The organism is Nonomuraea sp. NPDC049419 (assembly GCF_040676995.1).
GTDB lineage: Bacteria > Actinomycetota > Actinomycetes > Streptosporangiales > Streptosporangiaceae > Nonomuraea > Nonomuraea salmonea.
On the sequence record NZ_JBFAQB010000012.1, the window covers coordinates 201,454 to 288,772 of the forward strand.

The following is an 87,319-nucleotide window of genomic DNA, read 5'->3' on the forward strand; positions in this document are numbered from 1 at the left end:
TCGACGCGGCCCCCGAGCCTGAGCCTGAGCCCGAGCCGGTGCTGGACGCCGCCGACGAGCCCGCCCCCGAGCCGGCCGCTTGCCGCCCGCACACGTCTCGCCTCGGCACACGCACAACGCACCGGCCGCGAACGGCAAGCGTCCGCACGCCGGTGAGCGCCGACACGCCGACCCGCGCCCGCACACCAGCGAACGCTGACACGCCAACCGCTTCCGCACACCCGCAAGCGCCGGCACGCTGACCGCGTCTGCGCGCCCGGTCGACGGGACGCGTATTCGCGCGCCTTGACCGTCTGGCGAGTGTCCGCATGCCCATGGCCTCCTGGCAGGTGTTCGCGCACTGGGCTGCTTCGGGTGCTGTGCGCCGTCGGCCGTCCCATGGGTGCGCCCGGAGGTCTACCGGCCTCCCGGGCCCTTACGTCCGGCACCTGCGCCTGCGTGCAGCGGCCTCGACGGGGGCGTCTGAGGCACCCGGCGCGCTCCAGTGCCTTGGCGCCCCGCACGTCGCGGCGCCGGGCGGCGTGGGGGGAGGGTTCGGGGGTCGAGTTCGTGGGGCGGTGGTTGTGCCGTCCCAGTCGGTTCATCTACAGCGAGGAGCCATTCGTCATGGCCGTGATCAGGTCATTGCAGGTCCGCCGCCGTCCGAGGGGTGCGGTATGAGTCTCGGGCGGGGGTTCGTGGCGCTGGATCTTGGGACGGCGCGTACGCGTACGTCGCGCGGGTCCGCGATCGCCGACCGTTCGTCGGACGTGTTCGGCGCCGCGCCCGAGGACTCCGCCGTTCCGATACGCCCGATACGTCATGGGATGGTGGCTGACCCGGCCGCATGTCTCCGGTTGGTACGCCAGGCGCTCCACGACGCCAGACCTCCTGACGAGCCCCTTGAACAGGTGCTCGTCGGTGTGCCGCTGGCGGCGACCCAGAGTGACCGCCGTGCCGTGCACACCGCGGTGGTCGAGGCCATCACCGGCCGTCCCGTCACCCGGGGTTCTGTCACGCGGGTGCCTGCCGCAGCCGGCAGCGGAACCGGCCGGGCCTCCGGGGCTTCTCGCGGCGAGTTGCCCGGCGGCCTCTCCGGCGACGGCCTGGCCGACGGCGCCCACGGCGACCGCCCGCCCGGTGACGCCGAAGGTGGCGGTCTGGCCTCTGGCGCCCGAGTCGACGGCCTGCCCGGCGGTGCCGCAGGTGGCGGTCTGGCCTCTGGTGCCCGAGGCGGTGGGTGTGGGGTGTGGCTGGTGGATGAGCCGGTGGCCGCGGCTGTCGGGGCGGGGCTGGATGTGGTGGGGGCGGAGCCGCTCCTGCTGCTCGATGTGGGAGCGGGGATCGTGGAGGCGGTCGCGGTGCGTGAAGGTGCCGTGTTCGACGCCGCCGCGCTCCAGCTCGGCGCCACCACCAGCGCGGGCCTGCTGCCGTACGCGCTGGACGGGGTCGTGGAGATGACCGCCGCCCTCGTGCGGCGGCTGCCCGACGACGTACGCCCGTCCGTGCCGGCCCTGACCGTCACCGGAGGCGGCGCCCGGCAGCGGCGGCTCCTGCACCGCCTGCAAACGGCGCTGCGCATGCCGGTCAACGCCGTGCCCGAGCCCGAGTACGCGACCATCCGCGGCCTGTCCCGCATGGGCCGCCACCCGGAGCTGGCCTCCCGCATCAGCCGACAAGGCCGATGAAGAGGGCCGGTGTCCCCGGCCACCCGACGGCGAAGGGCCGCCTTCCGGGGCCGCCCAGCCGGTTGAAGCGGGTCGGCGGTCCCGGCCTTCCGGCCAACGAAAGGGGACGGGGTCGGGCCTGTGCCGGCAGGAAGGCTTCCGCGGCATGACCTGTCGCGGTTCTCGTTCCACGTACTCCCAGAAAGGGGATCACGTCATGATCGACTCTCACCTGAGCACCGTGCAGCTCCAGGAACTGCGTGAGGAGCTGCAGCAGCAGCTCGAGCGCCGGAGCCGGCACCTGCTCGGCCTGCGGGCCGAGGCCAGCGACGGCACCGGGGCGGACGCCCAGTACCAGGAGCTGCTGGTGGACCTGGCCGCAGCCGACCGCGCGATCGCCGAGCTGACGCTGGCGCTGGATCGCGTGGCGGAGGGCACGTACGGCCGCTGTTCGGAGTGCGAGGCGGGCATCCCGTTCGAGCGGCTGAAGATCCGGCCGCTGGCGCGGTTCTGCATCACCTGCCAGCGCCGGTACGAAGCCGCCTAGAACGGGCAGGTTGCGTGGCGGGACGGCGCGTCCCGCCACGCAACCCGGACACGGAGGACAAACCGTGGTCAGACTGGACCGCCTGGTCAACGTGCTGGGCGGGTACGGCGTGCGCCTGGCCGGACGGACGGACGCGCGCACGGCGCAGCTGCGCAGCGTCGCGATGCCCGACCCGACCGACGAGCGGGTGACGGGCGACGTGCTGCTGGCGGTGGGCGCGGCCTCGGTGGCGGAGGCGATCGCGTGGGCGGAGGCGGCCCGCGCGACGGCGGTGCTGGTACGCGCGGGCGAGGAGGCGGCGCGCGAGGTGCCGCATGACGCCGGGGTCGCGGTGCTGCTGATCGACCCCGCGGTGTCGTGGAGCCAGCTCACCGGGGTCGTGTACGGGCTGGTGCTGGAGGGCAGGGAGACCGAGTCCGGGCGGGGCCCGACGGACCTGTTCGCGCTGGCCGACAGCCTGGCGGACGTGGTCGGGGCGGCGGTGACGATCGAGGACCGGCTGTCGCGGGTGCTGGCGTACTCGCGCTCGCAGCAGGCGGGCGACCCGGCGCGGCTGGAGACGATCCTGGCCAGGCAGGTGCCTGAGCGGTTGCGCGAGCTGTTCGAGCAGCGGGGGGTGCTGTCGCGGCTGGCCGCGTCCGACGGGCCGATCTTCGTGGGGCCCGACCCGGCGTACGGGCTGACCGGGCGGATGGCGGTGGCGGCGCGGGCCGGCCGCGAGGTCCTGGGCACGGTGTGGGTCACCTGCGACAGGCCGCTGACCGGGCGGCGGCTCACCGCGCTGGCCGACGGGGCGCGTACGGTGGCGCTGCACCTGCTGCGCTCCCGCGCGAGCGCGGACCTGGAGCGGCAGGTGGAGTCCGACCTGGTGATCCGGCTGCTGGAGGGCAGCGCCGACGCGGTGACCGCGCTGAGCCAGCTCGGGCTGGCGCCTGGCCCGATGCGGGTCATCGCGGTACGCGCGGGCGCCGCCGCCGACCGGCACGCCGCGCTGCTGCTGGCCTTCGACCGGGCGACCACGGGGTTCGGCTGGTCGCGCCCCGGACGCAGCACGCTGCTGGGCAACACGCTCTACACGATCCTGCCGGGCGAGGAGGCGGGAGCGGCGCCGGCGTGGGTGGCGGCGTTGCAGGCCGCGCTGCCCGCGCAGGTGGAGCTGGTGGCCGGGATCGGCGCGCCGGCCGGGGCCGCGGAGCTGCCCGCCGGGCGGCAGGAGGCCGACGAGTGCCTGGCGCTGCACGAGAGCGCGGGCGGGGCGCCGCCGGTGTACGACGAGTCGTGGGGCGACATCCTGCTGCAGCGGCTGCGGGCCGCGGCGCGTACCGGAAGGACTCCGGCCAGGGGGCCGGTCGGCGCGCTGCGGCGGCACGACGCCGGGCACGGCACCCGGTACGTCGCGACGTTGCGCGCCTGGCTGGAGGCGCAGGGCGACCCGGTGGCGGCGGCGGAGCGGCTCGGCGTGCATCCCAACACGGTCAGGAACAGGCTGCGCAAGATCGGCGAGATCACCCCGCTGGACCTGGACGACGCCCGGCAGCGCCTCGCCATGATCATCCAGCTGGAGGCCCTCGGCGAGTGATCTCGGGCCGGTTGTCCGCCGTTCGATCGACGCGGGGCCGGCGCGCTCCGGCGGAGGCGCGGCACTCGTTGTGGAACCCGCACAATCCGGGCGTCCGAATTGTCGCGGCCGTACAGCGCTCCCCCGCCTAGCCGGGGTCATGCTGTCCCCGTAAGCAGCGAGGAGAGGAAGGGCGTCATGGTCGACGGGGGCAGCGGCTGGCCGCGCAAGGTGATCGTGGTGGGCGCGGGCATCGTCGGCCTGTCGACGGCGTGGTTCCTGCAGGAGCGCGGTGTCGAGGTCGAGGTGGTCGACCGCAAGGGCGTGGCGGCAGGGGCGTCCTGGGGCAACGCGGGATGGATCTCCCCCGGGCTGGCCATCCCGCTCAACGAGCCGTCCGTGCTGCGGTACGGGCTGCGCTCGCTGCTGAGCCCGTCCGCTCCGCTGCACGTGCCGGCCACCCTCGACCCGGGGCTGTGGTCGTTCCTGCTGCGCTTCGCCGCCAACTGCCGGTGGCCGTCGTGGACCCGGGCCGTGCGCGCCAACCTGCCGCTCAACGAGGAGAGCATCGAGGCGTTCGACGTGCTCACGTACAACGGCGTACGTGCGCCGCTCGTGCACGCCCCGATCACCGCGGCCTTCCGCACGCCCAAGCAGGCACGGGCGCTGCTGCACGAGCTGCGCCGCATCTCCGCCGCCGGGCAGCAGGTCGCGCACGCCCCGCTCCGCCGCGAGCAGCTCGTTGAGCACGTGCCGCTCGCGTCCGGCGCGCTGACCGCGGGGGTGCGGATCGACGGGCAGCGGTACGTCGACCCGGGCGCGTTCGTGCACGCCCTCGGCAGGTCGGTGATGAGCAGGGGCGCCACCGTGTACGCCTTCGAGGTCACCGACGTGCGCAGCGACGGCGGGAAGGTCACCGTCAGCTCGTCCAAGGGCACCACCCTGACGGCGGACGCGGTCGTCGTGGCGACCGGGGCGTGGCTGCCCAAGCTGGCCGCGCAGTGGGGCGTGCGGACGCAGGTGCGCGCGGGCCGCGGCTACTCCTTCACCGTCCCGGTCGATCGTCCGGTGCCCGGGCCGATCTACCTGCCCGAGGTGCGGGTGGCGTGCACGCCGTACCAGGGCAAGCTGCGGGTGGCGGGGACGATGGAGTTTCGCTCCCCCGACGCGCCGCTGGTGCCGGCCCGGCTTGAGGCGATCATCGCCTCGGCGCGGCCGCTGCTCGACGGCGTCCGGTGGGAGGAGCGCACCGACGTCTGGGTGGGTCCCCGCCCTGTCACCCCGGACGGGCGTCCGCTGGTGGGCGCGACCGGGCGGCCCGGCGTGTACGTCGCGGGCGGCCACGGCATGTGGGGCATGGCGCACGGCCCCGCCACGGGACGCCTGCTCGCCGAGCAGATCACCACGGGCAAGCAGCCCGCCGCGCTCCGCGAGTTCGACCCCCTCCGCTGAGCCTGAGCCGCCGGCGCCGGGCGCGCGTACCCATGACTTCCGGCACCTCACGCTCTTCCTGGCCGAGGGGACGGTGAAGAATCACGTCCCGGCGCTGCTGGCCAAGCTGGGGGCGCGGGATCGTACGAACGCCGTGCTGCGGGCGCTGCATGAGAACGTGCTCGGCTGAGCGGCGGTGCGCGGTGGCAGCGGGTCACCGGATGTTAGCGTCCCGTTATGCACGACGACGACATGTCCGGGCGGCCGCCGCTGGGCCGCCGGGTGCTGATCGTGGTGGGGGCGGTGCTGCTGACGCTCGCCTACGTGACCATGGGCGCCGCCTCGTTCGTGCTGGTGGCCAAGGAGTTCGGCTGAAAGCGGGCCCCCGCCGCTCCGGCCGGCGAGGGCGCGCGGCGGGGTCACCGCTGGCTGGGCTCCGCCGGGAGCGAGGGGCTGCGCGGCGGCACGACGTGCACGCTGGCCGTGGCGATGTCGAAGTAGAGGCCCACCAGCTTGAGCTTCCCGGCCTTGACCTGCTCGTCGACGCGGCGGTAGGTCCTGAGGTTCTCCAGCTGCTGCTGGACGTTCAGCCGGCAGAGCCGGTCGAGGGAGGCGTCCGGCCCGCGCTCGGCGTCCAGCCGGTCGAGGCCGGCGGCTCCGTGTCGCAGCCAGCTTTCGAGCTGGGGCAGGCCGGCGGTGGTGGCGGGGCCGCCGAGCAGGGCGGCCATCGCGCCACAGCCCGAGTGGCCGCAGACGGTGATGGTGTGGACGTCGAGGACGCGGGTGGCGTATTCGATGGCGGCGCCCACCGAGTCGTCGGCCGGCTCTGAGCCGGCGCAGGGCACGAGGTTGCCGATGTTGCGGACGGTGAACAGGTCGCCTGGGCCGCTGCTGGTGATGAGGCTCGGCATGATCCGGGAGTCGGCGCAGGTGATGAACAGGTGGCTGGGCTGCTGCCGGCCGGCCAGCTCGGTGAAGATGGGGCGCACGAGCGGCGCCGTACGGCGGTGGAACTCGGCCGCGCCCTGGGTGAGCCGGCATTCCTGCACCCCGGTCGTACGGCGGCGGGGGTGCGTCCACGGCAGCCACCAGTGCCCGGCTGGCTTGGGCGGGCTCTTGGCGGGGAACATGCGGGCCCCGCTGGCCGCCATCGAATACCACTCGTCGTGCAGCTCGTCGATGGTGACGGTGCCGCCGAGCCGCTCGTGGTCGAGCCGCCAGGAGTGGATGGCCTCGAAGGCGGCGTTGTCCATGAAGTCGATGTTGAGGTCGAGGTCGACGTCGGCGCGGGCCGGGATGGCGCGCAGCTCGGCGGTCAGCCGGGGCACGCCGAGGAAGGTGAGCGAGCCGGACACCGTGGCGTGCAGGCGGCCGTTCGGCTCCTCGCGCTTGTCGACCGTGACGCGGGTCAGCCGCCGCAGCGCGAGCAGCGCGCCCAGGGCGAGCCCGGCCAGCACGCCCTCGGCCAGGCCGATCACGACGACGCCGGTCAGCGTGACGAGGTAGACGGGCACCTCGTTGTGCCCGTGCACCTTCCTGACGTGGCCGAGGCTGATCGTCCTGATGCCGATGAAGACCAGCAGCGCGGCCAGCGCCTCCATGGGGATGAGCCGGATCGTCCAGCCCAGGCAGAGCGCGAACAGCAGCACCCAGCCGCCGTGCAGGACGGCCGACCAGTGCGTACGCGCCCCCGCCCGGATGTTGGTGGTGCTGCGCACGATCACCCCGGCCACGGGCAGCCCGCCGAGGAACCCGCTCACCACGTTGGCCACGCCCTGCCCGGACAGCTCCTTGTCGAGGTCGGCGCGCGGCCCGGTGTGGGTGCCGTCGGTGGCGACGCTGCACAGCAGCGACTCGGCGCCGGCGAGCAGCGCCACCAGCAGCGCTGCTCCGGCGATCTGGTGCCAGTCGGCCTGCGGCAGCTCGGGCAGGGACCAGGAGCCGAGCGCGCCGGACAGGTCGATCCTTGTCACGTTCCAATGGAAGAGCCAGGCGGTCGCGGCGGCCACGACGAGCGCGGCCAGCGGCGCGGGCACGGCCCTGACCTGCTTGGGCAGCCGGTTCCAGACGAGCAGCACCGAGACGGTGAGCACGCCGACCATGACCGTGTGCCCGTGCAGGTCGGCGATCTGGCCGGGGAGCTGGACGAGGTTGTCCCACGCGGAGTGCTGCGGGCTGCCGCCGAGCACCACGTGGAGCTGGGCGAGCGCGATGACGATGCCGACGCCGGCCAGCATGCCGTGCACGACGGCGGGCGAGACGGCGAGTGCGGCCCGCGCCGCCTTGAACGCGCCGAGCAGCACCTGGACGCCGCCCGCCAGGATGGTGATGAGACAGGTGGCCTGCCAGCCGTAGGTGTGCACGAGCCCGGCGATGACCACGGTCAGGCTGGCCGTCGGGCCGCTGACCACGAGGGGCGAGCCGCCGAGCAGGCCCGCGACGATGCCGCCCACGGCGGCGGCGATCAGCCCGGCGGCGAGCGGCGCGCCGGCGGCCATGGCGATGCCCAGCGACAGGGGCACGGCGACGAGGAACACCACCAGCGACGCTGGTAGATCGTATCTGAGAGTCCGCATGATGCCACTCTCCGTAGTTATCTGCATGCGGCAACCCTAGTGCCCGCGCCAGGCGCGATCCGGCGTCTGATGAGCGTGCCCGACGCTTTTCGCTGCCGGCGTCGAAACCCCTAGACCGCCGGGCGTTCCAGCCGGATGACGACCGACTTCGAGGTCGGGGTGTTGCTGCCGTCGGCCACGCTGTCGAGCGGCACCAGGACGTTGGTCTCCGGGTAGTAGGCGGCGGCCGAGCCGCGGGCGGCGGGGTAGGCGATCACGGTGAAGCCGGGCGCGCGGCGCTCCACGCCGTCGTGCCAGACGCCGACCAGGTCCACCACGTCGCGGTCGGCGAAGCCCAGCTCGGCCAGGTCGCCGGGGTTGACGAGCACGACGCGGCGGCCGTGCCGGATGCCCCGGTAGCGGTCGTCGTCGGAGTAGGGGACGGTGTTCCACTGGTCGTGGGAGCGCAGCGTCTGCAGGATGAGGTGGCCGGGCGGCGCCTCCAGCAGGGTGAAGGGGTTGGCGGTGAAGACGGCCTTGCCGCTCGGGGTGCGGAAGACGCGCTCGTTGACCGGGTTGGGCAGCCGGAACCCGCCGGGCTCCGCGACGCGGGCGTTGAAGTCCTCGAAGCCGGGCACGACGCGGGCGATGCGGTCGCGTACGGCGCCGTAGTCGGACTCGAACGTCTCCCACGGGAGGCCGGGACGGTCGCCGAGCACGCGGCGGGCCAGCCGGCTGATGATGGCGACCTCGCTGAGCAGGTGGGGCGAGGCGGGGTCGAGCCGGCCGCGCGAGGCGTGGACCTGGCTCATCGAGTCTTCGACCGTGACGAACTGCTCGCCGCCCGCCTGCACGTCGCGGTCGCTGCGGCCGAGCGTGGGCAGGATGAGCGCGGTCTCACCGCAGACGGTGTGGGAGCGGTTGAGCTTGGTCGAGATGTGCGCGGTCAGCGTGCAGGCGCGCATGGCCCGCTCGGTGACGGCGCTGTCGGGGGTGGCGCGGACGAAGTTGCCGCCCACGCCGAGGAACACCCGGGCGCGGCCGTCCAGCATGGCCTGGATGGCGCCGACCGTGTCGAGCCCGTGCTTGTGCGGCGGGGTGAAGCCGAACTCGCGCTCGAGCGCGTCGAGGAACGGCCGCGGCGGGCGCTCCCAGATGCCCATCGTGCGGTCGCCCTGCACGTTGCTGTGGCCGCGCACCGGGCACACGCCCGCGCCGGGACGGCCGACGTTGCCGCGCAGCAGCAGGAAGTCGACGATCTCGCGGATGGTGGCCACTCCGTGCTTGTGCTGGGTCAGCCCCATCGCCCAGCACACGATGACCTTCTCACTGGCCAGGACCATCTCGTGCACACGCTCGATCTGCGCGCGCTCCAGGCCGGTGGCGGCGAGCAGGTCGGGCCAGGCGAGCGTACGCGCGTGCGCGGCGAACTCGGCGAAGCCGGTGGTGTGGGCCTCGATGAAGGCGTGGTCGAGCACGGTGCCGGGCCGCGCGTCCTCGGCCTGGAGCAGCAGCAGGTTGAGCGCCTGGAACAGGGCCAGGTCGCCGCCCGGCCTGATCTGCAGGAACTCGTCGGCGATGCGGGTGCCGCGCCCGACGATGCCGCGCGCCTTCTGCGGATGCTTGAAGCGCATCAGCCCGGCCTCGGGCAGCGGGTTGACCGCGACGACGCGCCCGCCGGAGCGCTTGGTCTCCTCCAGCGCGGAGAGCATGCGGGGGTGGTTGGTGCCGGGGTTCTGGCCGACCACGAACACCAGGTCGGCGTCGTGGATGTCGGCCAGGCTCACGCTGCCCTTGCCGACGCCCAGGGTCTCGATGAGGGCGTGGCCGCTGGACTCGTGGCACATGTTGGAGCAGTCGGGCAGGTTGTTGGTGCCGTAGGCGCGGGCGAACAGCTGCAGCAGGAACGCGGCCTCGTTGCCGAGCCGGCCCGAGGTGTAGAAGAGCGCCTGGTCGGGGTGGTCGAGGGTGCGCAGCTCGCCGGCGAGCAGGCCGAGCGCGTCGTCCCAGCCGATCGGCTCGTAGTGGTCGCTGCCCGGGCGCTTGACCATCGGCTCGGTGAGCCGGCCCTGCTGGTTGAGCCACTGGTCGGTGCGGCCGGCCAGCTCGGAGATCGGGTGCTCGCGGAAGAAGTCGCGGGTCACCCGGCGGGAGGTGGCCTCGTCGGTGACGTGTTTGGCGCCGTTCTCGCAGTATTCGTTGCGGTGCCTGCGGCCCGGCTCGGGCCAGGCGCAGCCGGGGCAGTCGATGCCGGCCGGCTGGTTGACGTTGAGCAGCGTCAGCGCCGTGCGGCGCACGGTGGTCTGGCCCAGGGAGTATTCCAGCGCGTGGGTGACGCCGGGCAGCCCGGCCGCCCACGTCTTGGGCGGCGTGACGTGAAGACGCCCGCCGTCTTCTGCCCTGTTCATCGGTGATCATCTCCTCGCGGCTCGTGCGTAGGTTACCGCCGGCGCGGGAGAGGTCGGTTCACCGGGCTCCGGAGCGTCGTGTGGTCGATCGCTCGCCCCGCGGCGATGATGGTGCGGGTCGATCACTTCTCGATGGAGGCAGTACGCGATGCGGATCGGTGTCGTCTTCCCGCAGACCGAGCTAGGCGGCGACGCGGGCGCGCTGCGGGCCTACGGCCAGGGGGTCGAGGAGCTGGGTTACGCCCACGTGATGACCTTCGACCACGTGCTCGGCGCGGATCCCGACGTGCACCGGGGGTGGGACGGCCCGTACGACGTGCACACCACCTTCCACGAGCCCTTCGTGATGTTCGGCTACCTCGCCGCGCTGACCTCGCTTGAGCTGGTCACCAGCATCATCATCCTGCCGCAGCGGCAGACGGCGCTGGTCGCCAAGCAGGCGGCCGAGGTCGATCTGCTGACCGGCGGGCGGTTCAGGCTGGGGGTCGGGCTGGGCTGGAACCGGGTCGAGTTCGAGGCGCTCGGCCAGGACTTCTCCACCCGGGGGCGGCGGTCCGAGGAGCAGATCGCGCTCATGCGGCGGTTGTGGACCGAGCAGACGGTGACGTTCGACGGCGCGTTCGACCGCGTCACGGGGGCCGGGCTGGCGCCGATGCCGGTGCAGCGGCCGATCCCCGTCTGGATCGGGGCGCAGGCGCCGCCCTCCTACCGGCGGGCGGGGCGGCTGGCCGACGGCTGGTTCCCGCAGATGAGTCCCGGGCCGAAACTGGACGAGGCCAAGGCGATGGTCGAGGAGGCCGCCGCCCAGGCCGGTCGTGACCCTTCCACGCTCGGCATGGAGGGGCGGCTGGCCTGGCGGGGCGACGCCGACGAGGTGGCCGAACTGGCCGGCCGGTGGCGCGAATCGGGCGCCACCCACATCGCCATCGACACCATGCGAGCGGGCCTTGCCACCGTGGACGACCACCTCGCCGCCCTGGCCGGCGCCGCCGACGCCCTCGGCCTGCGCGGCTGACCCCGGACCTGTGCGGATGTCCCCGGGGCCTGCGCGGTCCTGTGAGCGCCGGCCGTGCTGGAAGCGGGCCGCGTCAGGCGGGGTCGCGGATACGGGCCGTGGGGAGGGGGCCGGTGTGGGGGGCGAAGGTTTCGAGGATCGCGGAGACGCCGGCGTTGTCGGCGCCCGCGACCGCGATCACCACCGCCTCCAGTGAGGCGAGCGCCGGGACCCGATGCGGGGTCGCGCTCAGGCCGTACCGGTCGGTGATCGCGTCGGGATGGTCGGCGGGGAGCCGGTGGCGGCCGTTCCGTGAGACGGCGTCCTTGCCGACGGCGGCCAGCTCGGCGCGGCTGTTGACGGCGTGGTCGTGCAGGAAGCGGCGCAGGTCGTCCTTGCTCCATCCGGCCGCGCCGAAGACGGCGGCGTGCTCGGGCCCGAGCACCACGAGCGCGCTGCCGGTCTCGTGGACGAGCGCGCCGGTCCTGCGCAGGGAGCCGGCGAGGTCGAGCGCGAGCTGCTCGGGCGAGCCGGTGTGGCGGGACTCGACGTGCAGGCACGACCTGATGACCAGCGCGGTCACGGCGCTGTCGGCAGGGTCGAAGCCATGCTCGCGGTGCAGCGGCTCCCACGGGCTGTCCTCCTCGTTCTCCGCGATGCAGGCGGAGAACCTGGCCGGCGTGCCCTGGGTGGCCTGGTCGAGCAGATGCGGGCGCAGGCCGAACACGTTGATGGCGGCCAGCCGGACGGCCCGGCCGATCGTCGCGTTGGCGCGGAACCCGGAGCCGAAGACGTCGCCCCTGCTGTTGAGCCCGATGCGGTCGCGTACGGGACCGTTGACGACGAGCAGCGGCGCGGTGCCCGCCGTGCTCTGCCAGACCCCGCACTTCAGCTGCGGCTCCTTGCCGATCGCCTCCCACGCGGCCAGCACCACCGGGAAGTAGGCGGGCAGGCACCCGGCCATGGCGGCGTTGATGGCGGCCAGCCGGACGGTGCAGCGCCGGTCGAGGTGCGGCAGGGCGAACAGCACCTCCTCGGGGTCGCGGTCGGTGGTGGCGAGGAACTCGGCCAGGTACGACCCGGTGACCGGCACCACCGGCAGCCCGTCGGTCCAGCCCTGCCGGGCGTAGTACTCCATGGCCGCCCGGATCTCCTCCGCACCGGCCACCGGCATCGCGGTCATGCCCGGCCTCCCCCGGCTCCGAGGACGCTCAGCACGCCGGGCAGCACCTCGGCGGCCCGCCCGCGCAGCCCGTCCGCGCCCAGACCGGCGACGGGGTGGCGGACGACGGCGAAGGCGTACCCGGGGAAGCCGCAGACCTCGGCCATGGCGCGGCCCGCCGCGAGGAACGGCTCGGTGACGACGCTCACGGCGGGCACTCCGGCACGTTCCAGCGCGACGCCGTCGGCCACGGTGGCGGCGGCGCAGGAGCCGCCGTCGCCGACGGCGGTGAGCACGACGTCGCAGTCCTGCGCGAGCTCCTTGATCAGCTCCTCCCCGGCGGGCAGCCCCGCGCAGTCCTTGACGTAGCGGAGCGAGCCGGCCGTGCGGTGGCGGTGGCGCAGTTCGGCGGCCAGCTCGGTGAGGAGCCTCATGGCGTTGGGGCGGGCGTTGTCCAGCAGGCCGACGGTCAGCCCGCGCAGGCGCACCGGCCGCGGGGCGGGGGTGGCGTCGGCCGTCCTGGCGGCGGAACCCGTGGGGTCGAGCAGGGTCTCTCGTCCGGTCATGGCGCCTCCAGCTCGTCCGTCGGGGCGCGCGCGGGGGGCGTACGCGCCCGATGGTTCCACGTTCGCGCCACGTCACCGCCGGTGACTACCTCTTTTTCCACACAACGGAAGCCGGATCGGGCGCTCAGCCGGCGGCCAGCGCCAGCAGCAGCTCGGCCAGCTCGCCCGGCGCGGTCACCATGGCCTCGTGGCCGGTGGCCAGGTGGTGCACCGGCCAGCCGCGGGCGGCGGCGCGCCCGGCGTGCGGGGTGAACACCCGCATCCATTCGACGCACTCGATGAACGCGGCCGGCACCTGCTCGCCCTTGCCGGTCAGCCGCAGCGGCTCGGTGTAGGCCGCCCACGGGTGCGGGGTGAGCCTGGGGGTGAGCCAGCCGAGGTCGGCGGGCTCGGTCACGCCGAGCACCTCAAGGGAGCGTACGGGGATGAGCCACCCGAAACCGGGCCCCGCCACCGACTCGCGGTAGTGCCCGGCGACGGTGGCGGGCAGCAGGTCGATGGCGGGTTCCCCGTCGTCGCCGACGAACGCGTCGAGGTGCACGCGCAGCGCCAGCCGCTCCGGCACGCGGTCGGCGACGCCGGTGACGACCTGCCCGGCGTAGCTGTGGCCGACGAGCACGACGTCGCGCAGGTCGTACGCCTCGATGAGCGCCACCACGTCCTGGACGTGGACGGCGAGCCCGACGTGCGGGCCGAGCAGGTGGGCGCGGTCGCTGAGGCCGGTCAGCGTCGGCGTGTGCACCTCGTGACCGGCCGCGCGCAGCAGCGGGACGACCCGCCGCCACGCCCAGCCGCCGTGCCAGGCGCCGTGGACCAGGACGAAGGTGCTCACGCGTTCTCCATGACGATCATCCCGGCCCCGGTCATGGAGGCGGGCACGAAGTAGTGGCGGTGCCTGACCACGACCTCGGGGTCGAGGGCGCCGCGCATGACCAGCCACATGATCAGCTCGGCGCCCTCGCCGCCGAACGTCTCGATGTAGCGCTCCCTGCTCCACCCGGCCAGCTCGTCGGGGCGGAAGGCGATGTCCTCCAGGAAGCGGCGGTCGGCCGCCGGGTTGACGAACCCGGCGCGGGCGCCCTGGAGCTGGTGCGACAGGCCGCCGGTGCCGAGCACGACGAACGTCTCGTCGCCGGGGTAGCGGTCGATGGCGCGGCGCAGCACCTTGCCGAGGTCGTACAGGCGGGCGGGCAGCGGGATGGGGTACTGCAGCACGTTCACGAAGATCGGCACGACCTTGACCGGCCACGCCTCGGCCGGGCGGCCCCAGAACAGCTCCATCGGCACCTGCAGCCCGTGATCCACCTTGATCTCCTGGATGATCTCCGGGTCGAACATGTGCTCCACCAGCGTGTCCACCAGGTGCCAGCCGAACGCGGCGGCGCCCTCGAAGGGCGGCACGGCGCGCGGCCCCCAGCCCTCGTCGACCGGCTGGTACTCGGCCGCGCAGCCCACCGCGAACGTGGGCACGCGGTCGAGGAACAGCGCGTTGAAGTGGTCGTTGAAGACGACGACCGCGATGTCGGGCCGGTGCTCGTCGATCCACCGCCGGGCCGGCCCGTAGCCGTCGAAGAACGGCTTCCACTCGGGAGTGTCGCGCAGGCCCTTGTCGAGCGCGGCGCCGATCGAGGGCACGTGGGAGGTGCCCAGGCCGCCGAGGAGTCTGGCCACGGCCTATCCCTTCTTCCCGAGCCGCTCGCGCAGGAACGTCTCGTGATCCATGCCGGCCTGGTGCGCGCCGATCTCGGTGATGCGGATCGGGTCGACGGCGGAGATCTTCAGGATGAAGAACAGGTTGCCGCCGAGGCGGATCATCTCCCGCCAGTCGCGGGCCAGCACCGCGCGCCGCTCCTCCTCGCTCAGCCCGAACCGGTCCAGGTACGCCCGCTCGTCCGCCTTGAACGCCGCCCTGTTGGCCGGGTCGCCGAGCCCCATGGCCATCTTGTTGAGCCGGTAGCCGCGCAGTCGCCTGGCGCGGTCGAGCAGTGGCGTGTCGGGGATCCGGTCATCCGTCACTTGAGCGCCGCCTTGCGCCAGCCGCCGTCGGCGTAGATCTTGCGGGCCACCTCGGTGTACGGCACCGGGCCGACCGTCGCGCCGATCTCGGCCTGGGCGTGCTGCTCCACGGTGAGCTTGCCGCTGCCGCCGTCCGGCTCGCCCCACACCAGCGACACCTGGACGCCCTCGTGGGCGTGCTCCTCGTCGAGCATGGCCAGGGTCAGCATCTTGCGCTCGTTGGCGCTGTAGCCGATCCACGTCGAGATCCCGGCGGGCGCGCCGCCGGCCTTGACCAGGTCGTACGGGTGCATCGCGTACACCGCCGAGGGGAACTCGACCCACTTGGCCGGCCGCCCCTCCTTGTCCAGCTGCGAGCCGATCGCGGCGAGGAAGTCGCCGGCGTCCAGCGCGAGCGTCACCTTCCTGCGGTGCGGCTCGGCGGCCTTCGCCTCCAGCGCGTCGCGGCCGATGAAGTCGTGGTCGAACTTGACGAACGAGCCGTAGCCGAGGTCCCACGGCGTCAGGTAGTAGTCCTCGATGCGGTCGGAGACGAAGCTGCCGCCGATGGAGGCGCTGGCCTCGTACCCGTCGGCGGGCAGCCACTGGCGGTAGCTCTTGAGCGCCTCACCGGTGTAGATCGCGGGCAGCGGCGAGGGGATCCAGCCGGACTCCAGCGTGTTGGAGGAGTAGGCGCGCCCGCCGACCAGCCGCATCCCGTACTCCTCGCCGGCCGCCACCAGCGCGCTGTGCACCTCCTCGCCCTCGGCCCAGGGGCCGAACAGCTCGTAGCCCGGCTGGCCCGCCATGCCGTGGCGCAGCGCTCGGACCTCGCGGCCCGCGATGGTGATCGTGGTGATGTGGAAGAACCTCAGCTCGGGGGCGGGCGCGCCGGTGGCCCGCTCGATCACCCGCGCCGCGTCGGGGCCCTGGATCTGGTAGCGGTACGACCTGCGGTTGAACGGGTCGGGCCGGGCCGCGGAGCGCTCGTCCAGGGTCGCGGTGACGTCGTGGCCGCCGGTCTCGGCGTGATAGCGCACCCAGTTGAGCGCCGGGATGCGGCCGACCAGGTTGAACGTCTGCTCGCCCAGGCGGAAGAGGATGACGTCGCCGATCACGTACCCGTCGGGGGTGCACGGCACGAACTGCTTCGCGCTGTTCACGGGGAACCTGGCGAAGCTGTTCACCCCGAGGCCCGACAGCAGGGCGAGCGCGCCCGGCCCTTCGAGCAGCAGCTCCGCCATGTGGTACGACTGGTTGAACAGCACGCAGGTCCGCTGCCAGGCCAGCTGCTCGTCCCGCCAGTTCGTGTACTCCGGCGGCACCCCCGGATAGACGTTCGGCCCGGCCTGCAGGTTGCGTAGATGGTCGACCAGGTTCGTCCGTACACCGTTGACGACGTCTTCGAGGCTGGAGCCGGTCATCGCGCGTCTTCTCCTTAGCCGAGCTTGTGCCGTGCCTGGATGCTAAGCAGCAGCGCCGCGGCGGCGGATGGTGCGATTGACGGCTCTTTTCGGGTCCGCTGTCCCGGTCTTCCCAGGACAAGTGACGTAGCCGGCCGGGATTCAGCTCGGGGGCGGCACGAGGCCCTCCCGCATCGCGACCAGCACCGCCTGCGTACGCGAGCGCAGCCCCAGCTTGCCCAGCAGGTTGCTGACGTGGGTGCGGGCCGTGCGCTCGCTGATCACCAGCCGGGCGGCGATCTCCCGGTTGGAGTGGCCCTCGGCGATCAGCACCAGCACGTCGCGCTCGCGGTTGGTCAGGCCCGCGACGCCTGTGTGCGGGGCGCGCATCTTCTGCACCAGCCGCCTGGCCACGGCCGCGCCGAGGAAGACGTCGTCGTTGGCGGCGGCCCTGATGGCGGCGGCCACCTCAGAAGGGCCCGCGTCCTTGAGCAGGTAGCCGGCCGCGCCGTGCTCCAGGGCGGCATGGATGCGCTCGACCTCGCCGAAGCTGGTCAGGATGACCACGCGCACGGACGCGAACCTCCTGGCGATCTCCGCGGTGGCCTCGACGCCGTCCATCTTCGGCATCACCAGGTCCATCAGCGCCACCCTGGGCAGCGGCAGGCCGCGCGTCCTGAGCGACTCCAGGCGGTCGAGCGCCTCACGGCCGTTCGCGGCCTCGCCGGCCACCTCGACGTTCTCCAGCGCCTCCAGGTACGCGGCCACGCCCCGCCTGACCACGGCGTGATCGTCCACCACCAGCACGCCGATCGCCTGCACCTCCACGCTCATGAGCTCTCCAGGAAAGGTCGTCGGTTGGGTCCGGCCGGCAGCAGGGTCGGCAGCGGGATCGCCAGCCGCACGAAGGCTCCACGCTCAGAGGGACGTGCGGACGTGGTCAGGTCGCCGTCCCAGCGGGCGGCGCGTTCGCGCATGGCGGTCATGCCGAAGCCGCCCTCGCCGGCCGGCTGCTCGGGCAGGCCGCGGCCGTCGTCGGCGATCTCGCACGTCAGCCAGCGCTGGGTGCCGCGCCTGGTCAGGGCGAGGTCGATGGTGACGAGCGCGCCACCCGAGTGCTTGACGCTGTTGTGCAGCGCCTCGGCGACGACCCGGTAGGCGTCCTCGCACAGCTCGGACTCCAGGTCGGCGAGCTCGTCGTCCTGGTCGGTGACGGTGACACGCACCTCGAAGCCGGTACGCGCGGTGGTGACCGCCGCCAGCGTCCGCACCGCCGCCGGCAGGCCCTCGTCCGACAGCGCCGTGGGGTGCAGGTCCGTCACCATGGCCCGCAGGTCGCCGAGCACCGCCTTGGAGATGCCGGCCAGCTCCTGCGCCACCCGCATCACGTACGCCGCGTCCACCACCGCGCCACGGGCGGACAGCATGCCGAGCGACTCCACCTGCATGCCCATCGAGAACACCTGCTGCACCACCGAGTCGTGCAGGTCGCGGGCCAGCCGCTGGCGTTCCTCGCGGCGCGCGACCTCCCGCTCGCGCTCCAGCAGCGCCGCGTACGCGACGGCCTGCGCCGCCTGCTCGCCCATCGCCATCAGGAAGTCCAGCGCGGTGCGGCCGATCTCCTGGCCCGGCGCGAAGTACGCGTTCAGCACGCCGACCGGCTCGCCGCGCACCAAGAGCGGCACGCTGGCGAACCAGTCCCACTCGGGGTGGCGCATGTGCTCCCTGATCGGCTCCCACACCGGGTCGGTCATGACGGTGGCGTAACGGTGGGGCACGACGACCGGCCTGCGGCTGGTGAACGCGTCGATCATGCGCAGTTCGGCGCCCGCCTCCATGCAGGCGATGAGCAGGTCGAAGAAGTCAGGCGTGCTGCCGAAGCCGGCCGTGCCCATCACCTGGAAGCTCTCGCCCGCGGCGTTCACGGTGAGGATCTGCACGCTGGCCAGCGCGTCGGCCTCCAGCACCTCCTTGGCCAGCGCGTCGAGGGTGCTGCTCAGCGAGCACTCGGCGGCCACCCGCCCGGCGGCGCTGGCGATGGCGGCCAGCCGCCGCTGGTGACGGCGGCTCTCGGTGACGTCCCTGAACGCGACGACCCGCTCCCCCCTCCTGGAGGCCCTGACCTGGTACGCGAACTCCCGCCGCCCGCCGGCCGGCGCCTCCCACCCCACCACCGCCTCCTCCGCTCCCCCACCGGAGGGGAAGGGGGAGGGGGATCCTGGGAGGTCGGACGGGCTCAGGCCGCACAGGCGCAGCGCGGCCGGGTTGGCGAGGATGAAGCGGCCGTTGCGGTCGATCACGGCGAGCCCGTCGGGGGCCAGGTCCAGCAGCGTGCGCGCGTCGAGTGCGGGTGCCTCGTGTCCGGCGTCATGCGCCATGAGCGGTGTCCTCCCTCGCTGGAACGGGGCCCGCTGACCCCCATGATGCCCCGGGGAGGCGGGCGGCGGCAGGTGCGGCGGGACGAGTTACGACATTTGACGTAGACGGCCTGGCCGCAGGACACGTCCCGGCGGGGCCGCGCGTCGCATCACGCGGGGTCGCGGGCGTCCTAGCGTCGGAGGCCAGAGCGTAAGGGGAGGCTGCGATGGAGTTCCTGGTACGTTTCGAGACCCGCCTGCCCGACGCCATGGGCGACGCCGAGCGCGAGGAGCTGCGCGAGGCCGAGCGGGCCAGGGCGCTGCGGCTGCGCGCGGACGGTCTGCTCAAGCGGCTGTGGCGGGTTCCTGGCCGGCGCGCGGTCGTCGGCCTGTGGGAGGCCCCCGACGCCACCGCCCTGCACGCGGCGCTGTCCTCACTCCCGCAGTTCCCCTGGATGGACGTGACGGTCGAACCCCTCGCCACCCACCCCCAGGAGGCCTGACCCGCGCGGGCCGGCGGCTCGCCGTAGGACAGGTGTCGCGGCCGGGACGCGACGGGTGCGCAGGCGGAAGCCGTCATCCGCGGCGTGTTCGCGGGCGGGCCGGTCCCTAGCCTCACCAGCAGGCACCGCAGCCGGTCGGCTGCCCGCTTCCGCAGGAGGGTCCGGTCATGTCCGCTGACAGCGCGCCCGCGCAGGTCCGTCTCGACCCCCGGACGGCCCTGGCGCGGGCCCTGAGCGCCGCCACGTACGAGATCCTGCCCTTCGGCCGCGCGGAGGAGCCGGTGCTCGCGCACGTCCCGCGCACGGTCGGGCTGACCGTCACCGCCACCGAGGCGCGCGGGCTCGGCCCCACGATCGACCTGGCCGTACGGCTGGCCGGGCACGGCTACGCGGTGGCCCCGCACCTGGCCGCCCGGCTGGTCCGCGACGAGCGGGAGCTGAAGGACATGGTGGCGAAGCTCAGGGAGGGCGGCGTGGACGGCGTCTTCGTGGTCGGCGGCGACGCCGTACGGCCGGCGGGGCCGTTCCCCGACGCGCTGTCCCTGCTGGAGGCGCTCGACGGGCACCCGTTCGCGCGGGTCGGCATCGCCGGGCATCCCGAGGGGCACGGCGGCATCCCGCGTACCGTCGTCGAGCGCGCCCTGGAGGAGAAGGCGCCGCACGCCACGCACATCGTCACCCAGCTCTGCTTCGACGCCCGCGCGACCGCCGGCTGGTCGCGCGGGCTGCGTGCCCGCGGCGTCGGCCTGCCGGTCATGGTCGGGCTGCCCGGGGTGGTGAGCCGGCAGCGGCTCGTCCGCGTCACCGCCCGGCTCGGGCTCGGCCCGTCCGCGCGTTTCCTGCGCAAGCAGCAGAGCCTGTTCTGGCGGTTCCTGCTGCCCGGCGGCTACCGCCCGGGCCGGCTGGCCGCGCGCCTCGCGCCGTACCTGGCCGATCCCGGCACGGGGCTTTCTGGTCTGCACCTGTTCACCTTCAACGAGCTGGCCGCGACGGAGGCGTGGCGGCGCAGACTCCTGGAGCGGCTCGGGGGCGCGGCCTGACGTCCGCGCCCCGGCAGGCTCAGGACTCCGACGGCACGGCCACCGCACCGGGCTCCTTCTCCTCGGGCCGCACGGTGGCGTACCTGATGCCCAGCACCGCGAGCAGGCTGACCAGGCCGGGCACGCACAGGAAGAGCGCGACGGGCGTGGAGGAGCCGCCGGCGGCGTAGAGGGCGGGGTAGACGGGGGTGAGGGCGCCGGCGACGGTGCCGCCCACCGCGTATGCCACCGAGATCCCGCTGTAGCGCACCTCGGTCGCGAACATCTCGGTGAACAGCCCGCCCTGCGCCCCCGCCATGATGCCCTGCACGATGGCCGCCACGAGGAACGCCACCAGCGCGAGCCCGGCGTTCCCGGTGTCGACGAGGGCGAACATGGGCACCGGCCACACCACGGCGGTGATCGCGCCCGCGATGTAGAGCCGCTTGGCGCCGAACCGGTCGGACAGCAGCGCCGAGACGAGGATCGCCAGGATCCACACGGAGGTGGAGGCCAGGATGAGCGTGAGCAGCGTGTTCCTGGCGTACCCGACGGCGGAGGTGCCGTAGGTGAGCATGTAGACGGTCACCGCGTAGCCGACGGCGGGCGGGGCGATCGCGGCGAGCCCGCCGAGCACCAGGTTGCGGGGGTGGCGGCGGAGCAGCTCGGCGAAGGGCACCTTGGTGACGGTCTGCCGCTGCTTGGCGCGGGCGAACTCGTACGGCTCCGACAGCCGGATCCGGACGATGAAGCCGATGACGACGAGCACCGCGCTCAGCAGGAACGGGATGCGCCAGCCGGTGGAGTAGAAGGTCTCGTCGTCCATGCCGGAGACGGCGAGGAACGCCAGGTTCGAGGTGAGCACGCCGATGGGGACGCCGAACTGGGCGAAGCTGCCGTAGACCGCGCGCCGGCGCGGGGTCGCGTTCTCGGTGGCGATGAGCAGCGCGCCGCCCCACTCCCCCGCCACGCCGAACCCCTGGATGAGGCGGAGCGAGACGAGCAGCAGCGGCGCGCCGATGCCGAGCGCGGCGAACGTGGGCAGCACGCCGATGAGAAACGTCGAGCCGCCGGTCAGCAGGAGTGACAGGACGAGCATCGACTTGCGGCCGATCCGGTCGCCGAAGTGGCCGATGACGGCCGCGCCGATCGGCCGGACGATGAAGCCGGCGGCGAACGCCGACAGGGAGGCGAGCGTGGCGGCGTCGGGATCGGACTCGGGGAAGAAGAGCCGGGGGAACACCAGCGCCGCCGCGGTGCCGAAGATGAAGTAGTCGTACCATTCCACCGACGTGCCGATGAAGCTGGCCGCGAAGACGCCTCTCATCGACCTGGGCTTGGACGTGCCGTTCTGGGCCATGGCTGTGCTCCTCGGAGCAGGGGGGATCGTCTCACCGTATTCGGGCTCGCGCCGCGCGTCGTGCGTCTTCCGCGGCACGCGGGCTACGTCATGTGTCGCGGTTCCGCTCGACCGGGACGGGCGTGCCCGACCAGCCGGAGAAGACCCGCGCCACCATGGAGATGCCGGCGTCGGCCGCACCCGCCACGACGATCGGCAGGTGCCCTGGGTCGCCGCGCCTGGGCAACGGGGACGACGCAGGGGCGCACCGCGCGGTCAGCAGGGCGCGTACGTCGTCCTTGCTCATGCCGGCTCTGGCCAGCAGCCGCGCGTGCCCGGGGCAGAGCAGCACGGCGGCTCCTGCGTGCCGGGAGGTCCAGCCGCCGATACGCGCGATCGCCCGGGCCAGCTCGGCCATCAGCGGGCCCGCCGCGGTGTCGGGCCCGCTGTCCGAGCCGCCGGCGAACGTGCTGGTGTCGACCAGGATCGCGGAGACCGCGTCGGTGCCCGCGGGCACGCCGCCGTCGGCGCTGAGCGGCGGCCAGGGGCTGTCCTCCTCGTTCTCGGCCACGCACATCGACCACCGGCCGGGCAGGACGCCCGGTGCGGGGCGGTCGAGGCCGTGCGGGACGACGCCGAGCGCGTTGCGGACGGTCAGGCCGATCGCCCGCGTCACGGTGGTGCTGGGGCGCAGGCCCTGGGCGGGGCCGGTGAAACCGAGGCGGTGGCGTACGGGGCCGTTCACCACGATCATGCGGGCCGGGCCGCTGCTGCTCTGCCAGCCGCCGCCGACGTCGGACCGCTCGCCCATGAGCGCGTCCCAGGCGGCCAGCACCACGGGGAAGTGCTCGGGGCGGCAGCCGGCCATGACCGCGTGCACGGCCGCCACCTCGACGGTGACGGGGCTCTTGAGCTGGTCGAGCCGGCCGATGTCCTGGTCGGGCGGCCGGTGCGTGGTGGCGAGCAACTCGGCCACGCGGCGGGGGGTGGCGGGCACGAGGGGCAGCCGGTCGCTCCAGCCGTGCTCGTACATGAAAGCGACCGCCCGATACGCCGCCTCCCACTCCTCACCGGCCACCTCGACCGCGGGATGTGGCGGGCCGTGAATTCGGTCGGACATCCTGCTCACACCTCCTGTCCGGTGCAATTTAGAACGCGTGGGCGGCCCGGGTGACCGCGCCTTTCATGACGCGGAAGGATCGCTGGAACCGGGCGCAGGGGCGGGCCGGCGAGCGGGAAGAATGGCCGGACGGAAAGGCGGTTTCCACGTAAGGGAAGGAAATGTCGCGATAAATGTGTCTACTATCGGTGACTTGTCCCTTTGGGTAGCCTGGGGTAACACCTACGTAACCCGATATACGGACAGGCAGGTGAGCAGGTGACCGTCCTGGCAGACCGGTCCGTGGAATCGCATCGCCTGACATCGGCGCAGCGGGTGCTGTCCATCCTCGGCGCGTTCGACGCCGAGAACCTGGCGCTGTCGCTCAGCGAGATCAGCCGCCGGGCCGGTCTCACGCTCAGCACCACCCACCGGCTGCTCAACGAGCTGCGCTGCTGGGGCGCGCTCATCCGGCACGGCGACGGCAAGTACAGCATCGGGCTGCGCATCCTGGAGCTGGGCACGCTGGCGCCGCAGGGCGGGCAGCTGCGCGAGATCGCGCTGCCGTACCTGCACGACCTCCAGCACGCCGTGCGCGCCAACATCCACCTCGGCGTGCCCGACGGGCACGACGTCATCTACGTCGAGTCGCTGCGCGCCCGCGACACCGTCCCCGTGCCGAGCCGGCAGGGCGGGCGCTGGCCGCTGCACGCGACCGGCACGGGGCTGGTGCTGCTGGCGCACTCCTCGCAGGAGTTCCAGGAGGAGGTGCTCGCCTCCGAGCTGCGCGGCTACACCGCGAACACGCTGACCGACCCCGACGAGCTGCGCCGTTTCCTCGCCGAGGTGCGCAGGTCGGGGGTGGCCGTCGTGGAGAGCCAGCTCACCTACGGGGTGATGGCGGTGGCCGTGCCGATCAGGGGCGCCCGCGACCGGGTGGTGGCGGCGGTCGGCATCACCGTGCCGAGCGGCTCGGCGTCCCCGCGCTCGCTGATCCCGGCGATGGCGACGACGGCGCGCAGCATCTCGCGGGCGCTCGGCGCCCCCTCGGCGGGCGCGCCGGTGCCGCGCCCGCACTGGCGGGTCCGCGAGGCCACCCGCCCGCTCACTCCCCCTGGGGTACCGAGGTGACCGGCTCGGTGTCGTAGCGATGCGGAGGGCCGCCGTCCACGGCCAGGATGTGGCCGGAGATCCACCGGGCGCGGTCGCTCAGCAGGAACAGCGTGGCGTACGCGACGTCCCACGAGGTGCCCTCGGTCTTGAGCGAGGTGCTGAGGCGGCGCGGCTCGCGCAGCGACTCCGGCATCGGGCCGCGCGCCGCGAACGCGCCCCAGATCACGCCGACCTGGACGCAGTTGACGCGGATGCCCTGCGGGCCGAGCGAGGTGGCGGCGCCCTCGGTGAGGTTCTCCAGGCCCGCCTTGGCGACGGAGTAGATCATGCCGGGGCCGCGTGAGCGAACGGTGACCGAGGAGACGTTCACGATCGCGCTGCCGCGCGGCAGGACGGGGACGGCGTGCCTGATGATCGACCAGGCCGACCTGAGATTGACGGTCATGAGCCGGTCGTAGTGCTCGGGCGTGGTGTCGAACAGGCCGCTGCGGTCGCCGGCCGCGACGCAGTTGACGACCGCGTCCAGTGTGCCGAACGCGCCGACGGTCTCGGCGACCGCTCCGGCGCAGGCCCGGTCAGAGGTGACGTCGGCGATCACGGGGACGGCGGCGCCACCCTCCTCGGTGATCAGCTTGACCGTACGGCCGGCGGCGCCGGCGTCCCTGTCCAGCACCGCGACGCGGGCGCCGTGCCTGGCCAGCACCCGGCAGGTGGCGTACCCGACGCCCGGGAACGCCGTGCCCTGCCCACCGCCGGTGACCAGCGCCGTCCGCCCGGCCATCCACCGGGCATCAGCGCCGGCGAACGGGTCGGTCAGGGGATCGGCGGTCATCACGTGGCCTCGGCCAGCGGGGTGACGCGGGTCAGGCGGGACTTCATCTCGGTGCGTTCCAGCGAGCCCGGTGGGACGAGCGTGACGGCCGCGCGGACGGTCAGGCGGGCGCGGATCAGCTCCTCGATCTCCCTGCGCAGCCCCTCGGGGTCGCCGGGCGCGTCCCCCAGCTCGACCTCGACCCGCAGCGGCGGCTCCACCCGCGGGCCAGGCCCCGGCAGCACGATCTGCGCCACTCCGTTCGTCCGCGGATGCAGGTCCTGGACGAGGTCGCGCACGGCGGTCGGGAACACGTTCACCCCCAAAACGATCAGCATGTCGTCGGTACGCCCCACACACCGGATCAGCGGCGCCCCGTCACGGTCGAGCCCCGTGACCAGCACCCGGTCCCTGGTGCGGAAGCGCACCAGCGGGCAGCACTCGCGATTCACCGACGTGTAGACCAGCTCACCCGACGCGCCCGGCTCAGGGATGACGGGCTCGCCGTTGTCGGGGTCGATCAGCTCCACCAGGACGTGCCTGCCACCGGTGAAGCGCATGCCGGCCGCGCCGGGCGGCTCGGCGAACAGGACCGGCGCCATGTCGGCGTTGCCGAGCCCCTCGGTGATGCGGGCGTCCCACTCCTGCTGCAGGTGCCGCCGGAACGCGGGCTCGCCGCCACCCGGCTCGCCGCCCACGAAGATCTTGCGGATGCCGAACTCGCGCGGGTCGCGGCCGAGCCTGCGGACGTACTCGGCGAGGTAGCGCACGTACGAGGGGGTGGCGTGCAGGGCGGTGACGCCGAGCGAGTCGAGGGCCTGCACCGCCTTGTCGGAGTTGCCGGTGCCGATGGGGATCATGGTGGAGCCGATGCGCTCCAGCGCGTCCCTGATCGGCAGCCCGCCCACGAACAACGTCAGCCCGGCCCCGTGCAGCACGACGTCCTCGCGGGTGGCGCCCATGGTGGTGAACGCGCGGGCGGTCATCTCGGTCCACGACTCGGCGTCGCGGCGGGTCACCCCCACCCAGCTCGGCTTGCCCGTGGTGCCGGTGGAGGCGTGCACCCTGATCACCTCGGCCATGCCGACCGCGGCGTGCCGGCCGAGCGGCGGCGCGGCGGCCTGCGACTCGCGCAGCGCCTGCTTGTCGGTGAACGGCAGCTTCCGCAGGTCGGACAGGGACACCAGGGCAGCGGGGTCGATGCCGTGCGCGGCGAACAGGTCGGCGTAGAACGGCGAGCGGGCCGGCAGCCCGGCGAGTTGCGTGAGGAGCATCGCGGTGACGGCGTCTCGGTCCTCGGGCGCGACGAAGCCGGGTGTGGTCACGTGGTGTCCTTCCGGTGAGGGTGTCGGCGGCCACAGTGCCGACAGGTGTGCGCGGGCCTTCCGGGGACCCCACTATGCCGAGGTGGCGCGGAGGTGATCGAGCGGACTTTCGCGTCGCGGAAGTAAATGGCTCATGTGACCATGAAAGCGGCTTTAGGGCATATGCCGTACAGGGCGGCTCGGGGCTTTCCGCGAGGCGGAAGCGGCGTCGCAATCGGCGGTGGCCGCCGTCATCCTGTCAGGCAGCGGACGACCGGCCCTTCGGAGAGAGCATGGCGGAAACCGTACGCGCGGCCGTACAGATCGCTCCTCGCAAGATCGAGGTACGCGAGTTCCCACGACCGCGGATCGGCCCCGACGACGGTCTGCTGCGCATCGAGGCCAACGGGATCTGCGGCAGCGACGTCGAGACGTACAGGGGCCATCTCGGGTCGATGTTGCAGGACGAGCCGCAGCCCTTCGTGCCGGGGCACGAGCCGCTCGGCATCGTCGAGGAGGCCGGCGAGCGCGCGGCGGCCCGGTGGGGCGTGCAGCCCGGCGACCGGGTCGCCGTGGAGATCGTCGTGCCGTGCCACGCCTGCCGCCGGTGCCTGTCCGGCGCGTACCAGTACTGCCCCCACATCAGGCACGGCCACGGCATGACGCCCGTGGACGAGGCCCCGTCACTCTGGGGCGGGCTGGCCGAGTGCATGTACCTGGCGCCCGGCACGATCCTGCACCGCGTCGACAACACGCTGCCCGTCGAGGTGGCGGCGCTGTTCAACCCGCTCGGCGCGGGCGTGCGCTGGGCCTGCCACCTGGGCGGCGCCGGGCTCGGGGACACGGTGCTCGTCCTCGGCGCCGGGCAGCGCGGCCTGGCCTGCGTCATCGCCGCCCGCGCGGCCGGCGCCGGGACGATCATCGTGACCGGGCTGGAGTCCGACGCGCACAAGCTGGCCCTGGCCCGCGAGTTCGGCGCCGACCACACCATCGTGGCCGGCGCCGGGGTGGACACCGTCGAGCGGGTGCGGGAGCTCACCTCGGGCGCGATGGCCGACGTCGTCCTGGAGCTGACGCCGATGGCGGCGGAGCCGGTCGCGGACGCGCTGCTCGCGGCCCGGCCCGGCGGGCGGGTGGTGCTTGCCGGCCTGAAGGGGAGCCGCGACATCCCGGTGCGCACCGACGTGATCGTCAATCGCGGGCTGACCGTCGTGGGGGCGTTCTCGGTGGACAACCGGGCCTACGCCGAAGCCATCGGGCTCATCGAGGCGCGCCGCCATCCGCTGGAGAAGCTGCACACGCACTCGTTCGGGCTGGACGACACCGTGCTCGCGTTCGAGACCCTCGGCGGCGAGGTGCCCGGGGAGGACGCCGTCCACGTGTCCGTGCACCCGAACGGCTGAGCCCGGCCGGGCGGGCGCCCTCACCCGCCCGCCCGGCTCGCGATCTGCTACCGGTAGGTGATGTCGGAGTCCCGGTAGAGGCAGTGGGTGCCGTCAGGGCCCGAGCCGAGCTTGGTGGGCTCCTGACCCTTCGGCACGCCCTTGTAGCGCTCGCAGATGGTGGCGCTGCCGTACACCGTGATCCGGCTGAAGCGGGCGGTGTCGCCCCAGTTGGAGTTGATGCCGGCCAGCACCTTGGTCGAGCGGGCGGTGATGCCGTCCATCACCACGTGCCGCTGGTAGGAGGACGAGCAGTTGCCGCACGCCCGGTAGAGCTTGCCGCTGTTGTGCACCTGGAAGTTCTTGATGGTCAGCGTGCCGGCGCCGTTGTGCTGGAACACCTTGTCGGAGCCCGACTTGGCGCCGCCGCCGTCCACCAGGTAGGTGGCCGAGGAGCTGGAGCTCTTGAACGTGGCGGCGTCCTCGCCGACGTCGTTCCACCAGACGTTGCGGATCGTGCAGGAGCCCTCGCAGTGGATGCCGTCACCGGCGGGGGCGTCGATGATGACGTTCTGGATGGTGCCGCCGTTCGGCACGACGAACATCGGGTCCTGGCTCTCGCTCTGGCCGCCGTCGCCGATGCCGTAGTAGCGCTTCATGCCGCCGTCGAAGAACGAGCCCAGCTCGCGGGTGTCGGTCAGGTGCACGCTGCCGGTGTCGGACGGCCACGAGCCGCTGCCGTCACCGCCGCCGGGCGGCGGCGTCACGGTCGGGGTGGGGTTCGGGTCGGGGTTGCCGCCGCCGGCCGCCCTGAGCGTCCACTGCTTGGTCGACACCGAGTCGCAGGAGTTCTGCTGGAGCAGGGCGCCTGAGGAGGTGGAGTTGTCCTTGACGTTCAGGCACTTGCCGCCGTTGGCGTTGACCACCCGGTAGTTCGAGCCCGACTCGGTCAGCTGCCAGCTCTGCGACGACGCCGAGCTGCAGGACTCCTGCTGCACGGCCTTGCCCGCGCTGGTGGAGCCGTCCTTGACGCCGATGCACTTGCCGCTGTGCACGGCCTTGATCTGGTAGCCGCCGCCCGTCGAGGTGACCGCGAACACCTGCCCCGACCCGCCCGAGCAGCTGGCCTGGGCGAGCTGGACGCCGTCGCCCGTGCTCGCGCCCGGCACCGCGGCGCACAGGCCGCTGCCCGCGTTGACCAGCGTGTAGTTGCCGTTGGACGGCGCCGCCGAGGCGGCGGTGGCGAACCCGGCCACCAGCCCGCCGCCCGCCACGAGCGCCGCCGCCAGCACGACGCTCAACCTTCTGTCTTTACGCACGGTGAACTCCCCTTTCGACGAACTGCATGGGGCATCGAGCGCGCGCCCGGTGATCGCGGCGCCGCCTCGGGATCGGTCGGAATGCGCTTACCGACTTACGGTAAGCGCTTTCCCAACCGCAGGAGCAGTGAAGCACAGCCCCGCAACCCCGCAAAGGACACTCCCTGCGAGGAGCGGCGCCTTTCCAGGTCAGAGGGTGTGCGGGAGTTGCAGAGCGGCGCTGAAACTTTCATCGCCCCCGGCATGACGGCGTTGTGGGGCGGCGTTGTGGGGCGGCGTTGTGGGGCGGCGTTGTGGGGCGGCGTTGTGGGGCGGCGTTTCCCTGAGAGGGACGACCTGGCTGTGACCCGGGGTCTGGTCAGACGCCGAGTCCACCCGCCCGGCAACCCGGTGGGCTCTTGTCAGCGGAGGTCGACGGTGAGGACGTCGTCCTCCCAGACGGCGTCCGTGCCCAGGGCGGCGCAGGCCGCGGTGAAACGGCTGGCCAGCCAGGCCCGTTCGGCGCCCCTCGCCAGCGTCGTCCGGCAGTAGTCGAGCTTGAGCGGCACCGCGCGCAGCCGGAGCGGCCCGAGGTCGTCGCAGGTGACCAGGAACAGCAGCGACAGGTCGTTGCGCAGGTCGGGGTCCACGGCGTAGTCGTCGATGAAGTCGCCCATGTCGTACATGACGGGCGGCGCCACCCCGTGCGGGACGTGCGCGGAGTGGCCGGCGATCAGCGTGGCACCGGCGCCGGTCAGGATGCTCGCGGCGGTCCGCATGTACGGGAGCGGCTCGGTCGTCATGTTCGGCCCCCAGTGCGGGCTGACCAGCACGACGTCCGCCTGCGCCCGCGCCCTCGCCACCACGTCGATCAGCCAGGCGGGCACCCCGGACAGCAGGTCGGCGTGTGCCACGCCGGGCCGGTCGGGGGTGGCGGCGTAGTCGCCGGGGTGGTCGGTGACGGAGACGACGGCCAGGCGCAGGCCGTTGATGTCGATCAGCACGGGTTCGCGGGCCCGTTCGAGATCGGGGCCGGCACCGGCGGTGTGAATCTCGACCCGCGCGAGGTGGGCGCAGGTGTCCAGGAGCGCGTCGTGGCCGAAGTCGAGCGCGTGGTTGTTGGCGAGCGTCACGCAGCCCACGCCCAGCTCGGCCAGCAGATCGGCGGCCCTCGGCGGGGCGCGGAAGTGGAAGATCTTACCCGGCGCCGCCCACGGGGTGCCCCGATCGGACACGCAGCACTCGAGGTTGAGCAGCGTGAGGTCGGCCTCGGAGAGGTACGCGCGAACCGCGTCCGACACGTAATCCCCGGGGTCGGCAGACTTCGCCAGCAGGTCGGCGACACCCCGGCCGAGCATCGTGTCCCCCGCCAGCGCGAGCGTGACGGCCACCTCGCTCCCCTTCCCACCCCACCACCCCCAAACCCCTCCCCCGGCCGCCCACCCGCCACGCGACCTGGGCTTCCCTGGGCTGACGGGCCCCCGCCCCCTCCTCAGCACCCCCGTGTGGGAGTTGCGGTGGGGCTGGCCCTACCGAGGAGCGGGGTGGCGGCCGGCATCGAGGCGGCGCAGGTGAGGTACGGGGCCAGCGCCTACCGCGTGGTCTACCGCGCCGTGGACGCCAAGGGCCGCGCCACCGCCGCCAGCCGGCTCGTCGCCTCCCCCAACGACCGGCGTGCCCCGACGCGGGCAGGGTGGATCACAACCAGACCGCCCGTGAGGCGCTGCCGAAGGTCGTCGCCGGCTTCACGGGCCGGGGATGAGCGGGACGAAGGACGCGGGGGTCAGCTCGCGGAGGCTCGCCAGGCGTCCGCGCTGCTTGGTGAAGAGGGTGACGATGTCCGCGATCTGTCCCGTGACGGGCATGACGAGCCGGCCGCCCTCCGCCAGCTGCTCGGCCAGGGCGGCGGGGACGTGCGGGGCGGCGGCGGAGACGATGACGGCGTCGTAGGGGGCATGCTCGGGCAGCCCGGCCGAGCCGTCCCCGACCAGTACCTCGGCGCCGGTGACAGCGGCGGCGGCCAGGTTGGCGCGGGCGTGCGCGGCGAGGTCGGGCAGACGTTCGATGGAGTGGACGTGCCTGGCGAGCCGGGCCAGCAGCGCGGTCTGGTAGCCGTAGCCGGTGCCGATCTCCAGCACGGTCTCGGCGCCGGTCAGCCGGAGCGCGTCGATCATCTGGGCGACCAGGGACGGCTGGCTGGTGGGCTGGCCGTGGGCGAGCGGGATGGGCACGTCCAGGCATGCCTGCCCGGCCGAGCGGAGCGGCACGAACAGCTCGCGCGGCGTGGCCGCGATGGCCGCCAGCAGGCGGAGATCATGGATCCCCGCCCGCTCGGCGGCCGTCACGAGCTCCAGGCTGCGGCAGTCACCTTCGGCCGCCGCGACCAGCTCCTGCGCACGCGGATCCCCCGCCCGCCGCGCCGCCCTCATCAGGCCCTGCAGACGAGACTCCCGCGCACGCCGCGCCGCCGTCATGGGGTCCCCCGGATGGAAAGAGCGCCCGTCGCCGCCATCAGCCCCTCCGCCGTCGGAAGAGTGCCGGTCACCGCCATCAGCCCCTCCGCCGGGCGAAGGGTGCCGGTCATCACCATCAGGTCCTCCCCCGTGCCGGAGGGATGCCGGTTCAGAAGGGGCGTCGCCTCCGGCGGCCCCTCCCCAGCCAGGAAGGGGACGGACGGGTGGCGTAGGACGTCCCTCCTCACCCGCCCCCTACCCGGGAGGCTCAGCCCGAGACGCGGCGCCAGGTGGCGTCGGCGCGGCTCTGCGCGTCGGTGATCGGGTCGAGGCGGAGGAGGTAGTCGTAGTGGCGCAGGTAGCGGTCGGGGTAGTTGACCGACTGGTACGACGTCCACGACGCGTCGGCAAGCCCCGCCACGGGCCGGAAGGTGGCGTCGGAGGCGAAGGTGCCGGTGCCGTCGTCGGCGGCCAGGCTCAGGTCGAAGCCGTAGTGCCGCAGGTAGTAGCCGGGGTAGTTGACCGAGGCGAACGACACGGTGCCGGACCCGCCGGCCAGTCCTGGCACCAGGCGGAACTGGGCGTCCTGGGCGGGGCTGACGTTCGCGTCGATGCGCACGTCGAAGTCGGCGTGCCGGATGTAGCGGTCCTGGAAGTTGTAGGACTGGATGCGGCTGGCGGGCACGCTGCTCCCCCAGCGGCCGAGCACCCGGCTCTCCTCGGCGGCGGTGAGGTTGAGTATGGAGCCGTGCCGCTTGCGGTTGCCGCCCATGGCGTAGTCGGAGCGGGTGCGGAAGTTACGGGTGCTGCCGAGGTCGGTGGAGGTGATGGGCATGTAGCCGCGCCCGGTGGCGAACTGGTCGAGCCACAGGGCCCACTCGTCGCGCTCGTTGAAGCGCGCCCACATGGGGCCTTCGACGACGGTGCCGCCGCCGGTGCCGTTGGAGATGCCCATGTGCGACAGGTTGCCCAGGGTGGTCCAGGTGCCGAGGATCGAGTCGGCCGCCTCGATGGTGATGTGACCGTCGGCGGAGGCGCGGTAATAGCGGTGGCCGCCGACGCTGTTGGGCACCTCGATGATCTGGGTGTCGATGAGCCCCTGGGTGCCGCCGCGCTCGATGTAGAGCTGGGGCGTGGTGAAGGAGCGGAAGTCGCTCGTACGGACATACCAGATGCGGTGTTTCGTCACTCCGTTGCGCGCCGAGTTGGTGGCCCAGTAGAGCACGTAGTCGCCGGTCGCGGCGTTGTAGATGGCTTCTGGCGCCCAGGCGTTGCCTGCGCCGGGGATGGCGCCGGCGACGTTGATGAGCCAGGGGGCCGACCAGTTCACCAGGTCGCGCGACTCCCAGACGACGAGGGAGGTGCTGCCCCGGTTGGCGGCGTCGTTCCATGAGGTGCCGCTGGCGATGCGCAGGTCGGTGGCGACGATCCAGTACCGGTCGCCGGACGGGGAGCGCACGATCGAGGGGTCGCGGACGCCGCGCGTGCCGATCGTGGAGCGCAGGACGAGCTGGCCGTTGTTGAGGTCGGTCCAGTGCAGGCCGTCGTCGCTGTGGGCGAGGTAGATCTGCTCGCCGTTGGCGGACTCGCCGGTGAAGTGGGCCATCAGGTAGCCGGTGAACGGGTCGAGCGCGGCGGCCCGCTTGGGAGCGACGGCGGCCAGGCAGGCGAGCAGGAGGCAGGCCACGGTGAGCACCACGGCCGTCCTGCGGGGCAGGGTCGCGTACATGCGTCTCCTTCGGAGGGGGTATGACGCTTCTGTTAGCGCTAACATTCCTGCGCCGCCGGAAGGGGACTCACATCGGCGGCGCCCTCAGTGTGATCGCTAACATCGGGGCGGTCAATGGCCCTCTCACAAACGAACGGGGCCGCGCGGTGTACCGCGCGGCCCCGTCTGCCGGACGACCGGCCTAGCTCTTCGGCTCCGGCTCCTCGGCCGGGCAGGTGGTGCCCCGCTTCGGCACGGTCAGCGAGATGAGGTAGCCGTCCATGGCCTTGGTGGTGCACTCGGTCATGCCGTAGATGCCGTGCCCCCACCCTTCGTACGTCAGCAGCGTCGCCTTGGAGCCGAGCTGCCTGGCGACGTTGGCCGACCACCGGTACGGCGTGTCGGGGTCGTGCCTGGACGTGCCCACCAGCAGCGGCGCGCTGCCCTTGTAGCGCAGCCGGTGCTGCGGGTTGGTGACCGGGTGGCCCTGGCAGATCGGCATGTCGCCCATCGGCATCGGGTTGTAGCGGACGTCCGGCGCCACGGCGTTGGAGGCCCGCATCACGGCGGCGTACTCCTTGTAGTCGCGCAGCCCCAGGTTCCAGTCCTCGCACAGGATCGCGGTGGGCAGCTCGGCCCACTTGCCGCTCACCGGCCCGTTGCCGGGCGGGCGCGGCATGTCGTCCGGCACCGGCCCGCCGTCCAGGGCGAGCAGCACCTGGGCCTCCAGGTGCCAGTCGGGCGCCTCGTTCATGATGACGGCCAGCCAGAGCAGGTTGTGGGCGCTGACCTTGTCGTCGCCGCCGGGCCAGACCAGCTCGCCGCGCTCGGCCTTGGCCACGACCTTCTTCCACAGAGCGCGGATGTCGCGGCCGTGCAGGGCGCAGCCGGTGTCGCGCCGGCACCAGGCGATGAACTCGTCGAAGCTGTCCTGGACGGTGGCCGCCTCGGTGACCTGGAACGCCTTGACGTTCAGGCTGTGGTCCATGTTGCTGTCGAGCACCATGGCCCTGATCCGGTCGGGGAACATCTCGGCGTACATCTGCTGGGCGAGCGTGCCGTAGGAGACGCCGTACGAGGTGAGCTTCTCGTCGCCGAGGGCGGCGCGGATGGCGTCCATGTCGCGGGCGACGTTCTTCGAGTCGAGGTGGTCGTAGACCGGGCCTGTGCGCTTGCGGCAGTCGGCGCGCAGCTTCTTGTCGAAGGCGACCCACTTGTCGAAGTCGGCCTGGCTCTTCATCACCGGGTAGGGCATCTGGTTGTAGACCGAGGCCGAGCAGGTGACCGAGCCGCTGCGGGCGACGCCGCGCGGGTCGTAGCTCACGATGTCGAAGCGCCGCTGGATCTCCTCGCTGAATCCGGTGGGGCGCAGGATGCCGTCGACGCCGGAGTTGCCGGGCCCGCCGGGGTTGGTCAGCAGCGAGCCGATGCGCGCGGCGGAGTCCTTGGCCTTGCGCCTGGCCAGCGCGAGGTCGATGGCCGGCCCGTTGGGCTTGGACCAGTCGACCGGCACCTTCAGCGTGGCGCACTCGACGCTCGGCTCTTCCTTGCACGGCCGCCAGGTCACCCCGCGCTTGCCGACCGCGTTCGTGACGTCCTTGCCTGTCACGGTCGCGGCGGCGATGGGAGCGGTCAGCACCGTTCCCATCATCACGAGCGCGGTGGCGAGCAGGGAGGTCTTTCTGAGCACGTTTCTCCTAACGTCGGCGCCCCTTCGTGATCAATGACCCACGAATCTAACAGCTACAGAAGGGGCCTTTAGTATTTATGGGAGAAACGGGACATACGCCTATCTGGTGGACTCCCGGATCACCAGCTCGTACGGCGCCACGTACCGGCCGGTCGGCCGCCCCGGGTCGGCGATGCGCCCGGTGACCAGCTCGACCGCCTTCTCGGCCATCCAGGCGTGGTCGGGCGCCACGGTGGTGAGCGCGGGCACCAGGTACGCCGCCTCCGCGATGTCGTCGAACCCGGCCACCCGCACGTCGTCGGGCACCCGCAGCCCCACGTCGGCCAGCCCGCGCAGCACGCCGAGAGCGACGGTGTCGGTCACCGCCAGCACGCCGTCGAAGGGCCGCCCGGCGGCGGCCAGCCGGTGCGCGGCCGCCCGGCCCGCCTCCATGGTGAGCGCGTCGAGGCCCACGTGCAGCGCGGGGTCGGCCTCGACGCCGCGGGCGGCGAGCGCGCCGAGGTGGCCGCGGTGGCGGGCGTTCACCATGTTGAGGTTCCAGTCGAGGCGGCCGGTGACGTGCGCGACGGCGCGGCAGCCCCGGTCGAGCAGGTGGGCGGTGGCCGCCGCGGTGCCCTCCTCGTTCGGCATGGCGATGTGGTCGAAGCGCCCGCCGAAGTCCTGCTCGCCGAGCATCACGATCGGGTGGTCGCCCTCGGGCGGGGTGCGGTCGCGGCCGTCGAGCCCGACCGCGCTGAGGATCAGCCCGTCGAACTGCAGCGTCCGCGCGTGGGCGATGGCGTCGATCTCGCCGGCCGCCGCCGCGCCCGTCTGCTCGATCGCGACGTGGAAGCCGCGCCGCCGCGCCCGCTCGATGACGTGGGAGGCGAGGCGCCCGAAGTAGGGCCGGTCGATCTCGGGCACGGCGAGCCCGATCACGCCGGTACGGCCCGACCTGAGCGTGCGGGCCGAGACGTTGACCCGGTAGCCGGAGCGTTCGATGGCCTCGCGGACGCGGCGGCGTACCGGCTCGCTGACCCCGCCCCGGTTGTTGACCACGTTGGAGACCGTCATCTTCGACACCCCGGCCAGCCGGGCGACGTCGTCCATCGTCACCATGCCGCCGAGGGTAGCGCCGCCGCTCAGGTCAGGCTCGCCTCCACGGTGACGAAGGAGTGGGCGGGCAGGTGCACGCGCAGCCCGGACGCGGTGGCCTTGACCTGCTCGTGCGGGCGCGGCGCGACCGCCTCGGGCGCCTCGGGGGTGTTGTGCGTGCGCAGGTCGCCGGCCGTGAGGATGCGGGCGCGGGTCACCGCGACCGCGCCGCCGCGCAGGTCCAGCTCGACGTCGGCCGCCTCGCCCGCGTCCAGGTTGGACAGCGAGATCAGCACCTGCCCGTTCTTCCTGCTGGCCGACAGCGACACCGTACGCAGCTCCGTCCCGTCCACCTGCCGTGCCGGCAGGCCGTCGGGCAGGTCGACCCGCAGCGAGGCGGCGTCCTGGTGCCCCTTGTTCATCTCGAACACGTGGTACGTGGGCGTCAGCACGAGCGCGCCCGAGTCGGGGTCGGTGAGGATCATGGCCTGCAGCACGTTCACGGTCTGCGCGATGTTGGCCATGACCAGGCGGTCGGCGTGCCGGTGGAAGACGTCGAAGTGCAGGCCGGCCACGAGCGCGTCGCGCAGCGAGTTCTGCTGGTAGAGGAAGCCGGGGTTGGTGCCCGGTTCGACGTTCCACCAGGTGCCCCACTCGTCCAGCACCAGGCCCACGTTCTTGCCGGGGTCGTAGCAGTCCATCACGCTGGAGTGGCCGCTGATCAGCTCGTCCACCCGGGAGGCCTGCACCATCGTGCGGTAGTGGTCGTCCACGCCGAACTCGGTGGCCGAGCCCTTGTCCTGCCAGGTGCCGGGGATCGTGTAGTAGTGGAACGACAGCGCCTGCATGAACGATGCCGGCCGGTAGGCGCAGCCCAGTTCGCCGAGCTGCTTCATCAGCGTCTCGGTCCAGGCGTAGTCGGCGCCGTTCGCGCCGGCCGCGATGCGATACAGCTTGTTGTCGCCGTGGTCGCGGCAGTAGGTGCCGAAGCGGCGGGCCTCGGCCGCGTACTGCTCGGCCTTCATGTTGCCGCCGCAGCCCCACGCCTCGTTGCCGAGCCCCCAGAAGCGCACCCGCCACGGCTCCTCGCGCCCGTTGGCCTTGCGCAGCCGCACCATCGGCGAGTCGCCCTCGCGGGTGAGGTACTCCACCCAGTCGCTCATCTCCCGCACCGTGCCGGAGCCGACGTTGCCGCTGATGTACGGCTCCGCCCCCAGCAGCTCGCACAGGGCCATGAACTCGTGGGTGCCGAAGTGGTTGTTCTCCTCGACGTTGCCCCAGTGGGTGTTGACCATGGCCGGGCGGCTCTCCTTGGGGCCGATGCCGTCCATCCAGTGGTACTCGTCGGCGAAGCAGCCGCCGGGCCAGCGCAGGTTGGGGATGTTCAGGGCGCGCAGCGCCTCGACGACGTCGAGCCGGATGCCGCCCTCGTTGGGCACGTCGCTGTCCTCGCCGACGTAGAAGCCGCCGTAGATGCAGCGGCCCAGGTGCTCGGCGAAGTGGCCGTACAGGTGGCGGCTGATCACGGGGCCTGGGACGTCGAGGTTGATGATGGCGGGCACGGTGACAGGACTCATCGGGTGAGCTTCCTCGCGTTCGGGGGCCGGTCGGAGGTCACTTTATCGATAAACCTCCCGCCTTGGCGAGACCCCGCGGCGCGGGCCCGCCAGCGCGGGCCCGCAACCCGGCTCCCATCCCGTGCCCGGGCGCAGGACCCGGGCTCAGGACCCGGGCTCAGGGCTCGTCGCCGGACAGCTCGCGTCTGCGGCGCAGCAGGGCGGCCCGTCGCGCGTGCGCCCTGATCGTCAGCGCGAGCGCCACCGCGACGACGGGACCGCCGGCCCCGAGCGCCACCCCCAGCCCCTCACCTCGCTGCACGGCCACCACGACCAGCAGCGTCGTCGTCACGGCCGAGGCCGCCAGCGCGAGCCACCCGGCCACCACCCGGTCGGTCGCGAACAGCGGCACCCGCCGCGTCAGCAGCCACCCGCCGTAGCAGGCCCAGCCCAGGCAGAACGCGGTGAACAGCCCGAACGCCAGCTGCGTACGCCCCGGCAGCGGCCCCGGCTCGCTCGCCCACAGCCCGATCACGAACAGCGCACCCGCCACGCCCGCGACCAGCGTGGCCACCGCGCGGACGCGCCGGCGGGGCGACAGCGCCGGCTCCAGCCGATCCAACAGCTCCTGCGCCGACAGGCGCGGCTTCTCCTCGCTCATGGCCGGTACCCCTTCTCCTCCAGGCGCTCGCGCATCAGCCGCCGGGCGCGGTTCAGCCGGGACTTGGCCGTGCCCACCGGGATGCCGCAGATCTGCGCGCAGTCCTCGACCCGCAGGTCCTCCAGGTGGTGCAGGACGAGGATCTCCCGCTCGGCCGGTGGCAGCAGGGCCAGGGCGGCCGTCAGCTCGGCCCGGTCCAGCACCGCGTCGGCCGGGTCGCCCGCGAGCTCCTCGCCCGGGTGCGCCGGCTCGTCGGCGTACTGGACGCGCAGCCGGTCCATCACCGACCTGCGGGCGATGGTGAACAGCCAGGGCTTGAACCGGCCTGGCTCGCGCAGCCGGGGCAGGCCGCGGACCACGGCCAGCCACACCTCCTGGCTCACGTCGTCGGCCCGCTCGGCGTCCAGCATGCGGCGCACGTACGTCCACACCGGCGTGCGCCAGCGGGACACGAGCTCGGCCAGCGCGTCCCGTTCGCCCAGCTGGGCGCGGACGACCAGCAGCTCATCGATCATCTCGTCCTCCCGTCACCCTGCACAGTCGGGCGGGCGGCCGATCCGGTTCACGGGGCCGGGCGGACGAGCGGGTTCCGTCGAGTCAGTCTGCGGCGCAGACGGGCGCGAGCGCCAGGGCGAGGGCGTCGCGATGCAGGCGGTCGAGGCGGGCGCGGGTCTCGGCGGCGCGGCGGGCGTCGGCGAGGGCAGGCGCGCAGCGGCGCGGCGCCCCGCGTACCGGCTCGGTGTCCTTGAGCAGGTGCAGCAGGCGCGGGGTGAGCAGGTCCAGCCGCGGGCGCAGGTCGCCCGCGAGCCCTGGCCGCGGCTGCGGGCGCAGCGCGGGCTCGGCCTGCCAGCGGGCGTGCAGGCCGCGCCGCACCAGGTTGGCCGCCTCCAGCTGGGCGCGGAAGAACCACACGCCGGTGGGCGCGGGCAGGCCGATCTCGACGGAGTGCTCGGTGACGGCGTCGAACAGCTCGCGCTCGGTTGTGAGGTCGGCGGCAGCGCTGGTGGTGGGGGTGCCGTATTCGGCGGCGGCGACCGCGTCGGCCAGCAGCAGCCGGCGTACGGTCAGCTCCGCCAGCTCGGGCAGGTCCTCGAGCCCCGCGGGCCCGGGCAGCGCCGCCGGGTCGTCGGTGGTGGTGAGACCGGCGTGCAGGGCGGGTGCGGTGGTGACGGCCAGCAGGACCGCGGCGATGGCCGCGGCGTGGCAGGCCATGGGTAGTGCCTGGTGAGGCATGACGATGACTCCTGTGCGTGAAATCTCGACAACGCACCGTACATGCCCCTCGTCCCGGCCCACCATCCGCCCCCGCGATCACTGACGATGACGACACCCTCGCATGGCCGTCAGGGGAAGGTTCGCTGCCGTGAAACGGCCTGGTGTGCCACACTTCACTCTCACCTAAGAAGGGGGCAAAGGGTGGCGAACCGCTATCTCTATCTGGCACGGCACGGCGCGGCGATCGACGAGGGCGAGCTGAGCGAGACGGGGTGCGAACAGGCCGAGCTGCTCGGCAAGCGGCTGGCCGAACATCCCATCACCGCCGTGCATCACGGCCCGCTCCCCCGTGCCGCGCGTACCGCCGAGATCGTGGCCCGCCACCTGCCCGGCGCCGAGGTGCGGACCGGCGACCTGTACGGCGACTACATCCCCGCCGCCCCGCCTCGCGACGAGCTGCCGCCCGCGCACGCGGCGTTCCTCAACGGCTTCACCGACGCCGAGCTGACCTCGGGCCCGCCGCTGGCCGCCGCCGCGATCGCCCGGCACGCCGGCCCCGCCGACGTCGAGACGCACGAGCTGATCGTCACGCACAACTTCCTCGTCGCCTGGTTCGTCCGGCACGCGCTCGGCGCGCCCGAGGCCCGCTGGATGGGGCTCAACCAGGGCAACTGCGCCCTCACCGTCATCCTCTACCGGCCCGAGGTGCCGCCTTCGCTGATGTTCTTCAACGACATGAGCCACCTGCCGCAGGACCTGCGCTGGACCGGCTTCCCCCCGGCACTGCGGATGTGAGCACGGCATGGGGCTGGAGATCGAGAGCCGGCGGTCCGACTCGCCGTACGTCGAGCGGGTCTGGCGCAGCCGCAGCAGCGACGTCACGGAGATGATGTCGGTCGCCTCGGCGCGCTTCGACCTGGTCTTCTGGGAGGAGCGCGGCGAGACGCACGTGGCCGTCCAGGGGCCGGAGACGCGGGCGAGCGTGGCGCCGGTGCCCGAGGACGCCACGTTCTTCGGCATCAGCTTCGCGCTCGGCGTCTCGATGCCGCACCTGCCGTTCGAGCGGCTGGTCGACGGCAACCTGCTGCTCCCCGGCGCCACCCGGCGCTCGTTCCACCTGAAGGGGTCGTCCTGGCACCTGCCCGGCTACGACGACGCCGAGGCGTTCGTGCGGCGGCTGGCGCGGGAGGAGGTGCTGGTCCGCGACCCGCTGGTGGCCTCGGGGGGCGGCCCCGTGTCGTGGGTGTCGGAGCGTACGCTGCAGCGGCGCTTCCTCGCGGCCACCGGCCTGACCAGGAACGCGGTCCGGCAGATCGACCGGGCCAGGCACGCGGCGGTGCTGATCAGGGATGGCGTGCCGGCCGGCGAGGTCGTGCACCGGCTCGGCTACTTCGACCAGCCGCACCTGGCGCGGTCGCTGGCCCGCTTCGTCGGCCGTACCGCCACCCGGCTCGCCCAGGCCGACCCCGCCGAGCCGCTGTCCCTGCTCTATCGCAGCAGCGCGAGCCCGCACCGGATCGACGACTGAAGGCCCGCTCACCGGCGGCTGACAACGATGTCTTGACAGAGCTCCCCCGGCTTGAAACTTTCTTTACAGATCGGGGCTGACAACGTTGTCAACGCAGGCCCGCGCACGAAAGGTGACCCCCCGGTGAAGCGCCCTCTCCTCACGGCGGTCTTATCCCCCGTCGTCGCACTCCTCCTCGCCACCCCCGCCGCCTACGCCTTGACCTCGGGGCCGGGCCCCGAGCCCGTCCCCAACCCGGGACCGTCCGGCACCCCCGCACCAGGCCCCTCCTACAGCCCGCCGCCCGACCAGGGACCGCCCGAGCCCGCGCCGCCCGCCGAGGCGCAGCGCAGATCCGCCCAGGACGGGCAGTCCCTGGCCAAGCAGGAGGGCGCAGCCTTCGCCACCTCCTTCGAGCCCGGCGACCCCGAGCCCACCTGGACCGACACCTCCGAGAAGTCCTCCGGCGTCACCGGCGCCCTGCCCGGCCTCATCGAGGGCAGCATCGTCGAGAAGATCTCCCAGGTCACCGCCAGCGGCGAGTACGCCTCCTCCGGCGAGGTGCGCGAGAACCTGGCCGACAGCGACGCGAGCACGAAGTGGCTGGTCTTCACCGGCACGGGCTGGGCCGCGTACGCGCTGTCCGAGCCCGTCGCGGTCGTGCACTACGCGCTGACCTCCGCCGACGACGCCCCCGAGCGCGACCCGCGCGACTGGCAGCTGCAGGGCTCGCAGGACGGGCAGACCTGGACGACCCTCGACACCCGCACCGGCGAGCGGTTCACCGCACGCCACCAGCGCAAGGAGTACCGCTTCTCCAACACCACCGCCTACGCCCACTACCGCCTGAACGTCACCCACATCGGCGGCGGCTCGACCCTGCAGCTCGCCGAGTGGGAGCTGTCCGACGGCCGCACGGGCGCGCCGCCGCGCAGCGACATGCGCAGCAGGATCGGCACGGGCCCCACCCGAGGCCACACCGCCAAGCCGCGCGCCGGCTTCACCGGCCTGCACGCGCTGCGCTACTCCGGCGGCACCACGTCGGGGCGCGGCGGGCACGCGACGAACAAGGTGTTCGAGGTGGACATCCCGGTCACGGCCACGACCGAGCTGTCGTACGTGGTCTTCCCCGAGCTCACCGCGGCCGACCTGCGCTATCCCAGCACGTACGTGTCGGTGGACCTGGCCTTCAAGGACGGCACCCACCTCAGCGACCTGAAGGCGGCCGACCAGCACGGCGTCCGGCTCGACCCGCGCGCCCAGGGCGAGTCGAAAACCCTCTACGCCGACCAGTGGAACTACAAGCACGCCAGGATCGGCGAGGTGGCCAGGGGCAAGCGCATCAAGCGCATCCTGGTGGCCTTCGACACCCCGGCGGGCGAGGCCGGGTTCCGCGGCTGGGTGGACGACATCAGGATCATCTCCGAGCGCAGGCGGCACGCGTACGAGGGCCGCGACGAGCGGCGCACCTCGCCCGCCCAGTACGTCGTCACCACCCGCGGCACCCACTCCACCGGCGGGTTCTCGCGCGGCAACAACTTCCCCGCCACGGCGGTACCGCACGGCTTCAACTTCTGGACGCCGATGACCGACGCCGGCTCCACGAACTGGCTGTACGCCTACCACCGGGCCAACAACGCCGCGAACCTGCCGGAGATCCAGGCGTTCACGGCCAGCCACGAGCCGAGCCCGTGGATGGGCGACCGGCAGACGTTCCAGTTCATGCCGTCGGCGGCGGAGGGCGTGCCCGACCCGTCGCGCACGGCCCGCGCGCTGCCCTTCCGGCACGAGCGCGAGGTCGCGAGCCCGCACCTGTACGCGGTCACCTTCGACAGCGGGCTGAAGACCGAGATCGCGCCGACCGACCACGCGGCGCTGGCCCGCTTCACCTTCCCCGGCGACGCCGCCAAGCTGATCTTCGACAACGTCGACGACAGCGGCGGGCTCACCCTGGATGTGGCGGGCGGCGTGGTGACCGGCCACTCCGACGTGCGCAGCGACCTGTCCACCGGGGCCGCCCGCATGTACTTCTACGCCGTCTTCGACCGCCCGGTCACCGGCGGCGGCAAGCTGACCGGGCAGGGCCGCGACAACGTGCTCGGCTACCTCGCCTTCGACGCGGGCCCGAGCCGTACGGTGAGCATGCGCATCGCGTCCTCGCTGATCAGCGTCGAGCAGGCGAAGAAGAACCTGGAGCTGGAGATCTCCGGCTCCGACACGCTGGAGACGGTCAGCGAGCGGGCCCGCAGGGCGTGGGACGCCAAGCTGGGCGTCGTCGAGGTGGAGGGCGCGAGCAAGGACCAGCTCGTCACGCTCTACTCGAACCTGTACCGGTTGTTCCTCTATCCGAACTCGGCGTACGAGAACACCGGCACCGCGCAGGCCCCCGTCCACCGGCACGCCGTGCAGTCCTCCACCGAGACGCCGCCGGAGCCGCGGGTGGCCGACGGGAAGGTGTACGTCAACAACGGCTTCTGGGACACCTACCGCACCACCTGGCCGGCGTACGCGCTGCTCACCCCGAAGGCGGCCGGCGAGATGGTGGACGGGTTCGTGCAGCAGTACAGGGACGGCGGCTGGATCGCCCGCTGGTCCTCGCCCGGCTACGCGGACCTGATGGTCGGCACCAGCTCCGACGTCGCCTTCGCCGACGCCTACCTCAAGGGCGTGCCCGGGTTCGACGCGAAGGCCGCCTACGAGGCGGCGGTGAAGAACGCCACCGTCGCGCCGCCCACCCGGCACGTGGGGCGCAAGGGCCTGTCCACCTCGGCGTTCCTCGGCTACACGCCGATCCAGGCGACCGGCGAGGCCATGTCGTGGGCGATGGACGGCTACATCAACGACTTCGGCGTCGCGGGCATGGCCAAGGCGCTGGCCGCCCGCGCCAAGGGCGCCGAGCGGGCCCGCTACCTGGAGGAGTACGAGTACTTCAGGAACCGGGCGCTCAACTACGTGCACATGTTCGACCCGGCGACCGGCTTCTTCCAGGGCCGCAACGCCGACGGCTCCTTCCGGCGCAAGCCGGAGGCGTACGACCCGCGCGTCTGGGGCTTCGACTACACCGAGACCAACGGCTGGAACATGGCCTTCCACGTGCCGCAGGACGGCGCAGGACTGGCCGCGCTATACGGCGGCAGGGACGCGCTGGCGGCCAAGCTGGACGCGTTCTTCGCCGAGCAGGAGACGGCGCTGTTCCCCGGCTCGTACAGCGGGGTCATCCACGAGATGCGCGAGGCCCGCGACGTGCGGATGGGCCAGTACGGTCACAGCAACCAGCCCTCGCACCACATCCCCTACATGTACGACTACGCGGGCCAGCCGTGGAAGACGCAGGCCAAGGTGCGCGAGGCGCTGTCGCGGCTGTACGTGGGCAGCGAGATCGGGCAGGGTTACGCGGGCGACGAGGACAACGGGGAGATGTCGGCCTGGCAGGTGTTCTCGGCGCTCGGCTTCTACCCGCTGCAGATGGGCAGCCCGTACTACGCGATCGGCTCGCCGCTGTTCGACAAGGCCACGCTGCGGCTGGAGAACGGCAGGAAGCTCATCGTCAGGGCGCGGGGCAACGGCGAGCGCAACGTGTACGTCCAGGGGCTGAAGGTCAACGGCAGGCCGTACGGGAAGACGTACCTGCCGCACGACCTGATCGCCGAGGGCGGCGAGCTGGAGTTCGAGATGGGGCCGCGGCCGTCGCGGTGGGGCGCCGGCAAGGAGGCCGCGCCGCCGTCGATCAGCGACGGTGACCGGGTGCCCGAGCCGCTGCGCGACCTGACGCGGCCCGGCACGGTCCCCGCCGAGGCGGGCGCGCTGTTCGACGACGACTCGGGGACGCGGGCGGCGCTGCCCGGGACGGTGACGTACGCGTTCGCCGACCGGCGGAAGGCGACCTTCTACACGCTCACCTCGGGCGCCGGCCGGCCGGCCGAGGACCCGACGGGATGGGTGCTCGAAGGCTCGGCCGACGGCGCCCGGTGGGAGGTGCTGGACGAGCGGTCGGGCGAGAGCTTCGCGTGGCGGTCGCAGACCCGGCCGTTCAGGATCGCGAAGCCGGGGTCGTACGCGCACTACCGGCTCAGGTTCACCGGCGGCACGTCACTGGCGGAGATCGAGCTGCTCGCGCCCGCGCCGCCGGCCACCTCGCCGCTCGTGCTGGACGCCGCCCCCGCACTGGCCGGGGCCGGTGACACCGTGGAGGTGCCGGTGACCGTGGCCAACCACTCCGTGCGTCCGGTCAAGGGCCGGATCACCGCGACCGGGCCGGAGGGCTGGGCGGTCGAGCCCGCGTCGGCGGAGTTCGGGCCCATCGCGGCGGGGGCGTCGCAGACGGTGACGTTCCGGGTGAGCGTGCCGGCCTCCGCCGAGCCGGGAGCGCATGCCGTACGGTTCTCCGCGACCGGTCTCGGCATCGCCGAGAAGCAGGCGACGATCACCGTGATCGGCGACAGGGTGGAGTTCACCCCCGGCACCCCGGCCGAGCAGCCGTGGCTGCTGGACGAGGACGGCTCGCAGCTCGACGGCGAGGTCTTCGACGGGCGGGCCCGCTTCACCGACGGCGACAGCCACGCCGTCTACCGCTTCGCCCTGCCGTCCGACGTCCGTGGCGGCACGCTCACGCTGGACATCGGCAACCAGTTCCTGGTGGACGTCTCCACCGACGGCGAGACCTGGCGGACGGCGCTGCGCGAGCCCGGCAACGTCCGCGACCTGTCCAACCGCTCGCCCCGCACGCTCGACCTGGCCGAGCTGCTGGACGACGGCACCACCTTCTACCTGCGCATCGGCGACAGCCGCCCGGAGGACGGCTGGGGCTCCTGGCTCGCCAGGCTCCGCCTCGACCTCCTCCGCGGCTGACCGCCTCGACCCGCGCCGCCCGGCCGCCTCGGCCGGGCGGCGCACAGCTGGACGACGCACAGCCGGACGACGCGCGGCCGGGACGACGCGGGTGCCCGGGGACGCGAGCCATTTCCCGAAAAGGCTGATAAACAACGTTATTAGCCTGTGATAGCAGCAGAATCGGGGATTTATTTTGTGCTGCTATGATGAGTTGGGAATAGTGAATATCGCGCTTAGCATCGGCGTTCCCCGACTTTTCCCGTGAAAGGAACGCCTGCCGATGCGAGACGCGCAACCCAGCCAGACCGCGCTCATGGCCGCCGCCGCCCGCGCCGCCCACCTCGTCGTGGACGGCGAGCCGTTCCTCTTCCGCGACACCCTGGCCGGGCCCCTACTCGGCGCCCTGGCCGATGAGCTGATCGGCTACCACCGCCGCTTCGGCGAGCACATCGTGCTGGCCGGCACCCGCGCCCAGGTGACCAGTCGCGGCGGCTACACCGAGCGGCGCGCCGCCGAACTGGCCGAGGCGGGCGTGCGCCGCCACGTGGTGCTCGGCGCGGGGCTCGACACCTACGCCTGGCGGGCCCGCCCCGGCGTCCACGTGATCGAGGTGGACCACCCGGACACCCAGCGGTGGAAGCGCGACCTGATGGGCGCGGCGGGCCTTGACCAGCCGCCATGCCTGACGTTCGTCCCCCTCGACCTCGAAACCGGAGACCTTCCGGCCGCACTCCACGCCACCCTGCCGGCCACCGAGCCGGCCGGCGGGGCGGACGGCGGGGCGGACGGTGGCGAGCGGGCCTTCGTGAGCTGGCTCGGCGTGACCATGTACCTCACCGAGGAGGCCATTGAGGCGACCCTCGCCGCACTCGGCCGGCTCCCCGCGGGCAGCGAGGTGGTCATCGAGTACGCCCTGCCGCCCGAGCTGCGCGACGAGCGCGGCGCCGCGTTCGCGGAGTTCGCGATGGGGGCCGCCGCCGACCGCGGCGAGCCGTGGCTGTCCTTCTTCTCCCCCGGCGACCTGGCGGCCCTGCTCAAGCGGCACGGCCTGGAGGCGGCCGAGCACGTGCGGCAGGCCGACTGCGTCGATCCCGCCCTGTGGCGGCGTGCGGACGCCCTGCGCCCCGCGGACGCGTGCCGCCTCGTCCGCGCCACGGTCGCCCCTTGACCCGAGAGACCCGAGAGACCCGAAAGGTACGCGTTCGGCCTGCTCGGCGGCGCGGCGTCCGCCTCACCCGCCCACCGCTTGATACTCTCTGCACCTGAATGGTGACGTTTAGTACGGTGAGGAGCTCGTTGTGAAGGTCGCCTGCGTCGGCGGCGGACCCGCCAGCCTGTATTTCTCCATCCTGATGAAGCGGGTGGACCCCGCCCACGAGATCACCGTCTACGAGCGTTACCCGGCCGGCGCCACCTACGGGTGGGGGGTGACGTACTGGGAGGAGCTGTTCGACTACCTGCACGAGGTCGACCCGGAGTCGGCCCGCGCGATCGGCGAGTCGTCGGTGCGGTGGGACAGCTGGGTCGTGCACGTGCAGGACCGCGCGACCGTCACCGTCGAGCACGGCGACGAGGGCTTCGGCGTCGGACGGCAGCGCATGCTCGACGTCCTCGCCGAGCGGGCCCGCGCGCTCGGGGTGCACATCGTGCACGAGCACGAGATCACCGCGGAGACGGAGTTCGCCGACGCCGACCTGGTGGTGGCCGCCGACGGGATCAACAGCGTGCTGCGCGAGCGGCACGCCGAGCATTTCGGCACCGAGGTGTCGGTCGGCCGCAACATGTACATGTGGCTCGGCACCACCAAGGCGCTCGACGCGTTCACCTTCGCCTTCACCGAGACGCCGCACGGCTGGATCTGGGGCTACGGCTACGGCTACGACCCCGGGCACAGCACCTTCATCGTGGAGTGCGCGCCCGACACCTGGCGCGGGCTGGGCTTCGACACGGCCGGCGAGGCCGACGGGCTGGCCCTGCTGGAGAAGCTGTTCGCCGAGGTGCTTGACGGCCACCCGCTGATCGCCCGGACCGAGGCGGGCGGCAGCGCGCGCTGGCTGAATTTCCGCACGCTGACCAACCGCAGGTGGTACCGCGACAACGTGGTGCTGCTCGGCGACGCCGCGCACACCACGCACTTCTCGATCGGCGCGGGCACGGCGCTGGCGCTGGGCGACGCCGCCTACCTGGTGGAGGCGCTGCACTCGGCGACCGGCCTGGACGCCGCGCTGGCCCGCTACGAGCGCGAGCGGCGCGCGGCGATCCGCGTCTCGCAGCGGGCGGCCAGGCGCAGCGCCCGCTGGTACGAGAACGTGCCGCGCTACGTGAACCTGCCGCCGCGCCAGCTCATCGCGCTGCTCAACGAGCGGCACTCGGCCGTGCTGCCGTACGTGCCGCCGCGGCTGTACTACGTCACCGGCCAGACGGCCGGCACGCTGGCGTGGCTGGCGTCGTGCCTCATACCGGGGCGGCGCCGCCGGACATCGGGATGAGATGACCCGGCCTGCGGCGGCGTGAGGCCCGCCCGGCCAGGAACGCGGCCAGCAGCGCCGAGCCGATCAGGACGGTCTTGGGCCTGGTCACGACCTTCCTGACCCGGGTCTTCATCCCCGGTCTGGGCGCGACGGCCGTCCGCGCGAGCGTGACGGCCCTGTCCTTGCCGCGAGACCTCGTCTGCTGCGTCCTCATGCTTTCCCCCCGCTTGCTCGGCGGCACGTCTACCCAGGTCAGCGCCGTCCATGCGGGTGGCGGTCAGTCCTCGCCGGTCTTCCAGTGGTAGACGTACGACATGACGAACCCGAGCAGGCCGGTCACCCCGGCCGCGACGGTCATGGGCAGGCCGAGCGCCGCGACGGCCCCCGACACCAGCCCGGGGCTGCCCGCGATCAGACCGGCGGCCTGGGCGAGCACGAGGACGACGCCGAGCGCGAGGAACAGCACGAGGCCGATCTTGAACAGGACCATGGTGAGACGTCTCATGACGGGGGGCTCCTCTCAGATCGGCAGCACGCCGGTCGCGACCAGCACGCCGATGACCAGGGTCGGGATGACGAACCACAGGATGAGCCGGCCGAACGTCCTGGCCGGGTCCACCTGGGCGATGCCGCTGGCGATGTAGATGGGGGCCGCGCCCGGCGGGGACGCGCCCTCGGTCGAGGCGAAGATGAGGATGGCGGTGGCCGCGGCGGCGGGCGAGACTCCTGCCGCGGTGAGCGCGCTGAAGGCGACCCCGCCGACGGCGGCGATCGTGGCGGTGCCGGTCAGCGGCGCGGCGATGACGACGAGCAGCAGGCCGACGATGGTGGCGATGACGACGGCGGGCGCCTGCACGCTCTGCATGATCGCGGTGAGCTGCTCGACCAGGCCGAGCTCGCCGAGGCTGGCGGCGGCGGCGAAGGCGAAGAACAGGGTGGCGCCGATGACGGCGTAGCGGGGCGCCATCTCGCCGAGCAGGTCGCTCCAGGCGCTCGCGGTGCGCGGCAGCCGCCGCCAGGCGACGGCGAACGTGGCCAGCACGGTCAGCACCGGGATCCACACGACGATGCTGATGTCCCCGGCCGCCTCGCCGACCTGCGACTCCATGAGCGCCTTGCCGAACTCCAGCGTCATCAGCACGGGGATGGCGATGCCGGCGTAGACCAGCAGCGAGGTCCATCCCGCGCGCAGCGCGGCCCGCAGCGGCACGATGTCGGCGGCGTCGGTGGCGGCGATGCGGTGCCTGCGCACCCACAGGAAGACCACCACGAACCGGTGCGCGACCGTCCACAGGCCGCCCACCAGGGCGGGCACGAACAACTGGTCGGCGGTCAGCACCGGCGCCACGGCGGCCGAGCCGAGCAGCAGGAACATCGACGAGCTCGGCGGGATCGAGATGCCGAGCCCGGCGTTGCCGGCGACGAGCGAGGCGGCCAGGTCGGGCCGCCAGTTCGAGCGGATCATCCAGGGAATGGTGACCGAGCCGACCGAGGCCGAGATGCCCGAGCCGGACCCGGAAGGGCCGCCCAGCAGCGCGGCGGCCGACGTCGAGACGTATCCCGCGCCGCCGCGCAGCCGGCCGAACACCGAGTTGAGCACCGTGACCTGCTCCTGGATGAGGCCCAGCCTGGTCAGCAGGTACCCCATGAAGACGAAGGCCAGGGCGGCGAAGACGACCTCCTCGGCCATGGCGTCGGCGATGCCCGCCCAGGCCAGCTCGAAGAAGCGGGCCCCGCCGAAGAGGCACACGCCGGCGAACCCGATGAGCATCGCCTCACCGATGTTGCGTTTCAGCACGCCGTTCCAGACGACGATGATGACGATGTAGGCGACGAGCGCCCATATGGCGATACCCACGGCGAAAGTCCTCCAATGGGGTGGGGCTGGGGGTGTTCGGCGAGCCTTCGCCGACGGTCAGGTGCCCGGCGGGGTCAGGCGCCGGGCGGCGCACTCGCCGGAGGCGGGCCCTGCGAGGGCGGGCCTTGCGAGGGCAGGGCCTGCGAGGGCGGGTCGGCCAGGTGGCGGGCGAGTGCGAGGGTGCGGCGGGCTCTGGTGACGATGGGGGCGTCCACGAAGCGCCCGTCGGGGAGGGCGACCGCGCCGACGCCGTCCCGTTCCGCCTGCTCGGCGGCGGCGACGATCTCGGCGGCCCTGGCCGTCTCCTCCTCGCCAGGACGGAAGGCGCGCCTGATGGCGGGGATCTGGCGGGGGTGGATGGCGGTCCTGCCGAACAGGCCGATCGCGCGGCCGGCCCGGCAGGAGGCGAGCAGCCCGTCCTCGTCTTTGACGTCGGGGTAGACGGACATGGGCACCGGGGGCAGCCCGGCCGCGGCGGCGGCGAGGACGACCTGCAGGCGCAGGTGGTTCATGGCCTGCTGGTCGGTGATGCCCAGCTCGGCGGCGAGGTCCTGCTCGCCGAGCGCCACTCCGGCCACGTGCGGGTGCGCGGCGATCTCGCGGGCGTTGACGATGCCGGCCGCCGACTCCAGCAGCGCGTACGCGGGCGCGCCCGCCAGCGTGTCGAGGACGGCGGCCGACTCGACCTTGGGCAGCCGTACGGCGTCGGCCAGGCCGGCGACGGCGGCCAGGTCGTCGCGGCCGCGCCCGGTGGCGGGGTCGTTGACCCGCACGTGCAGCACGCCGCCGTCGGGGCGGGCGCTCAGGTAGGCGACGGCGTTGGCCCTGGCCTCGTCCTTGCGGACGGGGGCCACCGCGTCCTCGAGGTCGATGATGACGACGTCCGCGCCGGACGCGACGGCCTTGGCGAACCGCTCGGGCCGGTCGCCCGGCACGTACAGCCAGGTCACCGGCGGGCGCTCGGAGGCGCTCACGCGATCACCCCTTCCTCGCGCAGCCGCTCGATGCGCTCTTCGGGGTAGTCGATCTCGCCGAGCACCTCGTCGGTGTCGCGGCCGAGCGGGCGGCCCGGCCAGCGGATCTCGCCGGGGGTGTCCGACAGGCGGAACAGCACGTTCTGCATGGTGAGCGAGCCCAGCTCCTCGTCGGGCACCTCGACGAACGTGCCGAGCGCGGCGTACTGGGGGTCCTCGGCGAGGTCGGTGACGTCGTAGATGGGCGCGACGGCGGCCTGCGCCTGCTCGAAGGCGGCGATGACCTCGTCGGCGTCGCGTTCGGCGATCCAGGAGGCGACGGCCTCGTCCAGCTCGTCCACGTGCTGCACCCGGCCGTGCCCGCTGGCGAACCACGGCTGCTCGACCAGGTCGGGCCGGCCGACGAGGGTGACGACGCGCTCGGCGATGGGCTGGGCGCTGGTGGAGATGGCGAGCCAGCGTCCGTCGCGGGTGCGGTAGGTGTTGCGTGGGGCGTTGCTGCTGGAGCGGTTGCCGGTGCGCTGCGGCACGACCCCGAGCGCCTTGTACGCGCTCATCTGCGGCCCGAGCAGGCCCAGGATCGGCTCGATGATGGCCATGTCGATGACCTGGCCGCGCCCGGTGCGCTCGCGGGCGTGCAGGGCGACCATGATCGCGTATGACATGGCGAGGCCGGCGATGCCGTCGGCGAGGGCGAGCGGCGGCAGGGTGGGCGGCCCGTCGGGCTGGCCCGTCATGGCGGCGAAGCCGCTCATGGCCTCGGCGAGGGTGCCGAAGCCCGGCCGGCCTGACATCGGCCCGAACTGCCCGAACCCGGTCATCCTGGCGACGATGAGCCGGGGGTTGAGCTCCAGCAGGTCATCGGGCGAGAGGTTCCAGCGTTCCAGGGTGCCGGGACGGAAGTTCTCGATCAGCACGTCGGAACGTTCCGCGAGGCGGCGCAGGATCTCCTGCCCCTCGGGGCGCGACAGATCGACGGCGGCGGTGCGCTTGTTGCGCGAGAGGGTCTTCCACCACAGGCCCACCCCGTCGACCGAGGCGCCGTGCCCGCGCGAGGGGTCGCCCCGCCTCGGGTGCTCGATCTTGATCACGTCGGCGCCGAAGTCGCCCAGCATCATGGCGGCGGAGGGACCGGCGAACAGGGTCGCCGCGTCGATGACCCGCAGGTCGTCGAGGCTCGTCATGGGTATGTAACTTATAAGAAATATGTCATAGGTCAACCATGTGACCATTTTGCGAGACACTTGGGGACATGTCAGCCACCGAGCCGCGGCCGCCCATGAGCAAGGCCGACTACGTCTACGCCGTGCTTCTTGAGGAGATCCGGTCGGCGCGGATCCCCGGAGGGACCGCGGTCAGGGCCGGGGAGGTGGCCAAGCGGCTGGGGGTGTCGGTCACGCCGGTGCGCGAGGCGCTGCGCCGGCTGGAGAAGGACCGGCTGATCAGCTACGAGGCGCACCACGGCGCGACCGTGATCGACCTGGGTGACGAGGCGCTGGCCGAGTACTACGGCCTGCGCGCCGTCGTCGAGGGACTGGGGACGCGGCTGGCGGCGTCCAGGATCACCCCCGAGGAGCTGGCCGGGCTCAGGGAGCTGCACGCCGCGATGGAGCGCGACGCCGCCGAGGGCCGCAACGACCGGCTCGGCGAGCAGAGCAGGACCTTCCACCTGCGCATCGTCGACATCGGCGGCCCCGCCTTCCTGGGCGGCCACGCGAGATCGGTCCGCAACAGCTTCCCCGTCCCCGCCGAGGCGTCGCTATGGCTGGACGAGACCCAGGTCAGGGCCCAGCTGGACGCCCACGAAGGCATCCTGGCCGCCCTGGAGGCCGGCGACGGCGAGACGGCCGAACGCATCATGATCGACCACGTCCAGCACGCCGGCACCTACCGCCGCCACCAGTGACCGGCCGCCACGGCCTGTCCCCCGCGCCTCCGGAGGACCACTGGAGGACCTCCGGATCCCCGCCCTCGACCGCACGCCGGTGGCGGGTGTCGGCGGTCAGGTCGTGGAGTTTCTGATCTCGTCGAGGACGTCGGCGGTGGAGTCGACCGGCAACGCCGACAGGGAGAGGCGGGCGAAGGCCTGCTGGTGCTCCTCGACGCGCCGGCGGTCCTCGATGACGACCGGCGCGTGCAGCAGGTGGAGCACCAGCGTGTCGGGGCTGGCGGGGTCGGCGAAGCGGAGCAGGGTGAACGGCGGCCCCTGGTAGAGGTAGCCGCTCTCGGCGACGGGCCGGGCGACCTGCAGCGCGATGTGCTGCTGCTTGGTGGCCGCGGTGAGGGCGTCGAGCTGGGCGAGCCGGTCCTCGGCCCGGCTGAGCGGCGGGTCGAGCAGCGCCGTACGGTCGAGCACGGCCCAAAGGCGCGGCCCCTCCTGCCGGTCGAGCACCCGCTGCCGGACGGTGATCAGCGAGGCCATGGCGGCGGCCCGCTCGTAGGCGGCGCCCGGCAGCAGCCCGGCGAGGGCGGCCGACAGCGCGTAGGCGGGGGTCTGCAGCAGCGGCGGGATCTGGTGGGGGCAGTAGGTGTAGATGATCTGCGCCCGGTCCTCCAGCTCCAGGAACGCCGACAGCGCCAGGGGCACGCCGGGGGCGTCGTACCAGCCGGGCACCCGCTCCTCGCGCAGCAGCGACAGCACGCGCGCGACGTGCTCGCCCTCGCCGTACAGCTCCAGCAGCGTGCGCACGGTGCCCTCGCGGGGGGCGACGAGCCCGTGCTCGATGCGGAAGACGGTGGAGGTGTTGAGCCCGGCCGCGTCGGCGGCGGACTTCATCGACAGCCCGGCACCGGCGCGCAACGAGGACAGCCGGGCCGCGACAACGCTCAACTGCATACGTCTGTCACAGCCACCGATGACAAAAATCAGCGTTTACACCAGGTCTGTTGCAACAGTGTGACGGTTGATGCACGATGGCCACTCTAGTGGCCTGACACGTTATGCATACGCCGATCCGAAAGGCAGTGACTGTGGCGGACGCGTGGATACTCCATCCCGACTACCGGACTCCCCCGGCCCCCACAGACACGGACGTACCGCCTGGCCCGTGGCGTCACCCCGACGGCGGCCAGATCATGAACGGCACCTACGAGCGCCAGCTGCCCAAGCGCCAGATGGAGGTCGTGACCGTGTGGTACGGCTATCCGCTGAGCCACTGGCGCGGCCCGCGGATGCCGCGCTTCAGCAGCCCGATGGTATCGGCCTGGAACCCGGTGCTGGCACAGGGCCTGGCCGTCGATCCCGCGGCGCCGGCGCCGTACCGCGACGAGCTGTGGTGTGACCGGTGGATCGCCGAGGCCCTGCTGTACGGGCGCAAGCCGTACGGAGCGTTCACGCTGCCGGTGGACGAGGCGATGCGCTGGTTCGCCAAGAGCGGCGGCACGAACCTGGTCTACCAGGCGCGGGCGGAGGACGACCTGGTGCGGGTGGTGGCGGGCACGTCGGAGCGTTACGGGCAGCTGTTCGACCTCGACGCGCTGATCGCGGACTACCGGGAGGCGCTGCCGAAGCCGCTGGCCGACCGGGAGGCGCAGGCGCTGGAGGCGCATCGCGCGGTGTCGCCGGCGCTGTCGTACGTGCTGAGCGAGCCGGCCGAGACGCTGTTCGCGCAGGCGGCGCTGTCGGTGCGGGGCCTGACGCTGGGCTATCCGCCGCGCGAGACGGCGGCCAGGATCGTCGCCGGCGCCGCCTCGTGAGCCCGCTGGACGTCAAGGGCGCGCTGTTCGACTCGACGGGACGGCCTGAACCGGTGACGACGCCAGCTTGACACATTTGTCAGGACATTCTGACCTGCGTTAAGCTGATCAGCATGACCGCCAATCTGGCCATCGACCTCGACCGGTCAAGCCCCGTGCCGCTCTACTTCCAGGTGGCCGAGCAGATCGCCGAGGCGATCCGGCGAGGCGACCTCGCGCCGGGCTCGCGGCTGGACAACGAGATCCTGCTGGCCGACAAGCTCGGCCTGTCGCGGCCGACGATCCGCCAGGCCATCCAATATCTGGTGGACAAGGGCCTGCTGGTGCGCAAGCGCGGCGTCGGCACGCAGGTGGTGCACGGCCAGGTCAAGCGCTCGGTCGAGCTGACCAGCCTCTACGACGACCTGCGCAGGGCGGGCCAGGAGCCGGCCACGCAGGTGCTGGCGCTGGAGCCGCGCCCGGTGGAGGAGGACATCGCCGCCATCCTGGGCGTCGAGCCTGGCTCCCAGATTCTCTATCTCGAGCGGCTGCGCTTCGCGGCGGGCGAGCCGCTGGCGGTGCTGCACAACTGGCTGCCGCTGGGCCTGGCCCAGCTCAGCGCGGCCGACCTGGAGAGCCGCGGCCTGTACGAGCTGCTGCGCGGCGCGGGCGTGCGGATGCGGGTGGCCAACCAGCGCATCGGCGCGCGGGCGGCGGGGCAGGCCGAGGCACGGCTGCTGGAGGAGCGCAGGGGCGCGCCGCTGCTGACGATGGTCCGCACCACCTACGACGACCAGGGCCGGGCGGTCGAGCACGGCTCGCACGTCTACCGGGCCTCCCACTACTCCCTAGAGGTCACCCTCATCGAGCGCTGAGGCGGCGCGGCGGCGCAGATAGAGCGTGGTGGCCACGCCGAACACCACGGCCACGGCGAGCCCGGCCCAGGAGAAGCCCTTGAGCCACTTCTCGGCCACGAGCCCGAGGTAGTAGACGACCGCGGTGGTGCCGGCCGCCCACACGACCCCTCCGAGCACGTTGGCGACGGCGAAATGCCAGTACGGCATGCGCAGCGCCCCCGCGAGCGGCCCGGCGAGGATGCGGAGCAGGGCCACGAACCGCCCGAAGAACACCGCCCACATGCCGAAGCGGGTGAAGTAGTGCTCGGCTCGGGTGATGTGGCGGGGCCCGAAGTGCTTGGGGAAGCGGCGGCCGAGCCTGGCGAACAGCGCGGAGCCGCCCTTGCGGCCGATGGTGTAGCCGGCCGAGTCGCCGACGATGGCGCCCGCGCCGGCGCAGGCCGCCACCCACGCGGGGTGCACGACGCCCTTGGCGGCCAGGATGGCGCTGCTGACCAGGACGATCTCGCCGGGCAGCGGGATGCCGAGGCTCTCCAGCCCGATGACGAGGGCGACGGTGGCGTAGAGCCAGCCCGCGGGGATCGCCTGCAGCCAGTCGTCGATGTGCACCGGAAAACCCTAGCGCCGTCCGGGCGCTGCTCGATCCGGCCGATGTTCACAGGACATTTCGCTCGGATCACGTTCGTTTCAGTCCGGCCGTAACCCTTGGCAAGTGACCTTCCCGACTTCTAAGGTGCAGTGCAATGCCACACATTACTGGGATGGTTCATGACGTCTAAGCAGGTCACGCCACCGGCCGGCGCGGTGCGCCTGAGCAAGGAGGCAGCCTCGGGGGCCGTGCGTCCGCTGTCCGGGGTGCGCATCACGGGAGGTCTGCTCCACCACTGGCAGCGCCGCAACAGCACGGCCACGATCCCGCACACCATCGAGCAGCTGCGCGCGGCCGGCAACGTCGCCAACCTGAGCCGGCTGCTGGAGCAGGACCCGCCGCCGTACCGCGGCCGCTACCCCTTCCTCGACACCGACCTCTACAAGACCCTGGAGGGGCTCGCCTACGAGCTCGGCGACGGCACGGCGGAAGAAGGAGTACGCGACTTCTACGAGGAGGTCGTCACCCTCCTCGAACGGGTCCAGGCCGACGACGGCTACCTCAACTCCTTCTTCCAGGACCCGGCCGCCACCAAGAAGCCGTGGGAGGACCTGGCCTGGGGCCACGAGCTGTACAACCTCGGCCACCTCATCCAGGCCGCCGTCGCCGCGCACCGCCGCATGGGCGACGACCGGCTGCTGCGCATCGCCCGCCGCTTCGCCGGCCTGGTGACCGAGCGGTTCGCCGACAGCGGCGTGTGCGGGCATCCCGAGGTGGAGATGGCGCTGGTCGAACTGTTCAGGGAGACCGGCGAGCGGTCCTACCTCGACGTCGCCGCCGCGTTCGTCGACCGGCGCGGCTCCGGGCAGCTCAAGCACAGCATCTTCCCCGGCGACTACTTCCAGGACCACGTGCCCTTCCGCGAGCTGCCCTCGGTGACCGGTCACGCGGTGCGGATGGCGTACCTGGCGGCCGGCGCCGCCGACGTGCTGCTGGAGACCGGCGACGCCACCCTCGCCGAGGCGCTGGAGCGGCTGTGGGACGACATGGTCGCCACCAAGCTCTACATCACCGGCGGGCTCGGCAGCCGCCACTCCGACGAGGCCATCGGCGACCGCTACGAGCTGCCGTCCGAGCGCGCCTACAGCGAGACCTGCGCCGCCATCGCCCTCATGCAGTGGGCGTGGCGGATGTTCCTGGCCACCGGCGCCGCCTCCTACCTCGACGTGTTCGAGCGGGTGCTCTACAACGCCTACGCGGTCGGCCTGTCCGCCGACGGCCGCGCGTTCTTCTACGACAACCCGCTGCAGCGCCGTCCCGACCACGAGCAGCGCAGCGGCGCGGAGGCGGGCGGCGAGCCGCTGCGCCGCGCCTGGTTCGGCTGCCCGTGCTGCCCGCCGAACATCGTGCGCTGGATGGCCCAGCTCGCCGACTACGTCGCCGCCGAGCGGGACGGCGCCGTCCTCGTCGCCCAGTACGCCACCGCCCGGATCGAGACGGCGGAGCTGGCGCTGGCGATGGAGACCGGCTACCCGTGGGACGGCGACGTGCGGCTCACCGTCGAGCGGGCCCCGCAAGGCGCGTACGGGCTGGTGCTGCGCGTGCCCGGCTGGGCGCGCGGCGCGAGGCTCACCGTCAACGGCGCGAGCGTCCCCGCCGAACCGAAGAACGGCTGGCTGACCGTCGAACGCACCTGGACGGCCGGCGACGAGGTCCGCCTCACCCTGCCCATGCCGGTCAGGGCGCACGGCTCGCACCCCTACCTCGACGCCACCAGAGGCGCGCTCAGCCTGGCCCGCGGCCCCCTCGTCTACTGCGTCGAGCAGCACGACAGCCCCCATGCGGGCGTGGACGACCTGCTCGTCGGCGTGAGCGACGCCGCCGCGGCCTCGACCAGGCCGGGCGGCCTCGCGCCCGGCGCGGTCGTGCTGGACGTGCAAGCGCACCCCGCTCCCCCGCCCCCGGCCGAGCTCTACCCCGAACTGCCGTCCCCCGGGACGGCGCCGCCCGGCACGAAGGTCCCCGCGACCTTCGTCCCCTACTTCCTGTGGGGCAACCGCGGCCCCGCGGCCATGCGGGTCTGGGTCAGGACCCCCGACACGACCAACGGAAAGAAGGCGACATGAGGAGATCGGCGGCGCTCACCAGCGTCACGATGACCGCCGTGCTGGCACTGTCGGCATGCGGCGGCGGAGCCGCGCAGAGCCCCGGCGGCGGGACCGGCGGCACCGGCGCCACCGGCCGGCCGGCCACCCCCGCCACGGGCGGCACCGTGCACGTCCTGGCCAACGCGGACTTCTCCCACCTGGACCCGGCACGCGGCTTCGACGGCGGCGTCAACAACTTCTACCGGCTCATCTACCGGGGCCTGACCACGTTCGGCGCCGGGCCGGGCGCCGAGGGCACGAAGATCGTCCCCGACCTCGCCACCGACACCGGCACCCCGTCCAACGACGCCAAGACCTGGACCTTCACCCTCAAGGACAACATCTTCTTCGAGGACGGCACCCCCATCACCAGCGAGGCCGTCAAGTTCGGCTTCTCGCGCGCCTTCGACCCCGAGGCCGGCATCGGCTCCCCCTACGGCAGGCTGCTGCTCGACGCCCCCAAGGACTACAAGGGCCCCTACCTGTCCGGCGACCTCGACACCATCGAGACGCCCGACCCCAAGACCGTCGTCATCCACCTGAAGAAGCCGTACGCCGACTTCCCGAGCGCGCTGGCGCTGCCCAACTTCACCCCCTTCCCCAAGGGCACCGGCGCGGGCGCCGCCTTCGACAGCAAGCCGATCGCGAGCGGCCCGTACAAGCTGGCCTCCTACCAGCGCAACGCCTCGCTCAAGCTGGAACGCAACCCGCAGTGGAAGCCCGAGACCGACACCGTGCGCACGGCCAAGCCCGACGCGTTCGAGTGGACGTTCGGCCTCGACCCGGCCACCATCGACGAGCGCATGCTCGCCGGGCAGGGCACCGACGCCGACGCCATCGGCCAGAGCATCCAGGCCGCCACGGTCGCGCGCGTGCAGACCCCGCAGATCAAGGCCCGCACGCTGTCCGGCCTCAACGGCTGCACCACCTACATGGGGCTCAACACCACCAAGAAGTACCTCAAGGACGTCCGCGTCCGGCAGGCCATCAACCACGCCATCGACAAGGACACCATCGTCGCCGCGATGGGCGGCTCCACGCTGGCCGAGAAGGGCACCTCGATCCAGCCGCCCACCGTCGCCGGCCGCGTCGACTACGACCCCTACCCCTACGACGTCGCCAAGGCCAAGCAGCTGCTGGCCGACGCCGGCCTGTCGGGCGGCTTCTCGCTGATCCTCGACACCAGGGCGCAGCCGAAGATGGCCGCCGTCTCGGTCGCCGTGCAGGAGGCGCTCAAGCAGATCGGCATCGACGTAAAGATCAACAACATCGACGCGTCGACCTACTACGAGGTCATCGGCACCCCCGCCAAGCAGAACGACATGGCCGTGACCGGCTGGTGCCCCGACTGGGCGTCCGGCGCGACGTTCCTGCCGCCGCTGTTCGACGGCCGCAACATCACCTCCAAGGGCAACTCCAACCTCGCCCAGATCAACGACAAGGCCATCAACGCCAAGATCGACGAGATCGCCGAGATGACCGACGTCAAGCAGGCCAACGCCGCCTACGGCGAGCTGGACAAGCAGATCATGGAGCTGGCCCCCGTCGTGCCGCTGGCCTACGAGAAGCTCATCCTGGTCAACGGCGCCAACATCGCCGGCGCCTACCAGTCCAACTCCTACTCCGGCGGCATCGACCTGGTCTCCGTCGGGCTGGCGAAGCCGACGAAGTAGATGACGGTCGCAGCGCATCCAGAGCAGGTGGCGGGCGGCGCGCCCGCCACCTCGGGCCGGCGCGTCCTGCGCGTGCTGCTGCGTGATCGGGGCGCCGTGCTCAGCGGCGCCTACCTCGCGCTGATCGTCCTCATGGCGATCGGCGCGCCGCTGATCAGCGCGATCACCGGGCACGGCCCCAACGACTTCGACACGGCCGCGGTCAACACCGACCTGGGCGGCGTCCCGTACGGCTCGCTCGGCGGCATCAGCTCCGAGCACCTGCTCGGCGTCGAACCCCAGAACGGCCGCGACATCCTCGCCCGCATCGCCTACGGCGCCCGCGTCTCCCTCATCATCGCGATCTCCGCCACCGCCCTCACCACGCTGCTCGGCGTCGTGCTCGGCATGCTGGCCGGGTTCTACCAGGGCTGGGCCGACCAGGTGATCTGCCGGATCATGGACTTCCTGATGGCCTTCCCCGCGCTCATCTTCATGATCGCCATCCTGTCGGCGCTGCCCCAGGGCAACCGGCCGGCGCTGCTCGTCGTGGTGATCAGCGTGTTCGGCTGGCCGTACCTGGCGAGGGTGGTGCGCGGGCAGACGATGACGCTGGTCAACCGGGAGTTCGTGGAGGCCGCGCGCGCCTCCGGCGCCTCCACCGGGGCGCTGGTGTTCAAGGAGATCCTGCCCAACCTGCGCAGCTCCCTCATCGTCATGACCACCCTGGCGGTGCCCGGCTACGTCGGCACCGAGGCCGGCCTGTCGTTCCTCGGCGTCGGCGTCACCCCGCCCACCCCCTCGTGGGGCCAGATGATCGCCAGTTCGGTCGGCTGGTACGCCGTCGACCCCATGTACTTCGTCATCCCCGGCGCGTTCCTGTTCCTCACCGTCCTGTCACTGACCGTGCTGGGCGACCGCATCAGGGCCGCCTTCGACGCGGGGGAGGCCTCATGATGGCCCGCTACGTGGCCGGCCGGCTGGCCGGCGTCGTGGTCATCCTGTTCCTGGTGTGCCTGTTCACCTTCGTGCTGTTCTTCACCCTGCAGCCCGACCCGGCCGTGATGATCTGCGGCAAGACCTGCACCCCCGAACGCATCGACCAGATCCGCGGCGTGCTCGGCCTCGACCGGCCGTTCCTCGCCCAGTTCCTCGGCTTCATCGGCGGCATCTTCGCCGGCCGCGACTACGGCGAGGGCGCCAACCTCGTCCACTGCGCCGCGCCCTGCCTCGGCTACAGCTTCCAGACCAACCAGTCCGTCATGGACATGGTGGTCGAACGGCTGCCCGTCAGCGCCACCGTCGCCGTCGGCGCCGCCGTGCTGTGGCTGCTCGTCGGCATCGCCGCCGGCCTGCTCAGCGCCGTCAAGGAGGGCACCTGGCTGGACCGCACCGCGATGGGCCTGGCGCTCGGCGGCTCCAGCATCCCCAACTACGTGCTGGCGCTCGCCCTGCAGTACGTGCTCGTCGTCCAGCTGCAGGTGCTGCCGTTCCCGCAGGCCGTGGCGTTCGCCGACGACCCGCTGGTGTGGTTCCAGTCGTACCTGATGCCGTGGATCGTGCTGGCCACCGGCTACGCCTGCCTGTACGCCCGCCTCACCCGCGCCAACGTCATCGACACCCTCGCCGAGAACTTCATGCGCACCGCGAGATCCAAGGGCCTGTCACCGGTGCTCACCCTGCGCAGGCACGCGCTGCGCCCCGCGCTCACCCCGATCGCCACGATCTTCGGCATGGACTTCGCCGGCCTGCTCGGCGGCGCCCTCATCACCGAGACCGTGTTCGGGCTGAACGGCGTCGGCAAGATGGCCGCCGACTCCATCGCCAAGAACGACCAGCCCGTCATCATGGCGGTCACGCTGCTGGCCGCGTTCTTCGTGGTGGTCGGCAACGTCGTGGTCGACCTCGTCTACACCCGGCTCGACCCGAGAGTGAGGATCACGTCGCCATGAGCGAGCTGCTGGAGGTGGAAGACCTCACCGTCACGTTCCCCACCACGCGCGGCCCCGCGGACGTGGTCAGGAACGTCTCCTTCACCGTCGGCAGGGACGAGACCGTCGGCATCGTCGGCGAGTCCGGCTCCGGCAAGTCGATGACCAGCCTGGCCGTCATGGGCCTGCTGCCCAAGGGCGCCCGGACCAGCGGCAGCATCAGGCTCGACGGCGCCGAGCTGCTCGGCCGCCCCGAACGGGAGCTGCGCAGGATCCGCGGCGACCAGATGTCGATGATCTTCCAGGATCCGCTGTCGTCGCTGAACCCGTACTACACGGTCGGGCTGCAGATCGAGGAGATGTACCGCGCCCACCGCGACCGCTCAAGGAAGGCCGCCCGCCAGGTCGCCATCGACGCGCTCGCCCAGGTCGGCCTGCCCGACCCGGACAAGCGCGTCGACCACTACCCGCACCAGTTCTCCGGCGGGCAGCGCCAGCGCATCATGATCGCGATGGCGCTGGTGTGCCGGCCCAAACTGCTCATCGCCGACGAGCCCACCACCGCGCTCGACGTCACCGTGCAGGCCCAGATCCTGCGCCTGCTGGCCGAGCTGCGCGAGCAGAGCGGCACCGGCATGATGTTCATCACCCACGACCTGGCCGTGATCAGCTCGATCGCGACCCGCGTCCTGGTGATGCGCCGCGGCGAGCAGGTCGAGTACGGCACCGCCGAGCAGGTCTTCGCCGAGCCCCGCCACGCCTACACCCGCATGCTGCTGGAGAGCATCCCGCGCATCGACGACGAGGTGGCCACATGACGCTGCTGCGCGCCACGGACCTCACCAAGAGGTTCGTCACCCGCGGCCCGCTCGGCGCGAAGGCCGAGTTCACCGCCGTGGACCGGGTCAGCTTCGAGGTACGCCTGGGCGAGACGCTGGCCGTCGTCGGCGAGTCCGGCAGCGGCAAGTCCACCACCGCCCGCATGATCGCCAAACTCATGGACCCGACGGAAGGCACCCTGGAGTTCGACGGCGAGAACGTCACCCACGCCAAGGGCGAGGCCCTGGCCCGCTTCCGCGGCAACGTCCAGGTCGTCTTCCAGGACCCGTTCTCCTCGCTCAACCCCCGCCACACCGTCGAACGCATACTCAACGCGCCGCTGCTCTACCAGGGCCGCACCCCCAAGGGCGGCCGGCGGGCGCACGCCAAGGAGCTGATGGAACGCGTCGGCCTCAACCCCGACCACTCCCTGCGCTACCCCGCGCAGTTCTCCGGCGGGCAGGCCCAGCGCATCGGCATCGCCCGCGCCCTGGCCGTCGGCCCCAAGCTGGTGATCTGCGACGAGGCCGTCTCCGCGCTCGACGTGTCGGTGCAGGCCCAGATCATCGAGCTGCTGCTGCGGCTGCAGCGCGAGAGCGGCTTCAGCTACGTCTTCATCGCTCACGACCTGGCCGTGGTCCGCCAGATCGCCCAGCGCGTCGCGGTCATGAGCAAGGGACGCATCGTCGAGCTCGGCGACACCCGGCAGGTGTTCGGCGACCCCCAGGACGAGTACACCCGCACGCTGCTGGCCGCCATCCCCCGCATCAACCCCGAATGGGACCGCCGCAGGAGGGAACGCACATGATCACCGCCACCTACGTCATTCCGGGCATGCGGATGCGCGACCACGTCGAACGGGTGCCGCTCGACTGGTCCGACCCCGGCGGGCCCACCATCGAGGTGTTCGCCCGCGAGCTCGTGGACCCGGCCCGCGACCGCGAGGACCTGCCCTGCCTGCTGTTCCTGCAGGGCGGCCCCGGCGGCAAGGGCCCCCGCCCGGTCGGCACACCCGGCTGGCTCGGCCAGGCGCTGCAGAACTACCGGGTCGTGCTGCTCGACCAGCGCGGCACCGGCCGCAGCTCCCGCATCGACGGCCGGACCATGAGCGCCCTGACCGCCGAGCAGGGCGCCGCGTATCTCGCGCACTTCCGCGCCGACTCGATCGTGGCCGACGCCGAGCACCTGCGCACCACCGTCTTCGGCGGGCGCCGCTGGTCCACCCTCGGCCAGAGCTACGGCGGCTTCCTCACCCTCACCTACCTCTCGCGCGCCCCGCACGGCCTGACCGCCTGCTACGTCGCCGGCGGCCTGCCCTCGATCGACCCCGACGCCGCCGAGGTCTACCGCCGCACCTATCCCCGCGTGGCCGCCAAGAACGCCGAGTTCTACCGCCGCTACCCCCACCACGCCGAGACCACCGCGCGCCTGGCCGACCGGCTCGCCGAAGGCGACGTGCTGCTGCCCGACGGCGACACGCTCACCGTGCGGCGCCTGCAGTCGCTCGGCATCGACTTCGGCATGAAACCCGGCTACGAACGCATGCACTGGCTGCTCGACGAGTCCGACGGGCTGCCCGACACCTTCCTGCACCAGGTGCTCGCCCGCTCCTCCTACGCCGACAACCCGCTGTTCGCCGCCCTCCAGGAGAGCATCTACGGCTCGGGCCCCGGCGCCACCGCCTGGGCCGCCCAGGCCGAACGCGAGCGCCACCCCGCCTTCGCCGAGGACGCCAGGCCACTGCTGTTCACCGGCGAGATGATGTACCCCTGGATGTTCGAGGAGATCCGGGTCCTGCGGCCCTTCCGCGGCGCCGTCGAGCTGCTCGCCGCCCGCGACGACTGGCCGCCCCTCTACGACACCGACCGGCTGGCCGCCAACGACGTGCCCGTCGCCGCCGCCGTCTACTTCGACGACATGTACGTCGACTCCGGCCTGCAACTGCAGACCGCCGCCCGCATCGGCAACACCCAGACCTGGGTCACCAACGAGTACGAGCACGACGGCATCGGCGACGACCGCGTCTTCGCCCGCCTGACCGAGCTCGTACGCCGGCAAGGAGGAGGAATCACCGGTGAGTGACGGCAGGCTGCCCCGGCTGGCGGAGATCCCCGCCTTCACCGACTACATCGCCCAGGGCTGGGACTCCCCCGCCCGCACCCCCGGCCTCGTCCCAGGAGCCGCCGAAGCGGCCGCCGCCCACCGCGACCGGCTGGCCGCCGCGCTACCCGGCCGCACCGTCGTCGTCGCCGCCGGCCACGCCCCCACCCGCTCCAACGACACCGCCTACGACTTCCGCGTCGACAGCGACTTCTACTGGCTGACCGGCTGCGCCGCCGAGAACGCGATCGCCGTCGTCCGCGACGGCGCCGCCACCCTCTACCTGCCGCCGCCCGCCCGCCCCGGCGAGCCCGGCTTCTTCTCCGACGCCGCCTACGGCGAGCTGTGGGTCGGCCCGTCCCCCTCGCTCGCCGAATGGTCGTCCGCGCTCGGCGCCGACGTGCTGCCGCTGCCCGGCTACCCCGGGACCCCGGCGGGCGCGCTCACCGGCGCCGACGCCGAGCTGCGGCGGACACTCGCCGAGCTCCGCATGATCAAGGACGAGTGGGAGGTCGCCCAGCTCCGCGACGCCGTGGACCGCACCGTCGAAGGCTTTTCCGCCGTCGCCGCCGAACTGCCCGCCGCCATCCGGGCCGGCGGCGAACGCTGGCTGCAGGGCACCTTCGACCGGTACGCCCGCACCTACGGCAACGGCCCCGGCTACGCCTCCATCGTCGGCAGCGGCCCGCACGCCCCCACCCTGCACTGGGTGCGCTGCGACGGCCCCGTCCTGCCCGGCGAGCTGCTGCTGCTCGACATGGGCGTCGAGACCCGCTCCCACTACACCGCCGACGTCACCCGCACCATCCCCGCCTCCGGCGCCTTCACCCCCGCCCAGCGGCAGGTCCACGACCTCGTCGAACGCGCCCACCGCGCCGGCCTCGCGGAGGTCGCCCCCGGCCGGCCGTTCACCGCCTTCCACCACGCCGCCATGGAGGTCATCGCGCGCGGCCTGCACGACTGGGGCCTGCTGCCCGTCTCCGTCGACGAGGCCCTGTCCGCCGACGGCCAGCACCACCGCCGCTACCTCGTCTGCGGCATCGGCCACCACCTCGGGCTCGACGTGCACGACTGCGCCCGGTCCCGGCACGAGGCCTACCACGGCGCCGCGATGGAGCCAGGCATGGTGCTCACCGTCGAGCCCGGCCTGTACTTCCACGCCCACGACCGCACCGTGCCGCCCGAGCTGCGCGGCATCGGCGTACGGATCGAGGACGACCTGCTGGTGACCGCCGGCGGCGCCGAGAACCTGTCGGCCGCGCTGCCCATCACGGCGAGCGGCCTGGAGAACTGGACCAAGGAGAGAACATCATGACCGCCCCCACCACACCGGTGTGGCACGGCGTGCACGTCGCCACCGCGCTGCCCTTCCACGACGACCTGTCGGTCGACTACGACGCCTACGCCGAGCACGTCCGCTTCCTCGCGGGCGGCGGCTGCGACGGCGTCTGCCCCAACGGGTCGCTCGGCGAGTACCAGACGCTCACCGACGCCGAACGCGCCCGCGTCGTCCGCACCGCCGTCGAGGCCGCGCCCGACGGGTTCCACGTCATGCCGGGCGTGGCCGCGTACGGGGCCGCCGAATCACGGCGCTGGGCCGAGCAGGCCGCCGAGGCCGGCGCCTCCTCGGTGCTGCTGCTGCCGCCCAACGCCTACCGCGCCGACCGGCGGGCCGTCGTCGACCACTACCGCGAGGTCGCCAAGGCGGGGCTGCCGGTCGTCGCCTACAACAACCCCCTCGACACCAAGGTCGACCTCACCCCCGACCTGCTGGCCGAGCTGCACCACGAAGGGCTCATCGTGGCGGTCAAGGAGTTCAGCGGGGACGTGCGCAGGGCCTACGAGCTGGCCGAACGCGCGCCCGGCCTGGACCTGCTGATCGGCTCCGACGACGTGCTGCTTGAGCTGGCCATCGCCGGCGCGGTCGGCTGGATCGCGGGCTACCCGAACATGATCCCCCGCGCCACCGTCGAGCTCTACCGCCTCGCGGTCGCCCGCGACGTCGCCAAGGCCCTGCCGATCTACCGCGACCTGCACCCGCTGCTGCGGTGGGACTCCAAGACGGAGTTCGTCCAGTCGATCAAGCTGTCGATGGACCTGGCCGGCCGCAAGGGCGGCGCCTGCCGCCCGCCCCGCGTCCCCCTCACCACCGACCAGGCCGCCCAGATCACCCGCCAGACGAACGACGTGCTCGCCAAGGGCTACCGCTGACCGCTCCTCACCCCGAGTGGTAGCGGGCGTGGGCGGCGGATGCGGCGAGGGCGGCGGCGCGGGCCGCCTCGGTCGGCGTGAACGGCAGCTCGGGCCGCCGCACCAGCAGCGCCCTGTCCGGGCTCACCGAGACCACCATGGTCGTGTTGGGCTCGGCACCGTCGTCCACGGTGTCCCCCGGCCGCCGCCACTCCACGTCCGGGGCCCGCAGCAGCTCGCCCAGCGCCTCGGGCAGCCTGGCGGGATCGTCGCCGACCCGCTGCGCCAGCACGAGCGCCTGGACGCCCGGGTCGGTGAGGTCGGTGACCCGGGCGGGCACGATCACCACGTCATGCCCGCCCGCCTCGGTCAGCGCCGCGGCGAGCACCTGAGGCGCGAGGTCGCGCGGCGCCTCGATGACGAACTCGTCGAGCGCGTCGCACCCGGCGGGCGTGATCGCGCCGCCCCCGGTCGGCGCGATGTGCAGCGCCAGGATGTTGCACCCGAGCCGCCCGAACGCGCCCGCGACGGTGGCCAGCCGCCCCGGCCGCTCCACCACCCGCATCCGGATCCGCCACAGGGTCATCCCCCGCCCGCTCTCCTCAGGAAGCGCCACCCTTCGGCGCCGTACCGCACGCCTGTGTCCCAGGCGGCGGTGTCCCGATCTGCGGTGGACCGCCGCCCCGACGATCAGCGCCGCGCCCAGGCCGACGAGCACGACCGGCCCAGGCTCCTGATGCCCGAGCAGGGTGGCGAGCAGGTGCGCCAGACCGACCGCGACGAACAGCGCGGCGATCTCGACCAGCTCCCGCCACCAGGCCCGCTCGGGACGGTGCGGCGGTCCGGAGCCGGGGCGAGACGTTACTTCGGGTGCATCGCTCATGACCCTCAGTCTGCGGCACCCGTGTTACCTGATCACGGGCGTCCGCGTTGCGACCGCATTAAACCGCGTTCACCACCCCGGCACCGGATCTCAGACCCGTTCCACCTCGATGACGAGCGCGGACGTCGCCGGCATGGCGGGCGCGGGCAGCCCCAGCCCGCCCAGCACGGCCCCGGACAGCCGGACGGGCCCGGCGGCCCAGTCGGGCAGCAGGGTGCGGGCGGGCACGGGCCCGGCCAGGCGCACCTCGTACGTGGCGGCGGGGTCGAGCCCGGGCAGCCGCAGCGGGCTGGGCCCGACGTCCAGCCGCGAGCCGGCCTGCACGTACGCGAACACGCCCCGCTCCGGCAGCACCACGCCGTGCAGCAGCGACGTCGGGTCGGGATGGTCGGCCCGCACGACCCGCCCGGCGTGCAGCACGGGCCGCAGCCGCTTGTGCAGCGCGATCCAGGCGGTCAGCTCCTCCAGTTCCTCGGCACTGGCCGAGGTGATGTCCCACTCCACCCCCATGTGCCCGAACAGCGCGGTCGCCGCCCGGAACGCCAGCGGCAGCATCCTGCCGGTGCTGTGGTCGCGCGGCGCGCCGACGTGGCTGCCCATCCGCTCCGGCGGCACCAGCAGCCCGGTCCAGCGCTGGATCTGCTGCCGGTCGAGCGCGTCGTTGCAGTCGGACGTCCACACCCGGTCGGTGCGGGCCAGGATGCCGTAGTCGATGCGCGCCCCGCCGGACGAGCACGACTCGATCTCCAGGCCGGGGTGACGCTCGCGCAGCTCGTCCAGCAGCCGGTAGGTGGCGAGGGTCTGCGCGTGCACGCCGGGCGCGCCGTCGTGCACGGGCTCGGCGATGTCGCGGTTGTGGTCCCACTTGATGTAGTCGAGCCGGTATTCGCGCACCAGCGCGTCGATCCGCTCCAGCAGGTACGCGTACGCCTCCGGCCTGGCCAGGTCGAGGACCTGCTGGTCGCGCTGCGGCGGCGGCATCCGCTCCGGCCGGGCGAGGATCCAGTCGGGGTGCTCGCGGGCCAGGTCGGAGTCGGGGTTGACCATCTCGGGCTCGAACCACAGCCCGAACTGCATGCCCAGCTTCCGCACCCGGTCGGCGAGCGGGTGCAGGCCGTCCGGCCAGACGCCTTCGTCCACGTACCAGTCACCGAGCCCGGCCCGGTCGTGGCGGCGGTGCCGGAACCAGCCGTCGTCCAGCACGAACCGCTCCATCCCGGCCGCGGCGGCCCGCTCGGCGAGCTCCAGCAGCCGGTCGAGGCCGTGGTCGAAGTAGGTGGCCTCCCAGTTGTTCAGCGTGACCGGGCGCACGGGCAGCGGGCGGGCGCGCAGGTGCTCGTGCAGCCGCGCCGCCGCGTCGTCCAGGCCGCTCCCCGACCAGGTGAAGAACACCCACGGCGTCCGGTACGTCGCGCCCTGCGCCAGCACGACCTCGCCCGGCTCCAGCAGCTCACCGGCGCCCAGCAGCGACACGCCCTCGGGCAGCCGCTCGGCGTAGTGCACGTGGCCGCCGCTCCAGCCGGCGTGCACGGCCCACACCTCGCCGCCGCGGAACCCGAACCCGCCGGTCCCGGCGATCAGCAGCCCCGTGCCGTCGTGCCCGGTGCGGCCCCGCCGGTTCTCCCGCGACCACACCCCGCGGGTGAACTCCCTGCGCTGCGGCACCTTCTCCAGCGCCCACCGGCCGGTGAAGTCGAGCAGCTCGCCGGCGCGGGCCGGCACCGGCAGCGTGCACACCAGCCCTTCCAGCCGGTACGGGGACGCGGCCGTGTTCGTCACCGCGTGCCGCATGCGCACCAGCCCGCTGCCCTCCATGACCAGCTCGCACACCAGCCGCAGCCCGGCCCGCTCGTCGGCGGCCGTCACGGTCACGGTGCCGCCCGCGCCCGGCTCCGCGTCGACGTCGAGCCCTTCCACGCTCCAGCGGACCGGCCAGTGCTCGCCGTCCCGCACGCCGGACAGCCCCGGCCTGCCGTACCAGGACTCGGCCTGGGCGGGCAGCAGTGACGGCGCGGGCGCGCCCGGCGAGGGGGCCAGCACCACCGCCAGGTCCTGCCCTGCTCCCGGGTCCGCGCCGAAGTGCCGTACCCGGGGCAGCCCGGGGCCGGAGGCGTCGAGCACCAGCGCGGCACCGGCCGCGGAGAGGATCACAGGAGACAAGTTCGGGACTCCAATCTCGGGGCGGGCGCTGGGGCCCGGTTTTCACCGTTCACGACGTTATCGTCCCGAGTGGGGCCGATGCACTAACCCCGGCTGGCCTAAATCCTCACGATCGTTTAGGTTAGGCTCACCTAATAACTTCGTTGGAGGAATACGGGGATGACCGAGCCCTTTCGCATGTTCGACGTACGAGTGGACCGGCTCGAACGCCTCAGCCCGTCCTTCCTGCGCGTCACCTTCACCGGCGACGACCTGCACGAGTTCGCCGACAACGGCTTCGACCAGCGGGTGAAGCTCTTCCTCCCCGTTCCTGAGCACGGCATGACGCACCTGCCCAAGGGCCCCGACTGGTACCAGCGCTGGCGCGAGCTGGACTCCGGCAAGCGCAACGTGATGCGCACCTACACCGCCCGTACGGTCCGCCCGCAGGCCGGCGAGGTCGATGTGGACGTCGTCATGCACCCCGACGGCGGCCCCGCCGCCCGCTGGGCCGAGCAGGTGCGGCCCGGCGACGTCGCCGCCCTCCTCGGCCCCAACGGCGTCCACGAGGGGCCGCACGGCGGCCTGGAGTTCCGGCCGCCCACCGGCACCGGCTGCGTGCTCGTCGCCGGCGACGAGACCGCCGTGCCCGCCATCTGCGCCATCCTCGAACGCATCCCCGCGCACCTGGCCGGCGAGGTGCTCATGGAGGTGCCCCTCGACGCCGACGTCCTGCCGATCACGGCACCCCCCAACATCAAGGTCACCTGGCTCGCCAGGAACGGCGGCGAACGCGGCGCCGAACTCATCCCCGCCGTCCGCGCCGCCGCCGCCCGCCTGCTCCCCCCGCTGTCCGCCACCCCCGACTCCTTCGAGGACGTGGACGTCGACACCGACGAACTGTGGGAAGTCCCCCAGGACACAGCCGGCCACGGCCCCCTGTACGCCTGGCTGGCCGGCGAGGCCGGCGTCATCAAAACGCTGCGCCGCCACCTGGTGGCCGAACGCGGCATGGACCGCCGAGCAGTCGCCTTCATGGGCTACTGGCGCCAGGGCCGCGCCGAAAACACCGGCTGACCCGGCCACACCCTCAGCCACCCGCGCCGACCCCCCGATCGCCTACCGGCGGTTCGGCCGCCGGACCCCGGCGGGTCCCAGCCCGCAGCGTCCTCCACCGGGTTCCGGTGAGCGACGCTGTCGGAAGGCGGGCGTCAGTGCGGCTCCGGGGAGCCTCCCTGCACGAGGCGGCGCTGGGCCGGGGTGGGCGGGTGGGCCCACGTCATGCCAGGGCCGTCGGCGGCGAGAAGGCCCGTGACCGCCTCGCGCAGCACGTCCTCGGCCGGCGCGTCCGGCCGTAGCTCGCGTACCTCGCGGCAGCGGTCGAGGACGCGGGCCAGGTCCAGCATGAGCGTGTTCGGCCGGTCCGCGTCCGCCTCGGGCGCCGCTTTCCGGGCGGTGTGCAGGGGCTTGACGGGCGTCCCGTTGACGTGGGTCCTTCCGCCGGACCCGCTCTCGTCCGGCCCGCCGTCGGCCGAGCCCCTCTGCTCCGCCGGCACCGCCGGGGCGGGGGCCGGCACGCGGATGTGCAGCGCCCCGAGCCTCGTCTCCGCCGCCCAGAGCCCCCGCCCCTCGGCCCCGCTCACCGCCGTACCGCCGAGCCCCTCGGCACCGTCCACCGCCGTACCGCCAGACCCCTCGGCACCGTCCACCGCCGTACCGCCAAGCCTGTCGACCCCGCTCACTGCCGTTCCGTCCACATCCGCGGCGGCCACCACCGTCCCGCCCACGTTCGCGTCAGCCACCGCCGTCGCGCCCGCACCCGCGTCGGTCCCTGTCGCGCTCACTTCGGTACCGGCCACCGCCCCGTCAGCCGCTGACCCGCCGGCGCCGGCACCGGCCACCGCCGCATCAGCCACCGTGCTCACGCTGGAACCGGCCGCTGCCGCGTCGGCCGCGGTCGTATGGGCCACCATCTCCGTCACGACCTCGGCCACCGCTGCGGCGAGGCGGTCGGCGTTCATGCCGTCCAGGTCCGCCACGTCGTCCAAATCGTCCGCCGGCAGGCCGCCGCGCAGGTGCAGGACACCCGGCCGTTCGGTGGCCGTGAGCTCGTCCATCAGCTCCGCGACCGTGCCCTGCGGGTCGTGCAGCGCGGCGTCCCCCCGGGCCGCGAAGGCGTCGGCGAGCAGGCGCAGGGAGACCGACCGCGGCGGCTCGTATGCCACCACCACCTCCAGCTCCCCGTCCACCCGGATCGGGCTGCCCGAGTCGTGGTACGCCCGCAGGCCCTCCACGAAGACCGCCTCCGTGTCAGGCGGCAGCAACCCGCCGAGAGGCTCCGCCTCGAACCTGTCGCCGGCAGCACCTTTCACCGGATCCCGGCGGAACCACCAGACCACCACACCAACCACGGCGGCGGCCAGCACTGTGACTGCGATGAACACGATGTCGTCCGCTTTCCCTCGTACTCGGCAAGCGGTAGCAGCGTAGTGTGATCAACCCCGACAAACCCGCAAATTCCCACAAATAACGATCAGGTCGCCGCGCACGTCATACGTCGCCCGGGATGAAGTTTCTTCCACCGGGTAACCGGAATTGTTTTCCGAGGATTTCTCCTGTCCACCCGGACGAGAGCCGCCCCTGGACCGACCCCGACAAGCATGTACACCCACATCGAAAGCACTCAGTCGCTGGATGTGACGCCTGCATGACATATGGCGCCTACGGCAAGGACGGGGCCGCGCCACGTCAGATGATCCCGGCCGTGCGAGAAGAGCGCGGAGCGGCACATGGATCCTCTTCACCTGATCACCAGCCGCCACGACGGAACCCTGATCGTCAGCGTCTCGGGGCGACCGTCACCTGACCTGGTGAAGGTCAAGGTGAACGTGCGCGCATCCCGTCGCACACCACGTCCGCCAGCCGGACCGCCCCACCCCTGGCCCGCGCGCCGCGCTCGGCGACCAGGCAGCCCCGCAGCAGGTCGAGCGCGTCCCCCGCGGTGAGGTCGGCGCGCACCGCGCCCACCCGCTGCGCCCGCACCAGCAGCCGGCCGAGCGCGGCGGCGAAGTCACCGGCCAGCGTGGAGCCCGGCCGCAGCGGCATCGCCGCGCCGCTGTCCAGCATGTCGCACAACGCCTGGTTGACCGCCGCCTGCTCGACCACTCCCGCGAACCAGCCGAAGAACGCCCGCCCGGCGTCCTCGGCGGTGGCGAGCGCGCGGGCGTCGGCCACGAACCGTTCGATCCGCCCCAGCAGCACCGCCTCGAACAACGCCTCCTTGGTGGGGAAGTGCCGGTAGACGGTGCCGACCCCGAACCCGGCGCGCCGGGCGATCTCGTCGAAGGAGATGGTCAGGCCGTCACTGGCCAGCGCCTCCTGCGCGATCTGCAGGACGCGCTCCCTGTTGCGCCGGGCATCGGCCCGCAGCGGCCTGGCGGCGCCGTGATCGTCGCCCAAGACCTCCACCTGCCTTCGGCCCGCCGGCAGGCGGAAGGCGGGCCCGCGGCGGCAAACGGAGAAAGCCCTCCGATTCTATCTAGGAGATTCACCGACATACAGCCTCAAAAGCCCAGCAGAACCCCGAAAAGCCCGGCACCCGCCCCAATGTGCCAGGACGAGTGACGCCCGAGTCAGGGACCCAGAAAAGCCCGGCACCCGCCCCGGAGTGTCGGGGCGGGTGCCGGACCGGCGAGCCGGGGGTCACGGAGACGCTCCCCCGCCGGACCGCGCGCCTACCCGCTTGAGCCGGATCCGCTCCTCCCGCGGAACCGGCTCGATCTCGATCACCCGCGCCCCCTCCGGCGCCTGCCGCAGGTCGTGCGTGATGAGCAGCGTGGTACGCCCGGCCATGAGCCGCCGCAGCGGCCGCATGACGTGGGCGGCGGTGGCGACGTCCAGCCCGGTGACGGGCTCGTCGAGCACGAGCACCGGCGTGTCGCGCAGGATGGCCCTGGCGATCGCGATGCGCTGCCGCTGCCCGCCGGACAGCAGCCGGCCGCGCTGCCCGACCGGCGAGTCGTACCCCTGGGGCAGCAGCTTGACGAAGTCGTGCACCCCGGCCACCTCGGCCGCCCTGATCACCTCGTCGAGCGAGGCGCCCGGCCGGCCGTAGCCGATGTTGTCGCGTACCGAGCCGGAGAACAGCAGCGTCTCCTGGTGCAGGACCGTGATGTTCTCGCGCAGCGACTGCCGCGTCAGCCTCCGGACGTCGGTGCCGTCCAGCAGGATGCGGCCCGAGTCCGGGTCGTAGAACCGCAGCAGCAGCTTGGCCAGCGTGGACTTGCCCGCCCCGCTGGGCCCGGTGATCACGACGACCTCGCCGGGCTCGGCGGTGAACGACAGGTCACGCAGCACCGGCCGGCCCCGTCCCGGGTAGGTGAAGCTCACCCGGTCGAAGTCGATCCGGCCGCCGCACCGGCCCGCCGGGACCGCGTCGCCCGCGTCGCGGACGGCAGGCTCGGTACGCAGGATCTCGATCACCCGGTCCGACCCGGCCGCCGCCTCCGACACCGTCAGGGCCAGCTCGCCCAGGCTCTGCACGGCCGGGTAGAGCAGGGCCAGGTACGCCGCGAACGACAGCAGCCCGCCGATCGTCAGCCGGCCCGCCGCGATCTCCCACGCGCCGAGCCCGAGGATGGCGATCAGGCAGACCGTCTCGATGACCTGCACCGCCGGGTTGTAGAGCCCGGCCAGCCAGGCCTGCGACATGTTGGCCCGCAACCAGCCGCGCCCCTCGGCGTGCAGCCGGCGGGACTCCTCGCCCTGCCGGTTGTACGACTGCACGAGCGGCTGGTTGGCCAGCCCCTCCTCCAGGACGCTGTTCATCGCCCCGTTGCTGGCCCGCTCGCGCGCCGCCGCCGTCCTGAACCTCGAGGCGAACACCTTCGAGGTGATCAGGAACAGCGGGATCAGCGCCATCGTCAGCAGGGCCAGGTCCCAACGGATGAAGAACGCGGCCCCGGCGAAGAAGATGATCCCGGCCACCGTGGTGATGGCCTTGACCAGCCCGGATCCGACCAGTTCCTCGATGGCCTCCACGTCGTCCGTCATGCGCGCCATCAGGTCGCCCAGCCGCCGCTTCTCGGAGAAGTCGGGGGCGAGCGTCTGCACGTGCGCGTACACGCGGTCGCGCAGGGCCAGCAGGAACCGCTCGGCGCCCAGCGCGGTGGTGTAGGCCCCGCCGAAGGACAGCAGCCCGGCGAGCACGGCGAGCCCGAGCCAGACGGAGGCCGGTGACCAGAAGGCGGCCAGTTGCCGGGTCGTCAGCACCTCGTCGGTGATGTGCCCGAACAGGCGGATCGCGGCGACCTCGCAGAGCGCGGCCAGGATGGCGAAGACCACGCCTGCCGCGAAGAGCCGCCGCAGACCGCGAGTGTCCGGCCAGAACTCGCGGAACGTCCGGCGAATGGTGATCGCCGGCGCGAGTTCACGGCCGGAGGCGCTGAAGGAGAGCCGGCGGCCAGGCCGCCGGCCCTCATCTGGGGGCTCTAGCACCCCCACCACCTGCGACGGGCGCACCAGCCCCACCTGCGCCAGCGACGCCGCCTGCGGCATCCCCATCCTTGCTGGAAGCCGACCTGGGACAGTTGCGTGTTCGCCATGATTCCTCCCCCGTTGGCTGAACACTGACAAATCGGACGCTAGCACCCGAATTGCGATAAATCAGCAGATAATCGCTGATTTCAGGAAGGCTTGACTGGTAAAGCCCGAAAAGAAAGGCCGTTCCGGCGAAGAAGTAAAGCCCTCCGCCCACCGGTAAAAATGCAAAACGGCGGTCACGACAACACCAAAGGCGCCCCCGAAACCTCGTTTCGAGAGCGCCTTCGGCAACGGCGTCAGGTCAGCGACGAGTACGCCACCACACCCCGCCGCATCGCGTCCATCGCCTTCACCGACGTCTGCCGGATCTTGCTGCCCTCCGGCGCCGCGCTCCCCAGCTGACCCAGCAGGTCCATCAACTGCTTGACCCACCGCACGAAGTCACCCGCCGCCAGCTCGTTGCCGTTGACGCCCTCCATCAGCACCGCGTCCAGCGAATGCCCCTTCGTCCACCGGAACGCCGCCCACGCGAACCCCAGATCGGGCTCCCTGATCGTCGACAGCCCATGGTCGGACTCGATGCCCTCCAGCTCACCCCACAGCCGGATCATCGCCGACAACGCGTCCTGCGCCCGCCCCGCCGGGATCTTCGGCCGCCGCGTGTCGTCCGACGCCCGCGACTCGAACACCAGCGCCGACACGCACGCCGCCAGCTCCGCCGGATCGAGCTCCTCCCACAACCCGTTACGCAGGCACTCGGCCGTCAGCAGATCCAGCTCGGTGTAGAGCCGCCCGAGCCGCCGCCCCTCATCGGTGACCGTCTCGTCGCGCAGGTAACCCAGCTGCTCAAGCACCGAGCAGATCCGGTCGAACGTCCGCGAGATCACATGCGAACGCCCCTCCACCCGCCGCCGCAGACCCTCCGTCTCACGCAGCAGCTTGTAATAACGCTCGGCCCACCGCGCGTGGTCCTCACGGTCGTCACACCCGTGGCACGGATGCTGCCTGATGCGCCGCCGCAGCTCGTTGACCTCGTCATCCTCCACCGTGTGGTCACGCGCCCGCGCCGGCTTGCCGAGATCACGGTCACCGATCTTCGCCATCAGCGTCGAGATCAGGTTCGCCCGCTCCTTCGGCGAGCGCCCGTTGAAGTTCTTCGGGATGCGCACCTTCTCCAGCGGCTCCACCGGCACGGGGAAGTCCGCCGGATCCAGCTTCTTCACCTGCTTGCCGATGGTCAGCACCAGCGGGCTCGGCCCGTGACCACGCGGATTACGGCCGGGATCCAGCACGATCGCCAGCCCGGCCCGCCGCCCGCCCGGCACCCTGATCACGTCACCCGGCTGCAACGCCTCCAGCGACCGCACCGCCGCCGCCCGCCGCGCCGCACCCCGCTGCCGCGACAGCTCCGCCTCACGATCGGACAGCCGCCGCCGCAGCGCCGCGTACTCGGGGAAGTCGCCCAGGTGGCACGTCATCGCCTCCTGGTAGCCCTCCAGCGCCTCCTCGTGCTTGCGCAGCTGCTTGGCCAGCCCCACCACTGCACGATCGGCCTGGAACTGCGCGAACGACTCCTCCAGCAGCGCCCTGGCCCGCTCTCTGCCGAACTGCCCGACCAGGTTGACCGCCATGTTGTACGACGGCTGGAAACTCGACCGCAGCGGATACGTACGGGTGCCCGCGAGCCCCGCCACCGACAGCGGATCCATGCCCGGCTGCCACAGCACCACCGCATGACCCTCGACGTCGATGCCGCGCCGCCCCGCCCGCCCCGTCAGCTGGGTGTACTCCCCCGGCGTCAGATCCGCGTGCGTCTCACCGTTCCACTTGTCCAGCTTCTCGATCACCACGCTGCGCGCCGGCATGTTGATGCCCAGCGCCAGCGTCTCCGTCGCGAACACCGCCTTCACCAGGCCGCGGGTGAACAGCTCCTCCACGACCTCCTTGAACGCCGGCAGCATGCCCGCGTGATGCGCCGCCAGGCCCCGCTCGAGCCCGTCACGCCACTCCAGGTAACCCAGCACCGCCAGGTCCTCATCCGGCAGGTGCGCCGTGCGCTCGTCGACCAGCTGCCTGATCTCGTGCCGCTCCCGGTCGGTCGTCAGCCGGATGCCGGCCGACAGGCACTGCTGCACCGCCGCGTCACACCCCGCCCGCGAGAAGATGAACGTGATCGCCGGCAGCAGCCCCTCGCCGTCGAGCTTCTCGATCACCTGCACCCGGTCCGGCGGGCGCGGCCGCGAACGCGGCGCCCGGCCGTAACCCCGCCTGCCACGCCCCGCCGTCAGCCGCTCCGCGTCACGCGTCACCCGCATCAACGTCGGGTTGATCCGCGGCGTCAGATCGTCGGTCATGAACAGGTCGTAGATGCGGTTGCCCACCATCATGTGCTGCCACAGCGGCACGGGACGGTGCTCGTCGACGATCACCGTCGTGTCGCCGCGCACCTCGCCCATCCACTCGCCGAACTCCTCGGCGTTGCTCACCGTCGCCGACAGCGCCACCAGCCGCACCGACTCCGGCAGGTGGATGATCACCTCTTCCCAGACCGCGCCGCGGAACCGGTCGGCGAGGTAGTGCACCTCGTCCATCACCGCGAACCCGAGCCCCGCCAGCGTCGCCGAGCCCGCATAGAGCATGTTGCGCAGCACCTCGGTCGTCATGACGACGATCGGCGCCTCGCCGTTGACGCTGTTGTCGCCCGTCAGCAGCCCGACCTTGGCGGTGCCGTAGCGCTTGACCAGGTCGTTGTACTTCTGGTTGGACAGCGCCTTGATGGGGGTGGTGTAGAAGCACTTGCGGCCCTGCTCCAAGGCCAGGTGGACGGCGAACTCGCCGACCACCGTCTTGCCCGACCCCGTGGGCGCCGCCACCAGGACGCCGTCTCCGGCCTCCAGGGCCCGGCAGGCGTCGAGCTGGAAGTCGTCCAGCGCGAAGTCGTAGAGACCTCGGAACGATCTCAGCGCGGCCCCGTCGTCCCCGTGTTTCTGACGGAAGGCCGCATAGCGTTCCGCTGGCGTTGTCATAATCGCCAGCCTACCGAAACCGCCATTCCGGTCCGTCCCGGCCGCCGTTCGCGGGGCTTCGAGCGGACGGCACCGGCCCGACGCCTTTACAAAGTAGATTTTATACGATGACGCGTAACGCCCCCGGCCGGACCTCGCAGTGCAGCGGGGTCTCGCCGATGCGTTCGCCGTCGGCGTAGGCGACCACCTCGGGCGCCTCCACCCGCACGCTGCGCACCCGGCGCACCGACACGGCGTGATGCCTTACGTGGCTGCCCCGGTAGACGCTCGGGAAGACGCGGACGAACTCCCCCATGGACAGCGCGTTCAGCAGCACGACGTCCAGAAGGCCGTCGTCGGGCCTGGCGTCGGGGCAGACCCGCATGCCGGCGCCGTACGACGTCGTGTTGGCCACCGCGACCAGCATCGCCTCCCGCTCGACCACCTCGGTCTCGTCGTAGGTGATGCGGAACGGGATCGGCTTGAACGCGCGCAGCTCCCGCGCGGTCGCCACCAGGTAGCGGGCCATGCCGGGCGGCCAGGTGAGGCCGTTGGCGCGCTCGTTGACCCGCGAGTCGAAGCCGCAGCACGCCACCCCGGCGAACAGCTCCTCGGACGTCCCGGCCCTGATGCGGGCGGCGTCCACCAGCCGGGTCTTCATCCTCAGCACGGCCCTGGCCGCGGCCAGCGGATCCTTCGGGGGCACGCCGAGCGCGGCGGCGATGTCGTTGCCGGTGCCCGCGGGGATGATGCCGAGCGGCACGTCGGTGCCGGCCACCGCCTGCACGGCCAGGTGGACCAGCCCGTCGCCGCCGAAGGCGACGAGCGCGTCGGGCCGCTCGGAGACGGCGGTGCAGGCGCGTTCGAGCGCGTCGGCGGGGTCGTCACCGACGATCACGGACAGCTCGGCCCCTCCGGCACGCAGCCGGCGCGCCACGGGCTCGAGCAGGCGCAGCGTACGCCCGCCGCGGGCGGCGGGGTTGACCAGGAGGGCGAGTTGCGGGGACACGCCCGGAACCTATCGCCTCCTGGGCGGCGGGGGAATGCCTCAGCGCTTGTCGGTGCCCGGCGGCTCCTCATCGGCGGGCCCAGTGGCCGGCCCAGCGGCAGGCGTCGCAGGCGGCCCGGCAGGAGGCCCGGCAGGCGGCCCGGCAGGCGGTTCTGCGGCCGATGCGGCAGGCGCGGGCGTCTCGACCGGCGCGTCGTCCTCGGCCAGCGGGGAGGCCTCGTCATCGGACAGGTGGTCGAACTCGCTCCTGCCCGCCCCGCGCCTCTCGCGCAGGTAGATGACGCCCTCGGCGACGAAGTAGAGCACGATCATCGGCATGGCCAGCGCCATCATCGTCAGCGGGTCGCCGCCCGGCGTGATCACCGCGCCGAAGACGAACATGATGAAGATGACGGTGCGCCGGTGCTTCTTGACCGTGGCGTGCGACAGGACACCGATGATGTTGAGGAACACCAGCAGCAGCGGCAGCTCGAACGAGATGCCGAAGATCACCAGCATGATGAGCACGTAGCCGAGGTACTCGTCGATCTGGATGGTCGCGACGGTGTCGCTCGGTGCGAAGCCCAGCAGGATCGCCAGGCTGGTGTCCATGATGAAGTAGGCGAGAGCGGCGCCGAGCAGGAACAGCGGGACCGCGATCCCGAGGAACGTGATCGAGTAGCGCTTCTCGTTGCGGTAGAGGGCGGGCGTGACGAACGCCCAGATCTGGTACAGCCAGACGGGTGAGGACACGACGAGGCCGACGAGCGCCGAGACCTTCAGCGTCAGGAAGAACGACTGGAAGATGCCGCCGTAGGTGAGTGTGCACTGCCCTTCGCGCAGCTGCTGCGCCTGCGGGGTGTCACAGAACGGCTCTTTGATGTAGGCCCACACCGGATCGAAGAAGAACCAGCCCACGATGATGCCCACGATCACGGCGGCCAGCGCGATCAGCAGCCGGTTGCGCAGCTCGCGCAGGTGCTCCATGAGGGGCATGCGACCTTCGGGGTCGCGGACTTGCTCCGAATCGCTCGATCGTTTGAGCAGCGCCATCTAGCAGTCCTGGGTGAGGAGGAGGGGTGGGGTCAGGCGTGCTTGTCGGCCTGGGCGGCGCCGGCGCGCAGCCTCGCGGCCTGCTCCTCCAGCTGGCGGGCCTGCTCCTCGGCGGACAGACCTGGCGCCGGGGCGGGCGGAGCCGCGGGGGTCGCCGGCAGCGGCTGCGGCTGCGCGGGCTGAGGCTGCGGGTGGGCCTGCGCCTGCGGCTGGACGGGCTGCGCGGTGTGCTGGACATCGTCGTCGTCATCGCGCAGCTTCGCGGTCTCGGACTTGAAGATGCGCAGCGACCGGCCGATGCCGCGGGCCATGTCGGGCAGCTTCTTCGCACCGAACAGCAGCACCAGCGCCAAAAGAATGATCAGGAGTTCGGGCACTCCGAGGTTCGGCATGAAACGCCCTTTCTAGCGAGTTGCCTCTTTCAGCCACGATCGTACGCTGCCCGGGGCGTGGTCTCACCCCCCTGGCCGGTCAATCTGGCCCGCCGCGGCTCAAGCTGGGCCTGCGCCTCGGCCACTTCCCTTCTCAGAGTACGTGCCGCCGCCACGACGCGAGCACCGGCCACCGCCAGCACAGCCAGCCCGGCCACGCCGATCGCGACGGACAAGAAGATCCAGGTCATGACCGGTGAGCGTACAACGCCAGCGCCCGCTCGGCCTCCTCGCGCACGGTTTCGGCCATCGCGGGCGGCGAGACGACCCTGCCGGTGTCGCCGAGGCGCAGCGCCAGTTTCAGGATCCAGTCCTCGTCGCGGGCTCGCAGCGCCACCCGCAGCCGGCCCTCGCCCAGCTCGGTGACCTGCTCGCACGGGTAGTACTCGGCCACCCACCGCCCGGCGGCGCTCAGCTCCAGCTCGACCAGCTCGTCGGTGGGCGAGGGCCGGAACACGCCGTCGGTCACGTCGCGCGGCTCCGCCTCCGCGGGCGGGTCGGCGGGCACGTCCAGCACCTCGACGCCGAGCACCCGGTCGAGGCGGAACAGCCGCATCGCCTCGGCCCGGTAGCACCAGCCCTCCAGGTAGGCGCGGCCGTCCACGACCAGCACCCGCATCGGGTCGACCTCGCGCGGCGTCACCTCGTCGCGGCCCGGCACGTAGTAGCGCAGCGACAGCCGGCGCCCCTTGGTGAGCCCCTCACGCACGCGGGGCAGCGCGTCGGGCGCGGCGTCCACGTCCACGGCGACCTGGCTGCTGACGGTCGCGGCGCCCTCGCCCGCGGCCCGCTCCAGCTTGGCCATCACGCGCGGCAGCGCGTCGGGCACCCCGCCCTCGGGCAGGGCCAGCTCGGGCCTGGCGGCCAGCGTGCGCAGCGCCACCAGCAGCGCGCTGGCCTCGTCGATGCCGAGCCGCAGCGGCCGCGCGATGGTCTCGGCGTTGTCGATGAGGATCTCGCCGCCGTCCCACGACACGTCGATGAGGTCGCCCGGGGTGTGGCCGGGCAGCCCGCACATCCACACGAGCTGCAGGTCGTCGATGAGCTGCTTCTCGCTCAGCCCGAACACCGCCGCCACCTCGCCGACCTGCGCCCCCGGGTGCGACATCAGGTACGGCACCAGCGCAAGCAGCCGCGGCAGCCGATCGGCGGACCCGCTCATTCCCGTTCCCCCTCGTCCAGACGCCCGCTCACGCCAGCGCTCCCTTCAGGCGGCAGATGACGGCCTCGCGCGCGTCGGGCGGCCCGACGACCTCGACGTCGGAGCCCAGGCTGGCCATCCACCCGGCCAGCCGCTCGGCGTCGGAGAAGACCAGCTCGGCCTCGTCCCAGCCGTCGCCGCCCTCGCGTACGGACCTGGCCAGGCGCCGCAGCCCCTCGCACGTCCCCTGCCTGACCCGCACGACGGCCACCCGCTCGTGGCTCGGCTCGTCGGGGAAGGCCACCATGGCCCGCAGATCGACGTCGGCGGGCACCTCGACCACGCCGGGCCGGCCGACGGCCGTCACCTGGCCGGTGATCCGGCTGAGCCGGAAGGCGCGCGGCGCGTCCCTGTCGCGGTCGAACCCCGCGAGGTACCAGCGGCCGCGCCTGCTGACCACGCCCCACGGCTCGACGGTGCGGCTGCGCACGGTCTCGCTGCCCGACGCCCGGTAGTCGAAGCGGACCACGCGCCGGTCGCGCACGGCGTTCCACAGCGCGGGGAAGGCCGGGTCGCGGGTGTCGACGCGCAGCTCCAGCGCGCTGCCGCCCATCGAACCGCCGACCGGCTGGTCGGTGGCGACGCCGCCGGCCCGCAGCTTCAGCAGCGCACCCGAGGCGGCCTCGGCCAGGCTGGCGCGCTGCCACACCTGCGCCGCCAGGCCCAGCACGGCCGCCTCGTCGGGCTCCAGCGTGATCTCCGGCAGCTCGTACGACTCCCGCTCGATGCGGTAGCCCGGCTCGTCCTCCCACGGGTCGCGCACCACGTCGATGGGGATGCCGATCTCGCGCAGCTCGTTCTTGTCACGCTCGAACATGCGCTGGAACGCCTCGTCGCCGTCGCGGTCGTAACCGGGGACGGCCTGGCGGATCTGCTCGGCCGACAGCGGGCGCCGGGTGGCGAGCAGGCAGATCACGAGATTGAGCAACCGTTCTGTCTTCCGGCGCGACATCTGCCTCACTCCTCCTTCATCGACGCTACCCTGCCCCCGTGATCAGATGGCGCAAGGGCGAGGTCGTACGGATCCGACGCGAGTGGCCGGGAGCGGTGGAGCTGGACGTCACCGTGCCCGAAGGTGAGTGCCGGGCGCTGGCCTACCCCCCCTTGGTGGGCCGCCCGGAACCCGGTGACGAGGTGCTGCTCAACACGACCGCACTCGCGATGGGTCTCGGTACGGGAGGTTACGCCATGGTGGTGGCCGTCCCGAACCGTTTGCCGGAAGATCCCTCCGGCCCCGGGCACCTGGTGAAGGCCAGGTACACGCCGCTGCAGGCCACGGTGCTGGGCGCGGACGAGCAGGATTCGCCGCATCACGACCTGTTGCGCGAGGCGGACTCCCTCGACGGCATGCCGGTGGTGGTGGCCGACCTGCACTCGGCGCTGGCCCCCGTCCTGTGCGGTCTGTACGAGGCCGAGCATGGGGCCCGGCAGGGGATCCGGGTGGCGTACGTGATGCAGGACGGCGGCGCGCTGCCGGCGTGGTTCTCGATGGCGGCCGCCCGGCTGCGCGAGATCGGCTGGCTGGCCGGGACCGTGACGGTGGGGCAGGCGTTCGGCGGCGACGTCGAGGCGGTCACCGTGCACACCGGGCTGCTGGCGGCCCGCCACGTGCTGGAGGCCGACGTGGCGATCGTCGCGCAGGGCCCCGGCAACCTGGGCACCGGCACCCGGTGGGGCTTTTCAGGGGTGTCGGCGGGCGAGGCGGTCAACGCGGCGGGCGTGCTGCTCGGGCGGCCGGTGGCGGCGCTGCGGGTCAGCGAGGGCGACCTGCGCGAGCGCCACTACGGCGTCTCCCACCACTCGCTGACCGCCTACGGCAGGGTGGCGCTGTCGGCCGCCGACGTGCCGGTGCCGATGCTGCCGGGCGAGTTCGGGGAGCGGGTCAGGGACCAGGCGGAGCTGCTCGCCGTACGGCACCGGCTGGTCCCGGTCGAGGTGGACGGCCTGTACGAGGCGCTGCGCGAGTCGCCGGTGCGGCTGTCGACGATGGGCAGGAGCCTCGATGAGGACCTGGCCTACTTCCTGGCCTCGGCGGCGGCCGGCAGGCTGGCGGCGGCGCTGCTGGGGCGGCCCTCCGGCGTGTAGGCGTCCTTGAACGTGAACGCCTCGGGGCCGGGCCCGCCGGTCCTGAGGCGTTCCAGCCGTTCCATGCCCTCGGCCAGCGACGGGATCTGCCCGTCGGGCACCCACCACATCACCATGTACGGCTCCACCGCGCGCAGGAACCACTCCCTGCGCCGGCGCAGCACGCCCAGATGCGGGCTGCGGTAGACGTAGTCCCACAGCGACTCCATCGACTCCCACACCGAGAAGTTGATCAGCAGCATGTCGCCGTAGTCGTGCACGACGGTGGCGGTGGGGTCGGTCTCACTCTCCTTGAGCCGCCAGACGAAGCCGGGGGCCGCGTCGGCGAGGGCGTTGATCGGTTCGAGCAGGGCGACGAACTCGGCGAGCCCGGCGCTGTCGATGGGCGCGCGCAGATGGGCGATGTTGAGCTGGGCGAGATGCATGGGCTCAGCTCACCATCGCCGGCGCTTCTATGTCAATATGGGTTTGTTTTAGAAAGGCGAGGATCACGGGAGGTCCGCATCCGGCCCTTCGGGTTCGAGGACGTCGAGCGACACGCAGCACTCGTCCGGCCGCGGGTCCAGCACCGCCCTGCCGGGATCGTCGCCCAGCCCCTCCAGCAGCCCCTGGCACAGCGCCAGGTTCATCGAACACACCAGCAGCGGCTGCTCCCGCGCCAGCACGTGGAACGGGCAGTTGCGCAACCGCAGCCGCCGGCCCTCCGCGTACGGCTCGTAACCCCGCTCGCGCAGCACCCGCTCCACCGGCTCGCCCCTGCGCCCGGCCCCCAGCCGCGCGCCCGCCTGCCTGGCCACCGTCTCCGCCTGCTCCTCGGCGCCCAGCCGCTCCACCACGTCCGCCAGCACCGAGGCCAGCGCCGCGTAGTCGCGCGGCGGCAGGCTCACCGACCGCTCGCCCCGCGCCCTGCGGTAGACCTTCGCCGGCCGGCCGCTGCCCGGACCGCGCTTGTCAGGCCTGCGGAACCCGCTCTCCAGCAGGCCCGCCTCCACCAGCTTGTCGAGGTGGTGACCGGCCAGCGTCCTGGACACCCCCGCCGCCTCGGCCGCCTCACCGCGCCCCACGTCGCCGCCGCTGGAGGCGACCACGTCGTACAGGCTGCGGCGGACGGGGTCGTGCAACAGGGCCAGCGCGTCGAGATCGCCGCCCACGGGCTCGCTACTCACACGCGGAGTCTACGAAAGCCGCCGCTCCACCCGCGTCAGCACGCAGGAGCGGCCGACCTGGTACGCGCCCCCGCCGTACCGCTTCCAGCACGCGTCCTTCTTCAGCACCCGGATGTCGATCCGGCGGAACCGGCAACGCGGACACGATGACGACCGGCGAACGGATCACGCCGAACAGCCTGCCTCAGTAGGCGGCGAGCAGGTCCACGACGAAGACCAGCGTGTCGGAGCCCCCGATGCCCCACTCGGGGCGGCCGGCCGGGCCGTAGCCGTACGCGGGCGGCACCACCATCGCGACCCTGCTGCCCGCCGGCACGCCCGTCAGCGCCTTGTCCCAGCCCTTGATCACGCCGCCGTCGCCCAGCTTGAACGCCTTCGGCCCGCCGCCCGCCCAGGTCGCGTCGAAGACCCGGCCGCCACGCCAGACGGCGCCCGCGTACTGGGTGACCACGAGCTGCCCGGCCTGCGCCGGAGGGCCGTCTCCCCTGCTCAGCACCCCGGCCGTGAACTCCTGCGGCGGCGCGCCGCGCGGCACCGCCAGGGACGGCCTGGGGCCGCCGCCGATCCGCACGCCCGCCAGCGTGCCCGCCCCCGCCCCGACCGTGGCGTCCTTGTGGTGGGCGCCGAGGATGTCCACGACGTAGAACAGCTCCTCCCCCGCCCGCACGCCGCGCGGCGGCGCCGCGCCGAAGGCGTACTCGGGCGGGATCGCCGCGGTCACCCTGCTGCCCACCCTGCGGCCCCGCAGCGCCCGCTCCAGCCCCGGCAGCAGCTCGCCCACCGGGAACGCGGCCGGCGTGCCCCGCGTGAAGCTGGAGTCGACCAGGCGGTTGGCGGCGCCGTCCCACACGTGCGCGGTGTACTGCACGATCGCCACGTCGCCGGCCGCCAGCGGCTCGCCCCCGCCCTTCGTCGGCTCGTCCACCCGCAGGCCCGCCCCGGGCTTCGCGGCGGGGAAGACGATCGTCGGCCGCGCCCCGAACGCGCCGCCCACCTTCAGCTCCTCTGCGGCCCCGCCCGTGCACCCGACGGCCAGCGGCAAGACGACCGCCACGACCGCCACGACCGCCACAGCCCGCAGCACAGCCCGCAGCACGGTCCGTCCGGCCCCGTCGTGAGTCCCGGTCCGCGGCGACGGCTCCCGGATGGCGGCACGGCGCATCGGCCCTCCCACACGCGAAACGGCCCGGTGGCGCCATGCCACCGGGCCTCGCGATGCTACCGGGCCGCCGGTCGGCGGACCGGCGGTTCGCTAAAGACGCATCAGTAGGCGCCCAGGACGTCCACGACGAACACCAGCGTGCTGTTGGCCGGGATGCCCTGCTGCTCCTGGCTGCCGTAGCCCATCTCCGGCGGGATGCTCATCACGACCCGGCTGCCGACCGGCACGTCCACCAGGCCCTTCTGCCAGCCCTGGATCACCTGGCCGAGCGGGAACTCGGCCGGCTCGCCCCGCTCCCAGCTGGAGTCGAACTGCTTGTCGGTGCCCCAGATCTTGCCGGTGTAGTGCACCGACAGCGTCTGGTTCGCGGTCACCTTCCCGCCGGTGCCGGTGATCAGCGTCTTGACGACGAGGTCCTTCGGCGCCTTCTCCTTGGTCTTCGTGGTCAGCGTCGGCGCCTTCTCGCCGCCGGGGTTGACGACCTCGACGCCCTTGATCGACTCCTTCGTCTCCGTGCCGGTGGCCGCCTTCAGCGGCGCCGGCCGGGTGCCGACCACGTCGAACACGAACACCTTCGTCGGCTCCGCGGGAGCCGCCTGCTGCTGCCCCTGCACCGCGTCGTTCGCCAGCACGGCCAGCAGCCGCCCGCCCCCCTTGACCTTGGTGAAGCCCTCCTGCAGCACCTGCGGCAGCTGCTCGTTGACGGCGATCGTCTCCGGCGCCTTCGTGTCGTAGGACGAGCCCTGGACCTTGTTGTCCTTGCCGTCCCAGTTGTAGACGGTCAGGTTCACGATCACGCGGTCGCCCGCCTTGACGCCCGTGCCGTCGCCGGGCTGGATCACCTCGTACGACGACGTGGTCGCGGGCGTGCCGGACGGGAACGTCACCGTGGGCTTCGCCCCCACGTTCCCGGCGACCGTGACGCCGGACGACCCGCCGGTGGAGGCGGTCGTGCCGGAACCGTCGTCGGAGCCGCACGCGGCGGCGAACAAGATCAATGGCACGGCGGCCAGTACGGCCAGAGCGCGGCGCATGGATTTCCCTCGGAAGAGACGTCAGATTCGCGCCACACTACCCGACTCCGGAGTAGGACCGAGGTAAACGGCACCCCACGCCCAGCCCCGGAACCACGCCCCGGAACCACACCGCGGTTCAGGGGCGGGGTTCCGGGGCGGGGGTGCCGGGGGGCCCCCGTGGACCTCCCCGCGCGCCGGCAGC

The 87,319-nt window shown here is 72.6% G+C and carries 76 protein-coding genes; 29 read left to right on the forward strand and 47 right to left on the reverse strand.

Translation table 11 applies throughout. The features are described 5' to 3' along the window. The first annotated feature begins 656 nt into the window (after window positions 1–656). The 5 genes from AB0K12_RS30840 (at window position 657) to AB0K12_RS30860 (ending at window position 5,557) form a co-directional block, all read left to right on the forward strand. Complete coding sequence (locus tag AB0K12_RS30840; protein WP_364568841.1) at window positions 657–1,667, forward strand: hypothetical protein; 1,011 nt, start codon at window positions 657–659, stop codon at window positions 1,665–1,667. 196 nt (window positions 1,668–1,863) lie between these two features. Beyond that, the gene (locus tag AB0K12_RS30845; protein ID WP_364568844.1) at window positions 1,864–2,193 is read left to right on the forward strand and encodes a TraR/DksA C4-type zinc finger protein; all 330 of its coding nucleotides are present in this window, start codon (window positions 1,864–1,866) and stop codon (window positions 2,191–2,193) included. 64 nt (window positions 2,194–2,257) lie between these two features. Further along, window positions 2,258–3,772 (forward strand): helix-turn-helix domain-containing protein, encoded by a 1,515-nt coding sequence (locus AB0K12_RS30850; protein ID WP_364568847.1) that lies wholly within the window; start codon window positions 2,258–2,260, stop codon window positions 3,770–3,772. A gap of 177 nt (window positions 3,773–3,949) precedes the next feature. Next, window positions 3,950–5,203: an FAD-dependent oxidoreductase gene (locus AB0K12_RS30855; protein ID WP_364378467.1), complete on the forward strand. Its 1,254-nt coding sequence runs from the start codon at window positions 3,950–3,952 to the stop codon at window positions 5,201–5,203. Between the two features lie 216 nt (window positions 5,204–5,419). Further along, the gene (locus AB0K12_RS30860; protein WP_364568851.1) at window positions 5,420–5,557 is read left to right on the forward strand and encodes a hypothetical protein; all 138 of its coding nucleotides are present in this window, start codon (window positions 5,420–5,422) and stop codon (window positions 5,555–5,557) included. 44 nt (window positions 5,558–5,601) lie between these two features. Here AB0K12_RS30860 and AB0K12_RS30865 read toward each other — a convergent pair whose 3' ends face one another. Next, window positions 5,602–7,758: a SulP family inorganic anion transporter gene (locus AB0K12_RS30865; protein ID WP_364568854.1), complete on the reverse strand. Its 2,157-nt coding sequence runs from the start codon at window positions 7,756–7,758 to the stop codon at window positions 5,602–5,604. Between the two features lie 110 nt (window positions 7,759–7,868). Continuing rightward, complete coding sequence (locus AB0K12_RS30870; protein ID WP_364568856.1) at window positions 7,869–10,145, reverse strand: FdhF/YdeP family oxidoreductase; 2,277 nt, start codon at window positions 10,143–10,145, stop codon at window positions 7,869–7,871. A 148-nt stretch (window positions 10,146–10,293) separates the two neighbouring features. On the opposite strand from AB0K12_RS30870, the gene AB0K12_RS30875 reads away from it, so the two are divergent. Next, entirely contained in the window at window positions 10,294–11,160 is an 867-nt protein-coding gene (locus tag AB0K12_RS30875) for an LLM class F420-dependent oxidoreductase (RefSeq protein ID WP_364568859.1), read from the forward strand. A 73-nt stretch (window positions 11,161–11,233) separates the two neighbouring features. Here AB0K12_RS30875 and AB0K12_RS30880 read toward each other — a convergent pair whose 3' ends face one another. The 8 genes from AB0K12_RS30880 to AB0K12_RS30915 form a co-directional block, all read right to left on the reverse strand. After that, the gene (locus AB0K12_RS30880; protein WP_364568862.1) at window positions 11,234–12,322 is read right to left on the reverse strand and encodes a hypothetical protein; all 1,089 of its coding nucleotides are present in this window, start codon (window positions 12,320–12,322) and stop codon (window positions 11,234–11,236) included. Continuing rightward, window positions 12,319–12,867, reverse strand: coding sequence for a UGSC family (seleno)protein (locus AB0K12_RS30885; RefSeq protein WP_364568865.1), 549 nt, complete (start codon window positions 12,865–12,867; stop codon window positions 12,319–12,321). The genes AB0K12_RS30880 and AB0K12_RS30885 overlap by 4 nt, the downstream gene beginning before the upstream one ends. A 124-nt stretch (window positions 12,868–12,991) precedes the next feature. Next, window positions 12,992–13,699 (reverse strand): alpha/beta fold hydrolase, encoded by a 708-nt coding sequence (locus tag AB0K12_RS30890; protein ID WP_364568868.1) that lies wholly within the window; start codon window positions 13,697–13,699, stop codon window positions 12,992–12,994. Beyond that, on the reverse strand, window positions 13,696–14,538 hold the full coding sequence (locus AB0K12_RS30895; protein ID WP_364568871.1) for a class III extradiol dioxygenase family protein: 843 nt from the start codon (window positions 14,536–14,538) through the stop codon (window positions 13,696–13,698). Before AB0K12_RS30895 ends, AB0K12_RS30890 begins: the two co-directional genes overlap by 4 nt. Before the next feature lie 3 nt (window positions 14,539–14,541). After that, window positions 14,542–14,883, reverse strand: coding sequence for a hypothetical protein (locus AB0K12_RS30900; RefSeq protein WP_364568873.1), 342 nt, complete (start codon window positions 14,881–14,883; stop codon window positions 14,542–14,544). Continuing rightward, entirely contained in the window at window positions 14,880–16,286 is a 1,407-nt protein-coding gene (locus AB0K12_RS30905) for a hypothetical protein (protein ID WP_364568876.1), read from the reverse strand. Before AB0K12_RS30905 ends, AB0K12_RS30900 begins: the two co-directional genes overlap by 4 nt. A gap of 141 nt (window positions 16,287–16,427) precedes the next feature. Then, on the reverse strand, window positions 16,428–17,099 hold the full coding sequence (locus AB0K12_RS30910; RefSeq protein ID WP_364568878.1) for a response regulator transcription factor: 672 nt from the start codon (window positions 17,097–17,099) through the stop codon (window positions 16,428–16,430). Beyond that, window positions 17,096–18,643: a histidine kinase gene (locus AB0K12_RS30915; RefSeq protein WP_364568881.1), complete on the reverse strand. Its 1,548-nt coding sequence runs from the start codon at window positions 18,641–18,643 to the stop codon at window positions 17,096–17,098. Before AB0K12_RS30915 ends, AB0K12_RS30910 begins: the two co-directional genes overlap by 4 nt. Window positions 18,644–18,849: 206 nt before the next feature. Here AB0K12_RS30915 and AB0K12_RS30920 point away from each other — a divergent pair, with 206 nt between their 5' ends. Next, a complete protein-coding gene (locus AB0K12_RS30920) occupies window positions 18,850–19,125 on the forward strand; it encodes a muconolactone Delta-isomerase family protein (protein ID WP_364568883.1) in 276 nt (91 codons plus the stop codon). 167 nt (window positions 19,126–19,292) lie between these two features. Beyond that, entirely contained in the window at window positions 19,293–20,165 is an 873-nt protein-coding gene (locus AB0K12_RS30925; RefSeq protein ID WP_364568886.1) for a hypothetical protein, read from the forward strand. Window positions 20,166–20,184: 19 nt separating this feature from the next. Here the strand turns inward: AB0K12_RS30925 and AB0K12_RS30930 are convergent, their stop codons facing one another. Continuing rightward, on the reverse strand, window positions 20,185–21,504 hold the full coding sequence (locus AB0K12_RS30930; RefSeq protein WP_364568889.1) for an MFS transporter: 1,320 nt from the start codon (window positions 21,502–21,504) through the stop codon (window positions 20,185–20,187). A gap of 88 nt (window positions 21,505–21,592) precedes the next feature. Beyond that, entirely contained in the window at window positions 21,593–22,603 is a 1,011-nt protein-coding gene (locus AB0K12_RS30935) for a hypothetical protein (RefSeq protein WP_364568892.1), read from the reverse strand. Between the two features lie 258 nt (window positions 22,604–22,861). Between AB0K12_RS30935 and AB0K12_RS30940 the strand changes: the two genes are divergently transcribed. Further along, entirely contained in the window at window positions 22,862–23,713 is an 852-nt protein-coding gene (locus AB0K12_RS30940; RefSeq protein WP_364568895.1) for an IclR family transcriptional regulator, read from the forward strand. On the opposite strand, the gene AB0K12_RS30945 is transcribed toward AB0K12_RS30940, so the two are convergent. Together AB0K12_RS30945 and AB0K12_RS30950 are read right to left on the reverse strand one after the other, a co-directional pair. After that, the gene (locus AB0K12_RS30945; protein ID WP_364568898.1) at window positions 23,688–24,527 is read right to left on the reverse strand and encodes an SDR family oxidoreductase; all 840 of its coding nucleotides are present in this window, start codon (window positions 24,525–24,527) and stop codon (window positions 23,688–23,690) included. The two genes, AB0K12_RS30940 and AB0K12_RS30945, sit on opposite strands and share 26 nt — an antisense overlap. Beyond that, a complete protein-coding gene (locus AB0K12_RS30950; RefSeq protein ID WP_364568901.1) occupies window positions 24,527–25,831 on the reverse strand; it encodes an AMP-binding protein in 1,305 nt (434 codons plus the stop codon). The genes AB0K12_RS30945 and AB0K12_RS30950 overlap by 1 nt, the downstream gene beginning before the upstream one ends. A 272-nt stretch (window positions 25,832–26,103) precedes the next feature. Between AB0K12_RS30950 and AB0K12_RS30955 the strand changes: the two genes are divergently transcribed. Continuing rightward, on the forward strand, window positions 26,104–27,213 hold the full coding sequence (locus AB0K12_RS30955; protein ID WP_364568904.1) for an alcohol dehydrogenase catalytic domain-containing protein: 1,110 nt from the start codon (window positions 26,104–26,106) through the stop codon (window positions 27,211–27,213). 47 nt (window positions 27,214–27,260) lie between these two features. Here the strand turns inward: AB0K12_RS30955 and AB0K12_RS30960 are convergent, their stop codons facing one another. The 10 genes from AB0K12_RS30960 to AB0K12_RS31005 form a co-directional block, all read right to left on the reverse strand. Next, complete coding sequence (locus tag AB0K12_RS30960; protein WP_364568907.1) at window positions 27,261–28,511, reverse strand: pectate lyase; 1,251 nt, start codon at window positions 28,509–28,511, stop codon at window positions 27,261–27,263. A 401-nt stretch (window positions 28,512–28,912) separates the two neighbouring features. Continuing rightward, complete coding sequence (locus AB0K12_RS30965) at window positions 28,913–29,881, reverse strand: CapA family protein (protein ID WP_364568910.1); 969 nt, start codon at window positions 29,879–29,881, stop codon at window positions 28,913–28,915. 354 nt (window positions 29,882–30,235) lie between these two features. Beyond that, window positions 30,236–30,919, reverse strand: coding sequence for a protein-L-isoaspartate(D-aspartate) O-methyltransferase (locus AB0K12_RS30970; protein ID WP_364568912.1), 684 nt, complete (start codon window positions 30,917–30,919; stop codon window positions 30,236–30,238). A gap of 292 nt (window positions 30,920–31,211) precedes the next feature. Beyond that, window positions 31,212–32,672, reverse strand: coding sequence for a glycoside hydrolase family 43 protein (locus AB0K12_RS30975; RefSeq protein ID WP_364568914.1), 1,461 nt, complete (start codon window positions 32,670–32,672; stop codon window positions 31,212–31,214). 181 nt (window positions 32,673–32,853) lie between these two features. Next, window positions 32,854–34,341, reverse strand: coding sequence for an alpha/beta fold hydrolase (locus AB0K12_RS30980; protein ID WP_364568917.1), 1,488 nt, complete (start codon window positions 34,339–34,341; stop codon window positions 32,854–32,856). 99 nt (window positions 34,342–34,440) lie between these two features. Further along, complete coding sequence (locus AB0K12_RS30985; RefSeq protein ID WP_364568919.1) at window positions 34,441–35,439, reverse strand: LacI family DNA-binding transcriptional regulator; 999 nt, start codon at window positions 35,437–35,439, stop codon at window positions 34,441–34,443. A gap of 23 nt (window positions 35,440–35,462) precedes the next feature. Then, window positions 35,463–36,992, reverse strand: coding sequence for an alpha-L-arabinofuranosidase C-terminal domain-containing protein (locus tag AB0K12_RS30990; protein WP_364568922.1), 1,530 nt, complete (start codon window positions 36,990–36,992; stop codon window positions 35,463–35,465). Window positions 36,993–37,149: 157 nt separating this feature from the next. Next, entirely contained in the window at window positions 37,150–37,632 is a 483-nt protein-coding gene (locus tag AB0K12_RS30995) for a hypothetical protein (protein WP_345385767.1), read from the reverse strand. Further along, a complete protein-coding gene (locus AB0K12_RS31000) occupies window positions 37,629–38,147 on the reverse strand; it encodes an RNA polymerase sigma factor (RefSeq protein WP_364568925.1) in 519 nt (172 codons plus the stop codon). Before AB0K12_RS31000 ends, AB0K12_RS30995 begins: the two co-directional genes overlap by 4 nt. A gap of 82 nt (window positions 38,148–38,229) precedes the next feature. After that, the gene (locus tag AB0K12_RS31005; RefSeq protein WP_364568928.1) at window positions 38,230–38,865 is read right to left on the reverse strand and encodes a hypothetical protein; all 636 of its coding nucleotides are present in this window, start codon (window positions 38,863–38,865) and stop codon (window positions 38,230–38,232) included. Window positions 38,866–39,048: 183 nt separating this feature from the next. On the opposite strand from AB0K12_RS31005, the gene AB0K12_RS31010 reads away from it, so the two are divergent. The 5 genes from AB0K12_RS31010 (at window position 39,049) to AB0K12_RS31030 (ending at window position 47,673) form a co-directional block, all read left to right on the forward strand. Further along, window positions 39,049–39,642, forward strand: coding sequence for a histidine phosphatase family protein (locus AB0K12_RS31010; RefSeq protein ID WP_364568931.1), 594 nt, complete (start codon window positions 39,049–39,051; stop codon window positions 39,640–39,642). Window positions 39,643–39,649: 7 nt separating this feature from the next. Next, a complete protein-coding gene (locus AB0K12_RS31015) occupies window positions 39,650–40,375 on the forward strand; it encodes a helix-turn-helix domain-containing protein (RefSeq protein ID WP_364568934.1) in 726 nt (241 codons plus the stop codon). A 123-nt stretch (window positions 40,376–40,498) separates the two neighbouring features. After that, window positions 40,499–45,202, forward strand: coding sequence for a GH92 family glycosyl hydrolase (locus AB0K12_RS31020; RefSeq protein ID WP_364568937.1), 4,704 nt, complete (start codon window positions 40,499–40,501; stop codon window positions 45,200–45,202). Window positions 45,203–45,464: 262 nt separating this feature from the next. Then, complete coding sequence (locus AB0K12_RS31025) at window positions 45,465–46,352, forward strand: SAM-dependent methyltransferase (protein ID WP_364568940.1); 888 nt, start codon at window positions 45,465–45,467, stop codon at window positions 46,350–46,352. Between the two features lie 130 nt (window positions 46,353–46,482). Then, on the forward strand, window positions 46,483–47,673 hold the full coding sequence (locus AB0K12_RS31030; RefSeq protein WP_364568942.1) for an FAD-dependent monooxygenase: 1,191 nt from the start codon (window positions 46,483–46,485) through the stop codon (window positions 47,671–47,673). On the opposite strand, the gene AB0K12_RS31035 is transcribed toward AB0K12_RS31030, so the two are convergent. The 5 genes from AB0K12_RS31035 to AB0K12_RS31055 form a co-directional block, all read right to left on the reverse strand. Beyond that, window positions 47,639–47,869, reverse strand: coding sequence for a hypothetical protein (locus tag AB0K12_RS31035; protein ID WP_364568944.1), 231 nt, complete (start codon window positions 47,867–47,869; stop codon window positions 47,639–47,641). The two genes, AB0K12_RS31030 and AB0K12_RS31035, sit on opposite strands and share 35 nt — an antisense overlap. 63 nt (window positions 47,870–47,932) lie before the next feature. Further along, the gene (locus AB0K12_RS31040) at window positions 47,933–48,160 is read right to left on the reverse strand and encodes a hypothetical protein (protein WP_364568947.1); all 228 of its coding nucleotides are present in this window, start codon (window positions 48,158–48,160) and stop codon (window positions 47,933–47,935) included. 15 nt (window positions 48,161–48,175) lie between these two features. After that, on the reverse strand, window positions 48,176–49,513 hold the full coding sequence (locus AB0K12_RS31045; protein WP_364568950.1) for a TRAP transporter large permease subunit: 1,338 nt from the start codon (window positions 49,511–49,513) through the stop codon (window positions 48,176–48,178). 74 nt (window positions 49,514–49,587) lie between these two features. After that, window positions 49,588–50,487: a CoA ester lyase gene (locus AB0K12_RS31050; protein WP_364568953.1), complete on the reverse strand. Its 900-nt coding sequence runs from the start codon at window positions 50,485–50,487 to the stop codon at window positions 49,588–49,590. Then, the gene (locus tag AB0K12_RS31055) at window positions 50,484–51,671 is read right to left on the reverse strand and encodes a CoA transferase (RefSeq protein ID WP_364568956.1); all 1,188 of its coding nucleotides are present in this window, start codon (window positions 51,669–51,671) and stop codon (window positions 50,484–50,486) included. Before AB0K12_RS31055 ends, AB0K12_RS31050 begins: the two co-directional genes overlap by 4 nt. Window positions 51,672–51,739: 68 nt before the next feature. On the opposite strand from AB0K12_RS31055, the gene AB0K12_RS31060 reads away from it, so the two are divergent. Further along, the gene (locus AB0K12_RS31060) at window positions 51,740–52,393 is read left to right on the forward strand and encodes a GntR family transcriptional regulator (protein ID WP_364568959.1); all 654 of its coding nucleotides are present in this window, start codon (window positions 51,740–51,742) and stop codon (window positions 52,391–52,393) included. A 96-nt stretch (window positions 52,394–52,489) separates the two neighbouring features. Here AB0K12_RS31060 and AB0K12_RS31065 read toward each other — a convergent pair whose 3' ends face one another. Further along, on the reverse strand, window positions 52,490–53,317 hold the full coding sequence (locus tag AB0K12_RS31065) for a Scr1 family TA system antitoxin-like transcriptional regulator (RefSeq protein WP_364568961.1): 828 nt from the start codon (window positions 53,315–53,317) through the stop codon (window positions 52,490–52,492). A 140-nt stretch (window positions 53,318–53,457) separates the two neighbouring features. Between AB0K12_RS31065 and AB0K12_RS31070 the strand changes: the two genes are divergently transcribed. Then, window positions 53,458–54,183 carry a hypothetical protein gene (locus AB0K12_RS31070; protein ID WP_364568964.1) on the forward strand — a complete coding sequence of 242 codons (726 nt, stop codon included), beginning with the start codon at window positions 53,458–53,460 and terminating at the stop codon, window positions 54,181–54,183. A gap of 113 nt (window positions 54,184–54,296) precedes the next feature. Beyond that, window positions 54,297–55,037 (forward strand): GntR family transcriptional regulator, encoded by a 741-nt coding sequence (locus AB0K12_RS31075; protein ID WP_364568967.1) that lies wholly within the window; start codon window positions 54,297–54,299, stop codon window positions 55,035–55,037. Here AB0K12_RS31075 and AB0K12_RS31080 read toward each other — a convergent pair. Beyond that, a complete protein-coding gene (locus AB0K12_RS31080; protein ID WP_364568969.1) occupies window positions 55,011–55,628 on the reverse strand; it encodes a DedA family protein in 618 nt (205 codons plus the stop codon). The two genes, AB0K12_RS31075 and AB0K12_RS31080, sit on opposite strands and share 27 nt — an antisense overlap. 159 nt (window positions 55,629–55,787) lie before the next feature. Here AB0K12_RS31080 and AB0K12_RS31085 point away from each other — a divergent pair, with 159 nt between their 5' ends. The 9 genes from AB0K12_RS31085 to AB0K12_RS31125 are packed head-to-tail and all read left to right on the forward strand — an operon-like array spanning window position 55,788 to window position 66,468. Next, entirely contained in the window at window positions 55,788–57,734 is a 1,947-nt protein-coding gene (locus tag AB0K12_RS31085) for a beta-L-arabinofuranosidase domain-containing protein (protein WP_364568972.1), read from the forward strand. Then, window positions 57,731–59,428, forward strand: coding sequence for an ABC transporter substrate-binding protein (locus tag AB0K12_RS31090; protein ID WP_364568975.1), 1,698 nt, complete (start codon window positions 57,731–57,733; stop codon window positions 59,426–59,428). Before AB0K12_RS31085 ends, AB0K12_RS31090 begins: the two co-directional genes overlap by 4 nt. Further along, window positions 59,429–60,364 carry an ABC transporter permease gene (locus tag AB0K12_RS31095; RefSeq protein WP_364568978.1) on the forward strand — a complete coding sequence of 312 codons (936 nt, stop codon included), beginning with the start codon at window positions 59,429–59,431 and terminating at the stop codon, window positions 60,362–60,364. Further along, a complete protein-coding gene (locus tag AB0K12_RS31100; protein WP_364568981.1) occupies window positions 60,361–61,359 on the forward strand; it encodes an ABC transporter permease in 999 nt (332 codons plus the stop codon). The genes AB0K12_RS31095 and AB0K12_RS31100 overlap by 4 nt, the downstream gene beginning before the upstream one ends. Continuing rightward, window positions 61,356–62,156 (forward strand): ABC transporter ATP-binding protein, encoded by an 801-nt coding sequence (locus AB0K12_RS31105; RefSeq protein WP_364568984.1) that lies wholly within the window; start codon window positions 61,356–61,358, stop codon window positions 62,154–62,156. The genes AB0K12_RS31100 and AB0K12_RS31105 overlap by 4 nt, the downstream gene beginning before the upstream one ends. Continuing rightward, window positions 62,153–62,965 (forward strand): ATP-binding cassette domain-containing protein, encoded by an 813-nt coding sequence (locus AB0K12_RS31110; protein WP_364568987.1) that lies wholly within the window; start codon window positions 62,153–62,155, stop codon window positions 62,963–62,965. Before AB0K12_RS31105 ends, AB0K12_RS31110 begins: the two co-directional genes overlap by 4 nt. Continuing rightward, a complete protein-coding gene (locus AB0K12_RS31115) occupies window positions 62,962–64,239 on the forward strand; it encodes an alpha/beta fold hydrolase (RefSeq protein ID WP_364568989.1) in 1,278 nt (425 codons plus the stop codon). Before AB0K12_RS31110 ends, AB0K12_RS31115 begins: the two co-directional genes overlap by 4 nt. Further along, window positions 64,232–65,572 (forward strand): aminopeptidase P family protein, encoded by a 1,341-nt coding sequence (locus AB0K12_RS31120; protein WP_364568992.1) that lies wholly within the window; start codon window positions 64,232–64,234, stop codon window positions 65,570–65,572. The genes AB0K12_RS31115 and AB0K12_RS31120 overlap by 8 nt, the downstream gene beginning before the upstream one ends. Then, a complete protein-coding gene (locus AB0K12_RS31125; RefSeq protein ID WP_364568995.1) occupies window positions 65,569–66,468 on the forward strand; it encodes a dihydrodipicolinate synthase family protein in 900 nt (299 codons plus the stop codon). Before AB0K12_RS31120 ends, AB0K12_RS31125 begins: the two co-directional genes overlap by 4 nt. Window positions 66,469–66,475: 7 nt before the next feature. On the opposite strand, the gene AB0K12_RS31130 is transcribed toward AB0K12_RS31125, so the two are convergent. Both AB0K12_RS31130 and AB0K12_RS31135 read right to left on the reverse strand, forming a co-directional pair. Then, entirely contained in the window at window positions 66,476–67,330 is an 855-nt protein-coding gene (locus AB0K12_RS31130) for an ACT domain-containing protein (RefSeq protein ID WP_364568997.1), read from the reverse strand. 90 nt (window positions 67,331–67,420) lie between these two features. Beyond that, on the reverse strand, window positions 67,421–69,490 hold the full coding sequence (locus AB0K12_RS31135; protein ID WP_364569000.1) for an alpha-galactosidase: 2,070 nt from the start codon (window positions 69,488–69,490) through the stop codon (window positions 67,421–67,423). A 159-nt stretch (window positions 69,491–69,649) separates the two neighbouring features. Between AB0K12_RS31135 and AB0K12_RS31140 the strand changes: the two genes are divergently transcribed. Continuing rightward, entirely contained in the window at window positions 69,650–70,546 is an 897-nt protein-coding gene (locus tag AB0K12_RS31140) for a siderophore-interacting protein (protein WP_364569002.1), read from the forward strand. Window positions 70,547–70,680: 134 nt separating this feature from the next. Here AB0K12_RS31140 and AB0K12_RS31145 read toward each other — a convergent pair whose 3' ends face one another. From AB0K12_RS31145 to AB0K12_RS31190, 10 genes are all read right to left on the reverse strand, one after another. Beyond that, entirely contained in the window at window positions 70,681–71,913 is a 1,233-nt protein-coding gene (locus tag AB0K12_RS31145) for a hypothetical protein (RefSeq protein ID WP_364569005.1), read from the reverse strand. Between the two features lie 433 nt (window positions 71,914–72,346). Further along, complete coding sequence (locus tag AB0K12_RS31150; RefSeq protein WP_355428203.1) at window positions 72,347–72,928, reverse strand: helix-turn-helix domain-containing protein; 582 nt, start codon at window positions 72,926–72,928, stop codon at window positions 72,347–72,349. Window positions 72,929–73,171: 243 nt separating this feature from the next. Beyond that, entirely contained in the window at window positions 73,172–75,025 is a 1,854-nt protein-coding gene (locus AB0K12_RS31155; RefSeq protein WP_364569009.1) for an ABC transporter ATP-binding protein, read from the reverse strand. A 281-nt stretch (window positions 75,026–75,306) separates the two neighbouring features. Continuing rightward, window positions 75,307–78,036 (reverse strand): DEAD/DEAH box helicase, encoded by a 2,730-nt coding sequence (locus tag AB0K12_RS31160; protein ID WP_364569012.1) that lies wholly within the window; start codon window positions 78,034–78,036, stop codon window positions 75,307–75,309. A 100-nt stretch (window positions 78,037–78,136) separates the two neighbouring features. After that, the gene (locus AB0K12_RS31165) at window positions 78,137–79,024 is read right to left on the reverse strand and encodes a YegS/Rv2252/BmrU family lipid kinase (RefSeq protein WP_364569015.1); all 888 of its coding nucleotides are present in this window, start codon (window positions 79,022–79,024) and stop codon (window positions 78,137–78,139) included. A gap of 39 nt (window positions 79,025–79,063) precedes the next feature. Continuing rightward, a complete protein-coding gene (gene tatC / locus AB0K12_RS31170) occupies window positions 79,064–79,999 on the reverse strand; it encodes a twin-arginine translocase subunit TatC (protein WP_364569018.1) in 936 nt (311 codons plus the stop codon). 89 nt (window positions 80,000–80,088) lie between these two features. Then, a complete protein-coding gene (gene tatA / locus AB0K12_RS31175) occupies window positions 80,089–80,448 on the reverse strand; it encodes a Sec-independent protein translocase subunit TatA (RefSeq protein WP_364569020.1) in 360 nt (119 codons plus the stop codon). Window positions 80,449–80,477: 29 nt separating this feature from the next. Beyond that, window positions 80,478–80,678: a hypothetical protein gene (locus AB0K12_RS31180; protein ID WP_355428185.1), complete on the reverse strand. Its 201-nt coding sequence runs from the start codon at window positions 80,676–80,678 to the stop codon at window positions 80,478–80,480. Continuing rightward, window positions 80,675–81,649: a WYL domain-containing protein gene (locus AB0K12_RS31185; RefSeq protein ID WP_364569023.1), complete on the reverse strand. Its 975-nt coding sequence runs from the start codon at window positions 81,647–81,649 to the stop codon at window positions 80,675–80,677. Before AB0K12_RS31185 ends, AB0K12_RS31180 begins: the two co-directional genes overlap by 4 nt. Before the next feature lie 28 nt (window positions 81,650–81,677). Continuing rightward, window positions 81,678–82,640 carry a WYL domain-containing protein gene (locus tag AB0K12_RS31190; protein WP_364569025.1) on the reverse strand — a complete coding sequence of 321 codons (963 nt, stop codon included), beginning with the start codon at window positions 82,638–82,640 and terminating at the stop codon, window positions 81,678–81,680. Window positions 82,641–82,678: 38 nt separating this feature from the next. Between AB0K12_RS31190 and AB0K12_RS31195 the strand changes: the two genes are divergently transcribed. Continuing rightward, on the forward strand, window positions 82,679–83,773 hold the full coding sequence (locus tag AB0K12_RS31195; RefSeq protein WP_364569028.1) for a DUF3866 family protein: 1,095 nt from the start codon (window positions 82,679–82,681) through the stop codon (window positions 83,771–83,773). Here AB0K12_RS31195 and AB0K12_RS31200 read toward each other — a convergent pair. The 4 genes from AB0K12_RS31200 to AB0K12_RS31215 all read right to left on the reverse strand — a co-directional run bounded on the left by AB0K12_RS31200 (window position 83,704) and on the right by AB0K12_RS31215 (window position 87,135). Continuing rightward, the gene (locus AB0K12_RS31200) at window positions 83,704–84,198 is read right to left on the reverse strand and encodes a DUF3291 domain-containing protein (protein ID WP_364569031.1); all 495 of its coding nucleotides are present in this window, start codon (window positions 84,196–84,198) and stop codon (window positions 83,704–83,706) included. The genes AB0K12_RS31195 and AB0K12_RS31200 overlap by 70 nt on opposite strands. A 63-nt stretch (window positions 84,199–84,261) precedes the next feature. Then, a complete protein-coding gene (locus tag AB0K12_RS31205; RefSeq protein WP_364569034.1) occupies window positions 84,262–84,939 on the reverse strand; it encodes a helix-turn-helix domain-containing protein in 678 nt (225 codons plus the stop codon). Between the two features lie 184 nt (window positions 84,940–85,123). Beyond that, entirely contained in the window at window positions 85,124–86,101 is a 978-nt protein-coding gene (locus AB0K12_RS31210; RefSeq protein WP_364569037.1) for an FKBP-type peptidyl-prolyl cis-trans isomerase, read from the reverse strand. A 101-nt stretch (window positions 86,102–86,202) separates the two neighbouring features. Further along, window positions 86,203–87,135, reverse strand: coding sequence for an FKBP-type peptidyl-prolyl cis-trans isomerase (locus AB0K12_RS31215; RefSeq protein WP_364569040.1), 933 nt, complete (start codon window positions 87,133–87,135; stop codon window positions 86,203–86,205). Window positions 87,136–87,319 lie beyond the last annotated feature (184 nt).

Coding starts and splice junctions, on each gene's coding strand:
- AB0K12_RS31035 (WP_364568944.1), bottom strand. CDS start 47,869: ATGAGGACGCAGCAGACGAGGTCTCGCGGCAAGGACAGGGCCGTCACG.
- AB0K12_RS30945 (WP_364568898.1), bottom strand. CDS start 24,527: ATGACCGCCGATCCCCTGACCGACCCGTTCGCCGGCGCTGATGCCCGG.
- AB0K12_RS31190 (WP_364569025.1), bottom strand. CDS start 82,640: ATGTCGCGCCGGAAGACAGAACGGTTGCTCAATCTCGTGATCTGCCTG.
- AB0K12_RS31005 (WP_364568928.1), bottom strand. CDS start 38,865: ATGCCTCACCAGGCACTACCCATGGCCTGCCACGCCGCGGCCATCGCC.
- AB0K12_RS31140 (WP_364569002.1), top strand. CDS start 69,650: ATGACCGAGCCCTTTCGCATGTTCGACGTACGAGTGGACCGGCTCGAA.
- AB0K12_RS31155 (WP_364569009.1), bottom strand. CDS start 75,025: ATGCCGCAGGCGGCGTCGCTGGCGCAGGTGGGGCTGGTGCGCCCGTCG.
- AB0K12_RS30865 (WP_364568854.1), bottom strand. CDS start 7,758: ATGCGGACTCTCAGATACGATCTACCAGCGTCGCTGGTGGTGTTCCTC.
- AB0K12_RS31085 (WP_364568972.1), top strand. CDS start 55,788: ATGACGTCTAAGCAGGTCACGCCACCGGCCGGCGCGGTGCGCCTGAGC.
- AB0K12_RS30975 (WP_364568914.1), bottom strand. CDS start 32,672: ATGTACGCGACCCTGCCCCGCAGGACGGCCGTGGTGCTCACCGTGGCC.
- AB0K12_RS31185 (WP_364569023.1), bottom strand. CDS start 81,649: ATGAGCGGGTCCGCCGATCGGCTGCCGCGGCTGCTTGCGCTGGTGCCG.
- AB0K12_RS31200 (WP_364569031.1), bottom strand. CDS start 84,198: ATGCATCTCGCCCAGCTCAACATCGCCCATCTGCGCGCGCCCATCGAC.
- AB0K12_RS30860 (WP_364568851.1), top strand. CDS start 5,420: ATGCACGACGACGACATGTCCGGGCGGCCGCCGCTGGGCCGCCGGGTG.
- AB0K12_RS31015 (WP_364568934.1), top strand. CDS start 39,650: ATGGGGCTGGAGATCGAGAGCCGGCGGTCCGACTCGCCGTACGTCGAG.
- AB0K12_RS31210 (WP_364569037.1), bottom strand. CDS start 86,101: ATGCGCCGTGCCGCCATCCGGGAGCCGTCGCCGCGGACCGGGACTCAC.
- AB0K12_RS31215 (WP_364569040.1), bottom strand. CDS start 87,135: ATGCGCCGCGCTCTGGCCGTACTGGCCGCCGTGCCATTGATCTTGTTC.
- AB0K12_RS30995 (WP_345385767.1), bottom strand. CDS start 37,632: ATGAGCGAGGAGAAGCCGCGCCTGTCGGCGCAGGAGCTGTTGGATCGG.
- AB0K12_RS30920 (WP_364568883.1), top strand. CDS start 18,850: ATGGAGTTCCTGGTACGTTTCGAGACCCGCCTGCCCGACGCCATGGGC.
- AB0K12_RS31105 (WP_364568984.1), top strand. CDS start 61,356: ATGAGCGAGCTGCTGGAGGTGGAAGACCTCACCGTCACGTTCCCCACC.
- AB0K12_RS30955 (WP_364568904.1), top strand. CDS start 26,104: ATGGCGGAAACCGTACGCGCGGCCGTACAGATCGCTCCTCGCAAGATC.
- AB0K12_RS31000 (WP_364568925.1), bottom strand. CDS start 38,147: ATGATCGATGAGCTGCTGGTCGTCCGCGCCCAGCTGGGCGAACGGGAC.
- AB0K12_RS30885 (WP_364568865.1), bottom strand. CDS start 12,867: ATGACCGGACGAGAGACCCTGCTCGACCCCACGGGTTCCGCCGCCAGG.
- AB0K12_RS31160 (WP_364569012.1), bottom strand. CDS start 78,036: ATGACAACGCCAGCGGAACGCTATGCGGCCTTCCGTCAGAAACACGGG.
- tatA (WP_364569020.1), bottom strand. CDS start 80,448: ATGCCGAACCTCGGAGTGCCCGAACTCCTGATCATTCTTTTGGCGCTG.
- AB0K12_RS30930 (WP_364568889.1), bottom strand. CDS start 21,504: ATGGCCCAGAACGGCACGTCCAAGCCCAGGTCGATGAGAGGCGTCTTC.
- AB0K12_RS30925 (WP_364568886.1), top strand. CDS start 19,293: ATGTCCGCTGACAGCGCGCCCGCGCAGGTCCGTCTCGACCCCCGGACG.
- AB0K12_RS30985 (WP_364568919.1), bottom strand. CDS start 35,439: ATGGTGACGATGGACGACGTCGCCCGGCTGGCCGGGGTGTCGAAGATG.
- AB0K12_RS30875 (WP_364568859.1), top strand. CDS start 10,294: ATGCGGATCGGTGTCGTCTTCCCGCAGACCGAGCTAGGCGGCGACGCG.
- AB0K12_RS31040 (WP_364568947.1), bottom strand. CDS start 48,160: ATGAGACGTCTCACCATGGTCCTGTTCAAGATCGGCCTCGTGCTGTTC.
- AB0K12_RS30845 (WP_364568844.1), top strand. CDS start 1,864: ATGATCGACTCTCACCTGAGCACCGTGCAGCTCCAGGAACTGCGTGAG.
- AB0K12_RS30855 (WP_364378467.1), top strand. CDS start 3,950: ATGGTCGACGGGGGCAGCGGCTGGCCGCGCAAGGTGATCGTGGTGGGC.
- AB0K12_RS30990 (WP_364568922.1), bottom strand. CDS start 36,992: ATGAGTCCTGTCACCGTGCCCGCCATCATCAACCTCGACGTCCCAGGC.
- AB0K12_RS31115 (WP_364568989.1), top strand. CDS start 62,962: ATGATCACCGCCACCTACGTCATTCCGGGCATGCGGATGCGCGACCAC.
- AB0K12_RS31100 (WP_364568981.1), top strand. CDS start 60,361: ATGATGGCCCGCTACGTGGCCGGCCGGCTGGCCGGCGTCGTGGTCATC.
- AB0K12_RS31110 (WP_364568987.1), top strand. CDS start 62,153: ATGACGCTGCTGCGCGCCACGGACCTCACCAAGAGGTTCGTCACCCGC.
- AB0K12_RS31130 (WP_364568997.1), bottom strand. CDS start 67,330: ATGAGCGATGCACCCGAAGTAACGTCTCGCCCCGGCTCCGGACCGCCG.
- AB0K12_RS31090 (WP_364568975.1), top strand. CDS start 57,731: ATGAGGAGATCGGCGGCGCTCACCAGCGTCACGATGACCGCCGTGCTG.
- AB0K12_RS30910 (WP_364568878.1), bottom strand. CDS start 17,099: ATGAGCGTGGAGGTGCAGGCGATCGGCGTGCTGGTGGTGGACGATCAC.
- AB0K12_RS30840 (WP_364568841.1), top strand. CDS start 657: ATGAGTCTCGGGCGGGGGTTCGTGGCGCTGGATCTTGGGACGGCGCGT.
- AB0K12_RS31180 (WP_355428185.1), bottom strand. CDS start 80,678: ATGACCTGGATCTTCTTGTCCGTCGCGATCGGCGTGGCCGGGCTGGCT.
- tatC (WP_364569018.1), bottom strand. CDS start 79,999: ATGCCCCTCATGGAGCACCTGCGCGAGCTGCGCAACCGGCTGCTGATC.
- AB0K12_RS30915 (WP_364568881.1), bottom strand. CDS start 18,643: ATGGCGCATGACGCCGGACACGAGGCACCCGCACTCGACGCGCGCACG.
- AB0K12_RS30970 (WP_364568912.1), bottom strand. CDS start 30,919: ATGAGGGCGGCGCGGCGGGCGGGGGATCCGCGTGCGCAGGAGCTGGTC.
- AB0K12_RS31055 (WP_364568956.1), bottom strand. CDS start 51,671: ATGACGAGCCTCGACGACCTGCGGGTCATCGACGCGGCGACCCTGTTC.
- AB0K12_RS30905 (WP_364568876.1), bottom strand. CDS start 16,286: ATGACCGGCTCCAGCCTCGAAGACGTCGTCAACGGTGTACGGACGAAC.
- AB0K12_RS31025 (WP_364568940.1), top strand. CDS start 45,465: ATGCGAGACGCGCAACCCAGCCAGACCGCGCTCATGGCCGCCGCCGCC.
- AB0K12_RS30935 (WP_364568892.1), bottom strand. CDS start 22,603: ATGTCCGACCGAATTCACGGCCCGCCACATCCCGCGGTCGAGGTGGCC.
- AB0K12_RS30880 (WP_364568862.1), bottom strand. CDS start 12,322: ATGACCGCGATGCCGGTGGCCGGTGCGGAGGAGATCCGGGCGGCCATG.
- AB0K12_RS31125 (WP_364568995.1), top strand. CDS start 65,569: ATGACCGCCCCCACCACACCGGTGTGGCACGGCGTGCACGTCGCCACC.
- AB0K12_RS30870 (WP_364568856.1), bottom strand. CDS start 10,145: ATGAACAGGGCAGAAGACGGCGGGCGTCTTCACGTCACGCCGCCCAAG.
- AB0K12_RS31060 (WP_364568959.1), top strand. CDS start 51,740: ATGTCAGCCACCGAGCCGCGGCCGCCCATGAGCAAGGCCGACTACGTC.
- AB0K12_RS31095 (WP_364568978.1), top strand. CDS start 59,429: ATGACGGTCGCAGCGCATCCAGAGCAGGTGGCGGGCGGCGCGCCCGCC.
- AB0K12_RS31075 (WP_364568967.1), top strand. CDS start 54,297: ATGACCGCCAATCTGGCCATCGACCTCGACCGGTCAAGCCCCGTGCCG.